Origin of the sequence: Thalassospira lohafexi, assembly GCF_002844275.1 — a bacterium.
Lineage (GTDB): Bacteria > Pseudomonadota > Alphaproteobacteria > Rhodospirillales > Thalassospiraceae > Thalassospira > Thalassospira lohafexi.
This window is the reverse complement of sequence record NZ_NXGX01000002.1, coordinates 576,717-669,978: the sequence shown is the minus strand read 5'-3', so window position 1 is coordinate 669,978 and position 93,262 is coordinate 576,717. Positions and strand designations below refer to the sequence as shown.

Genomic DNA, 93,262 nt, shown 5'->3' with positions numbered 1-93,262 from the left:
CCGCCCTGCGTTTTGCGGTTCTAATCAGCAGCCGGTGCAGGTTTTGCTGTCGTCGGTGCAAACCTCGGCGATGATGTCTTTCAGCGCATCGGCCGATTGCTCATCGGCTTTGGAGCAGGCACTGCCCGCCGTTCCGGTCTTGAGCGCGTCGCCGACGACAAAGTTATAGTGTTTGCCGGAACTGGCACTGTAGGTCAGGAAGGTCTTGCCGCAATGAAGGTGCCGGTACTTGCTGCCGTTATTGGCACCGGAATTGGTGTAGTATTCTTGATTGCTGCAGTAATCCTTCTTGAGGTAGGGGCAGGACCTTTTCATTTGATTGGAATGGCAGTCGTTATATTTGCCAAATCCAAGGAAAAGCCCGCAGAACGGGCCGGAATCCCGAACAAGGGATTTAACGCGGGAGTTGGCACATATAACGGCTGTCCTTCGGATCAATCGGATTTGCACGGGCTACTTTGTCGCAAAGCCTTGAAAGATATATATCTTCCTGCAGTTTTGCTTCGCGTATCCGCACAAATCTGATTGACCATTTCAACCAAATGAAGAGGTCCTGACCCTGGCTTTTGCGGACTGTGTGCCCAGCGCAAAAACAAACAGCGCGCCAAGCGCGATCATGAGGTGTTTCATCACATTCTCCGTTAAAATGAAGAAAACCGGCCAAAGGGCCGGTTGTGCGACGTTTCACGTCAGGGGATGTGATGGGATGAGATGAGACGAGGGGCGACGGGATGCGACGCGATGAGACAGGGAGCGATGCGGCTCGGCTCGTTCTGTACGCGTGCGACCCGCCGAGGTGTCAGGCTGGGGGCGGTCCGGTCTTGCGATAGGGCGGAGCTATCGGCTGCGCGGTCTTCTGATCGGCTGATCGGTTGATCCGCTGATCCGGTCTGGACGGGCTGTTGGGCCCGCCAGACGCCAGAAGAACCGTTGAGAGAGGCTTACAGCCCGATGACGTCCCAGTCATGTTCGGCTTCCATGCCGAGTTCCTGACGGAGCTGGCGCATGGTGCGGCGGAGCAGGCCGTGCATTTTGGCGCGCGCCTCTTCCGGGTCGCGCTGGCTGATGGCGGCATAGACCGCGTGATGATCGGGAAGCGATTTAACGTGCGCCTTGGGCCCGCCGGACGACAGGCGGAACGAGCCGATCAGGGCGGTTTCAATCAGCATGCCAAACGATTTCATGAAATCATTGCCCGACGCATCCAGAATGCCCTGATGGAAGACAAGGTCGGTCATATAGACAGCCTCGGTCCCCGGTTCGGCCTTTTCCATTTCGAAATAGGCGGTTTCCAGATGCTTGATCTGTTCCGGGGTCGCACGGATGGCGGCCATGGCGGCGGTATTGGGTTCGATAATCAGGCGGGTTTCCAGAAGGCTATAGAGAAACGCCGGGTCCGGATCGGGGAAGTGCCATGACAGCACATCGGGATCAAGCAGGTTCCAGCTGGTGCGCGGTTTGACGCGCGTGCCGGTTTTGGGGCGTGATTCGATCAGTCCCTTGGCCGAGAGGATTTTAATGGCTTCGCGAAGGGCGGTGCGCGAGACGTCGAGGGATTCACTTAAAGCCGCCTCGGTCGGCAGGACATCCCCCGGGACCAGTTTGCCAGAAACGATGCGCATTCCAAGATCATGCGCAACAATGCTGTGCAGGCTGCGTTTGGCATAAGTTCTCGACATAGTAGACGACATTAAATTCCCTCCGGCACGGCCTTGTTAAATACGAAAACGGCGAAAAGCCCGCGCTGATATTATTCATATAATATGAATTAATTTTTAGAGCAACTTATCTAGGCAGCTTAATCCCTTGTGCTGCAAAGCATATAATTATTTCAGGGGACTTGTGCGGTGCGATGTAATCCTTCGTGCAAAGGTGATGTGTTATAAACCACAGTTGCCAAGATCGAAAGGCACGACTTCACCTGTTTGACGCTTGACAGGGCCTGATATCCTGATCATTAATGTTATTGTATGAAGAATAAGGGTCAGGGTCTATTAATTTGATTGGACGGGCCGCCGCACCCCTTCGGGGCGTCCTTTGGGCCAAATTAATAGACCCTGACCCAAAACAAGATTGTCAGGAGGAAGCATCATGTGGACACAAGGGATTGAGATCTCTGGCACCTGAAAAGGGCGGTGATCCCCCTGTGTGACAGGGCATATTCATGCTTGAGGAAAAATTTCCCCGCTGCGCTGCGCCATCGGCCCCTTGATGCAGATTCTGCCAGTTTTGGTATGAGATTGCGGATGTCTGACATACGGAGTCCCTGTATGTTTGACCACCGAATAGAGAACAATAGACCAGAATATGGGAGACGGAACGATCATGTCTGATCGCAAACCGACACACTACACAAGCCTTGAAGACAAATCAGTATTCATCACCGGCGGTGCTTCGGGCATTGGGGAGGCCATCGTCACGGCCTTTGTCGAGCAGGGGGCCAAGGTCGCCTTTGTCGACATCATCGAAGATGCCGGCAATGAACTGGTCGAGAAACTTGGCAAGACGGCGCGCAACAAACCGGTTTTCATCACATGCGATTTGACCGACATTGCCGCGCTTCAGGCCGCCATCGCCAAGGCGGCCGAGCTTAATGGCCCGATCACCGCGTTGCTGAATAATGCCGCCAATGACACCCGCCATAAATGGCAGGACGTGACACCGGAATATTGGGATGAACGCCAGGCGATCAACATTCGCCCGTCGTTCTTTGCCATTCAGGCCGTCGCACCCATGATGCAAAAGGCCGGTGGGGGTGCTATTGTCAATTTCGGGTCGGTCAGCTGGATGATGGGGCAGGGCGGCATGCCCGGCTACACCACGGCAAAGGCGGCAACGCATGGCATGACACGCGGCATGGCGCGCGACCTTGGCAAGGATCACATCCGGGTCAATACGCTTGTGCCCGGCTGGGTCATGACGCAGCGCCAGCTTGACCTTTGGGTTGATGAAGCCGCCGAGCGCGAGATTGACGAGCGTCAGTGCCTTAAGAACAAGGTGATGCCGCAGGATATCGCGCGCATGGCGCTTTTCCTGACGTCCGATGAAAGCCGGATGGTCACCGCCCAGAACTTTATCGTTGATGGGGGCTGGGTCTGATCCCCGGCAAACGCACAACGATAATTCCCGCATAAGACAGACTTATATCAGGATATCAGGACGCATTTCATGAGACTGGTTCAATTTAAAGAGACCTCCGGCGCGCAGCATGTTGCCGTTGTTGAAGATGCCGAGACGCTTTTGGTGCTGACCGGGGTTTCTTCGACCCGGAAACTGGCCGAAATCGCGATCAAGGAAGGTACCACCATGATTGCGGCGGCCAAGTCGCGCATGGGCGAAGACCGCATCAGTTATGACGAGGTCGCCAAAAGCGGGCGTCTTTTGCCGCCGATCACCCATGCCGATCCGGCGCATTTTCTGGTCACCGGCACCGGCCTGACCCATCTTGGCTCGGCCTCGGCCCGGGCCAACATGCATACATCGGGCAATAAGGCGGCCGATGAAACCGATTCCATGAAGATGTTTCGCATGGGGGTTGAGGGCGGCAAACCGAAAGCCGGTGAAACCGGCGTTCAGCCCGAATGGTTTTATAAGGGTGATGGTTCGATCGTTGCCAGTCCGGGGGCGGATATGCCAAGCCCGTCCTTTGCCCTTGATGGCAGCGAAGAACCCGAAATTGCCGCGGTTTACGTGATTGACCCGGATGGCAATCCGGTGCGGATCGGCTTTGCCATTGGCAACGAGTTTTCCGATCATGTGACCGAACGCCAGAATTACCTGTATCTGGCGCACTCCAAACTGCGTGCGTGCTCCATGGGCCCGGAATTGCTTTTGGGCGATTTGCCAAGCCATGTTGAGGGCACATCGCGCCTTTATCGCGATGGCAAGGTGATCTGGGAAAAACCGTTTTTGAGCGGTGAAGACAATATGTCCCATACGCTGGCCAACCTTGAATATCATCATTTCAAATATGATCTGTTCTGCCGCCCCGGTGACGTGCATGCGCATTTCTTTGGCACGGCAACGCTTTCCTTTGCCGATGGTGTGACGACACAGGATGGCGATGAGTTTGAAATTGAATCATCGCTGTTTGGCAGGGCGCTGCGCAACCGGTTGACAACACAGGCCGCGCGCAAGGTGGTTGTGAAAACCATCTAACTTGATGCGTGTTTTCGGGATTTTTGAAATCCCAAGGGGCGCATAAGCCCCGCCTTCCTCCGAACGACACAAACTTCCCCGGCTCAAGCGATTGGGCCGGGGTTTTCTTTTTAATCTTTAGGTTGTGGTTCTAGTTGTTTCGTGTTTTGCTAAAGTACGGTTTTGAGTGCTTTTGATTTAAGATAGAAAATAAATCTGTCCGCTTTTTTCACTATGGAAAACAAAGGCTAAAAATAGCGGGCAGAAGAAAGGGGGAGAACCCCTTTTAGGGCCCCTGTTTTCTGACATGAGTTCAAATGGAGAAAATAAGCATGCCCCTTTTCGCTTTTCCGCCATTAGCTTTGAATTGAGGATGATGTAAAAATGAAAAAAGGAACCTGCCAACTGTGCGGTGATACCAGAGATTTGATAAAGGCCCATATCATTCCTAGAACAATATTCTCCAAAACAAGAGGGCTAGGTGCTCCTCCCCAATTTCTTACTTCTTGGGAGGGGAATCAGGGTAACAAATCCGAAGGTTTTATCGATAAATCAATTCTATGCGGTGATTGCGATAATTCTTTTTCCGATGCTGAAAACTACCTTGGTGAATACTTGCATCGCAATCATACTGCCGCCTCACAAGCGCATAACGGAGTTACAGCATTTATTGATGAGGCCTATGATTACGGAAAGCTCAAGCTTGCTGTTTTGGTGACGTTATGGCGAGCAGAAATTAGCAGTAACGAGGCCTTCTGCGACGTCTACATGGAAAAGGAAGAGAAAGAAAAGCTTCGCAAGATGTTGGTTAAAGGTGAAGTTGGTTCTGCAGGCTGTTTTCCAGTTGTCATCTCGAGGTGGAAAAGTGAAGAAAAATTTGAGCCTGTTTGTCGTCAAACTGTCATGGAGCCACGGGTGATTAATAACTCATATTGTGAGACTTCTTTTTTGGGCTGGAAGATTCTTATATGCATAAAAGAGAACGCCGGTGACAATGTGCTCTTCGAAAATGCGATCTCCAAAGATAAGTTAATTGCGATAGATCAGGCCTTTGAAACCTCCGACTTTTTTAAAAGACTTGTGGAACTCTCTTTAAACTCAAATTAACCGTTCAAGAAAAACGGGGACATGTGCCATCCTAAAATAAGTTGACGGTTTCAGGACAGCACACAAGGGCTAAAAAGGGGACAGCCCCCTTTTTGTCTACTTTAGCGCATGGATTCCCGCCTGCGCGGGAATGACGGGGTTTTTGGTGGGTTTTGTGGCGGGTTTTGTTGCCGGGGTGTGTGACGGGGTTTTGGGCGGGGTGTGTGGTTGGGGGCGCGTGCGGTGGCGCATCCGGTGGGATTTGAAACGGGAAACGGACGAAGGGGGATCCCTCCGTCCGTTTTGGTTTTGGGTCAGGTTTGGTGGGGTTAGGCAGCGCGGCTGTGGTGGGTGCCTTCGCTGACTTCCTCGACGATTTTGCTGACAAAGGCGTCAAGGTCGTTGGGGGTGCGCGATGTGACGATCCCTTGCTCGCAGACAACCGCTTCGTCCTGCCAGAGCGCGCCGGCATTGAGAAGGTCGGTTTTGATCGAGCTATAGGACGTCGCACGGCGACCGCGCAGTGCGCCAGCCTCGACCAGAAGCCACGGGCCGTGACAGATCGCCGCCACCGGTTTGCCCGAGGCGACAAATTCGCGTACCAGACTGACCGATGCCTCGTCATTGCGCAGAAGGTCCGGGTTGATCTGCCCGCCGGGGATGACCAGTGCGTCATAGTCGGCGATGTCGACATTTTTGACTTCGACATCGACATCGACCGTATCGCCCCAGTTTTTATCGTCCCAGCTTTTGATTGCGCCCGATTTGGGCGATGCGATTTTGACATCGGCCCCGTGGGTCGAGAGCTTTTCAAGCGGAACGCGCAGTTCCGAGCGTTCATAGCCATCGGTGGCGAGGATCAGAATCTTTGCGGTATCAATCGCAGGCATAATGTCGCTCCTTTCATTGATGTCGAACATTACACCCCGCCAACGGCTGCGGTGTCGGAACGTTCCAGATTTTCCTGTGACGATTTTGTGGCAAGGGGTGAGGGCGTTGAGGGGACGGTGGGTGCTTTGGGGATGGGGTGTGCGCTTTGATGGATGGATTTTCGCCTAGCGCGGGAAGGGTGGGGATTTTGGTGGGGGTTGGGTGAAGAATCAGAAAGGGCAGCGCATGGGGTTCGCTGCCCTTTCTGTTTGGTGTGGTGGACGCGCGGGGGGTTAGGCTTGTTCGGTCGCCGGGGTGACGGCCGGGGAGCGCAGAACGACAGTGGCGAAGATCGCCGCACCGACAAGGATAATGCCGCCGATGCTAAACACACCCAGCGATCCGACATAATCAAAGATCACCCCGCCAATCACGGCCCCGCTGGCGATTGCGGTCTGGAAACCGGCGACGAACAATCCGCCGCCGCTTTCGGCTTCGTCAGGGACGGTGCGGGTGATCCAGGTCGACCATGCGACCGGAACACCGCCAAACGCCATGCCCCAGATTGCGACCAGAACGATGGTCGGGTTCAGCGCGCCGTCAATGCCAACCATGCCAAGTGCACACAGCCCCATGATCATCGGCATCAGCGCAATGGTCATGCGCAGCGAGCGTGAAATCAGCGATCCGGCCAGATAGGTGCCAACGAAATTGGCAAGGCCAAAGCCCAGCAACACGCCCGAAACCCCCGCCGTTGCAACGCCAGTGACGTTTTCAAGGAACGGGCGGACATAGGTAAACAGGGCAAAGTGGCCGGTGATGATCAGGACCAGTGAAAACAGGCCAAGCTTCATGCCCGGACGCTGAACCAGATCGACCAGAACGCGAAGTGTTGCGCGACCGCGCGGGGGCAGGGACGGCAGGGTGGCGAACTGGGCAATAAAGGTCAGCGCGCCAATACCGGCGGTGAGCAAAAAGACGCTGCGCCAGCTCATGATATCGCCAAGGTAGCTTCCGACCGGGGCGGCAAACACGGTGGCGGCTGAAACGCCGCTGAACATGATGGCAAGGGCGCGCGGGATGTCTGTTGCCGGGACAAGGCGCATGACGGTGGCCGCCGACATCGCCCAGAACCCGCCCAGCGCAACACCCAGAAGGATGCGCCCGACCAGCAGGAAGGCAAAGTTTTCGGCCATGGAGACAATGATGCTTGAGACGATCAGCAAGACCGAGAAGCTCAGCAAAACATGGCGGCGGTCAAAGCGCCGGGTCACGGTTGCGATCAGGAGGCTTGTGATCAGGGCGAAAATGGCGGTGGTTGAAATCGCCTGTCCGGCCAGTCCTTCGGAAACTTGAAGGTCACGGGCTATCGGGGTCAGCAGGCTGACGGGCAGGAATTCAGCCGTGACAAGGCCGAAAACGCCAAGCGTCATGGAGAAAACAGCCCCCCAGGCCGCAGACGCGGGCTGGGGAAGGGGTTGTGGTTCACTCATGGGGGATCCTTTGAGCTTGAGGACCGGGAAGACCACGGCCCTTATGTTTGTGCGTTGCACCCAAGATAGTCTGGACGGGCCGGACGTTCTATGGCAGTTTGTCCGAAGTTATTGATCAATCGTCCGAGAGTGCCATGTCCCCCATTGCCAATACCGCGTTTAACAGCCCGTCCACGCACATCGAAGGCCAGTATGATGGCGGCTTTGATGCGAACGGGCATGATATGGTCAGCGAGCTTTTGTCGGGGGTGCGCCTGCGCGGGCTTGATTACCGCCGGATCGAGATTTCAGCCCCCTATGGGCTGCGGTTTGGCGAGGATGTCGATGATTGCCGGGCGTGGCTGCATTTCATCGGGCAGGGGACGGTGCACCTTCGCACCAAAAGCGGGGCGGTGCATACGCTGGGCTGTGGGGACGCGGTGTTGCTGCCCTGTGCGGGCATTCATGATTTATACAGCAAGGACGGGGTTGCGCTGCGCAGTGTGGATGCGTTTAACAAGGTGCAGCTGTGTGATGTGGCGTCCGAAATCCGGGCCTGTGAAAAGGATGTATGCCGGACAAAGGACAATCTGATTTTCAGCTGTGCGATGGAATTTGATCTGGGGTGGTTGCACCCCCTCGCACACTTGAAGCCCGAGGTCATGCATATTGAAACCGTGCCCGATCATGACCCGCAAATCCCCGCCATTCTGGATGTGATGACCGCCGAGCTTAAATCCAAACGGCCGGGCTATGGCGTGATCCTGACCCGGCTGGCCGATGTGGTGGCCGCGGCCATCGTGCGCCGCTGGGTCGAGACCGGATGTGATGTCTGTGGCTGGGTCGAGGCGGTGCGTGATCCGAAACTGGCACGTGTTTTGGCCGCCTTGCATCAGGAGCCGGGGCGCGATTGGTCGGTGGCCGATATGGCATCCGAAATGGGCATGTCGCGGTCGGTCTTTGCGCAGCGGTTTGTCGAACTTACGCAATCAACGCCGCAGCAGTACCTTACGAACTTGCGCATGCGGCTGGCCAGCCAGTGGATCGGGCGCGAAAAACTGCCGATGGATGAGGTGGCCGACCGGCTGGGCTATGCCTCGGTCGCGGCATTCAGCCGGGCGTTCAAACGCACAACGGGCATGTCGCCCGGGGCAGTGCGCCGGGTGGATCATGCGGATTCAACGTCGGTGGCTTAATCTGTGCCATCGGTGGACTTAGGCGCTGCGCACGACGGCGACGAGATAGCGGCAGTTTTCAGCGGTTTTATTTTCAAACATGCAGTCTTGCGGCGGGCCGAGTTCAAGGCAGTCGCCGGTATCAAGGTGATGGACCCGATCGCCTTGGTGAAACAGCAATGATCCTTCAAGCACCCAGATCGCCTGTTGAATGAAGCTGTAGGCGGCGGCGGGCATGGTGACCTTTTGCCCGGCGGGCAAAGTGACCTCGACCAGTTCAAGCGGGATTTTCTGCCCGGAAAGCACTTGGCGCCGGTCATAACCGGTTTCGGGATCGGACCATGCGGGCTGTTGGGCATATCGGCGTACACCATGATGGACGGCATCGGTGCGCGACAGCAGTGCCGAAACTGTTACCGAAAGTGCCCCGGACAAACGGCCAAGTACGGTTGCGGTCGGGCTGGCTTCGCCACGTTCGATTTTGCTGATCATGGCTTTGGAAACGCCGGATTTCTCGGCAAACTGGCCAAGCGACCAGCCGCGGCTTTCGCGTTCCCGGCGCAGGCGGGCGGAGAGATAGGCTGTGGTATCGTCTTCTATAATGGTCATATGTTGCTATATCGTCTGTAAAATCAATATTGACTGTCTACTATAATGGACGTAATCCTGCAACATGTTCCTTATGACCTATGCAGGAGGCAAAAATGCATATTCGCACAGCGACCAAGGGGGATCTTCCGGCGATCCTTGAGATCTATAATGATGTGCTTTTGACCAGCACGGCGATTTACGATGATCAGCCCTCCAGCCTTGAAGAGCGCCTTGACTGGTTTGAGGGGCGCGTGCAGCAGGGGTTTCCGGTTCTTGTTGCGGAGCAGGATGGCACGGTTTTGGGGTTTGCGTCCTATGGCCCGTGGCGGGCGCGGTGGGGGTATCGCTTTACGGTCGAACATTCGGTGCATGTGCATGTTGATCATCGCGGGGCGGGGATCGGCAAGGCATTGTTAAGCGCGCTGATCCCGATTGCCAGGGCGGCCGGTCTGCATGTGATGGTCGGCGGGATTGATGCGGAAAACCTTAATTCCATTCGGTTTCATGAACGGTTCGGCTTTGTGCAAGTCGGGCATGCCAAGGAAGTCGGGCGCAAGTTTGACCGGTGGCTTGATCTTGTGACCATGCAGCTGTTTCTTGATCACCCGGCGAATTTGCCCGTGGGGTCGTAAGTCAGTTTTCGGCTCTTATTGGGGCGTGCTGTAAAGGATTTCCTGGGCGTCTTTGGCAGCGGCCAGCAGGTGGTTTCGTGTGTCCCCGCCGTTTTCAAGCAATGCCGGGGACGCGCCAAACACTGAAAAGGCCGAAACCATATTGCCATGCCGGGTCAGGATCGGGACGGCGAGTGCGTAAATATCGTTTTCACGTTCGCCATTATTGGTGGCATAGCCGTGTTCACGGATATGATGCAGTTCGGATTTCAGGGCTTTGACATCGGTGATGGTATGGTCGGTCATGCCGGTGAGATCGGCCTTGGCGAAATAGCGGTCCTGATCGGTTTTGCTCATATGGGCCAGCCAGAGTTTGCCGTGGGCGGTGCAAAAGGCATCGAGTTTCGAGCCAATGCGGATATCGACATAGAGTGGTCGGTCGGGCAGGGCCTTGGCAATGCAGACCGCCATATCGTGATCAAACTCGGTCGCCATGCAGGCCTCCCCGGTGACCCGCGCCAGTTGATCAAGGATCGGTTGCAACAGACCCGCCAGATTGCCATCGCGCATGACGCGATGGCCCAAATCGGCAAACATATATCCCAACCGAAACACCCCGCGTGACGTGACGCGCAAAGCCCCGGCATGGACCAGCGTGTGCAAAAACCTATGCGCTGTGATCATGTTGATGCCAAGCGCATCGGCGGATTCCTGTGCGGTCAGTTCGATTTTCCCCGCCGCAAACAGATCGAGGATTTTAAACGCCTTAAGCACAGAGCCGTTGAGTTGACTGGTCATGATGTTCCGTTCACGTCGCAGGGTCGATAACAGGTTCAAGCATAGGTGCCGGTCGCCGCACTTGACGTCAGCCGGATTTCAAGAATAAACTATATTATAAATCATATTTCAAATATAGCAATATCGTAAGAAGGCGTCTGATGAAAAACGACATGGACAAAGCTGCGGGCATTACCCTGACCGCCGGTGGGGCGGTTTTGGCGCGGATGAAGGCGATTGGCATTGATTATATCTTTGCCAATTCGGGCACGGATTTCCCGCCGATCATCGAAGGGCTGGCCGAGGCGGCGGCAAAGGACATTGATCTTCCCCATGCGTTGGTGATGCCGCACGAAAATGCGGCGATGGGCATGGCGCATGGCTATTACCTTGCGACGGGCAAGGCGCAGGCGGTGATGGCGCATACCAATGTTGGCTTGGCCAACTGTGCGATTGGCGCGATCAATGCGGCGACCGAACATGTGCCGGTTGTCCTGATGTCGGGCCGAACCCCGGTGATGGAAAAGGGCCGCCTTGGCGCGCGGACGGTGCCGATTGGCTGGGGACAGGAAATGCGCGATCAGGGGGCGATGGTCCGGGAATCGGCCAAATGGGAATATGAACTTAAATTCCCCGAACAGGTGCCTGATGTTGTTGATCGGGCCTATGCGATTGCGTCATCTGTGCCCAAGGGGCCGGTCTATGTCAGCCTGCCGCGTGAAGTTTTGTGTGAACCGTGTCCGGGGGACGCGATTGACGGGCCGCTGCGCCAGCAACCGGTTCAGATTGCCCCGCCGCAGGCCAGTGTTGAGGCGGCGGCAGATATTCTGGCCAAGGCCAAAAACCCGGTTATCATTGCCCAGCGTGGCACGGGGACGGCCGAGGCGTTCGGGCGATTTTCCGATTTGGTCGATCAGTGGGGCATTCCCGTCGTGCAATATTGGGCGATCCAGCTTGCAATCGGCACCGAACATCCGATGTTTGCGGGCATGGACCCCGCCCCGTGGTTAAAGGACGCGGATGCGGTGGTGGTGATTGATTGCCTGGCCCCGTGGTCGCCCGATATTCATGCATTGCGCGATGATTGCAAGGTGGTGCAGGTCGGGCAAAACCCGCTGTATTCCCGGTTCCCGGGGCGGAATTTTGCCGCCGATATTTCATTGGCCGGGGAAACCGGCGATGTGATCATGATGCTGGCCGATGCCATGGATCGTCGGCAGGGTGAGTGCAGTGATGCCTGTGAAGCGCGTCGATCCAAGGTCGCCGCGATCAATGCCGACACCCGCAAAAAAGCCTTGGGCCTGGCCGATTCCGGGGCGGTGGACCCGATGAGCAAGGGCTATGTGTCGCGCTGCTTGTCCGATGCAATCGCCAACCGTCCGGCAACGGTGTTTTCCGAGCTTGGCTGCCCGTTGGAACCCTTGTCGTTGTCCGCACACAGCAGCTGGTTCCAAGAGCCGCATTCGGGCGGGCTTGGTTGGTCGTTCCCGGCAGCGATGGGCTATCAGTTGGCCGATAAGGACAAGCTTGTCCTCGCGACCATGGGCGATGGATCATATATGTTCGCCAACCCGACGGCGTGCCATCAGATTGCCGAGGCGCTGGAGCTGCCGATCCTGATTTTGGTGCTCAATAACAACGAATGGGGGGCAGTGCGCCAGTCGGTCACCGGGATTTATCCCGATGGGTATGCGTCCAAAACCAATGAAATGCCGTTGACGGCGCTTAAACCCAGCCCGGATTTCACCAAGGTCGCCGAGGCCAGCCGTGCCTGGGTTGCCAAGGCCGCGCGCGCCGAGGATTTGCCGGGGATTTTGCGAGACGCGATCAAACACATTGATACCCACCGCACCCATGCGCTGGTGGAAGTGACGATTGCGCCGTAAGTCATTACAGGCGGGCAAACTTTTTGACAGGGCGTCGGGAAACCGGCGCCCTAAGTCGTTGGCACATAAGTTAAATTACTTTAGGTTGAATGTCTGTGGTGCGGGCAGGGGGCTAATAGATGAAATATGCGACGGTAAAGGGTTATGTTCGGCGGTGGAGATTTAGTTCTCGTACAAAACTTATATGCTGTCTTTTCGTCTTTGTTTATTTGATTAGTCCCGTCTTTGCTGGCTTCCTAATTCATGCAAATGTTTTAGAGCATAACGTCGTTTATGATCTGATTTTCGCGAGCGTATTCGTCATTTTCACCTCGATGTCTCCTCGGCGAAGATTGATGCTTCGCATAATTGCGATGCGGCCAAGGATGCGTAGTTGGCAGCGAAGGTCTTGCCCCTGGTGTCACTTCATTTTTTTACATTTTGGATTTGGACTTTTGTTGCTCGTTTACAAAGTCATCGCTCAAAACGGGAAGTATTGGCTTCTTCCATTCGTTGCGCTACTTCTTGCTGCAATCGTGGGACTTATGTTGGTCTTTTGGCGTCCTCTCATTCTTAGGGCTTTGTTCGGCTTTGATAGGCGAACCAAGGTGTTTGGTGTGCTGAAGTGACGTCTATGAGGGTATTTCAGAACCTAAAAATGGTGATCGCGCATTAGGCAGCGAGGCCTCAGACGAAGACACTTCAGACTAAAATTGAGATTTCACAGTGTTTTAAGTGAATTACTGCATATTTATGCGTAGTTTTCTTACAGATTGTAAAAAAAAACAGGCAGTTGGGCAGCATGACGATCACGAATCGCGACAGTTCAGATACCACGAAAACCGGTCATACTGGCCCGGCATCCAAGCCCGCGATTGATGTGCATGACGGGGTGCTATTGCTCGATAGCGGGGTGAACTTTGTCGGGGAGCAGGTGCGCTATCCCAAGGGTGTGGCCAAAATCAAGTCGATGTTGGCGACCATGGCGCCGGGGCAGAAAACCGGCTGGCACAAACATGGTGTTCCGACATATGGATACATCCTTGAAGGGCAAATCACGGTTGATTACGGCGATGTCGGTAAGACGACCTATCATGCTGGTGAAGGTGTGCTTGAAGCCATGGATTACTGGCATGAAGGGATCAATGACGGCGATATACCGGCACGGGTTGTTGTGGTTTTCATGGGGGCCGAAGGGGCGGAAAACGTGATTTACAAGCCAGATTCAGTGTCTGATTAAAATGATATTTCCCAATATGTTAAATGACTTGTGGAATATTTGTGCCTAGTTTGCTAGCACCTTTAAATGCCTGCTTGCATCGCAGGCAAAATCATTATTTCATTGAATTCAAGAATTTTGACTGCCTGCCCTAAAGGAGCCACCATGGATCGTGTTGTCGGAACATCAGGACGGATTGCGTTTGCCAGTGCGATGCGCAACCTGCTTGCGGATGTCTATCCCGGCCATGATCAAGCCGAATTGGTGCGCCGTGTGTTTGAGGTTTTGGGTCTTCCGATTGAGGGCGACGGGCCGGAACCCAGTGAAGAATATTTGCGCAAATGGGATCAGCGCGATGCGTTCCTGATCACCTATGGCGACAGCATTTCACAGGCGGGCAAAAACGGCATCGAAAGCCTTGGCGAATTTCATCAAAAATGGCTGAAAGACTGGTTGACCGGGGTGCATATCCTGCCGTTCCATCCGTTTACGTCCGATGACGGTTTTTCGGTCAGCGATTTTACCAAGCTCCGCCCGGAGCTTGGTACGTGGGATGATGTTTATGCGTTGTCGAAAAACGCGACCGTGATGGCCGATCTTGTCGCCAACCATATTTCCGCATCCCATCCGTGGTATCAGCAGTTTCTGGTCGGGGAAAAGCCGGGGGTCGATTACATCAAGACCGCCAGCCCGGACGATGATTTATCCGACGTTGTCCGCCCGCGCAGCCATGCGTTGCTCAATGACGTTGTCACCAAAGATGGTGAAAAACATGTCTGGTGCACGTTTAGCTATGATCAGGTCGATCTGGATTACGGCAACCCGGATGTTTTCTTTGAAATCCTGAAAATCGTTCTGGAATACCTTAAGCACGGGGTGCGCGTCGTGCGGCTTGATGCCATCGGGTTTATCTGGAAAGAAGCCGGGACGACGTCGATCAATCTGGAGCAAACCCATAAGATCATCAAGGCGTTGCGACTGGCGACGACGGCGGTGCATCCCGATGCGATTTTCATCACCGAGACCAATTTGCCGTTGCTCGAAAACCTGTCGTATTTTGGCAATCAGGACGAAGCGCATCTGATTTATAATTTCTCGCTGCCCCCGGTGATCATTCATGCGCTTTTGAGCGGGCGGAGCGATTATATCCGTAAATGCATCATGGCGATGCCACCGGCACCTGCGGGCTGTACGTTCTTTAACTTTACCGCCAGCCATGATGGCATTGGCTTGCGCCCGGCCGAAAACCTGATCCCGGATGCAGATATCGACGGGCTTAAAGATCATGCGGTCAGGATGGGCGGGCAGGTGAGTTACCGTGCACTTAAGGGCGGCGGGCAGAAGCCTTATGAGCTTAATGTCACGCTTTATAGCATGCTGGCGGAAAACTTCGCCGGTGAGGCGACCATGGGGCTGGAACGGTTTGTTATGAGTCAGGCGATTGCCATGTCGCTTGAAGGCATTCCCGCGATTTACGTTCAGACCATTCTGGCGACCGAAAATGATCAAGGGGCGTTTGAGGAAACCGGCATTCCGCGCCGCCTTAATCGCAAGGTCTGGCAGCTGGAAGATGCGGAAAAGGTTCTTAGCGACGAGGGACCTGCAAAATCGGCATTTGATCAATTGCGCGCCTTGATGTCGATCCGCATGGGCCAACCGGCATTCCATCCCAATGCGACGCAATATACGCTCAACCTTGGCCCGGATTTGCTGGGTGTGTGGCGTCAGTCGCATTTGAATGAGCAGAGCATTTTCTGTGTGTTTAACCTGACCGAGCGGCCACAGAACCTTGATCTGTCAAAGATCAATCTGATCATGACCGAGGGCTGGCAGGATTTGATCACTCAACAAGTGATCGAGGATTATGATGGGATCATGACGCTCGCACCCTATCAGATTGTCTGGATTTCCAATCTGGATGGCCGTAACCGCACCGAAAGCCGTTTGTTGCAGCGATATCGGGATGCGATGCCGGTTTGATTCATCATTCGCACTTTAGGCTATCAAGGTAAGTTTTTGTTCGTCTGATGCGGATTGGGTTTGTTGGTCTTGGGCCGCCGAACATAAAAATACTTCGAGGTAGGTTGATGCGAGCGATATGGTTTTTTTCGTTTTTTTTGAGTTCCGTAGCTTCTTTTTCGGTCGGTCAGGCTGCGCCAAATAAAGTGCTTCTCGGTGTTGCTTCCTCTACCATTGTGCCTGTTGAGCAATCTTTTGGCGGTGGGGGTGATATAGTCGGGCAGGGTCTTTCGGAACCGAGCGTTCTTTTAGCGCAAAACGATTCATCAAAAACATATAGCGGTCACTTCGGTGGGAGAGAGAAACTTCGCGACCATCTAATGGAAGTGCTGCAGAACGTTTGCTTTCCAAACATCGGGTCTGGAGAGGTTATAGATGCGGCGGCCGTTGAGTATTCGAATGGCGAACCGTTTTTCAGCGAGACTGTGATTGCAGGTGATGTCGTTAAAACCAAGTTCTATCCAATCAAACTTGATAATGAGGATACGGCTTGGGTAACCAATGCAGGAGGACGAGCTTGTGGTCTGGCTACCAATCGATCTCTGAGAATGCCACAACATATCCGTCGTGAACTGGATGTCACGATGGAAGAAAAGGTTTCGGAGCTGTTTAACTATGATGATGTTGAGTTGACGTATGGCTCATCAGAAAAGATTCGGCTGCCAATTCGTCAGTACAGTATGGTTGCCGGGCAAAATGACCGAATTGATTTTATCGATTTTCTTGCGCCCGACGTGTCTCTTGCAGATCGCAAATTAACCTACAAGATATTTGACCGTGTGAGCATCAAGGGAGATCAGTTATCAATCGTTCAAGATGGCATGATGTTCGAAGTCATACAAAGTGTGTGTGCGAATGATGTTGGAAACCCAAAACAAATTCTTGAGAAGGCGGCCCAACTAACTGGCGAGAAGGTGTATACCGGAGCTGATAGTGAGTTCACCGCGTATGGTCTTACGCTCAAGACGTATCCTTTGGAAACTATGAAGGCCGCTACGAGTTCTTTTCTGTCTTTAACCGAAGATGGAGATGCATGTGGCTATTGGGAGATAGGTTCACCCGCCGGACTAAGGGATTTGTTTGGTAATTTTGATATCGTTGAAATCGAAGACTATGAGGCGGATAAATCTTGGGCGCGATTAGGGTATTTTCCCATTACAAACTTAGCTGTCATCGAGAGTTTCTCTGAAGATGATGTCGGGGCAATGCATCGTATCTTGTACTTAAGTCACGATGCTTACGAGCGTATCGCGTTACAGAACAAACCTGTAATACCATGGAAAACAAACTAATAAAGTTGAGAAAACTTCTTTGTGTTTAATCTAGTGGAGCCGCGATGGCGGTTTAGCCGACGTTTGGCATTTCCCGTGAGGGCATTTGGTCTTTGCAATCTGAAGTCGATATGGTTTGCTTGATGTGTCTTTTTAAGTAAATCAATCATTCTGTCAGGGGGCTGGAGATGCGCATTTCGAGGGGAATTGTCGCTTCGTTACTGGTTTTGGCCGGGTGCCAGACAACAGGTGGTAGCGATTCTGCAAGAATGCGTGCCCAGAATGCGCAAAAAGACTTTTTACTCAACGCGATGAGTGACGTATGCGTTGCCAATCTGGGTGATGAAACGGCAATTGATGCCGCCGCGCGTAAAATCAGCATTAAGGACCCCAGTACCGAAGATGCTTACATCGGCATCAAACAGGTAACTGCGACCATTTATCCAATAGGTTTGAATGGCCGGTTTGCGGGGGTTATCGCACAAAGAGCGGGCGAGACTTGCGGCGTTATAACCGTGCGTTCGATCAATTTCCCTGACACCTTGGCAACTACATATGATCTTGAGATGGAAGATATGCAGCTGTCATCCGATTTCGTGAAAATGAAGGATCTTTATTACGGGTTTAGCAACGATCTGAACCTTCCTGTTAAGCAGTTCGTGCAAATTACGGATGATGGGAAATCGCTTGATGCGGTTGAGTTTATGACACCGACAGCATTTCGAGCAGAAAGTGAGTTATCTGCCAACGTTATTGGTATGCTTAAGAAGCAAAATGCCAATCCTGATGTCGAGGAAAAGGATATTTTCTTACAGGTGCTTGATGACGTGTGTCTGCCCAACATTGGTGATTTGGCAAAAATCACGAAGGCAGCAGAGCGGCTCTCAGGTGTATCGGGTATTAAGGTCAACGACCCAAGGACCAAGCCATTTGCCGATGAATTACTGCTTTATTTTCTGTCTTTGAAACCTGACGGTGAAGTAACTTTTATTGGTATATCTGATGATGCATCTTTGTGCGGTTACTGGGCTGTTAATCTGGCGGGTAAAAGTCAAGACGTCTTCAAGCATTATGATCTTGTGCGGATAGAGTCCGGCATGGTGGAAGCAGGCTTTGTTGAACTTGGTTTTAGTGCAGAGGAAAACCTTGCTGTTTTTCAGGTTGCGACCGAGAGCGAAGAACAAACCGTCTATGCGACTGCGCTGATGAAACGTAAAGCCTATTCGGAGTTGAAGTTTCCCAATCTGCCTCAGTTGCCTTGGGATCTGTGACGATAGAGGTGTTGCGTCATCGTTTTCTTTTGGTTGGGCTGTGCAGATTGAAATCATTACATCATGATTTACCGGTATAGGTACTAATCCCGATTGCGCGGTTAGGAGGGGTTCGTGTACCCCTCTTTTACTTGGTTTGAGATACTAAAGGACAGAATGCGCGATGGCGTATGCGCAGGAAACCCGTCTGAACAATTTGCCCGAAGATGTGCCTGATCGTGTGCGCAAATTGTTCGACGTGTGGCGGGCCGCGACATGGGCGAATGCACTTCCCGACCGAAAAGATCTTAGCAGCGACACCCTTGCGCCGTGGATCAATGATATTGGCATTTATGAGTATTTCCCCGAGCGGCGTGACTTTGTTGTCCGGATTGATGCGCCAAACATGATTGCGGCGAGTGGCGAGAATTATCAGGGGTGTTCACCGCACCAGATTGATCATGATTTTGGCACGCGGGTGCATGCCACGCTTCTTGATGTCATCGACAGCAGGCAGCCGGCATTCCATATTATCGGGGTGGAGCGAAAAGTTTGGGAAGAATGGGTTCGGCTGTTGTTGCCGGTGCAAACACGTGACCGTGCAGGGCAGCGGATCCTTCAGGTACTTGTTGCCCATTTTTTCTATCGTGGGCGTTAAGTTTTCGTGTTGAAAAGTCCCCTATTTTGCGTGCATGCACTTGTTCTTAAGTAGCGGCTTACCCACTTATTTTTGTGGGAGAAATTTTTGCTTGGCGGCACAGAATGCTGGAATCAACGGACGTTGAACTGTCGGGCCTTCCGGACGATATCGACAAGTCAATTATTTGCTTTGTCGATACGTGGCGCGATGCCTGTGCGCAGATGGAAAATGGCGCACTTCCGACGCGCAAGGTTTTAAGTGCGGAACGGTTGCGTCAGTGGCGCGATGATATTTGCATTTATGAGTATCAGCCGGTCAGAGAAGATTTTCTGGTGCGGATTGACGCGCCGTCAATCGTAGCGAACAACGGCGAAAGTTTTCAAAACAGCACGCCGCGCGAAATTGATCTTAAATACGGGACCTGCTTGATGGCGGCCTTGCTTAAGACCATGCGTCAAAAAAAGCCGACATTCCATTATGTACGTATTGTCAGTGCTTCTGGTGAACCACGGCAGTGGCTTCGGGTTTTGTTGCCGGTGCAAACCTTTGACCGGTTCGGCGATCCGATTGATCAAATCCTTGGTGTGCGGTTTGCGTATGAACCAATGCATTGCATTTGAAAGTTAAAGAATGGCAACGCAACATACGATTCAGGCCAAGGAATTTGCAAAGGAAGCCTTACCGCAAGATGCCCCGGCCGAGGCATATGGGTTGCTGGCGCTTTGGCAGCAATATGCCGGGCAGGGTGAGGGGGGCTTGCCAACCCGCGATGATTTCACCCCGGAAACGCTTGCGCCATGGATCGAGGACATCAGCATTTATGAATATCAAGCCGACAAGGATGATTTTCAGATTTTGCTGGAAGGGGAGAACATCATTGCGCTGACCGGTGAAGACTGGCGCGGTGCCTATGCCCGCGAAATTGATTTTCACTATTCAACGTCTTTGCACGCGTCGATGTCACTGGCACGAACCACAGCCCAGCCGCAAATTCACATGTTACAGATTTTCCAGAAAGACTGGCGCAACGGCGTTCGGCTGTTGTTGCCGATTACGCGCAAGCACATTGGCGAGGAAGATCGGCTTCAAATCTTCCTCGCCATTTTTCCGATGCGCGATTTGATGTCCTGAATACGGCTTAGGGTTTGCCGATATCCATGTCATTGAGGTCATCTTCGACTGCTGCTGAAAGATGTTCGAAAATGTCGCCCATGGCACTTTCAACGCGCTGCCAGCTTGGAATGAAGGGGCTTTCGAGCGGGTTTTCAAGATAGTGCTGACCGGCACTGATGATGACTTCGGACAAGACCTCGACACATTTTTCTTCTTCGTCGCGGTTGATCTTAAGACCGTTAAACATGGCGTCGGCCCGGTATTGTTCGATCAGATCAAGCGCCATGCGGTAATAGGTTGCCTTGAGTGTTCTGAAGGTTTCGTGCGAGAAAATCGTGCCCTGTGTGGCCAATTTCCGAAACAGCGATTTGGCAATGTCGCTTGCCATGCGCGACAGGCCGTCATCCTTTTCGGCGGGGTCAAAATCGCGGTGCTTATGATCATAAATATCGGCGATATCGACCTGGGCCAGGCGGTGGACCGTATGGTTGCGATACATTTCCGAGAGCATGGAAACTTCGAGCCCCCAATCGGATGCGACGCGCAGGCCATAGGCAACATCGGTGCGAATGGCGATTTCGCCCGACAGCGAATAGCGAAATGAGTCCATGTAATTAAGGAAATCGGTTTTGCCGACAACCTGTTTAAGCGCGCGGATCAGCGGGGTGACAAACAGACGGCAGACCCGGCCCTTGAGCGTGCCATTGGCAACGCGGGCGTAATAGCCCTTGGCAAAGGCGAAGTTAAACGCCGGATTGGCAATCGGGTACATCAGTTTGGCCGGAAGATCCGGGGTATAGGTCGCGATGTCGCAATCATGAATGCCAATGACGGAACTGCGGCCCGATGCCAGTGTATAGCCCATGCAGTACCAGACATTGCGGCCCTTGCCCGGTTCATAGCGCGCCAGATCAAATTCGGCCAGCCGGTCATGCACGCCGCGCAGGCGCGGGCCATCATTCCACAGAATGCGCACATGTTGCGGCAGGTCTTTGAAAAATTCGCGCGCATGGAGGTATTGCTGCGCATTGGCGCGGTCCAGACCAACGACAATCTGATCGATATAGGTGGCCTGTTTAAGCCCCTCGACGATTGTGGTCATGGCCGGGGTTTCAAGTTCGGAATAGAGGCACGGCAGGATCAGGGTTTGACGCCGTTGCCGGGCAAAGGCGCTCATTTCATAGGCGAGTTCTTCGGGGTTGCGGTCAAGAATGCGGTGCAGGGTCGTGATCGGGCCGCCCTGATGGAAATCAGCCATGAAGTACCTCGCTTTTCTTATTGGTATTGATGATTTGATCAAGAATGGACTGCAGCGCGGCGTTCCAGCCTTCCGGGCCGGGATAGGGCGCAATCCGAAGGTCGGAATGTGTCAAAAGCGGTTCGGAGCGGATGCCGCGCTTGGGTGGGATTTGTACCGCAATATCGGCCGCGGCCAGCATCGGGATGTCATTGGCGGAATCACCCAGCGCAATTGTGGTGATGGCGGTTTTGGTGGCGTGGGTGTCTCCGGCGCCATCTCCATCGCCAGCACCCAGTCTTCCCGAGACGACAAGGCGTTCAAGCATTCGTTTCATCGCGGCCCCCTTGTTTGACGGGCCACACAGGGTATGGAACCGACCGCCTTTGACCAGTTTTAGCGAAAATTGGCTGGCGATGTCAGTCGCGATTTCAATGTCCTGTTCGCTTGGTTGCCAGATCAACGGGTCGGAGCAATGGCGTTGCCCGGCCCGGATGGCATCATCAAGCGTCAGTCCGGTTTCTGTCGCAATCATTTCTGGCGGGACGGTGCGAAAGCTGCCCAATGGGACATTCACGGCGGCGATGATTGCGTCGCGGGCGGAATCAATGGTTTGCGATGATGGACCGGGTTGTTCAACTTCGCCATCCAGTGAGATGACCCCGCCATTTTCGCCAATCAAGCCGTCAAACAGGCCGTAATTCATCTGAATATGGTCAAGTTCGGCAAGGGTTTTTGACGACACGGCGATCAAGGGGATCGAGAGCGATCTTATGCGTTCTATGGCCGGGCGGGCCGCATCCCAGCGATAGTCGTCATGATCAAGCAGGGTGCCGTCAAGATCGGTAAAGATGGCGATGGTGCGTGTTTGTTGCATCGTCCCGTTCTGTTGCGGTTTTTTCAAACTGTCGGGTGACCGTTAACGGACGGTCAGAAAGAGAGCTTAGCACAGCGATTGTGGCAGGGCGACAGTCGCAAGGTTAAATTTTATGCAAGATGTTGTTTTGATGAAAAATAATGCGTATTGCGATGGGGCGCATGTGTTGGCATGGTGGTTCTGCTGGCTTTAAAATGCCCAGACCAAGACCCATATGTTTTATAAGATCCATCCATATCATGAGGTGTCAAGACGGTGCAGGCCACACCCAGTCGGGGCGGAGATAAATGCCATAACAGTTGGGGACCATTGATGATGTTGAGACGCTGGCTTCTGGCTGTCGTGATGTGTGCCGGGAGCCTTTGCAGTGCGACACAGGGTGTTCGCGCCGAAGATGGCAAGCCTGCGTCCGCCTTGGCGTCTGAGGTTGTTTTCGCTGTGGGGGAATGGGCCCCGATGATTGGCGAAAATATCGAAAATTTCGGTATTCATTCCAAGCGGGTGATGGATGTTTTCAGGGCCATGGGATATCGGGTTCGTCTTGAATTCCTGCCGTGGCAGCGTGCGTCTGAGCAGACCCGGCAAGGCGATTATGTCGGGACATTTTCATGGCTGTCGACGGCGGACCGGGCCGAGGCGTTTTACATTCCCGATCACCCGATTGCGCGCGCCTATCAAAAGGTGTTTTACAAAAAATCACGGTTTCCAGGCGGGTTGGATATTTCATCCCTTCGCGATATCGCGACACTTGGCCTGCGTCCGGTTGGCGTGGGGTCTTATTGGTATGAGCAAGCCTATCAACGGCTGGGGATTGATGCCGATATCGTCACCAACCCGGAATCCGCGTGGCGGTTCCTCAATGCCGGGCGGGCGGATGTCTTTGTTGAAGAAGAACAAGTCGGGCGTTCGGATATGGTGGAGTTCCTTGGGGCAGAGGCCGCCACGCTTTACGGTGCGTCAGAACCGATAAAAACAGACGACATGTTTATCCTGTTTTCACGGCAACATCCTGATGGCAAACGGCTTTGGGAAGAATTCGACCGTTATATGGCGTCCGATCAGGGGCTGGAACTGTGCCAGAAATGGCATGCATGTCTTGCGTCAGTGCCGACCCCATCAACAGGCGACAGATGACCGGTTGGTGATGTTGTGTTGCAAATCGGGACGTTGGTCCGGTGTGAAACCATTTTGGCTGTGACGTATAACTTCGGCGTCATAGATGTTCGATTTGTCCAATTATTATCCCGGTTTGTCCATTCTGCCCGCTGGCCAACAGGCGTAGTATTTCCGCAATAGAATTGTTCTTGTTCCATTCAAGCAGGAACAGAAAAACAATGATCTTGTGAGGAAATCGCCATGCATGTTCCTGTTATCATTATCGGGTCCGGCCCGGCCGGGTTGCTGTTGTCGCATCTGTTGCATGTGCAGGGCATTTCATCGGTGATCCTTGAACGCAAAAGCCGCGACTATGTCGAAGGCCGCATTCGTGCGGGCGTTCTGGAAATGGGGACGGTTGGCCTGATGGAACGGGTTGGCGTTGATGCGCGGATGAAAAAAGAAGGCATCATCCACGGCGGCATTTACATCAGCCTGAACGGCAAGCGCACCCATGTGAACATCGAAGAACTGACCGGTGGGTCAACGGTGATGGTCTATGGCCAGACCGAAGTCACCAAGGACCTGATTGCCGCACGCCTTGCCCATGGCGGCGAGATTGTTTTTGAAGCAGAAGACGTCAGCCTGCAGGATATCGACGGCGACAAGCCGTGTGTCCGGTACGTTAAAGACGGCAATATGGTCGAGATGACGTGTGATTACGTTGCGGCGTGCGACGGGTTCCATGGTGTTGGCCGCAAAACGATGCCGGGTGTGAAAGAGCTTGAAAAAGTTTATCCGTTTGGCTGGCTGGGTATTCTGGCGCATGCTAAACCGGTGGCCGATGAGCTGATCTATGCCAAGCATGACCGTGGGTTTGCGCTGTGTTCGATGCGATCAGAAACGGTGGTGCGCCATTATGTGCAGGTGCCAAGTTCTGACAAGATCGAAGACTGGTCCGATGACCGTTTCTGGGACGAGCTGCGCACCCGGCTTGGCGAAGAAGACGCCGAACTGGTCAATGAGGGGGAGGTGTTTGAAAAAAGCATCGCGCCACTGCGCAGCTTTGTCGCCGAACCGATGCAACACGGGCGGCTTTTCCTTGCGGGTGATGCGGCCCATATCGTGCCGCCAACCGGGGCCAAGGGGCTGAACCTGGCGGCGAGTGACGTGCATTACCTGTCAGAAGCGCTGATTGCGAAATACAAGAACAATCGATCTGATCTGCTTGATACCTATTCCGATACGGCTTTAGCACGTGTCTGGAAGGCAGAGCGGTTTTCGTGGTGGATGACCTCGATGCTGCATACCTTTGATGATCATAACCAGTTTGAAGGCCGCATTCGTGAGGCCGAATTACAATATATCCTGTCGTCAAAAGCAGGATTAACCACCCTGTCGGAAAATTACGTTGGTTTGCCTTACTGACCCAACGTAACGGGGATACCCACCCCCGAGGGGCATTCATATGCTCCATTCCGCCCAGAATTTCCGATAGGGAACAACGGCCCGCCTCCCACGCGGGCCGTTTTGTCATTGTATGGCGCGGATTTCTGCGTGATTGATGAAATGTACAGGCCGGTTTTCATCATTGCCCACAAAATATCACAATTCAGTGTGGAACTGATTGGCGGGCTAGCACGTTAGGTGTGTGTTGCTGTTTTCAAGACAACAGGAGAAAACCATGGTGACCAAGACCGAGACGACTGCTGAGAATGCCAAACTTCAGGCCGATGTCGATGCACTTCGCAAAGATCTGGCTGAAGTGACCAAGACCCTGAAGACGATGGGGAGCGATGCGGCACATAGCCGAACGCAGGCCGCAGCAGAACGCATCCGCGAGGTGTCCGGTCAGGCGCGTGACCAGTTTGATCATGCGCGCGACGCAGCCGTGGATCATGTCCGCGACCGTCCGCTGGCCTCTGTCGCACTGACATTTGGTGTGGGCATGCTGATTGGTCGTCTGCTTCAGAAATGATCGATCAGTTAATTGATAAACTGACCGATCTGATAACTGATCTGGCAAAGGCCGCAGCCGCAAGGCTTGCGGTTTTTGCCGTGATCGGGCTTACCTTTCTGATCGGGATCGGCTTTTTGCTGGCAGCGGCCTTTATGGCCGTGGCGGCAAAATTTGGTGCGATTGCCGCAGCCGTTGCCTTTGGCGGCGGTTTGATCGTCATCGCACTGGTCGGGCTTGCGATTATGGCGCAACGCGATCCGGGTGAAGGCATTGCCAAACAGACAGCCGACGCACCGCAAAAAGCGGGGCGCACCGAAGACGACGTGTTGTTTGATCTTTTGCTCCATGCGGCGACAACCGGCTTTGCGACCGGGCAGGGCAACAAGCCCCACATGCAAACCGGGTTCGATCAGATGATGACGGATCTGGAGGCGCTGGGCGTGTTTGACAGGCCAATGTCCAAGCCGGTGCAAGATACCGACCCGGATGAAGATACAAAAACGGCGGGATAGCATCAGCTTCCCGCCATTTTTTTAAGTCTTTGGACGTTCTTCCGGCTTATTCGCCGTGGAAATGCACCGTGCCGATATAGGGCAGGTTGCGGTTGTTCTGGGCATAGTCAATGCCATAGCCAACCACGAATTCATCGGGAATATCAAAACCACAGAAGCCAATCGGAATTTCGACTTCGCGGCGCGACGGCTTATTCAAAAGCGTGCAGATTTCCAGACGGTTGGGATCGCGGGTATTGAGCAGGCGGACAACTTCGGAAAGCGTATAGCCGGTATCAATGATGTCTTCGACCAGAAGCACATCCTTGCCCCGGATTTGACCATCAAGATCCTTGATGATGCGCACATTGCGCGAGCTTTCGGTGCTGTCGCCATAACTTGACGCGACCATGAAATCAACTTCGACCGGGACGGTCAGTTTGCGGGCCAGATCGGCAATGAAAACAAAAGACCCGCGCAACAAGCCAACAACAATCAGCTTTTCGGTGTCTTTGAAGCTTTCATTGATCCGGGCGGCAAGTGCATCAATCTTGGTGGCAATTTCGTCCGCCGTTATCAGCGGCTTGACATCGTAATCGGCCATAAATTCCGGTCCTGAAGCGTTATGATATGGTGTGCTGCTTGCTAGCATAGGGAGCGGCCCTTGACCAGCCTTTGAATGGTAACAAAAGCATAATCATCAAAGAACGTGGATCGGGTCGCCTTTGGGTTGTGGCCCGACAGGCAAACATCCATTCACCTGAATGTCAAAACAGTGCGGTGATGTGGGCTTCCACATTGCGGGTACTGCTATGATGTTGGCGATAAAATGGTGTTTTCAATGGTCGAGTTGGGGGCCAGGGCGCTTAGATTACGGCTTCGGACCAGATTGAGGAAGGCTTGTGCGGCCGGTGGCAGCGTCCGGCCTGATCGCCAGATCAAGCCAATTTGACGCAGCAGAACCGGGCTTTCAAGCGGCCTGAAGATCAGGGGTGACCGACCAAGGACCGGCAAGGTCAAGGAAGGCAGTGCGGTGATGCATAGACCCTGTGACACAAGCGCACCGGCAGTGGCCAGATGGGCGACCTCAAACCGGGGGTGAAACAGCAGGTTATTCTGGGCACAGGCCGCATCAATCAATGCGCGCACACTTGTTTCGCGTGACATTGCGACCATCGGCTGTGAGAGGATTTCTTCCCAGTGGTAGGTGCGGTTTTCTTTTAGAAAGCTGTCGGGCGCGCCGACGGCAATGAACTTGTCGCTGAGAAGGCGCTGAAATGAAAGATTGTCACTGTTTTCAACCACACCGGCGGTAAAGCCAAGGTCGGCCCGGCCCATTTCAACTTCACGCAGGACACCTTCGGACAACATGTCGTTGAGTTGGACATCGACATTGGGGTGGGCATCCATAAAGTCGGAAATCAAGGGCGGCAAAAGTCCGGCGGTCACAGACGGCAATCCCGCAATTGTCAGTTTTCCACGTCGGGTATTGAGATAGGTGTCGAACTCTGCCAGAGCAGATTCTGTGGTGTTTAGGACACGTTCGGCGAGCCTGAGGAAGGTTTGGCCCTGATCGGTAAGGGCAACATTTCGGGTATCGCGGTCAAACAGACGTGCCTGCGTGCGGTCTTCAAGGCGACTGATCTGTCGGCTGAGCGTTGAGCCAGAAACACCAAGACGTTGAGCGGCCTGACGAAAACTGCCGGTTTCTGCCAAAATGCAGAAAGAGCGGAGTTCGTCTGTATCAAGATTGATGCGTTTCATGCATCAATTATCTCACTATTTGATCTTCCTGCAATAAAAAATCTGATCCACACTTTCTGTCCGCCAAGAATAACGAATGTATAAAGTCGCTGGCGGGACGTAAAACATGCCTGAACAGGCATAGGGAGGAATACACTATGAAAATTGCCAAGTTTGCTTTGGCGAGTGCGCTCGCCTTTGGTCTTTCGCTGCCGGCTTTTGCGCAGGAAAAGTTGCTGATTGGTTCAACCTCGGCGTCTTCGTCGCATTACGGGTATTTTGTTTCTGTTGCCAAACTGGTCAACGATGCAGACAACGGCATTGAAGCATCGGTTGTTGAAACGGGTGCGACGATGGATAACCTGCGCCGGATCGAGCGCAATCAGATTGATCTTGGACTGGTTACCACCAACGTTGCGCAGCATGCCCATGCAGGTGCAAAGGGTTTCGATGGTAAACCGATGGCCGGTCTGGGCCTGCTTTGGGTATATACCGGCGCACCGCAGAACGTCATTGTGCGCGACGATGCCGGTATTAACAGTCTTGCCGATCTTTCCGGTCAGCGGTTTAATCCGGGGATCAAGGGATCAGCCACGGAAAGTACGACCGAAGCTGTTTTCGAAGCACTTGATCTGACGTCTGACTATGTCCGTGGGTCAACCACCGACGTCGTTGACATGATCAAGGATAACCGCGTGACCGGGTACGTTAAATCGGGTGCGGGTCTTAAGCTTGACAGTTCAACCCTTGATATTGCGACCTTTACCCCGATCAAGGTTCTGAGCCTGACCGATGCACAGAAACAGACCCTGATCGAGAAGATGCCCGATGTTTCGGTGGTGGATATTCCCGAAGGTGCTTCAGACGGCATTCCGGCGTATTCGACCTGGAGCTTTGGCGTTGGCGTTGGTGCGGGGGCGAACCTGTCAGAAGATGCGGCCTATAAGATCGTTGAAGCTGTCATGGCCGATACCGAGGTTCAGGGGGCTGCCATGGCAAGTGTGAAGGGTGTCAATCTGGCCGAGTTGACTTTGCAGTATGCGACCATTCCGCTGCATCCGGGGGCCGCAAAATGGTTCCGCGAAAACGGCTATGACATCCCGGCCAATCTCGACCCGAGCAAATAATAAGAAACCAAAGCATCTAGAGGAAAACCGCCATGTCTGTGCGCATCCGCGACGGGTTTGCGTTGCTTGTGGGGATATTCGTTTTTTATACCGCTGCAACAGGCCCGTTTGAAAGTTTGATTCAGAGGGCGGTTTTTCTCGCGCTTGTCACGTGTCTGGGGCTTAGTCTTTATCCATTGGGGCAGGGAACGACCTGGCGCAAGGTTGGTCTGGTCGTTGACCTCATGCTGGCGGGGATAACGGTCAGCGCGTGTAGCTATATCGTGGTGAACTACGATGAAATCATGACAACCCTGCCATGGGCGACCAAGCTTGATATGGCGTTGACGGTTGGGCTTGTCGTGACGGTTCTGGAAGTCGGTCGTCGTGCGGTCGGGGCAATTTTCCCTGCACTTGTTATTGCCGGTTTGTTGTATGCCTTGCTTGGCAACTATCTTCCCGGAAGCCTTGGACACCGCGGCTTTGACGTCGAGTTTGTTACCGAGACGATCTTTCTTGGCGACCTTGGTATCTGGGGCATGCTGACCGGGGTTGCGGCCACGGTGATTGCCGCGTTTGTTCTTTTTGGTGCCTTGTTGCTGCATACCGGTGGCGGACAAAGCTTTATGGATCTGGCCATGCGGCTTGGTGGCCGTCAGCGCGGTGGGGCTGCCAAGATTGCGATTATTTCCAGCGGCCTGTTTGGCATGATTTCCGGTTCAGCCGTTGCCAATGTGGCGACCACCGGCAATTTCACCATTCCAATGATGCGCAGGCTTGGTTATCCCGCCCCACTTGCCGCCGCAGTAGAAGCGGTGGCATCGACCGGTGGGCAGATTGCCCCGCCGATCATGGGGGCGGCGGCCTTTGTCATGGCCGAGATCCTTGGCATTGCCTATGTCGATGTGATGATTGCCGCAGTTATTCCGGCTGTTTTGTTTTACCTGTCGGTGTTTGTCACCGTCCATATCGTTGCCACCCGGCGGAACCTGGCCCTTGTTCCCGAAGACGAACTTCCGGCATGGTCGGACATTCTGGCACTGCGCAGGGTATTGCCGATTGTTGCCGCCCTTGGCTGTCTTGGGGTTGGTATTTTCATGGGCCGTTCGGTCGCGACATCGGCCTTTTACGGGATGGGCGGGCTTTTGGTGGCGTTTGTCGCAACCTCCATCGGGCAGTTGTCGGTGCGCGACATGTTTGGCCGAATTCTTGACGGTGTCACGGATGCAGGCAAGGGCATGGTGATCATTGGTGTCTTGCTTGCCGGGGCGCAAATACTGGTTTCTATGATCAATATGACCGGGATTGGCGTGACGCTGAGTTCGATGATTGTTGCCATTGCCGGTGATTCAACCGTTCTGGTGGCGATGATTGTCGGTCTGGTGTGCATGATCATGGGCATGGGATTGCCGACAACTGCGGCCTATGTGCTGGTTGCCGCCGTTCTGGCACCGGCCATGATTGCAGTCGGGATCGAGCCGCTGACGGCACATCTTTTTGTTTTTTACTTTGCCACCATCTCGGTGATTACACCGCCTGTTTGTGTTGCGGTGTTTGTGGCGTCGGGCATTGCGCAAACCAACTGGTTGCCCGCCGCGGTTGAGGCTGTGCGCCTTGGGGCGATGACCTATGTGGTGCCGTTCATGTTGCTTCTGTATCCCGGCATGACCGGCGGTGGGGGCACGATGGCCGTGGGCAATGCGATTTTGTCCGGGCTGGTTCTGGTGGTTGCTATTCCGGCGTTGCTTGGTGGTCAGCCGCTTTTCGGGCGCCTGTGGGTTGATCGGGCCTTGTTGGTTGTTGTGATTGCCATCGCGCTTTGGCCCGCATTTCTGACACCGCTCATCGCGGCAGGTTTGCTGGGCGGGTTTCTGTTTTTCGGGCGTGATGCGCGCCGTGCGATGCTGGAGGGCGGACAATGAAGACAATCCGCATTGGAACTGGTGCCGGGTTTTCCGGCGACCGGATCGAGCCAGCTGTTGAATTGGCAAAGCATGGTGAAATTGATTATCTGATTTTCGAATGCCTTGCCGAGCGGACCATTGCCCTTGCCCAGCAGGCAAAAATGCGCGATCCGCAGGCGGGTTTTGATCCGTTGCTTGAGCGCCGGATGCGCGCAGTTCTGTCCGTTTGTCGTGACAAGGGAATTCGGATCATTTCCAATATGGGGGCGGCGAACCCGGTTGGTGCCGCCAAACGGACGGTCGAAATTGCGCGTGAACTGGGCTTGACGGGATTGCGTGTGGCGGCAGTTCAAGGGGATGACGTCCTTGATATCCTGTCGCCTGATACGTTTCATATCGACGAAGAAAACTGTGCCCTGCGCGATTTCAACAAACAGGTTGTTTCGGCAAATGCCTATCTTGGGGCCGGCGGGATTGTTGATGCCCTGGTTGCCGGGGCAGATGTCATCCTGACCGGGCGCGCGGCAGATCCGTCGATGTTTCTTGCGCCGCAGATTTTTGAATTTGGCTGGGAAATGGATGACTGGACGCGGCTTGGTCGCGGTACGCTTGTTGGTCATCTTTTAGAATGTGGCGGGCAAATCACCGGCGGGTATTTTGCCGATCCGGGAATCAAGGATGTACCCGATCTTGCGCGGTTGGGTTTTCCGATTGCCGAGATCACCGAAAACGGAAATGCAGTTATTACCAAGCTTGGTGGCACGGGTGGGTGCGTTACTGCTGCGACCTGTAAGGAGCAGCTTCTTTATGAGGTCCACGACCCCAAAAGATATATCCAGCCCGATGTCATTGCGGATTTTTCCGGGGTGGAGATTACAGAAATCGGGCCAGACCGGGTTGCGATCGCCGGTGGAAATGGTTTCCAGAAAACCGGAAGTCTGAAAGTTTCCGTCGGCTATGTGGATTCCTGTGTTGGTGAAGGGCAAATTTCCTATGCCGGGCCGGGGGCCGTGGCGCGTGGACGCCTTGCCCTTGATATCTTGCATCAGCGGATGGAACTGGCCGGGATTTGTTGTCAGGAAATCCGTGGTGAGCTGATTGGTGTGAATTCCGTGTTCCCGCAAGCCGAGCCAGCAGACGACGCGCCCGGTGAAGTTCGTTTGCGCTTTGTTGTGAGGACCGATGACCTTGCGACGGCGGCGCGCATCGGTGAAGAAGTCGAAAGCCTGTATCTGAATGGCCCGGCTGGTGGCGGGGGTGTCACCAAATCAACACGCGAAATCGTTGCCATCGTATCGGGGCTGTTGCCCGAGGGGCATTTGAAGACACATTTCGAGATGATGGAGGCCTGATGGTGCAGCTACGCGATATTGCCCATTCCCGTACCGGGGACAAAGGCAACATTTCCAATGTTTCGGTGATTGCCTATCGCGCAGAAGACTGGCCAATTCTGGTGCGTCAGGTCACAGCAGAACGGGTGCGAGACCATTTCGGAACAATGGTTCGCGGCGAAGTCCTGCGCTATGAGTTGCCGCAGATCGGTGCGCTTAACTTTGTGATGCATGATGCGTTGGGGGGCGGGGTTACACGGTCACTGGCACTTGATCCGCATGGCAAGTGCCTGAGTTCCCTTCTTTTGACCCTGACGATTGAGCCGATCCACACATAGGTGGTTAACCGACATTTGGGCCCGGAAAAGCAATACGCTTTAGGCCGCCTTAAACACAATCGGTGCGTCGCCTTCGTGCCACTGGTCGTATTTGGTCATGGCGCGTTCAAAGAAGCTTGAGGCCAGAAAATCAGCCAGCCAGCGCTGCACATGGACAAACGGCATGGCGTCAAACGCATCACGGTCGGCGTTGGCGAACTGGCGGACAAACGGGGCAATGGCAAAATCGGCCAGAGCCGGGCGCGATCCAAACAAATAGCGGCCAACGGCCAAGCGGCCATCCAGACGGTTGAGGATTTTTTCGGCATCGCGGCGGTGTTCGGCCGGATCGGCGTGCTCATACCGGGTATGGTATTTGTAGCGATCAAGGTGATGCTTGAACGGGCCGTCATTTTGCGCGATCAGGGCCAGCATATCATCGAGCGTGCCGCTTTCGGGTGTCATCCAGTCATTGGGATCGTTTTCGACCAGGGCCCAGACCATGATTTCGAGGCTTTCGTCAATCACGGTGCCATCGGGCTGGATCAGGACCGGCACGGTTGCCTTGGGGGACGCATCGATCATGGATTGGGGTTTGTCGCGCAACACAACTTCGCGCAGTTCGACGTCAATGCCAGCCGAGAGCAAGGCCATACGGGCGCGCATGGCATAGGGGCAGCGCCGGAAGCTGTAGAGAACGGGCGGGTTTGTCGCCGCGTTGCGGGCTTCGTTGCTGGCTGCGTCGGTGGCTTTGGCGTCGCTTTGGGCCGGGGTGGTTTGGTCAATCTCGGTCATATCTTCGGCTTAACGGCTGTGCTCTGGGATTGCAACTGGTTTGGGCGGATTTTGCCCCAAAGCACACCGGATGGGAAACGCAGATTGGAAATAATGCGCAAAGTTCCCTATGTTTGAGAAACGGGTCCAGCGTCGAAGATCGGACATATCCTGAAACAGCAGGCGGTAAAATTTGATCAAATCGGTCTTTTTTGCCGTCGCGGGCTTGATTTGCAGGGGTGGTTTGTGGAAGACAATGGGCACAAGATTTATACATCGCAGGATCGCTGCTGACGCCGGATGGCGCTTGCGATATTCTGCGGATTAACAGATGTAAGCCGACTGCAAAGAACAAGGGGCAAGTTCTATGACACCGACCGAAATTGCGCGCGTTACCGATTATCTGCGCCGCACCTTTGACAATAAACTCATCGCCATCGACCCGCCGAAGAAAAAAGGCTACCCGATCGAAATGCGTGTTGGCGATGAATTCGTCGGTGTCGTGCATCGTGACGAGGACGAAGGCGAAGTCAGCTACTCGCTGAATTTGGTCATTCTTGAAGAAGACCTGCCGCCGGCACCCTGATCAGAAGGGTTATCAGGCTGAATAAAAACGCCCCGTGCCAGAAACTGGCCGGGGCGTTTTTTTGTTCGTTTTTTCCAAACGTCGCAAATGTTCTGAACACAAGAGGATGTTTAGCGAACGGCGTTCAGTTCGTTTGACAAGGTATGGGGTGAGCCATACCGTTTTGATTGTGTATGGCGACAAAGTAAAAACGCTATGAGTTTGGTTGGTGGCAGATACAAAAACAAAAAGTCCCAAGCAGCCCCAGACAGCCCAGGCGATACGCACAATCCTGAAAACAAATGTCAGGCGAGAGGAAACGAAAAATGAGTAATCCATCAAATCGTGGCGTGATCTATAAAGGTGCGGGGCAAGTGGCCATTGAGGCGATTGCCTTTCCTGAACTGGCGCTGGGCAACCGTAAATGCGAACACGGCGTCATTCTTAAAGTGATCACGACCAATATCTGTGGCAGTGACCAGCATATGGTGCGCGGCCGGACGACAGCAGAAGAAGGCCTTGTACTGGGGCATGAGATCACTGGTGTGATCATTGAAACCGGCCGGGATGTTGAGTTCCTGAAAGTCGGGGATGTGTGTTCGGTGCCGTTTAACATTGCGTGCGGACGGTGCCGCAATTGTAAATCGGGTTTGACGGGCATTTGCCTGAATGTGAACCCGTCGCGCCCCGGTGCGGCATATGGCTATGTCGATATGGGCGGCTGGGTCGGTGGACAGGCCGAATATGTCATGGTGCCCTATGCCGACTTTAACCTTTTGAAATTCCCCGATGCCGATCAGGCGATGGAGAAAATCCGCGATTTGACGTTGCTGTCCGATATTTTCCCGACCGGGTTCCATGGCTGTGTCACCGCCGGGGTTGGTCCGGGATCAACGGTTTATATCGCAGGTGCCGGTCCGGTGGGGCTGGCGGCGGCGGCATCGGCGCACCTTCTGGGGGCGGCCTGTGTTGTGGTTGGCGACATGATTGATGATCGTCTGGCACAGGCGCGCAGTTTCGGGTGTGAGACCATCGATCTGAAACAAGAAGGGCCGATGGAAGACAAGCTTGAAGCCATTCTGGGTGACCGGGAAGTGGATTGCTTTGTCGATTGCGTCGGGTTTGAGGCGCATGGCTGTGGCTGTAACCATGGTCATGAAGCCCCGGCGACAGTGCTTAACTCTGCCATGCAAATCACCCGTGCGGGTGGTCAGATCGGCATTCCGGGTCTGTATGTGACCGAAGATCCCGGTGCGGTCGATGATGCGGCCAAGCATGGCGCGCTGAGCATGCGGTTTGGCCTTGCGTGGGCGAAATCACATTCGTTGCATACCGGTCAGTGCCCGGTGATGAAATATCACCGCAACCTGATGCAGGCGATTTTGTTTGAAAAGATCGACATCGCCAAGGCCGTCAATGTGCAGATGATCAACCTTGATCAGGCACCAAAGGGCTATGCCGATTTTGACGGCGGGGCGGCGAAGAAATTCGTCATTGATCCGCATGGGAGTGTCGCGGCCTGATTAACGCTTAACGGCTTTGTCTATCACCTTATCGAACACCCCGGTCATTGGCCGGGGTGTTTTGCGTTGCGGGCGGGACCAAAGCCAACGCCAAAGCCAAAACCAAAGCCAGCGGGCGTTAAACCGGGTTTGCGGAACCAAAACCCGTGTGGGTGCGTTGGGATATAGGTTGGCAGAGCATGCCGTTGGATTAAGTCAGCAAAGGACGCACATGGAAACGTGGATTGAACAACATGCCACCTTGCTTCAGGTCGGGGTCAGTGTGGCCACATTGTTGATCTGGATTTTTTATGCGCAATTGCTGTTTCAAAGCTACCGCCGGGCTCGCCGCCCGAAAATCGTGATCAATCAGATGCTGGGCAATTCCGACAAAGCCCGCTTTCTGATCAGCAATATGAGCCAGGAAGCCATCCATATTGATAAGGTGCTGGTGTGTATGGGCAGCGGTGAGGACCGGGTCTGTGAACTGGTGACCGATGCTGATCCCGAACAAAGTTCAGGCGAGAAAGACCAGAACGCCATGCTGTCGGCCCGACTGGATGAAGTGACCTTGCAGGGCCCGCTTGGATCGGGGAAATGCATTGAGCTTGGGGCGTTTCAAAATCTGCTTAACCGTATCTGGCGTCGGGCACAAAAAAACAGTGAGAATGGCGGCACCCGGAACGATGCGATTGGGGCCGGGCATGAGTGCCGGGTCGAGATCATCGTGATGGCGGTTTACAGTTCGGAAAAAGGCGTGATCGGGGCCAGCCGGGCCTTTTGGCGCAAAGAGGACGGGGAACTGCACCCCGAAGACGTCAAAACCGACCAATATACCGGCTTTTTCGCCCGCCGCCGTATGGCGCGGTTGCATTCGCAATATGTTTGATCATGGCAGATGCAAAACAACCGGCACCAAAACAAGGGCCGGTTGCGGTTTAAAAGGTACCTAAATGCGGGCGTGCGGGTTAGGCCGCGTTTTGGGCATCTTCGGATTTGATGACCTTGTGTTTGTCTTCGTTCATGCCAAGTTTCCAATAGCTTGAGATGTAGAAGTCATCCTTGCCAAGGTTGCGGTCATTGCGGAAATAGCTGCGCAGTTCCTTCATCGAGGTGAATTCACACGCCGCCCAGACCGACGGGCGACCGTCATGCCATGGCAGCCTTTTGACGATGTCGCTGAGCGCTGTGTTCTGCGTGCCCGGTGTCGGGTTGATCACCCATTCAATGGTGATGTTTTCGGGTTTGACCAAATCCTGCATGTCGGCTTCGGAATGGATTTCAATCACCGCATAGCCGCGCGCATCCGCAGGCAGGGTTTCAAGATTGACCGAGACGGCCGGAAGGGCGGTCATATCGCCGACAATCAGGAACCAGTCGGCGGTGGTATCCACCAGCTTTTTCGGGCCGGGGCCGCCGATGGTGATCATGTCGCCGGGTTGGCAATTGACCGCCCAGTTTGACGCCGGGCCGCCGTGGTCGGTGCCATCGTCACTTTCGCCGTGCATGACAAAATCAATGTCAACTTCACGGCCCTGATCGGTCATGCGGTCATGACGGATGGTATAGGTCCGGCGCAAAACGCGGTCCTTTTCATCGCCCTCAATCGGGAAGATCAGTTTGACATAAGCACTTGCCTGATCCTCGGGAAAGGATGCCATGCCATCACCGCCAAGGGTGACGCGCAGCATGTCGGGGGTGACATATTTTTTGCCGATCACGGTCAGATCGCGGGGGGCAGGTTTACTCATTATGGGGGGCTCCTTGGTCCATTGGGATTTATTCGTCTGGCTGGACCGTTTTCTTGCAATTGGGGTTTTCCAGATTGTCGGCCATCAGATTGGCGATTTCGACAAAGGTCTGGATCTGCTGTGGCGTAAGCCCGCGCGTCATTCGGGTTCTGACATCCTGTTCGACACTGCGAAATTCGGTCATCAGTGTGTCACCGGCGGGCGTCAAATGCAGGGTCTGGCTGCGTCGATCTTCGGGATGGGGCCGTCTTTCAATCAGGCCCTCGTTTTCGATTTCTTTGATAAGCCGGGTGATGCGGCCTTTGTCCTGACCGGATTTTTCGGCCATTTGCTGGGCGGTGATGCCCGGCAGCTTGATGATCCATTTCAGCACGCGTTTGTGCGACATCGGCATCGGCATATCGGCGGCCTGCATGGCGTTCATGGTGGTGCGTTTATAGGCATGGATTAACCGATGCAGGGTTTCGCCGGGAACATGTGCCGGATCGTTTGGGGCGTTTGGCGCGGTTGAGGCGGTTGGCGCGTTTGGGTCGGTTGTCATGGTCCTGTCCTTACATGCCCGCCGGGCGTGTGATCCATCCGGTCCGAAGGGCATGGCGACGCCCTTCGCAGATGATGGCCGAAAGCAGTGCCGCACCGGCCGCAAAGCTCATGATCGTGTGCAGTTCAAACGACCCGCTGATGCCGATCAGGATGGCAGCCGTGGCCGCCCCAATCGATTGTCCCGTGAGGCGTGCGGTGGACAACATCCCACTGGCACCGCCGGAACGGTCACGCGGGGCGGAGGTCAGCATCAGGCGATTGTTGGGGGCCTGAAACAGGCCAAAGCCAACCCCACACAGTGCCAGCGCGGCAATCATTTCGCCGTAACTTCCCGCCGTTGACACCAGTGTGGTGGCATAAAGCCCGCAGGCAAACAGCGCCATGCCCATGCCGGTCAGGCGGATTGGCGAATATTTATCCGCCAGCCGTCCGGCAACCGGGGCGGCAATGGCGGTGGCAAGCGGCCATGGGGTCATCAAAAGTCCTGTGACGGTCGCGCTATATCCCAACACATCATGGAAATAGAACGGGAGTGCGACGAATGCAATCATCTGGGCGCAAAAACCACAGACCGATGACCCGATGGAGCAGGCAAACACCGGCAGGCGCAAAAGATCAATCGGCAACATCGGGCGGTCTTTGGACAATTGGCGACGCACCAGTGCGATGCCCGCCAGAATGGCAATGGCAAATTGCGCGGTGATCAGAGCCGGGTGACTTTGCGTGCCCACATTGCCAAGGGCGGAAATCAGGCCGCCAAAGGCAAACACGTTTAACAGCGCACTGATGAAATCAAACCGGGTGCGGGTCGGGGCGTTAAAGGGCAGGGTGAAATAGCCAATGACAATTGCCAGAACGGAAATCGGCACATTGATCAAAAACAGCCAGTGCCAGCTTGCAACCGCCAGAATACCAGAGGCAATCGTCGGCCCGGCAGCGGCCGAGACCGACACCGTCATGGCGATCCAGCCAATGGCACGGCCCAGTTTGGCCTGCGGGAAGATATGGCGCATGACAGCACCATTGATGCTCATCAGTGCCGCACCGCCAAGACCCTGTAACACGCGGGCCGCCGTCAGGAATTCAATATTGGGCGCCATGGCACAGAGGCCCGATGCAATGCCAAAAATCGCAATGCCGCTTAGGTAAACCTTGCGAAAACCAATCGCCTCGCCAAGCGCGGCAAGGGGGAGCAGGGAGACAACAATCGCCAACTGATAGGCGGTAACGACCCAGATGGCATGGGCCGGGGATACCCCCTGATCCTGTGCGATGGTGGGCAACGCGACATTCATGATCGTGCCATCCAGCACGGCCATGGTGATGGTCAATAACACGGCCATGGCGGCAAAACCGGCACGCGGGCGTGGCAGGCCGTCGGGGTAAATCTTGGGCGAAACGTGGAGCAAGGTCGGCATGGGGCAAGGTTGCTTTCATTGGTGGCGCGGCAAACAATGCGCAGACCGTGTGGTGGCACGAGGGGCGCTTTAGGGCTTGCACTTGCGTAGGTTCGACTGGCGCAGACTTAACTGGCGCAGGCTTAATTGGTTGACATAATCAACTACCTAGAAATGGTTGATCTTGTCAACTATAAAATGCGAATGGATCGCATTTATGGTGCGGGGTGTTTCAGGTGTGGGGTGGGAAATGTCGCTTAGTGGTCTGAAATCGCGAGGTTATTTCACACGATAGACGTCATAGAAAACATGCGTCTTATCCCCGAAATCCTTATGGTTCGGCAGATAGGGCATCGGGTTGGAATGCGAAACCTGTTCCCAGAGTCCCGCACGCGTGGTGGCGGTCAGGACCTTAACAAAGGTCTCGTCATACAGATCGGCGCGGTGGGTGAAACTGACAATGCCGCCGCGTTTGACCACGCGGCAAAACTCGGCCATCAGTTTGCGTTTTTCACGCACATAGGTCAGGGTGCCGATGCATTGCACGGCGGCAAAACCATTGTCGCCAAAGGCCAGTGGCTTGTTCATGTCGCGCTTTTTAAGATGGCGATAGACACCCTTGGCCTCGGCGGCTTGCAGGGATTCCAGTGATAAATCAATCCCGGTGAGGTCGGTGTATCCGGCCCGTGCCAGTTCCTGCCCGGTCAGGCCGGTGCCACATCCGGCATCCAAAATCGGCGCATCAAACGCGATATCCTGTGCGACCATGATGGCGGCTGCGCGCAGTGGTGCGTCATAGCCCATTTTCGGCAAATCAGCGTCATAGCTTTCGGCCCATTTATCGTAATAGGCCGCCAGACGTTGCGGATCGGCATCCGTCATGCGGGTCAGTTCAGATGCGCTATCGGAAATATCATGACGATTGGCATCGCCATCACTGGCGTCGACCATGGTTCTTGCCTCGCTGTTTTTGCTTTTGGAGTGTTTGTCTCGGGAGCGGGCATTAAGGCACAGGCCGCGCATGAATGCAAATTGGTCCTGCCCTTGTGAGTAGTATTCGGCCATCGGTTTGATGCGTATCATCACGCAAACATGCGGGAAGACACAGGGGAGGACGGATGATGAAAGTGATGATGATTTTGGCGATTGGTGCGGTGTTTGCACTTTGCGCAGACCCCATGCCGGCTCATGCGGCGGGCGGCTTTACTGTGGCGGGTCAGACGGCGGGGCAGGTGATTGAACATGGCGGCGGATGCCGCAAAAGCTCCCCGCCCGGTCAGTGTTGCCACATGGATAACAAGGCGGGGTCGGTGCATTGTCATTGACGTGGCATTTTCTTGGGGCAGAAAAGAAATCTGTCCCCTTTTTATGGATGGTACATAAGAGAGAACCGATAGGAAAATTAATGAAGGTTACAAGTTTTGGTCAGTTTTGGAGATTAGATGAAATTGATTGGTCTCCAGGGAAAGGATACCGGAACAGTTTTCGTTTTCTTGGAAGAGTAGGAGCTAATCGAGGAAAAATCCGCATTTGTGATTTTCGAAATCAGCAGGGAATCTATATTTTATTTGATAACTACGGTCCTACATACGTTGGCTTAACTCGCCAACAGGGTTTGGGAAAACGATTAAAAGACCATCTTTCTGATCATTTAGCAAATAAATGGGATCGGTTTTCTTGGTATGGATTTCGACCAATTGGGTGTCCTGATCCGTCAACAGGGATACTAACTTTAGACGAACCAGTAGATAGTCTTAGCGACGATACGTATACTACCATTGGAGATTTGGAAGCACTTTTGATTCGTGCAATTGGTCCAAGACGTAATTCAGCTTATCCTTCATTTCAGGATGCTGAAGAATGGACACAAATCTGGGACTATGAGAAAGGTGATTACCTTAAAAAATTAATGGGCTGACATAGGTAAGGAGTTTTCCTTATGAATGTTAGCCCATTAATTTTGGATATTGTTGTTTGTTTGCATTTAGTGCGTAAGCGAAGCACTCAACAAATACCCTCCAGTAGGCGCTTCCCAATCGACCATCTCGCCCAAGCAATAGGTGCCGGGGCGTTTGATAAGCTGGAAAGTTTTGTCGAGTTCTTCCCATGCGACGCCGCCAGCGGTGCTGATGGCCTCATCAATCGGGCGGGGTTTGGTGATTTTGAGGGGGAGGCTCTTAATTGCGGTGGCGAGTTTTGTTGGGTCGTTTAGGGTTTCGCGTGAGGTGACCTCAAAAATCAGGGCGGTTTTGGTGGCGTCAAGGCCGAGCGATTTGCGCAAATGGTTGCCCATGGAGTTTTTGCCGCGTGGTTTGGTAAGGCGGGTGGTGACGTCTTCCAGTGTGCGGTCCGGGGCGAGGTCGAGTGTGAGGGTGGCGTCCCCGGTTTCAAGCCATTGATCGCGGAGCGTTGCCGAGATGGCATAAACCGCACTGCCTTCGATCCCGGTTTTGGAAATCACGAATTCACCGCGCACGGTTTGCGTGCCACAGGTCAGGGTGACGGGTTTTACCGGTTGTCCGGCGCATTTATCAATCAAATGGTCGGTCCAGTTGACGTCAAAGCCGCAATTGGCCGGTTTGAACGGGGTGCATTTGATCCCGGCATTTTGCAGGATATCCATCCATTTGCCGTCTGATCCCAGCCGTTTCCAGCTTCCGCCGCCCAAGGCCAGCACGGTGATGTCAGCCGTGGCCGTTGTTTCGCCATCGGGTGTTTTAAAAACGGCCTGATCGGCATCATTCCAGCCGGTCCAATAGTGGCGATAGTGGATTTTACAGCCCAAGCCATCCAAGCGTTTGAGCCATGCACGCAAAAGCGGGCTTGCCTTCATCGTGGTCGGGAACACCCGGCCCGAAGACCCGACAAAGGTTTCAATGCCAAGCCCCGCACACCAGTCGCGGATTTGGGCGGGGCCGAATTTTCTAAGGTGTGGTTCGAGGCGTTCGCGCGATGCGCCATAGCGGGTCAGGAAGGTTTCCAAATCTTCGCTATGCGTGATGTTCAGACCCGATTTTCCGGCCATCAGGAATTTCCGCCCGGCACTGGGCATGCCTTCATACAATGTCACCGCATATCCTTCGCCCGCCAACCGTTCGGCGGCCATCAGCCCGGCGGGACCGGCACCGATGATCATGGCGGTTTTGCCGTTGGGGGTGGGGGCGGATGTCGGGGATTGTTCTGGCATGATCGGCCTTGTCACGGGGGTGAAGGTGGTGTGCTGGTTTTAGCCTGTTTTGTGTGGGGTGGCAATTTTGTGTGGGGTGTTCTCGGTGAGGGTGGAGTTTGTGGGGCGAGATCCCCGCCTTCGCGGGGATGACGGGGAAGGGTTTCGCGGGGATGACGTTTGTATTGATCTGATTGTCAGGCACTGTCATTCCCGCGCAGGCGGGAATCTCGTGCCGGGCGTTCCACCAGCGGGCGAAAGATCGTTTCGTGCGATTAGCCCATAAGGGGCAAAACCCGCCAATTTTCATGCAATAGGCGCTAAACATTGGCAATTTGGCGCTTAATCGGCTACCAAAATTGCGAACACATAAATGAACAAAAAATGGTTTTGAGGAGGAAACATGCGTTCACATGATTTATGGCGGGGTGCCGCAACAGCCGCCCGTCGTTCGGTGCTGGCCGTCGCCCTTGGTGCGGCTGTTTTGGGGGGCGGGGCGGCACATGCGGCGGAGAAAATCAACATTGCCGCGCTGACATTCGTTTCAAGCTCGCCCTTGTTTATCGCCAAGGAAAAGGGCTATTTCGCCGACGAAGGGCTTGATGCGGAAATTACGTTTTTCCGGTCGGCCCAGCCGGTTGCGGTGGCGATTGCATCGGGGGATGCTGATTTTGGCGTGACGGCGTTTACGGGTGGTTTCTTTAACCTTGCGGGCAAGGGCGCGCTTAAGGTGATTGGCGCGCAGCTTCATGAAGATGCGGGCTATGACGGATCGGCGATTTTGGCATCGAACAAGGCGTTTGAGGCCGGTTTGACGTCGGTTGATAAGCTGGGCGGGCATAGCTTTGCGCTGTCGCAGGTTGGATCGTCATTTCATTACATGATTGGCAATGTGGCCGAGAAGGCCGGTGTTGACCTTGCAAGCATGGAGCTTAAGCCGCTTCAGTCCGTGCCCAACATGATTGGCGCGCTTAAAAGCGGGCAGGTCGATAGCATGATCATTGTGCCGCACATTGCAAAGCCGCTGGCCAATGCCGGGGCCGCACACATCATTGGCTGGGTGAAGGATTATGTGCCTTATCAGGTTGGTGGTCTGTTTACATCGGCCAGCAATGTTGAAGAACGTCGCGATGTGGTCGAGAAATTCGTGCGCGCCTATCAAAAAGGGGTTGCCGATTATCGGGCGGGGCTTTTGGCAACGGACAGCGATGGCAAGCTTGTGAAAAGTGACACCACCGACGAGATTCTTGAGATCGTGCACAAGTATGTCTATAGCGACGATCCGGCCGAGAAGGCCTATCCGAAAATCCGCAATGGCGCGATGTTCATCACCGAGGAAGGCAAGCTTGATGTCGAGGACGTCAAAGCGCAGGTCAAATGGTATCAGGAGCGTGGGTACGTTTCGGCCGATGCCAACCCGGATGAGTTCATCGATACCAGCTTTATCGCGCCGCTGGGTCAGTAAGATCATCTGATTTTAAGCCGGGCCGAAGCGACATGCCTTCGGCCCGGTTGTTATTTTTTTAGTCCTTTTAAAAAGAGAGCGCGATGCGCCTTCATATCAAGAATGTCAGTCACAGCTATGATCAGGTCGAGGCATTGCGCGACATTGATTTTGGCATTGAGCCGGGTGAGGTCGTGGCCCTGATCGGGCCGTCGGGCTGTGGGAAATCGACGTTGCTGTCGATTATTGGCGGGTTGCTTAAACCGACCGGCGGGGAGGTCCTGATGTGTGATCAGGCAAAGCCCGAGGGGTGCTTAAACCCGCTGACGTATGTTTTTCAGGACTTTGCACTTTTGCCGTGGCGCACGGTTGCGGGCAATATCAGTCTGGTGCTGGAAGACCACGCATTGTCCAAATCCGAACGTGATGACCGCATTGCCGAAGTTTTGGCGCAAACCAACCTTTCAGATTTTGCCGATGCGTACCCCAAGCAGCTTTCGGGTGGCATGAAGCAGCGGGTGGGGATTGCGCGCGCGTTGGCGGTGCGGCCCGCAGTCTTGTTGATGGATGAGCCACTGTCGGCCCTGGATGCGCAGACGCGGATTTTATTGCTTGATGAGTTTTCCGACATGTTTGCGCGTACCGGCATGACGGCGGTGTATGTGACCCATAACCTGAATGAAGCGGTGCGGCTGGCCCATAAGGTGGTGGCATTGCGCCGGCGTCCGGGCACGATCAAGGAAATCCATGACATTGATGTGCCGATCAAGGATCGGGTTGAGGGCATGCCTGAACTGATCGCGCATGAGCAGGCGCTTTGGGCGTTGATCCGTGATGAGGCAATTGCGGCCGATAAGGAGCTTGAGCATGTCGCGTGATGTTGAGCAGGGCGCACCTGCATCACTGGTGCGGTTCCGGGCGACGGGGTTTAACCCGAAATCCAATCCGGTGGCGGCATGGGCCAGCTTTGTGGTGGTGATTGCGCTGTGGCAATTGGGATCAAGCACCGGGTTTATTTCCGAACTTGCGATGCCAAGCCCGGTTGCGGTGGCCAAGGCACTTTGGCAGTTGATTGTGTCGGGTGACCTTTGGCTGCACCTTGGTGCGTCGTTACAGCGCCTTGTCGGTGGCTGGATCATGGGGACGGTGGCCGGGTTGGTGGTTGGTTTTCTGGTTGGCATGTTTACATGGGCGCGGTCGCCCGGTGTGGCATTGGTGTCGGCCCTGTTCCCGATCCCGAAGATTGCGCTGTTGCCGCTGTTTATCATCTGGTTTGGCATTGGCGAACCATCGAAGTTTGCCACCATTGCCTTTGGCGTGTTTTTCCCGACCGTGATCAATACGTTTGGCGGGGTGGATAACGTTCAGCGCAACCTGATCCGTATGGGGCAAAGCTTTGATTTGCCGATGACCTCGGTGGTCCGCAAGATCATATTGCCCGGTGCATTGCCCACCATCCTGTCGGGGTTCCGCATTTCATCATCGATTGCGATTATCCTGTTGATTGCCGCCGAGATGATTGGCGCGCAATACGGGATCGGGGCGCTTATTCTGGCGGCCGGGAACCTGTATCAGACCGATCAATTGATTGCCGGTGTGGTGGTGTTGTCCTTGATGGGCTTGTGCGTTTCTTGGTTGCTGGGGCGGCTGGATCGCTGGTTGCTGGGCTGGCGGTAGACGCAACGACATTCCGCGAAAGAGATCAAAGGGCCGGTCAGAGGATCGGCCCTTTTTGTTTTTCCGGGGATTGGCTGGAACATCATGGCGTTTGCGGGCGTTGGCGAGGTATCTGCAACAACGAATGGCAGGTTTGAAATGCCCCATAAGAACCAGTGGATCCTTGTCGCCGATGGTGGCCGCGCACATGTGATTTCCGTGCATCACGATGCCGAAGGCCGTCATCTGGAAACCGTTCATGAAATGATTGCCGATAATCGATCCAGTTCGGAAATTGCCAGTGACAAGCCCGGTCGCGGTTTTGCCAACCCCGGCGGCAATCAGCAACGCCACGCCATGCCGCCCAGTTCCGACCCGCATGAACATGCACAGGTCGAATTTGTTGATGATGTGATGTCGTACCTGACGGCCAAGCGTAATGACGGCAAGTTTGATAATCTGATTGTGGTGGCACCGCCAAAAATCATGGGCACGGTCCGCCAGAAAATGTCAAAGGCGGTTGAGATGACGGTTGAGGGTGAAATCACCAAGGATTTGACCAAGCTGCCGCTTAAGGATTTGCCAGAACATCTAAGCGGGACGGGTGGCTGGTTATAGGGCCATGTTGCGAAAGCCCGGAATGGAGAAATCAGTCATTCCGGGCGCAGTACAGCGCAGACCTTAGCGATGATCGCGCCGGAATTCTGCTGGCGGGATTCCGGCATGTTTGGCGAAAAATCGTGAAAAATAACCGGCATCGCGAAAGCCCAGTTCATCGGCGATTTGCTGAATGGCGATGTCGGTATAGATCAGGGTGCGTTTTGCTTCCAGCATCAGGCGGTTTTGCAGCACCTCACTTGCGGTCATGCCATAGATATCCTTGGCAATGCGGTTAAGCTGTGTGGTGGTGATGCCGATTTCACGCGCATAGAATTCAAGCGGTTTGTGCTGTTTGTAGAACGTTTCGACAAGGGCCTGAAACTTGCGGAATTTGCCGGTTTTCTGTTCCTGACGCGACAGGCGGGTGGTGGTGCTGTGCTGTGGGGTGTTGCGCCCGATATCAAGCAACAGCAATCCCAGAATATGGCGCAGCGCAAACATCCGGCCGGTTTTGTGGCTGTAATATTCCAGGACCAGTTGATGGATCAGAAAGTCGATCGGGCTTTGCTGTGCGGATGTGGTGCCGGTGACCGTATCAACGCAGACAGCCTGATCAAGCCGGGCAAGCAGTTTGGGGGCGGGGGCCAGCGTTTGTTGCAGGTGATAATCGGTCAGCGAAATCACCCAGCCATCAATATCATCACTGAATTTAAAGCCATGCACAGTGCCCGGCGGGACCGTGATCAGATGGCCCGATTGCATGGTGAAATGCTGGTCATCAAAACTGATGTTTGCCGAGCCCTGCGTGATGTAAAGCAACTGAAACAGATTGGTGTGGCGGTGCGGTTTGATGTGCCAGTCATGCAGGCGCGATCGTTCGGGAATGCTTTCAAGGTGAAAGAATTCTGGTTCGGTGATCGGTTGTGGTTCGGCGGTGCTGTTTTCCGGATCGCGCGTGGCATCAAACCCGCCCGCCGTTCGGGCATCGGCATCACGTTCGCCATAGAGTTTATAGATCGGGATGCTGTTGCGCATGGGCTTTCTTATGATTGGGCACTGATACGGATGGCCGAGTTTACCCTGTTTTGGGTGTGATCAAAAGAAAAGCCCGCCATCGGAAATGGCGGGCTTTGGTGATCTTATTGGTATCTGGCTATCCACCGAGGAACGAGGGCACAAACAAGGTGAGTGCCGGGACGAAGATGATCAGCAAAATACGGATGATCTCTGCGCCAAAGAACGGCATCACACCCCGGAAGGTCTGGCTCATCGGGACACCCTTGGCCAGCGCATTGATGATAAACACATTCAGCCCGACGGGTGGGGTTATCAGCCCCAGTTCGACGACAATCAAGGCGAGAATACCAAACCAGATTTTAAGGTCCTCCGCCCCCATGCCATAGGCCGCCGTCGCTGCCGTTGCCCAGTCGCCACCATTGATGTCGACCAAGGCCGGCCAGAAGAACGGGATCACGACCACAATCATCGACAGGCTTTCCATGAAGCAGCCCAGAACGATCAGGGCGAGGAGCATCAGAACCATGATCAACCATGGATCAAGGCCGCTGGTGGCGGCTGCTTCGGCCATGTAGGCCGGAAGGTTGGCACGGCTAAAGAAGCCTTTGAGGATTTCCGCACCCAGCAGAATGAAGAAAATCATCGAGGAGGTAACCGCGGTGTCTTTGAGCGACTGACGCAGACCTTGCCATGTCAGGCCACCCTTGCCACGGAACCGCATGTAGGCGCCATATACCAGAATGGCGAACACGCCAACACCGGCCGCCGGGGTCGGGGTGAACAGACCGGCACCAAGGCCCAGAATGATCGCGCCAAAGATCACCATGACCGGGATCAGGCGCAGCAGGGCTTCTTTACGTTCAGCAGGCTCCATCGGGGCGGGTTTGGGGGCCAGTGACGGGTTGATGCGCACCTGAATGGCAATCACTGCCATAAAGAACAGAACCGCGATGATGCCCGGAATGATGGCGGCCTGAAACATCTGGATGATTGATGCTTCGACGGTGACCGCATAGATCACAAGGGCGACCGATGGCGGGATCAGAATGCCAAGTGTGCCGCCCGCCGCCAGCGTGCCGGTTGCCAGACGCGGCGAATATTTCAGCCGGTCGAGTTCAGGCAGGGCGACTTTGCCCATGGTCGATGCGGTGGCAAGCGATGAGCCGCAGACCGCACCAAACCCGGCACACGCACCAATGGCGGCCATGGCAACGCCACCCCGGAAACGACCAAGGATGGCATTGACCCCCTGAAACAGATCGCGTGACAGGTTGGCCTGACTGGCAAGATAGCCCATCAAGACAAACAGCGGCACGACGGACAGTTCATAGTTCGACACAATCCCGTACAGCAGGGATTTGAATTGCTGCAGATACGGATCAAAGCGCAGGAACGGGAAGAACAGGCTGAGCACATAGTTGCCGCCAATCCCGACCCCCACCATTGCAAGACCAACCGGAACGCGCAGTGCGAGAATGAAGAACAGCAGCCCAAGGCCGCCAAGGCCGATTAATTCGCGTTCAGACATTGGACTCTCTTTCGAAAACCTGATTTCCGGCAATCAGCGCCCACAGGAACATCGATGCGATGCCCGGCAGATAAAACGGCCAGATCGACCAGCCCAGAATTGCGGAAAGAGTATTGTCGCTGCGCACTTCGATCAGTCCATGCACCATCATATAGCCAAGGAACAGTGCCAGTACCGTCATGCAGATGCCCGATACCGTGTCAACAACACGGGCAAACCACGTCGGAAACATTTTAATGAACACGTCAACAGCGACGTGGCCGTGGCGCGATTGGCAGTAGGGGAAGAACATCAATGCCGCCGAACTGACGATCATGCTGACGAAATCTTCGTAGCCGATGATCGCAGGGACATTGGCGTCAAACAGTCGAGCCAGTTTGTCGAGGCCAAAGGCGGTCACATTGACCATCGTCACCACAGCAATCAGCAGGGCAAGAAACCCGCCAGCAACGGCAAACCAGGCGGCGGCCTTATTCAGCACGTTTTTCATGATTCAAACAATCTCGCGGGAAAAACAGGGTCACGCATCGCATGATACGTGACCCCACAAGATTTTCCAGTACCTTGAAAAGGTTACTTGGTATGGGACAGAACGGCTGCTTTGGCGTCTTCGACCAGTTTTGCACCGTCGATACCATTCGAGTTGGCTTCTTCGATCCAGCGATCCACAACGGTTGCGGCCGGCGCGTCAAAGGTTGCTTTTTGTTCTGCTGTCAGTTTAACGACCTGACCTTTGCCATCGTTGATCATTTTGCGACCGACGTCTTCGACGTCGTTAAAGACATCGCCGATATGACCGGCAAACTCACGACCGGAATTACGGTCGATGATTTCCTTGAGGTCGTCAGGCAGGCTGTCATAGCGTTCCTTGTTCATCGCGAACAGGAAGGTCGAGGTGCCAAAGCGGGAATTTACACCTTCGCCTTCAACGGAATAGGAAACCAGTTCAGCCAGTTTAAGCGGCGGTACCACTTCGAACGGCACCAGACCACCATCAACAACACCAAGTGACATAGCTTGCGGCAGGGCCGGGACTGGCATGCCAACAGGTTCAGCGCCCCATGCTTCGATCATCCATGACCCGGTACGGGTCGGGGTGCGCAGTTTCAGGCCTTTGACGTCTTCAACCGTGCGGACGTCTTTTTCGGTCAGATGGATGGCCTGACCGGCATGAACGTGAACTGCAAGGGTGTGGACGTCTTTAAGGTCTTCGGCGTATTCGTCTTTGAGGTCCCACATCGCAAGGTTGGTTGCGCGTGCGTCGCCAAGATGAACGCCCGGAAGTTCAAAGACTTCCAAACGCGGGAACACACCCGGGGTATAACCCGGCAGGGTCCAGACGATATCGGCAACACCATCACGGACCTGACGATACAGTTCCGGCGGGTTGCCGCCCAAAGACATGGACGGGAAGATTTCAAACTTGATACGGCCGTTTGATTCTTCTTCGATTTTCTTTGCCCATGGCTCGATCATTTTCGACTGGGCCGGTGCTTTCGGACCCAGGAAATGGTGAACGGTCAGGGTAACTTCCTGTGCGTGTGCGCCGAACGACACCATGGTCGCGACAGCAGCACCAGCCAGCAATTTGGTGATGTGTTTCATTCTTCCTCCTTTGAACGTTTTGCCGCGTTCATACCGCTGGCAAACGTTTCAGCCACGATGCGCACCCTTAAAGTACGAAGTTTTCCAAGGTATTTTGTTGTTGTTTTTATTACTGTTTTTAGGGATGGCCTGCGGTTGACGCAATTCTGCCATGCCGATTTTGAATCAATCTAGTGGGCGCGAGATGGTTATGTATAATGATATGTAAGCACATATGCATAACCAAACGATTATGACTTCCTGTTCGAAAGTGTTGTGTGATGGGCGGATGCTTCTTCACGGACGGCATTGATCAACATTTCAACGGGGGGCGATACCGGGCTATCAATTCGGGTGGTCAAGCCCACTGGGCCAAAGGTGTCGCTGGTATCAATCGGCAGTTCAACCAAGTTACCCTCCGCGATATCGGATGCCACAGCCCCGTTTGATATGATCCAGATTGCATCGGTTTCACGGGTAAAGGCGCGTCCGAAAGATGTCGAAACGGTTTCAATCCGGTCAGGCAGGGCACCGATCCCATGGGCAATCAGCATTTTATCAACCGTCGAATGAATGATCGCATGTTTGGGCGGCACCAGAACCGTGAATTCGCGAATGCGGGTGATGTCAGGATTTTTATCGGCCAATAATGGATGGCCGGGGCGGGCCACCAGCGAAATATGTTCGGAATAGAGATGGATGAACGACAATCCCGACATCTGATCGGGTTCGGCAAGCCGTCCGACCACCAGATCAAGTTCACCAACGCGTAATTGCCCCATCAACATGACATTGGGCCCGGCGACAACCTTCACGGTGGTGTCAGGGCTAAGCGCCTTGAACCGGCGAATGGCGGCGGGCATCACACTTGCCGCAACCGTTGGCAAAACGCCAAGATTAATCGACAGTCCACCTTGCATGCGGACCTGACTGATGCTGTCGACACCTTGGCGCAGAGCGGTAACACTGGCCCCGGCATAGCGCAGGAACACCTTGCCAAAATCGGTCAGGGTGACACCGCGTTTGGATCGGTCAAACAGCCGCGCATCAAGATGTTCTTCGAGTTCGCGGATGGTTTTTGAGACGGCGGGCTGGGTGATTGACAGTGTATCGGCGGCTTTGCCAACGCTGCGTTGGCGGGCAACTTCGAGAAAACACGTCAGGTGGCGAAACTTAATACGTTGGTCCAGCATGCTTCCCTGCGGCGGATCGTTATTACGGTTATGTTATTTACGATGCTTGTATACTTATATAGTTATGCAAAATACGCAAATCATCATTTTACATAACCAAAACCGTCTGAGAATGTAGGGCGAAATAGTCAGGGTGGAAACGACATGAGTTTACACGTCGCCCCGATCAACGGGACACATATCCATTATGCCCAGACCGGCCCAAAAGACGGACCGGTGCTGGTTTTTTCGAATTCTCTCGGTACCGATTTGCGGATCTGGGACGATGTTGTTGCCGGGCTTTCGGACCGGTTTAACATTGTGACCTATGACAAGCGCGGTCACGGGCTTTCAGGGATTGGTGATGCGCCATATGACGTTTCGCTGCATGCCAATGACCTGATCGGGTTGCTGGATCATCTTGGTCTTGATCAGGTGATCATTTGCGGTCTGTCGGTGGGTGGTTTGATTGCCCAGAAAGTTATCGCCGAGCAGCCCAAACGTATTCGTGGCCTGATCCTGTGTGATACCGCATCGAAACTTGGCGATTATGATGGCTGGAACAGCCGGATTGAGGCGATCAAGGCCGACGGGATCGAGGTTCTGGGCGATGCGATCATGGAACGCTGGTTGTCGCCCGATTTCCGTGCCAACCGTCCGCTTGAAACCGCGATGTATCGCGACATGCTGGTTCGCACGACCGCAGATGGCTATATCGGTACCTGTGTCGCACTTCGCGACGGGGACTTGCGCGATGCGGCGGGCAAAATTTCTGTGCCGACCTTATGCGTCTGTGGATCAGTTGACCTTGCAACGCCGCTCGATGTGGTGCGCGCGATGGCGGACATGATTCCGAATGCGACATTTGAACTGATCGACGGGGTCGGGCATTTGCCATGCATCGAAACCCCGGAACAGCTTACCCGGTTGATCGACCGATTTACCAAGGAGAATAACCTTGTCTGAGAGCCGGTATGACGTTGGCATGAAAACCCGCCGTTCTGTTTTGGGCGATGCGCATGTGGATCGTGCATCGAAAAACATCACCGAAATTGACGAAGGTTTTCAGCGCTATATCACTGAAAATGTCTGGAACGGTGTCTGGACAAGTGACAAATTCACCAAGCGTGAACGTTCGATTGTGACCATCGCGCTTCTGGCGGGGCTTGGTCATGAAGAAGAACTTGCCATGCACATTCGCGCGACACTCAATACCGGGGCGACGCGTGATGATATCCGTGAAACCCTGATGCATGTTGCGGTCTATGCCGGTGTTCCCGCCGCCAATACGGCATTCCGCATTGCCAAACAAACCTATGCCGAGATCGACGCGGCGCCCAAGGGAGAGTAGTCACATGTCCGTTTTCAAACCGCGTGATTGGGGATCCCACGCCCCGCTTATTGCGCCGGGTTACAAGTCCACCTTGTTGCGTGGCCCGTCGCGCGCGCCCCTTGCGATCAAATCAGGATTGACCGAGGGGACAGGCCCGCGCTTTGCCCCGGCATCGGTGCGCGAACTTGATTTCGATCTGACCAAAAACGGCATTACCAATGGTGCGCCGCTTGGCGAGCGCATTGTGGTGCATGGGCGTGTGCTTGATACCGATGGCCGCCCGCAGCCTGATATTGTTGTCGAAGTCTGGCAGGCCAATGCGGCCGGGCGTTATGTGCATAAGGTTGACCAGCATGACGCACCGCTTGATCCGAATTTCCGGGGATCGGGCCGGTGCATGACCGATGCCAACGGTAATTACATGTTCTATACGATCAAGCCGGGGGCCTATCCGTGGGGCAACCATTTCAACGCGTGGCGTCCAAACCATATCCATCTGTCGGTGTTTGGTCCGGGGTTTGCCACCCGTCTTGTCACCCAGATGTATTTTCCGGGCGATCCGTTGCTTGATCTTGATCCGATCTTCCTTGAGACCAAGGATGCGGCGGCGCGTGAACGCCTGATTGCCAAATTCTCGATTGAGAAGACCGAGGAGGGCTTTGCCCTTGGTTATCAGTTTGACATTGTCCTTCGCGGACGCAACGGCACCCCGATGGAGAATTAAGTCATGGCATATGGTGAAACCCCCTCACAGACGGTTGGCCCGTATTTCGCCTATGGCCTGACCGCTGGACAGTATGGATACGACTTTAGCGATATCGTCAATCCGACCGTTGCCGGCCCGGATGCCGATGGGCAGCACATCCGCATCACTGGCACCGTTTTTGACGGAGAAGGTAATCGCGTAAATGATGCGATGATCGAAATCTGGCAGGCCGACTCCAATGGTGTTTACAGCGAAAATCCGGTTGATGTTGCCGATAGCGGTTTCCGCGGCCTTGGCCGTTGCGGGACGGGCACGGATGCCGATAACCGGTTCTGGTTTGAGACGATCAAACCGGGGGTCGTCGAAGATGCCAAGGCACCGTTTGTCAATGTGATTGTCTTTATGCGCGGCATGCTTGTCCACGCCTTTACCCGGTTTTATTTCGATGATGAGGCCGCGTTGAATGCCAAGGACGATGTCCTGCAATCAGTACCCGCCGATCGTCGCGACACCTTGATTGCCAAGCGTGTCGAAACGTCGACCGGGATTGAATACCGGATCGATATCCACATGCAGGGGAATGCGGAAACCGTGTTCTTCGACGTGTAAGTCGATCTGGCGCGATGGCTGTGGGTGCTGCTTTGGGGAAAGCCAGCTGTCACAGCCATCGACCCTTATTCCTAACGTTATCGGGGGCTCTGGCCCCGCGTTTGTTCTGTTTTGTTGGTTTGATACCACAGGAGTTTTTGCCGTGGTTGCACGTTTCATGACGCTTAAAGAAGCCGTCGCATCCTGCATTAAGGATGGCGACACCATCGCGATGGAAGGGTTCACCCATCTGATCCCGCATGCCGCCGGGCATGAAGTGATCCGTCAGGGGATCAAGGATTTGACCCTGATCCGGATGACGCCAGATGTGATTTACGATCAGTTGATCGGGGCGGGATGTGCCAAGAAACTGGTGTTCTCATGGGGTGGTAATCCCGGGGTTGGATCGTTGCATCGTCTGCGCGAAGCGGTTCAGGAACACTGGCCGCATAAACTTGAAATCGAAGAACACAGTCATGCGGCGATGGCAAATGCCTATGACGCCGGGGCGGCGGGCCTGCCGTGTGCGGTGTTTAAAGGATACCGTGGTGCGGAATTGCCGCGTGTGAACAAGAACATCAAGTTCATCGAATGCCCGTTCACTGGCGAAAGTTTGGCCGCGGTGCCGTCAATCCGCCCGGATGCGACGGTTGTGCATGCGCAGAAAGCCAACAAAAAGGGCGATGTCCTGTTTGAAGGCATTGTCGGCGTGCAAAAAGAAGCCGTTCTGGCCGCCAAGAAATCGATCATCACGGTCGAAGAGATTGTCGATGATTTTGGTGATATTTCGCCAAATGCCGTGATGCTGCCGAATTGGGCCGTGACCGCGATTGTCGAGGTGCCGGGTGGCGCACATCCGTCCTATGCCCAAGGATATTACAAGCGTGACAATGCGTTTTATAAGGCGTGGGACCCGATTGCGCGCGATCGTGAGGCGTTTACCGCCTGGATCGAAGAACATGTGATGAATGGCGGGCCCGAAGATTTCGCGGCCAAGTGTCGCGCCAACAAAGCGTAAGCGGAGAAAAGATCATGGTTGACTATACCCCGACTGAAATGATGACGGTATCCGCCGCACGCGCGCTTAAAAACGACGATGTGTGCTTTGTTGGTATTGGTATGCCGTCTGCGGCCTGTAATCTGGCGCGGTTGACCCATGCGCCGGAACTGACATTGATTTATGAAAGTGGCACGATTGGCACCAAGCCCGATGTCTTGCCGTTGTCCATCGGCGATGGTGAGCTGTGTGAAACGGCGATGAACACCGTGGCCGTGCCGGAAATGTTCCGCTACTGGCTACAGGGTGGCAAGATTTCGGTCGGCTTCCTTGGCGCGGCGCAGCTTGATAAATTTGGCAACATCAACACCACTGTGATTGGCGATTACGACGATCCCAAAGTCCGCCTTCCGGGCGGTGGTGGTGCGCCGGAGATTGCGACGAGCTGCGGCGAAGTGTTTTTGGTGATGAAGCAAAGCAAACGCGGTTTTGTGCAAAAGATCGATTTTGTCACCTCGCTTGGTCATGGCACGGGCGGGGATGATCGCGCGTCCTATGGTGTCGATACCAAGGGACCATCGCGTTTGATTACCGATCTTTGCATCATGGAACCGCATCCGGTGGGCAAACAGTTCATCGTGACGTCGATCCATCCCGGTGTGACACGCGAAGATATCATCGAAAATACCGGCTGGGACGTTGAATTTGCAGACGAAGTTGCGCAAACTCCGATCCCGAATGAAAACGAGCTTAAAGTTCTGCGTGAACTGCATGCCCGTACCGCCAAGGCCCATGAAGGCCAGCAGTAAGACTGCCAGCAAGGATCAAGAACATGGCTGACGCATATATTTGCGATTACATCCGCACCCCGATTGGCCGCTTTGGTGGCAGCCTGTCGCAGGTGCGCGCCGATGATTTGGGCGCTATTCCGCTTAAGGTGTTGATGGACCGCAATCCCGGTGTCGATTTTGGCGCGGTGGAAGACATCATTTTTGGCTGTGCCAATCAGGCCGGTGAAGACAACCGTAACGTTGCACGCATGTCCGCACTTTTGGCCGGTTTGCCTGAAACAGTGACCGGAACCACGGTCAACCGCCTTTGCGGGTCGGGCATGGATGCGATCATTATTGCCGCGCGTGCGATCAAGGCCGGTGAAGCCGATTTGATGATTGCGGGTGGTGTTGAAAGCATGTCACGTGCACCGTTTGTGATGCCCAAGGCGACCTCGGCCTTTTCGCGCAATGCGGAAATCTATGACACGACGATTGGCTGGCGGTTTGTTAATCCGGTGATGAAAAAACAGTACGGCGTGGAGTCCATGCCTGAAACTGGTGAAAACGTCGCCGAGGATTTCAAAGTTTCGCGCGAAGATCAGGACGCCTTTGCCGCCCGATCACAGGATAAAGCCGTTGCGGCACAGGAAAATGGTATTCTGGGCGAGGAAATTACCCCGGTGACCATTCCACAACGCAAGGCCGATCCGGTTATTGTCGATAAGGATGAACATCCGCGTCCGGGCACGACGGCGGAAAAGCTGTCTAAATTGCCGACCCCGTTCCGTGAAGGCGGGTCGGTGACGGCGGGCAATGCATCGGGTGTCAATGATGGCGCGGCGGCATTGATCATCGCGTCCGAAGCAGCGGTTAAAAAATACGGCCTGACGCCGATTGCCAAGGTTGTTGGTGGGGCGACGGCGGGTGTTGCACCGCGCATCATGGGCTTTGGCCCGGCACCGGCCAGCAAAAAGCTTTTGGCGCGTTTGGGCTGGACCACCGATCAGCTTGATGTGATTGAGTTGAACGAAGCCTTTGCATCCCAAGGTTTGGCGACCCTTCGTGATCTTGGCATTGCCGACGACGATGCGCGTGTGAACCCCAATGGCGGGGCGATTGCGCTTGGTCATCCGTTGGGTATGTCAGGCGCACGTATTGCAGGGACGGCAGCCCTTCAGCTTAAACGCACCGGGGGTAAATATGCGCTGGCGACCATGTGCATTGGTGTTGGTCAGGGCATCGCGATTGCGCTTGAAGCTGTTTAATCTTGACTGATTTTTAAATCGAAGCCCCTGTGCCGGTTGACGGGCAGGGGCTTTGTTTTTTGCGGTGTTGACCAACGGTGTTGGTGGCGCGACACTCGCAAACCGATTTCACACCTGTTGATGAAGGTGGATTAAGCCTGATGACCATTTCGCCCTTTGATTCCGCCCTGCTTGGCGATCTTTTCGCTGACCGCGAAATCGCCGAGCTGTTTGAGGATAGCGCGCAGATTGCATCGATGCTGTTGTTTGAGGCCGCCCTTGCCGCCGCCCAAGCGCGCGCGGGCGTGATCCCCGAAGCAAGTGCGACCAGAATTGCCGAGGTGTGCCGCGATTTTCAACCCGATCCGGCAAGTTTGACGGCGGGTACAGCAAGTTCGGGCGTGCCGGTTCCGGCACTGGTCAAGGCGCTTAAGGCGGAAATTGGTGGCGATGATGCGCGCTATGTGCATTTCGGGGCGACCAGTCAGGATGTGTTTGATACCGGGCTTGTTTTGCGGCTACGCGATGTCATTTCGATCATTCGGCGGCGCATTCGCAAGCTGGCCAAATCGCTTTCAACCCTTGCCGAAACACACCGCAACACTGTGATGATTGGGCGGACCCGATCCCAACAGGCGGTGCCGACGACATTCGGGCTTAAGGCGGCGGGCTGGTTAGCACCGTTGGTGCGGATTGATCGTCGGATTGAGGGGCTTTCGCATGATTTACTGCGCCTGTCGTTTGGCGGGGCTGCGGGAACGCTGGCATCCCTTGGGGGTAAGGCCGCGGCGGTTGAAAACAATCTGGCCGAGGAACTTGATCTTGAAACCAGCGACATGCCATGGCATGCGCAGCGCGACGTTTTGGTGGATTTCGCCAGCCAGTTAACAGCGTTAACCGGCGCGCTTGGTAAAATGGGGCAGGACCTTGTTTTACTCGCACAGTCGGAAATTGCCGAAGTCCAGCCGGGCAAGGGTGGGGGATCATCGACCATGCCCCATAAATCCAACCCGGTGCAGGCGGAAATGCTGGTGACTTTGGCGCGGTTTAATGCCGGTCAGTTGGGAACCTTTGCCCAGTCGCAGCTTCATGATCACGAACGATCCGGGTCAAGCTGGCTTCTGGAATGGTTGACCTTGCCGCAAATGATCATGGCGGCGGGAACCGCACTTGCGCAGGCAGTCGATATGGTGCCCGCGCTTAAGGTTAATCAGGACCGTATGGTGGCCAACCTTGATCTGTCACGCGGTGCGATGCTGGCCGAGGCGGCGACATTTGCGCTGGCCGACCATGTGGGGCGCGATGCGGCGGATAAATTGGTCAAGGACGGCTTGGCGCAGTCGGCGGCCAATCAATCGAACCTGTTTGATGAATTGCCCAAACTGACCGATGTGCCGGTCGATTGGGCAGCGGTGCGTAATCCGGCCAATTATGTCGGGCAATCGGATGCCTATATCGACCGGGTTCTGGCCACGGCCAAGCGTGGATTGCGCGACTAGATACTGCTGACACACGTGATGTGATGTATGGGAGCGGTTTTCTTGAGGTGCGCGGCCCCGAACTTATGGTTGGGAGGGGCGGCGCAAAGCTTCAAGATGTTTGATGCGCGCGCGAACTTGGTCAGGGTTATGTTGACCGACACCTTCGAGCAGGGCTTCAAGCATGACCATGCTGGCGGCCGAGCTGTCCCATGTCGTGCCGGTTTCGATGCGCACCGGAAAAACGTGGCGGGCAAACTGGGCGATGGGGCTTAGCCACTGGTCGGTAAACAGGATGATCTTTGCGTCCTGTTTTGAGGCGGCTTCGGCAAAGGCGATTACATCAGACTGATAGCGACGAACATCAAAGATAACCAGAACGTCGCGTTTGCCGATATCAAGAAGATCTTCTGCCCATTTTGCACTTTGGCCCGACACACGGCGGACATGGCTTCGCATGGTGCGAAGATGTTCATAGGCATAGACCGCCAGTGCCGATGTAAAACGCCCCCCCAGCAAGTAAACCGATCCTTTGCAATCACCGATCAGTTCGATTGCACTTTGCAATTCCGCCGGATTGATATTGGCAAGGCTGGTTCGAATGTTGTTGGTTGCTGCTTCGGCGATTTCATGAAGCAATTCACCCATCGGATGGCTGGACCGGTTGCGTGACCGGGGCAGGCTGCTTCGGGTCAAGGGTGACTGAAGGCGGGCTTCGAGTTCACCACGTAGTCTGGCCTGCATGTCGGGGTAGCTGTCAAAGCCGATTTTGCTGGCGAAACGCAGGACCGTCGGGGCAGAAACGCCGCAACGATCAGCAAAAGTCGCAACCGTCTCAAGCCCGGCCATTGGATAATTGCCAAGCAGGGCATGGGCCAGCTTGCGTTCCGATGCCGTCAGCGTATCAGCCTTTTGCGTGATTTGTTCGGCGACGGTTGGTTTTGTGTCCTGCTGCGTCACGTCCAAGTGCAACTTTCCCCGTTCATACCATCCACCCAGAATGGTCAAATACCCCTGTATAGGTAGGGTCAGGCGCGGTTTAACCTGCCTGTCATACAAATACAATGATTGTAATGAATTTTACAACAACTGATGTTCTTGTCATGAAAATTGAATTCATGTAACGTTCATTACAAAGGGTTAAACCCATGCCGCGAAAAGCAGCAAAATAATTCAATGACTTGGTGATTGTTCGGTCTTTCAGGGAGGCGGGTTATCACGCGGCATGTCCCGTCATGGGGGCGTGCATTCAAGGGGGCGTAATATGGGTTGTCAGGGCCTGAAGTCTTTCCGTTCAAAGCAGACGTCGATACTGGATCTGTCCGCACATGGTGTGGACGGCAACAGGTATGTTTGCGTCTGACCGGGGCATTACGGGCCGTTACGACCTATAAACTGGGAGATGTTGGAGTGGCGTTAAATGCCTGAGTTTATCAAAACCTATGTCAGATGGGTGGATCGCGTTAATCGGATTATTGGCCGGTTTGCCATGTATTTGATCTTCGCAATGCTTGCCGTGCTTATTTATTCCTCGGTCACCAAGCTGATGGAGTTCCCGGCTCTTTGGACGCTGGAAGCCGCACAATTTATCATGGTGTCGTATTTTCTGCTGGGGGGCGGCTATTCCATGCAACTGGACTCACATGTCCGGATGGATTTGCTGTATGGCGCATTGTCGCCGCGCAAACAGGCCGGACTTGATGCGATTACAATCCTGTTTCTGATCTTTTATCTGGCATTTTTGCTGTATGGCGGCATTTCGTCGACCTCTTATGCTTTTCAATATAACGAGACCAGCTATTCGGCGTGGTCGCCACCCATGACGCCGATAAAGTCGATCATGACATTTGGCGTGTTTATGATGTTGCTTCAGGCGATTGCGACCTTCTTTAAGGATCTGGCCGCAGCCCGTGGGGAGAGCCTTTCATGAGTTATGAAATGATTGCTCTTCTGATGTTTTCCACGATGATGCTGATGCTTCTGACCGGGAAACGGGTTTTCGGTGCCATTGGTTTTGTCGCGGTTGTTTTTGCCCTTGGCATGTGGGGCGACGGCGGATCAGAAATGGCGTTCAGTGCCGCCATGAAGCTGATGAAATGGTATCCGCTTCTGACGTTGCCGCTGTTTGTTTACATGGGCTATATGCTGTCGGAATCCGGGCTGGCGGATGATTTGTACCGGATGTTCCATGTCTGGATGGGGCCGGTGCGCGGGGGGCTTGCCATCGGGACAATTGTCTTGATGGTTGCAGTTTCGGCCATGAATGGCCTGAGCGTTGCGGGCATGGCCATCGGGGCCAGTATCGCCTTGCCGGAACTTTTGCGGCGCGGCTATGACAAAGTCATGGTGACCGGGGTGATCCAGGCGGGCAGTTCGCTGGGTATTCTGGTGCCGCCAAGCGTTGTTCTGGTGCTCTATGGCATGATTGCGCGTCAGCCTGTCGGGCAATTGTGGCTTGCGGGCGTATTCCCCGGTTTGATGATGGCGGGGATGTTTATCCTTTATATTGCCGTTCGGTGCTGGATACAGCCTGATATGGGGCCAGCACTTAGCAAGGAAGAGCGTGCGGAAATCACGTTGTCGGAAAAAATCGGCTTGCTCAAGGCCGGGGTTGTTCCGCTTTTCATCTTCTTCTCGATGACCGGTTTGTTCCTGATGGGGATTACATCGCTTGTTGAAAGTTCGGCTGTTGGCGCACTTGCTGCGACCCTTGCGGCCTTGGCCAAGCGTCGCCTTAATCGGTCGGTCATGGAAGAAACCCTTCGCAAGACGCTGTCGATCAGTTGCATGTTTATGTGGATCATTTTGGCGGCCCTCGCATTCGGGGCAGTGTTTGATGGCTTGGGCGCAGTCAAGGCGATTGAGGGTTTCTTTGTTGATCAGCTCGGACTTGGTCCGTGGCAGATCCTGATCATGATGCAGATTTCCTTCATCCTGATGGGGATGTTCCTTGATGACACCGCAATGCTGGTGATTGTCGCACCGCTTTATGTGCCGCTGGTCGGCGCACTTGGTTTCGATCTGGTCTGGTATGGCGTGCTTTATACGATCACCTGTCAGATCGCCTATATGACACCTCCGTTCGGGTACAATTTGTTCCTGATGCGTGCCATGGCACCGCCAGAGGTGACGTTAAAGGACATCTATAAGTCGATTACGCCGTTTGTGATCATTATGGCGATTGCGCTTGGCGTTGTGATGGTGTTCCCGCAAATCGCGCTGTGGCTGCCAGAATGGCACTACGCCCGGTGAACAGCCTGAAGACCCACTACTGGCGGGGTCGGATTGGCCCCGCCAGCCACTAAAAAAAGCAATTCAGGGGAGGTGTTGATTTTCAAGAAGAGGAGGCGCTGTCGAGCCCGATGGACGGGCAGGGCAGTACAACAAGTGCGTTAACAAACTTCATCGATCAGGGAGATGATACAATGACGACGAGACGCGACTTTATAAAAAAAGCCGGTATTGTAACTGCTGCAGCCGGTACCACAGCGTTCGCTTCGCCTTACGTCAAGGCGCAGAACGCAAAGATCACTTGGCGTTTGCAGACATATGCAGGCCCGGCACTGGGCGAGCATGTGATCAAACCGGCGATTGATGCCTTTAACAAGGTCGCCAATGGTGAAATGGAAATCGAGCTTTACTATGCCGATCAGCTGGTCCCGACCGGTGAACTTTTCCGTGCCATGCAGCGTGGTACCATTGATGCGGTTCAGTCAGACGATGACTCGATCGCAGCCCCGGTTGATGTTTCGGTCTTTGGCGGTTATTTCCCATTTGCCACCCGCTATAGCCTTGATGTTCCGGTCCTGTTTGAAGAATACGGCCTGAACGAAATCTGGGAAGAGGCATACGGCGAAGTTGAAGGCGTTAAGTGGCTTTCGGCTGGTTCGTGGGATCCATGCCACTTTGCAACTGTTGAGCCAATCAACAGCCTTGCCGACCTTAAGGGCAAGCGCGTCTTTACCTTCCCGACGGCGGGCAAGTTCCTGTCACGTTTCGGGGTCGTTCCGGTGACGTTGCCATGGGAAGACATTGAGGTTGCAGTTCAGACCGGCGAGCTGGATGGCATCGCATGGTCGGGCATTACCGAGGATTACACGGTCGGTTGGGCAGATGTGACCAATTACTTCCTGACCAATAATATCTCCGGTGCCTGGTGTGGGTCGTTCTTTGCCAATGAAGAACGCTGGAACGAGCTTCCTGACCATCTGAAAGTGCTGTTTAAATTGTGCATGGACAGTTCCCACTATTATCGTCAGCACTGGTACTGGGGTGGCGAGGCCAAACTCCGTACACAGGGCACAAAAATGAAGCTGACCTCAATCCCGGACAGCGAATGGGCAACGGTTGAAGCCGAAGCACATAAGTTCTGGGATGAGATCGCACAGACCAGTCCGCGTTGCGCGAAGGTTGTTGATATCTTCAAGCAGTATGCTGCTGTGATGGAGAAGGCTGGTAAGCCGTATCGTTACAGCTAAGCCGATCAAACTGAGGGGCAGGGCACCAGATATTTTCGGATATTCGGTGCCCTGCATCTACTTGAATTTGAAGTATTTTTAAGTTGTAATAAATAATACAAAAAATCAAAATTTATGTATATTTGTTCGAAAATGTAATATATTTTTCGTTGAGAAAATCAAAAAAAATGCGTCGAGAAAACCGGGAAAAACGACCAATTTGACGTAATAACAAAGCCCAAATAACAGGAGGCCACCGATGCAGGCGCAAGATGTCAAAACCGCCGATGACGCACGAAAACTTATTCAGGAACGTGATATCAAATTCGTCAAAATCGGGGTGTTCGATGTCGATGGAATTATGCGCGGCAAATATATGCATCGCGATAAATTTTTGTCGGCTCTTGATTCCGGTTTTGCTTTTTGTGACGTGGTTCTGGGCTGGGATTCAAATGATCAGCTTTATGATAAATCGGAATTCACCGGCTGGCATACGGCCTATCCGGATGCACCGGTACGGGTGATCCCGGAAAGCTGCCGTGAATTACCGATGGAAGACGACACAATCCTGTTTCTGGGCGAGTTCGAAGGACGGGCGGAAACCGTTTGTCCGCGTGGAACGCTGCGCCGGGTGCTCGATAAGGCATCGAACATGGGATACGACGTTTCAGCCGCATGCGAGTTCGAATTCTTCCTGTTTGAGGAAACGCCGCATTCCGTGCGGGAGAAAAACTATCGCAATCTGACCAACATCACGCCGGGTTTCTATGGGTATTCGATGTTGCGCAATTCAGTGCACTCGGAATTCTATCGTGACCTGCTTGAACTTGGCGAAAGCATGGATTTCCCGATTGAGGGATTGCATACCGAAACCGGTCCGGGGGTTCTCGAAGCTGCGATCATGCATGACGAGGCCCTTATGGCTGCTGACAAGGCGGCACTTTTCAAGACCTTTACCAAGGTTTTGGCGCAGCGGGCCGGCTGGATGGCAACCTTTATGGCAAAATGGTCGCCCGATTGGCCGGGACAGTCGGGGCATATGCATGTCTCGATTAAGGGCAAGGATGGCCGTGCCGCATTCTATGACGCCGATAAGCCCGATAACATGTCCGATGAAATGCGGTGGTTCCTTGGCGGTCAGCAGAAACTGATGCCTGAACTTCTGTCGATGGTGGCGTGCACGGTAAACAGTTATTCCCGTCTGGTTCCCGGTTTCTGGGCGCCAACGACGGCGACCTGGGGCGTTGAAAACCGTACAACGGCTCTTCGGGTCATTCCGGGGAGTGAAAAATCGCAGCGGGTTGAATATCGGATTGCTGCGGCGGACATAAACCCCTATATCGCGCTTTCAGCAGCGATTGGTTCAGGACTTTGGGGGATCGAGAACAAGGTGGAGCCGGGTGAAATGGTTGTCGGCAACGCCTATGAACAAGAATTCCCAGAAGACGTGACATTGCCAGCAACGCTTTTTGAGGCCGCCGGACGCCTGCGCAATTCCGAAGCGGCAAAATCGTTGTTTGGCGAAGAATTCGTCACCCATTACGCCCAGTCACGCGAATGGGAAGAACGCGAGTTTCGCAAGGCGATTACCGATTGGGAATTGCAGCGTTATTTCGAAATTATTTGATCGGGACTATCGAGTGGAACCAACCCAGTTGATACCTCGATCAAATCACTCATCACATCTTTAACTGTGAGGCACTATGTCTGAGAGTTTACGCACTATCTCGCCCGTTGACGGTTCGGTTTATGTCGAGCGCCCGCTTGCTGGTGCGGCCGAGATCAATACCGCACTTGATGTTGCCCGGGCGGCGCAAGCCGAATGGCGCAGCGTACCAGTTGCAACCCGTCAGGAAATCCTGCGCAAGGCCGTTGCCGCCTTTGTCGCAAAGAAGGACGAAATTGCCGCAGAAATCAGTTGGCAAATGGGCCGTCCGATTTCCCAGGGTGCAGGCGAGGTTGCCGGTTTTAAAGAACGTGCCGATTACATGATCGACATCGCGCCCGAAGCCCTTGCCGATTATCATCCGGGCGAGAAGGACGGGTTCAACCGGTTTATCCGTCGTGAGGCACTTGGCGTTGTTGCAATCATCGCGCCCTGGAACTTCCCATACCTGACGGCGGTAAATGGTGTCGTACCGGCCTTGATGGCAGGTAATGCCGTGGTTCTGAAACATTCGCATCAAACCCCGCTGTGCGCAGAACGCTTTGCACAGGCGTTTGAGGCCGCAGGCCTGCCCAAGGGATTGTTCCAGTATCTGCATCTTAGTCATGCCAATGCTGAAAAACTGATGGGTGATGTTCGCGTCGATTTTGTCAATTTCACCGGATCGGTGCCCAGCGGACATGCCGTTCAGAAAGCTGTTGGCGGCAAATTCATTGCAACCGGCATGGAGCTGGGCGGTAAGGATCCTGCGTATATCCGTTCTGATGTCAATCTGGACCATGCTGTAGAAAACGTTATTGACGGTGCGTTCTTTAACACCGGTCAATCTTGTTGCGGGATCGAACGTATTTACGCCCACGAAAGCGTCTTTGACGCGTTTGTCGAGAAGGCTGCTGACCTTGTTGGGCAGTACCGACTTGGCAGCCCGATTGATGCGGATACCAATCTTGGTCCGATGGTGCGTGCATCCTCGGCGGCATTTGTGCGCGGTCAGATTGCCGATGCCGTCCGTGATGGGGCAAAGGCCCTGATTGATCCGACAAAATTTGCTGCCAACGCAGAAGGGACGCCGTATCTGGCACCGCAGGTTCTGATCAATGTTGACCATTCGATGCGGGTGATGAGCGAAGAAAGTTTCGGTCCGGTTGTCGGCATCATGAAAGTCAAATCGGATGCAGAAGCCATTTCATTGATGAATGACAGCGAATTTGGTCTGACGGCGTCAATCTGGACAACGGATGAGGATGCGGCCCTGAGCATTGGTGATCAGCTTCAGACCGGTACGGTGTTTATGAACCGGGCGGATTATCTTGATCCTGCCCTTGCTTGGACCGGGGTTAAGAATTCAGGACGGGGATGTACGTTGTCGAAAGTCGGCTATGAGTCCCTTACCCGTCCTAAAAGCTTCCATCTGCGGACAAAGATTTAACGACGCCGACTGGCGCAAAGGATACAGACATGACTAAAAAGATTGTTGGAAACTGGAGCTTCCCGACCTCTGTTCGCTTTGGTCCGGGCCGTATTTCCGAACTGCCCGATGCCTGCAAGGCGACAGGCATGAAAAAGCCGCTTCTGATCACGGATGAGGGTCTTAAAGACCTGCCGATGGTGCGTGAGGCGATTGCCGCAAATGAGGCTGCTGGAATTCCGACCGGCCTGTTTGCCGGGGTCAAGGGAAACCCTACGGGCAAGAACGTTGATGATGGTCTGGCTGTTTACCGGGCAGGGAACCATGACGGCGTCATCGCATTTGGCGGCGGATCGGGGCTTGATGCGGCCAAGGCCGTTGCCCTGATGGCCGGACAAACCCGTCCGATGTGGGATTTCGAGGATATCGGTGACTGGTGGACGCGTGCGGACCCAGACGGTATTGCACCGATTATTGCCGTGCCGACAACATCGGGCACGGGGTCCGAGGTTGGCCGTGCCAGTGTGATCACCAAGGAAGACACCCACGAAAAGAAAATCATCTTCCATCCCAAGATGCTGCCAGCCATCGTTATTTCTGATCCAGAACTGACGGTTGGTCTGCCTGCGCATGTGACGGCGGCGACGGGTGTTGATGCCTTTGTGCATTGCTTTGAAGCGTATTGCGCACCGGGCTATCACCCGATGGCCGAAGGTGTTGCACTTGAGGGCATGCGCCTGATTGCTGAGGCCTTGCCGCGCGCCTACGATAACGGAAACGATATCGAGGCCCGTGCCGATATGCTGGCTGCGGCCTCCATGGGGGCAACCGCCTTCCAAAAGGGGCTTGGTGGGGTTCATGCACTGGCCCATCCGGTTGGGGCGATTTTCGATACCCATCACGGCCTGACCAATGCGATTTTGCTGCCCTATGTCATGCAGGCCAACCGCCGCGCGATTGAAGAAAAATGCAAAGTCGTGTGTCGTCTTTTAGACCTTGCGTCACCTGGTTTTGACACCTTGTTTGAATGGGTCATGGCGTTTCGTTCACGGTTGGGAGTGGTTAATACCCTGGCCGAAATCGGTGTTGATGTTGATCGCGCCGACGAAGTTGCGGTCAAGGCCAAGGGCGATCCGTCTGATGGTGGCAACCCGATTGAACTTTCGGTTGCCGACTATACGGCGATATTCCGCCGGGCCTGTGTCGGTGATCTCGGCTAGGGTCATCGCGTAAACGCGTCTTTTGCGGGATCAGGGTGTTGGAATGAGGGAAGCATGAAAATTTTAATTGTCGATGGCAATGTACGTGCGGTGAACGAACTTAACCGTTCTCTGGGCGGAACACCATCTGGCGAGGGATATGAAGCGGCCCTTAAGCACCTTGATCCCGATCTTGATATCACGATCATTCGTCCTGCTGATGACGGCCCCGACTGTTTGCCAAGCGGGGCAAAGCTTTCGGATTTTGATGGCATTGCCTGGACCGGATCGGCGCTGAACGCTTATATCGACGACGAAGCTGTGCTTAACCAGTTACCGCTTGCGAAATCGACGGTCGCCAGTGGTATTCCGGTATTTGGCAGTTGCTGGGGCATGCAGATCGTTGCGCGCGCGTTTGGCGGGCAGGTGCGTGCCATCCCCAAGGGGCGTGAAATTGGCATCGGGCGCATGATCCAATTGACCCCGGAAGGTGTGAAACACCCGATGTATTCGGAAAAGCCGGCGTGTTTTTCGGCCTTGACGGTTCATATGGACGAAGTGTCCGTTGCGCCCGAGGGTGCGGTTATTCTGGCGGGCAACGATTACAGCGATATTCAGGCGTTTGTCATGGAGAATGACGGGCTGCGATTCTGGGGCGTGCAATATCACCCGGAATATACGCTTGCGGAACTGGCGGCAATTTTCCGCCGTTATGGGCAGCGCCTGATTGATGCGGGTCTGTTTGCCGATCAGGGCGCGCTTGATCGTATGGCAAACGACTGGGAGACCCTGCATAACCATCCCGGACGGAAAGATTTGGCGTGGCAATATGGCGTTGATGACAATGCGCGTCTTGCGGAGCGCCGTATGACCGAACTGGGCAATTGGCTGGCGTCAATCTGAGTTGGTTTAAGCTACTGTCGGGGCCGACGGTGCGCGCAGGCGTTTTTCAACGGCGTAGTTATGAATGGCAACGCCTGCGACTTCAAAGTCGCGCCGTTCGACGACCTTAAATCCCTTTTTCAGCAGGAAGCTTTTGGCAAGTTCGCTGGCTTCGCAATACATCTTGCCAAGGTTGTCGGCGATGGCCTTGGCCTCGATCGCGTCATAAAGGGTGGAGACGACACCGGTCCCTGCGACGTCAGGATCGGCATAAAGAAAATGGATGTGACCATCCGCCTCAAGATCGCCAAACGCGACGACTGTGTCGTCTGGTGTGACGGCCACAAATCCGTTACGTCCATCGTTCATCAATTCGGACAATCGGTCCGCATCAGGGGTTAGCTTTGCCCAGACGGCGACTTGTTCTGGGTGATAGCGAAGTTTGCCAAGTTCGGTCACAGCACGAAGATAAATCGCCGTCATCTGTGGCGCGTCACTGTCTTTGAACTGGCGAATGGTCGTCATTCCTGTGGTCCCCACGCGGTATCGAAAAAGGCAACTTCAAGCGATGTCGCGCGGCGGAAATGATCAAGGCATTGCGCGCGATCATCGGCCGATAGACCCGGGCCACACTGATCAAGCTGATCGTTTAGATAGGCAATCACACTTTCGAAATACGCACCGATGTGAAGATCGAGCCATTCGGAATACCAAAAGTCATCCGGGCGTTTGGCGATGGCCGTGTTGACCCGGTCTGCCCAACCAAGATAGGTGCCTTCGGCAACAGCCAAAACCGCAAGCATGTTGGTGTAGCTGTTGCTGTTTGTTGCATCGGTCATCAGCTGTTTGAAGGCTGCGGTTGCGGGCCAGTCGGGTTGATTTTCGCGGTCCGCGTCTGAAACGCCAAGCGCGTCAAATGATCGTTCGAAATAGGTGTTTTCAGCGCCGGTCAACAGGGCAAGGAACTGACACCCCGGAATGCGGTCCTTTAGCGTCGGCGCACGGGAAACTGCGGCTGCGAGCAAGGCGACAAACCGGTCAATAAAACGATGATCCTGAATAAGGTAATTTTTCAGGTTGGCGCCGGGCAGAGCACCGTCACCCCACGCATCGGTAAACGGATGGTGTGTTACCCGTTTCCAGTCATCACAGACCGATGCTTTCAGCCAGTCGGAAAATGTGCCCGATGGATGAGTTTCCTGCCAAACCGGAAAGTCATCAGCGGGGTCAATTTTGGGTGCAGGTTGCGTCGCGGCGAGGGTGCTCATGTATCGGATTTCCCATTCAAGTTTCTTGTCTTTTGGCACGTGCGGGGCATCGCGACAAGATACTGGCAGCGTAATTCCGTTGTCGTCACAGATTTTCGCGCCACATTGCGCCATGTCAATGTATTCCATTATTTTATGATGTAATGGTTATGTGGTGTTTTACCAGTATCTGTTGACGAGGAAGAACCATGAAAAATATTGGCGGGTTGGATCGTGTCTTTCGAATTGTTCTTGGGCTCGCACTTTTGGCTGTGCCGTTCGTGATGGTTAAACCCGATGACGCAATCGTCGCGTTCGGGACTTATGGCTGGCTGATGGTTGCCGCCGGGGTTGTGATGCTGGTGACCGCAGTATTCCGGTTTTGCCCGATGTATCGCGTTTTGGGGATACGGACCTGTTCGACGCGGATGTAATCGGCGGAAAATAAGGTCAGACATCGGGTAGATGTCTAGCGGACGGACATCGAGGATGATGGGTTTTTGTCTGTATTTTTCCCGCAGGCAGTTGCCATAGCCGCCAGATAATGGCATCGGTTATAGCAACTGCTGTAAGGGGACAGACAAAAATGAAACGCTTGTGTGATGAGCTGACCGTATCGCCGCAATTGCCAATAGAGGCCATTGACGAGATTGCCAAAGCCGGTTTCAAAACCGTCATGTGCAATCGCCCGGATGACGAAGATCCGGGACAGCCATCATTTGCGGAAATTGCCGCGAAGGCCGAAGCCGCGGGCATGAAAGCGATTTTTCAGCCTGTGGCCAGTGGCAATGTTGCCGATACTGATGCCGATGCGTTTGCCGCCAATCTTGCCGCGGCACCCAAACCGGTATTTGCCTATTGCCGCAGCGGCACGCGTTGCACGATCCTGTGGTCTTTGGCCAGTGCGGGTAAGCTGCCGGTGCAAGACATCATCAAATCAGCGTCAGATGCCGGATATGATATGTCGCCGTTGGTACCACGCATTTCCGCACGCGGCTGAGTGTTAGATGCTTGCATGAAGTGCCGCATGGCATAAACGCGCGGCACGCTTACCGAAATTGCACTATTGCATTTAAACGTTTCGTGTCGATATGACGCCGTGACATGCTTTGAATGTCGTGGGTGCGCAATGCAGGTGTGATTTTGGGCCAACTTGATGACAGCCAGATCGGGTTTCGATTGGCACATGACGGGGATCTTGATGCCCTGTGTGACATTGAAAACCGTTCCTTTGACATTGACCGACTAAGCCGCCGGGCGTTCAAACGCTTTATCGGTAGTGAAACCGCACGTCTGCGCGTTGCGGAATGTGATGGCGCGGTCGTTGGCTATGCCTTGGTGGTTTTTCGTAGCAACGTAGCGTTGGCCCGGCTTTATTCGATGGCGGTCGATCCGAACTTTCGCCAAAAAGGCATCGGGCGCGCGCTTGTGGGGCAGGCAGAAGAGCTTAGCCTTGATTACGGTGCGCCGATTTTGCGGCTTGAGGTCAGTCAGGGCAACGCGGTTGCCATCGCACTATTTCACGGTGCGGGTTACCGTGAATTTGCGCTGTATCCCGATTATTATCCTGATCATTCCGATGCCCTGCGCATGGAACGGGTTCTTGTGCCCCAATCAATGCGCCTGCCGTCGCCGATCCATTTTTATCACCAGACCCTGCCATTCACCTGTGGTCCGGCATCCTTGATGATGGCGATGAATGCGCTTGATCCGTTGGTTGAAATGGACAGGAGCCTTGAAATCGCATTGTGGCGCGAAGCCACAACCATTTTCATGACCTCAGGTCATGGCGGCTGTGGTCCGTTGGGCTTGGCATTGGCGGCAGATCGACGCGGGTTTAACGTCGAGGTCTTGCGCAGTCGCGATGGGCCGCTTTTTGTTGATTCCGTGCGCAAAGCCAAAAGCCGCGAAGTGGTCGAACTGGTGCATTATGATTTTGCCCGTCAGATCGAACAGGCAGGCATTCCCGTATCTGTTGGCGCGTTTGGCGTGACCGAGATCGAAAACCGCATGCGCAACGGCCAGATGGCGCTGGTTCTAATCAGCCAGTACCGCATTTACGGCGATAAAATTCCCCACTGGGTGGTGGTGTCGGGGTTTGATGACCGGTTTGTCTATGTCACCGATCCTGATATTGGCGATGATCATGACCCGTTTAACGGCAGTGATTGCCTGTCATTTCCGATCCTGCGTCATGAGTTTGATCTGATGGCGCGCTATGGCCGCGATAAAGTGCAGGCGGCGGTATTTGTTAGCAAAAAGGCCGGGTGATCCGCGCTTTCGATCCCCGGCCTTTGATTTGTCTGCACGCCGCGTGATTAAGGACGGGCGATCTTGCCCAGAAGATGGGCGATGATGCGGCGATACAGCTCCATCCCAAGCACGGCATCCTCAACCCCGCCATCGATGTTGGGGTTGTCATTGACCTCAATCACCATCGGACCGTGCGGTGTTTCTTTCATATCAACACCATAAAGCCCGTCGCCCATCAGTCGTGCGGCGGCAAGGGCGGTTGTGACGATGTCTTCGGGGGCGTCTTCGATGGCGACAGTTTCGAACCCGCCTTCTTCGTAACTTTTACCGTCGTCTTCATGTTTGACGATCTGCCAGTGACCCGGCGCCATGAAATAGCGGCTGGCAAAGATCGCTTCGCCGCCCAGAACGCCAATGCGCCAGTCAAAGGTGGTTTCGACATATTCCTGAATGACCAGTAATTCGGAATTCTTGAACATATCGCTGGCGACTTCGGCCAGATGTTCGGGTGATTTCACCTTGCGCACGCCGCGCGAAAAACATCCGTCGGGCACTTTCAGAACCGACGGGAAGCTAAACTGCTGACCGATTTCACCAATGCGGCGTTTATCAAAAATCGCACTCTTGGGGGCCGGAATGCGATGTGTGCGCAGCAATTCCGCCAGATAAACCTTGTTGGTACAGCGCAGCATCGAGTCCGGGTCGTCAATGACCGGAATGCCTTCCTTGACCGCCCGTTTGGCAAAGCGATAGGTGTGGTGGTCAAGGGCGGTGGTTTCGCGGATCAGAAGCGCATCAAATTCCGACAGATGATGGAAATCCTTTGCCGTGATCAATTCGGCGCGTGCGCCAAGGTCGGCTGCAGCCTGCACGAAAAGGGCAAGGGCATCCTTGTCTGATGGTGGCATGACTTCGTCGGGGTCGTGCAAGATAGCGACCAGGGCGGTTGGTTGGGTGACGTTGCCCTGTTTGCGCACGCGTCCACGCAAATAGGCGCGCAAGGCGGCTTCGAATGCGGTCATATGGCCGCTGTTAAGCTGGCTTAGCGATGGGGCTTCGATTTCGCGTAAAGAGGCTTTGCCATCCTTATTGTTCAGATGCAGCCGCAGGATCGGGCAGCGGAACTGATCAAAGGCCCGCTGGGCGATGTGGCGGAACCGTTTATCCGTGCTGCGCCCGAAATAGACATCAACATAGGTCGGATGATCGCCCGGTTTTGTCAGGGCCTCGGTAATTTGTGGGCCAAGATCATTGCGAGCGGCCTTTTGCAGGCGTTTCCAGTTGAGGTCCAGCAAAACATCGGCTTCGGGGATGACCCGTTCGGCGCGGGCCGCGGCCAGCAGGCTGCAATAATAGCCGCGCGACAGATATTCATAGGACCGGCACAGGTTGATCACACGGCGGTTGCGCACCCCGTGATCAAGGGCGAGATAATCGCGCACCCGCATGACGCGCGCGCCCGAAACGGCAAAGGGGATGTCAGACAGCCGATCAACAAGGATGAGCGGTGCACCGGTTGAAACTGCAGGCGATTTTTCGGCAATGACATCATAAAGGTCATGCTGCAAACGGATGCCATCCGCACCATCTTCATAATATCCGGGCAGGTCGGAAACTTTTTGATATCCATGACGTTCATAAAGGCCACGCGCGGTATCGTTTTCGATGCGCACTTCAAGGCGAATGCGAAGACAGCCTGCTTCGATGGCAAGGTTTTCCATCCCGGCCAGAAGTTGCGTGCCCAGACCGATGCCCCGCCAGTCTTTGGAAATGGCCAGTGAATATATCCGTGCTGTTATCGAATTTTCGCGCAACAACAACAAGCCGTAGCCGACAACGTTGGGATGTTCGCCGTCGCCGGCGTCCGCGACAAGAAGACGCGCCGAGCTTCGGCGCAGAAAACGCAAAAAGGATGCACGTGTGATACCATCACTTGTGAAATTCGCTGTCTCAAGTGCGCAAAGCCCGTCAATATCGGCAGGCATGGCATTACGAAGAATGACTGCATTGGACTGTGTCGATGTCACGAGATGGATCTCCTGCAATTGTGGGCACGCTGCATCGTGCATTCAACCCCCGGTACGCTCAATGTATTTTTCTGACAAGTGCGATTATTGGTCATTGCCATGCCATTTTTACATGCGAGTTGGCACAGCTGGTCCTCGACCTGTAGAGTAATTGAAAATATGGTGTTTTCAGATAACTGCTTTAAAAGTTGTTCTGATCCCAATACGCGCCATCGCCGTAAATGATAGCAAACCAAAAGACTGTTATCGGTCAAAATAATGGCCCCCAAAGGCCCGGTTGGAACGAAGCAAAAGGATACGACTTTTTTTGACAGACTGCATGTTCCACAACTTCCGGTCTTATGGCCGACGTGTTGCATTCGTACCGCTTTTAATGGCGGGAACGTTGCTTGCAGGCTGTTCGTCGGATGAGGGCGCTGTGGGGTTTGGCTTTGGCGAGGATGAAGTCGTTCAGCAGAACGACCTCCGTTCGACCATTCCCTATGAAGTGGAACTTACCGGTATTGATCCGCAAGAAGAACAATTGATCGCAAGTCTGAATGGGGCCAGTACCGCACGGCGTTTGCAGTCGCGCCCGACTGCGTCACGTGCGGGTCTTCAACGCCGGGCTGAAGATGACATTGAACGGTTTCAGGCTGTGTTGCGTTCAAAGGGTTTCTATGAGGCGCAGGTCACCTTTGATATTGCCGAAAAAGTATCAACTGATCCGGTCGATGCCCAATCACCAGACGCCGAAGATGGGGCTGGAAACGCGTCGGGAAAGTCGACAGAAAATAAAAACGGCGATATTGACGGCAGTGCTGCGGGCAGTGAACAGGCCGAAGGTGCCGATGCACCAACACCGCTTGTTCTGAGCTATCAGATTGATGTCGGAACACCTTACCTGATCGAGGCGGTTGATCTTAAAACAACTTATCCCGACAAGGTGATCGAGCGCGCCGCAACCGATGCCGAACTTGAAGCAACCCATTTGCAAATCGGGCAGCGCGCCACGGCGGAACCGATTATTCTAGCCGAACAGTATGGCGTTGATTTACTGCGTAGCCGCGGATACCCGTTGGCCAAGGCAGGGAAACGCACCGTCATGGCCAACACCGCCAATAAGACAATTTCCGTAACATATGCATTTAATGCCGGGGCCGAGGCCAATTTCGGTACTGTCAAAGTCAATGGGGCAGAGGAAGTCGATGCCGACTTCATCGCCGGTTACCGGAGTTGGGGGGCGGGCGAAAAATACGATCCCGAACAGGTCAGAACCACGCGACGCGACCTTGCGCAGTCCAACCTGTTTGACAGCGTCATCGTCAAGCCGGTTGGCCCCATCAGTGACAGCGGCGAAATACCCGTCGACATCACAGTAGTTGAACGCAAACACCGTTCGATTGGTGGTGGTGTTAACTTTTCGACCGCCGACGGCCCGGGGGCCAATGCGTTTTGGGAACATCGCAACCTGTTTGGTGCGGGCGAAAAATTGCGGTTGGGGGTTGAGGCATCTGGTCAGGAGCAGGGGCTCACATCAGAATTTCGCAAACCGCAGTTCTTGCGTCGTCGTCAGGCCCTTGTTGCCGAGGGCAATGCCAAGAACCATGATACCGATGCGTATCAGGGGGAATTGGTCGACAGCTTTGTTGGTGTCGAACGCAGGCTGGGTGAAAACTGGTCGGGGACATTTGGCTTCACAGCGGAATATTCGGACCTGACCGGTGCGGATTCCCCCAATGAGCAATTCTATCTGGGCGGTTTGCGCGGCATTTTAAAGCATGACAATACCGACAACCCGCTTGACCCGACCGAGGGTAACCGTCTTGAACTTAATGTATCGCCCTATGTCGGGTTGACCGATACCGACACCAGCTTTACGTCCGTTTCACTGGGCGGGTCGCAATATTTGTCGATTGATGATGACGGTGATTACGTCATGGCGGCCCGGGCGCGCACGGGTACCATCATTGGTGAAGAACGCGGCAACTTACCGTCGAACAAACGGTTCTATTCCGGGGGTGGTGGTTCGATCCGGGGCTATGAGTATCAAAAGGTCGGGCCGCTTGCCGATGATGGCGATCCGGTTGGTGGGCGTTCTGTGCTGGAAGTCGGGTTTGAATTCCGTGCGCGCATTACCGAAAGTTTTGGCATCGTGCCGTTTATCGAAGGCGGCAATGTGTATGAAAGCAACAATCCTGACGACATTTCGTTGCTGTGGGCGACGGGGCTTGGTTTCCGCTATTACACGGCAGTCGGGCCGTTGCGCTTTGACGTCGCCGTGCCACTTGATAAACGTGAAAATGTTGATGACGATTATCAGTTCTATATCAGTCTGGGGCAGGCATTTTGACCAAGTCTGATCCGTTGTCCCCACGTCCAACCCAGCCCGCCGCATCGAAACGCCCGTTGATAAAGTGGGTGCGCCGAAGTGCGATGGCTTTGGGTGCGTTCATCGTGCTTTTGCTGGTGATCATTGGTGTTGCCGGTACCGGGCCCGTTTTGCGTGCGATCACACCAATGATCAATGAAACGGTTGCTGCTGCCACGGACAGCCAGTTTGAACTTGGCCGGGTCGAAGGCAGCATCTGGACCGGATTGCAGATCGATAGCCTTCTAATGGCCCGCGACGTCGATGGTTTCCATCTTGAACTTAATAACGGCGTGTTTGACTGGTCGCCCCTGGCCCTTCTGACGGGGCGGTTACAGATCGACCGGGTGTCAATGGCGCGCACCAGCGTGATTTTGCCAGATGGAACAGCACCATCCGAACCCGAAGAAGAAACCGACGAAGAAAGTTCCGGGTTTTCGCTGCCACTTGAGATCGGGTTGGATGAACTGGCCCTTGATCAGATCGCGATTGTTGATCCGGTATCTGGCAAAAGCTTTTTGTATGAATTGCATGCCAGTGCGGCGGCGGGACGTAATCTTTCGGCCAAGGCGAAACTTGATTTAACCCCGCTTGATGGTGGTGCGGACCGGTTGGCAGTCGATCTGGATTTTGATGGTCCAGACCAGAAACTTCGTGCCGACATTGACGGTAAGATTGACCGCGAAGGCCTTGTCATGACACTTGCCGGGCTGGACCCGGAAAGTGCAGCTGACATAACGATATTGCTTAAGGGGGCGGGGCCTGCGGACGACTGGAAGGGTAATATTGACCTTTCGGCCAGTGGTTATGCGACCCTTCGTGGTGATGTTGGTGTGCAGCTGTCGTCGGATGCGGTTGGTTTTGGCTTTGACGGCGGGTTGGAACCGCTTGAGCTGATTTCTGATCAATTGCCCGAACAAGTGCGCAAGGTGATCGAGCTTGGCATTTCCGGGGCGTTTGACCTTGAAAGTGACCATCTTTCGTTTAACCGTCTGGCTGTTGAGATGCCCGGTGCGTTGGATGTGTCGGGTACGGCGGATATCGATCTTGCCGAAAGTCAGGTTGTGGCAAAAATATCGGCCAATGTTGATCCTGTATTATCGTCCCTGATTGATGATCAGGTCCGCTGGGGGATGCTTAATGTTGATCTTGCCGCCAAGGGTGGTTTTGATCTGCCCGACGTGCAGCTTTCGATCAATGGACGCGATATAGAAACGCCAGTTTCATCCATTGCTGGACTTTCGGCCCGTGCCGATCTTGCACCTGTATCTGGCGGGATTATTGGCAATGATGATCTTGCGGCATCGGTTACGGTGACCACCAAAGGCCATGTTTGGCAGGATGAGGGGCTTGGTGCGATTGTCGGGGACAATCAGTCTCTGTCGGTTGAAAGTGTGATTTCATCGGACTTTGCCAATATCAATCTGCGTCAGTTGTTGCTTGAAACGCCCGCGATGACGGTGCGGGGGCAGGCAATGCTTGATGATGCCATGGTTGTGTCCGATGCGGGTCTGACGGCTGATGTGGCCGATCTTTCGATCTTTGGGCCTATTTCCGGGCTTGATTTATCCGGGCAGGGACAAGTTGCCCTGTCGGATATAAAATGGTCGATGGAAAATGGTGGCGGTTTTGACGTTGCGGTCAATGGCACGCAAACCGGATTTGGCGTTTCTGATCTGGATCGGATTGTTGGCCCGTCACCGACCCTTGCCGGATCGGTTGCGATCAGTCCGGCATTTGATATGGCCATTGACCTTAATCAGGTGCAAACCGCCACAGTGACGGGGGCGGCAAAGGTCGATCTGACTGAAACATTTGGTCAAATGGCCATCGACGCCAGTCTTGATATTGCACCGGGAACCGTGCCGCCGGGGATCGGGGTTGCGATTGCACCGGCGAAATTGACCATCGCACTTGATGGCCCGACCAGTGCACCCGCCGGGGTGATTAACCTTAGCACTGCCAAGGTCGATGCGGCGGGGCAGGTTCTTGAAAACGTCAAGCTTGTCAGCAAGATGGGATGGTCGGCGCAATCGGTGTTGTCACTGACGAATACGGTCAAATTCAACCGCGCGAATGCCAAATATGATCTTGCGGCCAATGTTGTTCTGCCAAGTGACGCCTTGCGGGTTGAGGGCATTTCCCTGCGCGGGGAGCATATTGACCTTCGCGGGGACATCACCCTGCCTGAATACGCCGTGCCGATGCAGGGCAAATTTGCGCTGTCGAAACTTGATGCGGTGATGCTGTCTGATTTTGGTGTGCCCTTTACCAATGGTGCAATGACAGCTGACATCGCGCTGGTGCCTGACGGTACGCAGCAAACCGTCAATGTGACGGCGACGACCAAGGGGCTGCGTCTGGAGGCAACACCGGGTGAAGACCCGGTCAGGGTCGATCATATCAACCTTGCCGCAGACGTTACCAATGCGTTTGAGGCCCCCGTAATCAGTGCGACCGTTGAAGGCAAAGATATCTTTGCCAGTGACGTTGCGATCAATGACGTGACAGTTGGGGCTGATGGTGGGCTGGACGCGCTTGATGTGTCGCTTAAGACCCGTGGCACATGGCAAGCCAACGTGCCGTTTTCAGTTGATGCGCTTACCAAGCTTGGCCTTGGTGATGATCTGCGTGTGGATGCCAGTAAATTTGATGTCTTTATCGCGGACCAGAAAGTTGCCTTGCGTGAACCATTAAGCTTTGTTCAGAAAAGCGATGGTACCCAGCAGCTTGATGCCGATATCACGGTTGGCAGTGGTCAGTTGCGTGCGGTTCTTGACCATAAGGCAAAGCAGATGATTTCTGCGGATGTCACGCTTGAGGGAGTTGATCTTGGCCCGTGGGGGGCGATTGCCGGGTTTGATGGCCTTGACGGGACTGCGAACCTTGCGGCCATGCTGCGTGAAAAGCCGGGTGAGACGCCAACCGCATCTGTCAAAGGTCAAATTGACGGCATTACGGCCAAGGCGGCCAAGGGGCTCAAGCCGCTTAAAATGGATTTGGACGTCAGCCTTAAAGATGCCGAGCTTTCCGGTGCCGCATCTCTGGGCAATGACGATGAGCAGATTCTGAAAGCCAATGGCAAGGTGCCTCTGGCGATTTCAATCCTTGCACAGGAATTTAGTCCCGATATGTCGGCACCTGTTGTCGGATCGGTGCGTCTTGACGGTGAGATTGCGGAATTCTGGCCTTATGTCCCGGCGCCTGATCATGATCTTTCGGGCAACATCAAGCTGGCCCTTGATGTCAGTGGGCGTCTTGATGACATCGCGTGGAAAGGTGACATCAAGCTTGCCGATGGTGCGTATGAAAACCTTGAATACGGCACCATTATTGATGGGCTGACATTCACCGGTGACTTTGACCAGACCGGGCTTTCAATCCCGTCGATAACTGCGACCGATGGTGGTTCGGGGACACTTGATGGGTCGGTTGATCTGGCCCTTAATCAAGGATCAATGGTCAAATACGATGTCGGACTTAAGCTTACCAATATGGCGTTGTCGCGCAAAGATGAGCTGCAATTCTGGGCCGATGTTGACACATCTGTCACGGGCACCGAAGGCGGGGCGGACATCAAAAGCACCGTGACGCTTCAGCGCGGTGAGGTCGACTTGAGCCTTGCCTTGCCTGAATCGGTTCCAAGCCTTGATGTTGCCAACCTTCCGGGTGCGCAGGAAGAAGCAAAAGCCAAAAAAGAACAGGAAGCAAAAGGCGGCTTTGTCGGCAATCTGGATGTAACGGTAAACATCCCCGCACGACTTTTTGTCCGCGGTAAGGGGCTTGATTCCGAATGGGGCGGCACGCTTGATATCTCAGGCACAACCAATGATCCGCGCATTGTCGGCAAATTGTCGGCGTTGCGCGGGCAGCTTGATATCATTGGCAAAACATTCGTGATCAAGGATTCCAGCATCACGTTTGCCGGCGCATCCCCGCCTGATCCGATGCTCGACATCAAGGGGGTCTATACAACGTCCGAGCTTGAAGTCACGGCAGGTTTTCAGGGGCCAGCAAGTGACCCTGAACTCGTGTTGACGTCTAATCCGTCCTTGCCGGAAGATGAAATTCTGTCTCAAGTCCTGTTTGGTAAGTCGCAAGGCAGCCTGAGCGCTGTTGAGGCCGTCCAGCTTGCCAGTGCGTTAAATGAATTGTCGGGCGGTGGCGGCGGCCTTGATGTGGTCGGCAGTGTGCGTCGGTTTATTGGTGCCGATGTTTTACAGGTCGGTGGCGGTGAAGACGGGCCGGAGGTCAAGGTTGGCAAGTATCTGACCGACGGGGTCTATGTCGGCACCAAGGCCGGTTCAACCCCGGGATCAAGCGGGGTCGAAGTCGAAATTGAAATCACCCCGAACATCAGTGTGACCAGCGAAACCACCGAGATTGATAGTACGGCTGGTATTCAATATAGGCTCGATTATTAGGGGGTATGTCAGGCGAGGGTAAGGTCGCTGATGTCGACCAGTGCCCCGTGGCGGCCAATGACCCGACCGGCCACTTGTTGTGCAATTACAATGGCCTGTTGGGTTGTCTTGCCGTGCGACTTTGCGCCAAGGAATGCCCCGTTAAACGAATCCCCGGCTGAGGTGGTATCGACAATGTCGGTGATAACGGGGGGCGTGATCGATCCGGTGTCGCCGGTTTGGGTTGCATAGAATGTCGGATCACCGCCCGACTTTACGATGACTTCCCAAGCCCCGGCAGCCAGCCAGCGTTTGGCGGTATCAGTCGGGGATGCGTCACCAAACAGGGCCGCATCATCATCAAATGTTGGCAGAACCGTGTGGCATAGCGGGGCAATCGCCTTATAGGCGGCAATGGCGGTTTTGCTATCAGACCAAAGACGTGGGCGGTGATTGGTGTCGAAATAAACCTTGCCGCCTTGATCGGCGAAATCAGCCACCAGCTTGATCATTTTTGTCCGATCTGACTCCGACAGGATCGCCAGCGTAATTCCCGAAAGATAGATGCCGTCCAACTGCGCAAAGGCGGTTCTGATTTTATCGTCATGACCATCAGACAGCATTTGTTTGGCCGCAGCATGTGCGCGCCAGTACGAAAAGCTGCGTTCGCCATGGGCATCGGTCTGAATGGCATAAAGGCCGGGCAAAGCACCGTCAATCTGGCGCACGAGGTCGGTTCCAATGCCGTCTTGCTGCCATGCGTGCAGCATCGCGTTGCTGTAGGGGTCTGTGCCCAATGCGGTGATGTAGGATGCGGTGTTAGCGCTAACATCTTTGGTATTCTGCGCATCTCCATCAGCAAGAAGACGCGATGTCCGCGCCATATAGGTCGCAGCATTTAAGGTATCCCCGGCAAAGCCAAGCTGTGCAGTGCCAAAAATCGCATCGGGTTTTGAGCCCGAAAGTTCGATCATGCATTCACCGATAAAGGCAATATGGGACATTGGGGGAACCTTTGATGCTGGATACGGATGTGCGTGGTGGCTTAGTCGCCAATCGGCTGACGGCCCGTTGGTGGATTGATGGTTAACAGGGACGAGCGGATGCGGCGCAGCTTTTCCTTGGCCTGATTGGGCATGCGTCGCGCAACGGCGGTGGCAATCACATCAATCGTTGCCAGAAACGCATGGCGGGTGGCGGTCGGTTTATAGATATCGGGGTTTTCTGGCATATCAATCGCCACCACCAGATCGCTTTCGGCCGCAAGGGGGCTGTCGGGATGGGTCAGTGATATGACCTTGGCACCATATTGCCGTGCAATGGCCGCAGAATGGATCAGCTCGGTCGGTCGGCCGCTGGTGGAAATGGCAAAAATCACATCCTCCGGGCCAAGGGTGGACGCCAGCATGCGCTGTAAATAGCCATCACTTTGCGATTGTGCCGGGATGCCAAGCCGGAAAAAACGGTTGGCGGCATCAAAGGCCACGGTTGTTGAACCGCCCCCGACGCCCAGAAAGGCAATCTGTCGGGCCTTGACCAGAATGTCGGCGGCCTGATCAACCTGATCGGATGAAAGCTGATCACGTAGCAGGCGAAGGTTATCAATGATCACGCCAAGAACGTGATTTGATAAAACATCGGCAGCGGTGGTGTCGTCCGATATATCCTCGGACGTTAGATATTGCATGCTGACGGCCAAATTTTGCGCCAGCTGCATTTTGAAATCGCGAAACCCGTCACAGCCCAATGTACGACAAAACCGGATTACCGTTGGTTCGCTTACACCAACATTTTCGGCAAGTTCCGAAAGGGCAATGGTGGTCACCGCTTCGAGATGCTCGCTGACATAATCGGCAACCTGTTGTTCGCGGTTGGGGAATTTCCCCGATTGACTGCGCAACAGACTGATGATGTCGGCTGTTGGTTGCATGGGTCTTGTCCGGTGCTGTTCAAAGGACGGGTAGGGGGGCCATCAACGGCACCCCCTTGGGAAGTATCACTATTCAGGCTTATAAGCGATAGCTTCAATTTCAATCTTGGCGTCCACCATCATCTGCGATTGTACCGTGGAGCGTGCAGGGCGCTCGCCCGGGAAGAATTCGGCATAGACGCGGTTGAACGTCCAAAAATCGCGTGTATCGGCCAGCCAGACATTCATTTTGAACACATCATCAAGCGTGCACCCGGCAAGTGCCAAGGTCGCCTTGACGTTTTCCATGGTGCGACGGGTCTGATCTTCGATGCTGCCATATTCGATTTCACCATTTTCTTTCATGGCAACCTGACCCGAAATATAGACGTAGTCGCCTGCACGAACAGCGGGTGAAAATGGCAGCTTCTGTCCACCGGCACCGCTGCGTTCATTGCCGTAATGTTTGATCGCCATGGATAATCTCCCTGTTGTGGCTGGTGGGGTCGATTGAAAACGACGCCCGTCTAAAAATGTAGTTTAACTACCTAAATCAGCTTGTGGAGAAGGTCAATAGTGGAAAAATCGCTCGATACATGTCAAAAATATGTAGACAAGCTACAAAATGATACTCAGTATGTAGAAAAATTACATAAAAGATTCATCAGCGGAGAGTTTGGCGAAGATGGCATTACGCCGTGTTGAAACAGCAGCAGCAACCATGAGCCGGTCTTTGAACTGGGTCGTCGAACGCGTCATCGCGGTTTTGATGTTGACCCTTGTTCTCGATGTCTGGCTTGGCGTTATTGATCGATACATCTTTCATTGGCAGTTGCCGTGGCCCGAAGAACTGGCGCGCTATTTGATGATCTGGTCGGCCTTACTGGCGATATCGGCCGGGATCGCACGGCGCGAACACATTGGCATTGGCATGGTTGTTTTAAGTCTGCCCATGCCGCTACAGCGATCCATCCTGTTTCTGGTCGATCTGATCGCATTGTCGGCGTTTTTGTATCTGGCGATTTACGGATTTGATTTTGCCATGGGCGGCATGAGCCGACAGGCCATGATTTTTGGCATGTCCCTGGCGCTGCCTTATGCGGCTGTGCCGGTGGCGTCATTGCTGGCGGCCATTCAGCTTTTGCTTGTTGCCTTGCGCGATCAGGGCCGCTTCGTTCCGATTGATATTGCGGAGGGCGCAGAATGATCGTCGCCATTATCTTTGTCGTTCTGATGGTTTTGGGCATGCCGATTGGTTTTGCCCTTGGTGTCGCCGGTGTTGTGGGCCTGTTTGATATGGGCGGGGGGATTTTCTTATCCCAGGGTCCAAGCAAGGTTTTCAACGGTTTGAACGTGTTTCCGTTTCTTGCCATGCCGTTCTTTATTCTGGCCGGTGAGATCATGAACCATATCGGCATCACCAGCCGGTTGGTGTTGTTTGCCCAAGCACTTGTCGGGCATCTGCGCGGTGGCCTTGCGCATACCAATATGCTGGCGTCTGTGTTCTTTGCCGGATTGACCGGGGCGGCAACCGCCGATGCGGCCGCCTTTGGCAAGACTCTTGTGCCGGCCATGGTCGAACGCGGATATCGCCGTGATTATGCCTGTGCAGTGACGGCGGCGGGATCGATCATTGGTCCGACCATTCCACCATCGGGTTTGATGGTTGTGTATGGGTCGTTGATGGGGGTTTCAATTGGCGGGCTGTTTGCGGCCGGTATTTTGCCCGGTCTTATGATTTGCCTGATTTGCATGACCGTGATTGCCGTGACGGCACGGTCCAAGAACCTGCCCAAAAATGAACGCCGGGCGTCGCTTTTGGAAGTCTGGAAGATTTTCAAATCGTCGATCACGGCGCTCATCATGCCACTGATCATCCTTGGCGGTATTCTGGGTGGGATCGTCACCCCGACCGAGGCGGCGTCCGTCGCGGTTGCATACGCCTTATTTATCGGTGTGTTCATCTACCGGGCCCTGACATTCAATGCCTTCTTCAGGATGCTGATCAGAACGGCGCGTGTGACCGGGGTGATCTTTGTCATCATTGCCTTTGCATCGATCCTTGGCTGGTGGCTGAGCTTTAACCGCATCCCGCAAGAAGTCGCGAACATGGTTCTGGGCGTTTCGGACAACCGGTACATCGTCATTTTCATGATCGTCGGCATGCTGCTGATGATCGGCATGGTGATGGATATCAACGCGATCCTGATCATTCTCGCCCCGGTTCTGGTGCCATTGACCATGCAGATCGGGATGGACCCGATCCATGCCGGGATCATCTTTGTTCTGGCACTCAATATCTCACTGATGACGCCGCCCGTTGGGGCTTGTCTGTTTGTGCTGTCATCAGTCACGGGCGAAAAACTTGAAAAAATTGCAGCACAGCTTTGGCCGTTTTTGCTGGCCGAACTGGGTGTGCTGTTCCTGTTTGCCTTTTGGTCGGACTTGGCCCTCGCGATACCGCGATTGCTGGGTTTCCGCTAAGCACGGGGCATCGAAATAGCCCCCGGTCAGGTCCGGGCCGGGGTGCGACATGAACCAACAATCGGACACCATAAAGTCGTTAATCAAGGAGAGGCAGTATAATGAAAACCGCAAAACGTTTGGGCGCAGCCGCCCTGGCAACCGCAATGCTGATGGGCAGCACGTCAATGGCATTTGCCGAGACGAAAGTCCTGAAATTCGCCCATGATAACAAGGCCGATCCGTTTGAAAATCCGGCCCATGCCTGTACGGCTGTTTTTGCCAACATCGTCGAAGCCGACACCAATGGCGAAATCGAAGTTGAAGTCTATCCGTCCAACCAGCTTGGTTCGGCTGCTGAACATGTGCAGATGGTGCGTGATGGTATCATTCAGGCAACCCTGACCTCCACCGGCGCGTTGGCATCTTATTACCCGCGTATCGACGTTTTGAACCTTGCATTCGCCTTTGACAGCAACGCATCGACCTATGATGTGTTTGATGGTCCGTTTGGTGAAAAACTGGCCGCAGACATCGAAGCAACCCTTGCCGATGTTAAGGTTCTTGGCTTCCCCGATACCGGCGGGTTCTTTGCCGTAACCAACTCCAAACACCCGATTGCCAAACTTGAAGATTTCGAAGGCATTCGTGTGCGCACCATGTCGCTGCCATCGCATCAGAAAATCATGCAGGCACTGGGTGCCGAAGCCTATCCGATGGCATGGGGTGAAGTTTATGCCGGTCTGCAGACCGGTGTGATCGATGGTCAGATGAACCCGGTTCCGACCGTGACCTTTGCCAAGTTCAACGAAGTACAGGGCTATCTGACCCTGACCAACCATCTGTTTTCGCCCTACACCATGATGCTGTCAAAAGCATTCTGGGATGACCTGACCGAAGACCAGCAGAAAATCGTGCGCTATGCCGCCCAGTCTTGCGTTGTTGCAAGCCGGGGTGTTTCGCGTGTGATCGAGGCATCTGATCGTGGTTTGGCCGGTCTTAAGGACAAAATGGAAATCACCGCATTGTCGGCTGAAGACCGTGAAAAGTTCAAAGAGGCAACCCAGCCGGTCGTGATCAAACACGTTCAGGAAAGCCTTGGTGACGAAGGTGTTGAGTTGCTCGACCTGTTCAAAGCAGAAGTCGAGAAAGCCAACGATAATCGCTACATGGCCGAATAAGCTTTTGCATTGTTGAAGGGGCGAGAACCTCGCCCCTTCAAACCCTAAACCGTTATTAAAAGACCAAAAACAAAAGGCACGGGCCATGCGGATTTTTTGCGCCTCGATTGCAACCGAGACCAATACATTTTCACCTTTACGCACTGATTTTTCCGATTTTCAGGAAAGCTTTTATGCACCGCCGGGTCAGCATCCGGTCACCCCGACCCTGTGCAGTGCCGTCTTTACCGAAGGGCGCCTGCGGGCCGCCAAAGAAGGCTGGGATTTGATCGAAGGAACCGCCACCTGGGCCGAGCCCGGCGGGTTGGTCAACCGCGAAACATATGAAAAGCTTCGTGATGAGGTCCTTGGCCAATTGCGGGCCGCCATGCCGGTTGACGGTGTTATCCTTGGCCTGCATGGCGCAATGGTCGCACAGGATTACCTTGATTGTGAAGGCGATCTGATTGCGCGCATTCGCGCTATGGTCGGGCCGGATGTGGTGATTGGTACCAGTTTTGATCCACATAGCCATTTGACCGATTTGCGCGTGAAAAACGCTGATGTCATTGTCGCGTTCAAGGAATTCCCCCACACCGATTTTGTCGAAACAGGGCGCGCGGTTGTTGACCTTGTTTTGAAAACACTGCGGGGCGAAATCATTCCGACCAAGGCAGTATTTGACTGCCATATGATCGAGGTGTTGCCGACGTCGCGTGAACCGATGCGATCCTTTATCGACCGCGCCAAGGATATGGAAGGCACGGGCGATATCCTGTCGGTATCGTTCATCCATGGATTTATGGCCGGTGACGTCCCCGACCTTGGGGCCAAGGTGATTGTCACCACCAATAATAACCCTGCGGAAGCCAAGCAGGTTGCAAACGACCTGGGGGTCGAGCTGTTTGGTTTCCGTGGGGCCACCCGACCCAGTTTTGTCACACCGGACGTCGCCCTTGATCAGGCATTGGCATCAGATGCCAAACCAATCGTTCTGACCGATGTCTGGGACAATCCGGGCGGTGGGGTGCCCGGCGACAGCACCATGTTGCTGCGCGCGGTGATGAAACGGGGGCTACGTGATTTTGCCGTAGGCACCCTTTGGGACCCGATGGCGGTGCGGACCTGTTTTTCGGCCGGCGAGGGGGCGACTTTGCCGCTTCGTTTTGGTGGGAAGACCGGCGCCCATGCCGGCGCGCCAATTGATGCCGAGGTCAAAGTCAAAAAACTTGAACGCAATGCGTGGCAGTATTTTGGCGAAAGCATCGTGCCACTTGGTGATTGTGCGGTGATTGAGCTGCCGGGCGGTGGGGAGGTAATCCTGAATTCCAACCGGTCGCAAAGTTTCGATCCCAGCCTGTTTTCGAATATGGGCATTGATCCAAAATCAAAAAAATATCTGTTCATCAAATCGACCAATCACTTCTACGATTCCTTTGCCAAGATTGCCGGTGAAATCATTTATGTGGATGTGCATGGTCCCTATCCGTCGGATCCCAAAACCAACGGATACCGTCATTTGAACCGTCCGCTTTGGCCAATTGTTGATGATCCGTTTGCTGCCAAGGCAAGTTGATGATCAAATGCCCGTCGCGTCACCACCGAAAATGAAGGACGGTTTTTATGACCCGCTCGCCGCAATATCCTGAACTTGATACCCCATGTGCGGTGATCAATCTTGATACCGTGGACCGCAACGTAAATGCCTATCAGGCCTATTGCGATAAACATGGGATTGCATTGCGCCCGCACATCAAAACCCACAAAATCCCGGCATTCGCCAAACAGCAACTGGCCGCCGGGGCCAAGGGTATTACCTGCCAAAAAATCGGCGAGGCCGAAGTCATGGCCGATGCCGGGCTTGATGACATCCTTTTGACCTATAACGTGCTGGGGACCCGAAAACTGGCACGCCTGCGCGCGTTGTTTGATCGGGTGAAAACGCTACGCGTGGTGGCCGATAATACGGCCGTGGTCGAGGGGCTTTCGCGTGCTTTTGCCGATAGTGACAAGCCGCTTGAAATCCTGGTCGAATGTGACACCGGTGGCGGGCGTTGCGGGGTTCAAACGCCAAAGGCGGCGGTGGCACTGGCGCAGAAAATTGAAAGCTTGCCCGGTGTGTCCTTTGCCGGTTTGATGACCTATCCGTCGGCTGGCGGTGGCCCCAAGGTCGGTGGATTTTTTGGCGATGTGATGGCGTTGCTTGACGGGCTTGGCATTGCCTGCCCGATCAGAAGTTCCGGCGGGACGCCAGATATGTGGAAGGCGCACGAAGTTGCCCATGTCACCGAGCATCGCATCGGGACGTATATCTATAACGACCGGTCGTTGATGGCGCGCGATGTGTGCGGTGAAGACGATTGCGCGTTGCGGGTTGTGGCCGAGGTGGTGTCGCTTCCGGCGCCGGGGCGGGCCGTGATTGATGCCGGGTCAAAGGTCCTGACGTCCGATCTTTTGGGGCTTGAAGGATTTGGCTATGTCGTCGGCCATCCCGAGGTCGATGTGGTTGGCCTTTCCGAAGAACACGGTGTTTTGCATTTCGAGCCGGATTTGACGCCATTTGAAATTGGCGAACGGATCGAAATCATTCCCAACCATGTTTGTGTGGTTAGCAATATGCTTGATCAGGTGCATCTGGTGCGAGGGGATACCATCAAAACCGTTGATGTCGCGGCGCGCGGCAAGGTTCTTTAAGGCGATTAAGCCGGATCGTGATTGGGCAGATAGCCGGTAAATCCGGTAATCAGCCATTTACCACTATCTTGTTTTTCGCAGTAATAATGGGTTTTCCAAAGCAGACGGTCTTCGGATCCGTCTGCTTTTTTTATGCGCCCGTTAAAATGTTTGCGGACCAGCGCACGGTTGCCGGTGATGTCGATTTTATCAAGCGTGGTGGCGCGAAAGACCGCCGTATAGAGGTCTTCGGCATAGGGCACTTCCTTGGCCGCAACTGCTTGGCGCAGCCATTCGTCCCGGTAAGCGGTAAGGTCGGGGAACATCATTTTCCATACGTCGGGATCATCGGACGTACCGGCATCAATCGCGTAAAACCCATCGGCCTTGAAATCATCTTTGACCATAGACCAGTCGGCGGCGACGAAGGCGGCAATGTCGCGCGGGACCAGCATGTGCCAAATCTGATTGCGATCAAGGTCGGATGCGGGGAACGGGCTTTGATTTGGGGCAGTCGTCATGATCTATCCAGTTGATCTGAAATTGCTTTCACACATTTTCGCATTCCGGTCGGGTAGGTTCAATCATTGTTGGCCATTGAGTGCAAAAAATACGTAGAGCGCATGTGAAGTGTTTGCAAATGGTCAAAAATTAAACAAAGATCGTTGTAGAATAGTCAATCGTATACAAGACAGACCCGTAAATTCGAGGTGGCGGATGAGTTGGGGCGGTTTCACAGCAGCAGAATTGGAATGGCAATATAATCCGCGCGAAACCGTGCCGGAGTTCATGACCCATTTCGACCGGTTCGTGAAATTGTCTGATGAGACGCGGGCACAACTCAAACCTAAGATCGATGTCCGTTTTGGCGACGGGCCAAAAGAAACCATGGATGTGTTTCTGTCGGCCGATACAGGCGCACCAGTACATATCTTTTTCCACGGCGGCTATTGGCGCAGTCAGGACAAAAAGGATTATGCCTTTGTCGCCCGTGATTTGGTGGCGGCGGGCTTTACGGTGATTTGTGCAAATTACGATTTATGTCCCGATGTGACGGTTGCCGACATCACCCAGCAAGCGGTGCGTTGCGTGAAATATGTCTATCAGCATGTGGGTGAGTTTAACGGCGATCAGGACCGGATTTCAATTTCTGGTCATTCGGCCGGTGGGCAGATTGTTGCGCGACTGGCGTCCTGTGACTGGGAAGATATCCTTGGCGATCCCAACCCGTTTTGTGCCGTGGTGCCGATTTCAGGTGTGTTTGACCTTGAACCGGTGCGCCATACAACGATGAATGATGATATCCGCCTTGATGAAGCATCGGCGGCGGACAATTCACCGATGCTTGATGCGGTGCCGCTGGATGTGAAAATGATGGCAATTGTTGGCGGCAATGAAAGCCCGGAATTTGTTCGGCAAAGTGATGCCTATGCCGCATATTGCAGGCGTTCTGGCCTGACCGTTCCGGTCTATAAGGCGTGGGGTGCGAACCACTTTACCGTGCTTGAAGAAGTTTTTCTGGGCACAGGATCACTGTTTGGCCATCTCAAACGGTTTTTACAGCCGTAAACCTTCTGAAGAACCCCTGAAAAACAGCATAAAATCCAACGGTCTTCCTGTGACTGAGACGGTGTGACGTGGTATAAAAGAGGCCGCTACCACACTGAAATCAAAAATAGTTATACAGGAAGGCTCATGCGTTTCGTTTCGGCAGAAGATATCGACAAGTTTGTTTCGCCCCGTGATCTGGTCGAAGCCCTTCGTGACGGGTTTGCCCATGGTTGTGAGGCGCCGCTGCGCAGTCATTTCAACATGGAACGCAGTAACGAGGATGATGCGACCTTCCTGATTATGCCCGCCTGGCAAAAAGATGGTGCAGCGGGGGTGAAGGTCGCCGCCGTGGTGCCGGGGAATTCGGCGCGGAACCTTCCGGCGGTGTCGGGAACCTATATCCTGCTTGATGCGGTGACCGGGCAGCCATCGGCGGTGATTGATGGCACCAAATTGACCACGCGCCGCACGGCGGCGGCATCGGCACTGGCCGCGGATTACCTTGCGCGTAAAGACACCACCGACATGGTGATGGTCGGGTCGGGGGCGATGGCACCGCAATTGATCCGCGCACACGCATCGGTTCGTCCGATCAAGAATGTCACAATCTGGAATCGCAATGGCGATAAGGCAAACAAGCTTGCGGGCGAGATTGCCGAACTTGGCTTTAATGCCACCGGTACGGATGATCTTGAAGGTGCATGTAAAGCAGCTGATCTGATTTCATGTGCGACGCTTTCGACCGAGGCGCTGGTGCGTGGCGATTGGTTGCGTGATGGCACCCATGTTGATCTGGTGGGGGCGTTTAAACCGACCATGCGCGAAACCGATGATGCGGTGATGAAAAAATGCCGCATCTATGTCGATAGTTTTGAGGGCGCGAGTGCCGAGGGCGGTGATGTGGTGCAGGCAATCGACAGTGGTGCGATTGCAAAATCCGATATTATTGGCGATCTGTTTGGCCTGACGCGCGGTGAGGTCAAGGGCCGCGAAAGTGACGGTGAATGCACGGTGTTTAAATCGGTTGGTCATTCGCTGGAAGATTTCGCTGCCGCCGTTGCCGTGGTCAAGGCCGTCGGGAAATGATCAGTACGGATCTTTTTGCGCCACAACCGCTTGAGGCATATCGCGGCACGATCAAACCGGAATGGATTGATTTTAATGGCCATATGAATGTCGGCTATTACGTGGTGGCGTTTGATCTGGGGTCGATGGCGTTTTTAAACGCGGTCGGGATGGGGGCAACCTATCCCAAGGAGCGCGGCGGATCGACGTTTGGTCTTGAAATGCATGTGACCTATGACCGCGAAATTCACCTTGATGCGCCGTTTGTGATCCATACGCGCGTGCTGGATTGCGATCCGAAACGCATTCACATGTATCATGAAATGCGTCATGGGACCGAGGGTTGGTTGGCATCGACCAACGAAATCATCACCATGCATATCAATATGGAACAGCGGCGTTCCGCACCGTTTCCCGATGATATCATGGTGACACTGAACAAGATCAAGGATGCGCACGCGGGCCTTGAAATTCCGTCAGGTGTCGGGCGCAAGATCGGCATTCGGCGCAAATAATATAAACCCCGCATTTTTGCCAGATGCGGGGTTTTTTCTTGGGGCTGACGGTGCCAGATTTATGGGTGGGTTGCCCTGTAAAGTCGACACATCTCATCGGATTGATTGACGTCTTCGTCGCGCAGATATGTCATGCCAAGTTTTTCCAGCAAGTTGACCGATGCAACATTGTCGGGCAGGCAATAGCCATACAGCTGATCAAAGCCAAGATTTTCCCATCCGTGCTGCATCAATGCCTGACAGACTTCAAAGGCATATCCCTTGCCCTGATGGGCTTGGCAAACGGCATAGCCGATGTCGGGTGCATCAAGGGTATCGCGTTTGACAAAGCCGATCAGACCGATCTGTTTGCCAGTTGATTTTTCACATGTGACATAGCTTCCAAAACCGTGTTTTGCGTAACTTGAAAGCAGCCGTTCGTGGATATAGGCACGCGCCGCATCAAGATCATGGATGTCGCGGTCCCCGATAAAGCGTATCCAGCCCGGCTCATTAAGCAATTCGATGACAAATGCAGCATCATCAAGGGTTGCCTGACGCACGATGGTGCGCGGTGTTTGCAGAATGGTCATTAAAATTTCCGTGTTACGGTGGTGGCGCTACTGCAATCTTATCGTGTGTGACGTAAGATAAAAGTTCGTTTTGTTCATTGCCTTGGTCGGAGACTGTCGATGCTCGGAAAACCCGTTAAACTGACTTTTGACGGCGCCCATGGTGCCAAGCTGGCAGCAAGGCTTGATATGCCGACCGGGCCGGTAAAGGCTTATGCCCTGTTTGCCCATTGCTTTACCTGTACCAAGGATTTAAGTGCGGCGCGCAAAATTGCCGAAGCCCTGACCTTGCAAGGCATCGGGGTGCTGCGGTTTGATTTTACCGGGCTTGGGGGATCAAGCGGTGATTTTGCCTCGACCAATTTTACATCGAACCTTGATGATCTTGAACGGGCGGCGGACTTTTTGCGTGATGAATTTGAGGCACCGAAGCTTTTGATCGGGCATTCGTTGGGCGGGGCGGCGGTTCTGGCCGTTGCCGACCGCGTGCCCGAAGCAACGGCAATCGCGACGATTGGCGCACCAGCCGATGTTGATCACGTAACGCATAACTTTGCCGCCCATCTTGACGACATTAAAAACAACGGTGAGGCGGAAGTCTCGCTCGGCGGGCGGTCGTTCGTGATCAAGCGCCAGTTTGTCGATGATCTTGCCAATCATGATCTTGCGCGCGCGGTTGGTCAGATGCGCAAGGCGCTTCTGGTTTTACATGCGCCGATGGATCAAACCGTCGGGATTGAAAATGCGGCGAAAATCTTTGACGCGGCCAAGCATCCCAAAAGCTTTGTATCCCTTGATGATGCCGATCATTTGCTGCGTGATCCGGCGAATGCGGAGTATGCCGCATCGGTGATTGCGGCTTGGGCGGGGCGGTATATTCCCGCCGATAAAGCGGTGGAAAATGACATCGGCAACGGTGTTGTCGTGCGCGAAACCGGGCAGGGCAAGTTTCAGGCGATGGTGATGGCCGGGCGTCATCGCATGTTGGCCGATGAGCCGGAAAATGTCGGCGGGTTTGACAGCGGCCCGTCACCCTATGAGTTTTTGTCAGCCGCCCTTGGCAGTTGCACGGTGATGACGGTTCGGATGTATGCGGACCATAAAAACATCCCGCTTGAAGCTGTGCGGGTCGAAATCCTGCATGATAAAATTCATGCCGATGATTGTGCGGAGTGTGCCGAGGAACATACGCAAAAAGGCGGCAAGATTGACCGGTTCGAACGCAAGATCACCTTCGTCGGTGATCTTGATGATGCAACTAGGGCAAAGCTTTTGGAAATTGCCGATAAATGCCCGGTGCATCGCACACTTGAAGCCAAATCCTTGATCGTGACCCGCGAAGAACGCGCCTGAACATATCAGCATGGATCGCTTAAAACAAAACGCCCGGCCAGATTGCTCTGCCGGGCGTTTTTTGTTGGTCGTTAAATATTACGGCTTTGCCGCAATAATCATGAATTCGACCAGAAAATCAGGGGTGGCAAGTTTGGCTTCGCCACAGGCACGGC

Annotated in this window: 90 protein-coding genes (1 of these 90 running past the window's edge); 59 read left to right on the top strand and 31 right to left on the bottom strand. The window is 54.3% G+C overall.

The features are described 5' to 3' along the window. Window positions 1-24: 24 nt before the first annotated feature. Window positions 25-315: a hypothetical protein gene (locus COO92_RS06930; RefSeq protein ID WP_101300881.1), complete on the bottom strand. Its 291-nt coding sequence runs from the start codon at window positions 313-315 to the stop codon at window positions 25-27. 626 nt (window positions 316-941) lie between these two features. Beyond that, window positions 942-1,691, bottom strand: coding sequence for a FadR/GntR family transcriptional regulator (locus COO92_RS06925; RefSeq protein WP_051145988.1), 750 nt, complete (start codon window positions 1,689-1,691; stop codon window positions 942-944). Between the two features lie 634 nt (window positions 1,692-2,325). On the opposite strand from COO92_RS06925, the gene COO92_RS06920 reads away from it, so the two are divergent. The 3 genes from COO92_RS06920 (at window position 2,326) to COO92_RS06910 (ending at window position 5,244) form a co-directional block, all read left to right on the top strand. Then, window positions 2,326-3,099 (top strand): SDR family NAD(P)-dependent oxidoreductase, encoded by a 774-nt coding sequence (locus tag COO92_RS06920; protein WP_101300879.1) that lies wholly within the window; start codon window positions 2,326-2,328, stop codon window positions 3,097-3,099. A 69-nt stretch (window positions 3,100-3,168) separates the two neighbouring features. Then, window positions 3,169-4,158, top strand: a complete 990-nt coding sequence (araD1, locus tag COO92_RS06915) for an AraD1 family protein (protein ID WP_101300877.1) — start codon at window positions 3,169-3,171, stop codon at window positions 4,156-4,158. Between the two features lie 363 nt (window positions 4,159-4,521). Then, entirely contained in the window at window positions 4,522-5,244 is a 723-nt protein-coding gene (locus COO92_RS06910; RefSeq protein ID WP_101300875.1) for a hypothetical protein, read from the top strand. Window positions 5,245-5,552: 308 nt separating this feature from the next. Here the strand turns inward: COO92_RS06910 and COO92_RS06905 are convergent, their stop codons facing one another. Together COO92_RS06905 and COO92_RS06900 are read right to left on the bottom strand one after the other, a co-directional pair. Then, window positions 5,553-6,113, bottom strand: a complete 561-nt coding sequence (locus COO92_RS06905) for a type 1 glutamine amidotransferase domain-containing protein (protein ID WP_101300873.1) — start codon at window positions 6,111-6,113, stop codon at window positions 5,553-5,555. A 273-nt stretch (window positions 6,114-6,386) separates the two neighbouring features. Further along, window positions 6,387-7,586, bottom strand: a complete 1,200-nt coding sequence (locus tag COO92_RS06900; RefSeq protein WP_101300872.1) for an MFS transporter — start codon at window positions 7,584-7,586, stop codon at window positions 6,387-6,389. A gap of 134 nt (window positions 7,587-7,720) precedes the next feature. On the opposite strand from COO92_RS06900, the gene COO92_RS06895 reads away from it, so the two are divergent. Further along, entirely contained in the window at window positions 7,721-8,761 is a 1,041-nt protein-coding gene (locus COO92_RS06895) for an AraC family transcriptional regulator (RefSeq protein WP_101300978.1), read from the top strand. Between the two features lie 18 nt (window positions 8,762-8,779). Here the strand turns inward: COO92_RS06895 and COO92_RS06890 are convergent, their stop codons facing one another. Further along, window positions 8,780-9,349, bottom strand: a complete 570-nt coding sequence (locus tag COO92_RS06890) for a helix-turn-helix domain-containing protein (protein ID WP_101300870.1) — start codon at window positions 9,347-9,349, stop codon at window positions 8,780-8,782. Between the two features lie 95 nt (window positions 9,350-9,444). On the opposite strand from COO92_RS06890, the gene COO92_RS06885 reads away from it, so the two are divergent. After that, window positions 9,445-9,963, top strand: a complete 519-nt coding sequence (locus tag COO92_RS06885; RefSeq protein WP_101300868.1) for a GNAT family N-acetyltransferase — start codon at window positions 9,445-9,447, stop codon at window positions 9,961-9,963. Window positions 9,964-9,978: 15 nt separating this feature from the next. On the opposite strand, the gene COO92_RS06880 is transcribed toward COO92_RS06885, so the two are convergent. Further along, window positions 9,979-10,740 (bottom strand): IclR family transcriptional regulator, encoded by a 762-nt coding sequence (locus tag COO92_RS06880; protein ID WP_101300866.1) that lies wholly within the window; start codon window positions 10,738-10,740, stop codon window positions 9,979-9,981. A 140-nt stretch (window positions 10,741-10,880) separates the two neighbouring features. On the opposite strand from COO92_RS06880, the gene COO92_RS06875 reads away from it, so the two are divergent. The 8 genes from COO92_RS06875 to COO92_RS06835 all read left to right on the top strand — a co-directional run bounded on the left by COO92_RS06875 (window position 10,881) and on the right by COO92_RS06835 (window position 20,114). Next, window positions 10,881-12,605: a thiamine pyrophosphate-requiring protein gene (locus tag COO92_RS06875; RefSeq protein ID WP_101300864.1), complete on the top strand. Its 1,725-nt coding sequence runs from the start codon at window positions 10,881-10,883 to the stop codon at window positions 12,603-12,605. Window positions 12,606-13,386: 781 nt separating this feature from the next. Beyond that, a complete protein-coding gene (locus COO92_RS06865) occupies window positions 13,387-13,824 on the top strand; it encodes a cupin domain-containing protein (RefSeq protein WP_101300861.1) in 438 nt (145 codons plus the stop codon). Window positions 13,825-13,968: 144 nt separating this feature from the next. Further along, window positions 13,969-15,783: an alpha-amylase family glycosyl hydrolase gene (locus tag COO92_RS06860; RefSeq protein WP_101300859.1), complete on the top strand. Its 1,815-nt coding sequence runs from the start codon at window positions 13,969-13,971 to the stop codon at window positions 15,781-15,783. 107 nt (window positions 15,784-15,890) lie between these two features. Next, window positions 15,891-17,114, top strand: coding sequence for a hypothetical protein (locus tag COO92_RS06855; RefSeq protein ID WP_133125049.1), 1,224 nt, complete (start codon window positions 15,891-15,893; stop codon window positions 17,112-17,114). Between the two features lie 167 nt (window positions 17,115-17,281). Continuing rightward, the gene (locus COO92_RS06850; RefSeq protein ID WP_133125048.1) at window positions 17,282-18,364 is read left to right on the top strand and encodes a hypothetical protein; all 1,083 of its coding nucleotides are present in this window, start codon (window positions 17,282-17,284) and stop codon (window positions 18,362-18,364) included. Between the two features lie 163 nt (window positions 18,365-18,527). Beyond that, the gene (locus COO92_RS06845; protein WP_101300853.1) at window positions 18,528-19,001 is read left to right on the top strand and encodes a hypothetical protein; all 474 of its coding nucleotides are present in this window, start codon (window positions 18,528-18,530) and stop codon (window positions 18,999-19,001) included. Between the two features lie 104 nt (window positions 19,002-19,105). Then, window positions 19,106-19,603, top strand: a complete 498-nt coding sequence (locus tag COO92_RS06840) for a hypothetical protein (RefSeq protein ID WP_101300851.1) — start codon at window positions 19,106-19,108, stop codon at window positions 19,601-19,603. 10 nt (window positions 19,604-19,613) lie between these two features. Beyond that, complete coding sequence (locus COO92_RS06835; protein ID WP_101300849.1) at window positions 19,614-20,114, top strand: PAS domain-containing protein; 501 nt, start codon at window positions 19,614-19,616, stop codon at window positions 20,112-20,114. Window positions 20,115-20,121: 7 nt separating this feature from the next. On the opposite strand, the gene COO92_RS06830 is transcribed toward COO92_RS06835, so the two are convergent. After that, a complete protein-coding gene (locus tag COO92_RS06830; RefSeq protein WP_101300848.1) occupies window positions 20,122-21,354 on the bottom strand; it encodes a glycosyltransferase family protein in 1,233 nt (410 codons plus the stop codon). Then, window positions 21,347-22,210, bottom strand: a complete 864-nt coding sequence (locus COO92_RS06825; RefSeq protein WP_101300846.1) for an HAD-IIB family hydrolase — start codon at window positions 22,208-22,210, stop codon at window positions 21,347-21,349. Before COO92_RS06825 ends, COO92_RS06830 begins: the two co-directional genes overlap by 8 nt. A 312-nt stretch (window positions 22,211-22,522) precedes the next feature. Between COO92_RS06825 and COO92_RS06820 the strand changes: the two genes are divergently transcribed. The 4 genes from COO92_RS06820 to COO92_RS06805 all read left to right on the top strand — a co-directional run bounded on the left by COO92_RS06820 (window position 22,523) and on the right by COO92_RS06805 (window position 25,777). Next, entirely contained in the window at window positions 22,523-23,344 is an 822-nt protein-coding gene (locus COO92_RS06820; protein ID WP_101300844.1) for a substrate-binding periplasmic protein, read from the top strand. Window positions 23,345-23,566: 222 nt separating this feature from the next. Further along, on the top strand, window positions 23,567-24,733 hold the full coding sequence (gene pobA / locus COO92_RS06815) for a 4-hydroxybenzoate 3-monooxygenase (RefSeq protein ID WP_101300842.1): 1,167 nt from the start codon (window positions 23,567-23,569) through the stop codon (window positions 24,731-24,733). Window positions 24,734-24,989: 256 nt separating this feature from the next. Then, window positions 24,990-25,283 carry an ElaB/YgaM/YqjD family protein gene (locus tag COO92_RS06810; protein ID WP_022732526.1) on the top strand — a complete coding sequence of 98 codons (294 nt, stop codon included), beginning with the start codon at window positions 24,990-24,992 and terminating at the stop codon, window positions 25,281-25,283. After that, window positions 25,280-25,777 carry a hypothetical protein gene (locus COO92_RS06805; protein ID WP_101300840.1) on the top strand — a complete coding sequence of 166 codons (498 nt, stop codon included), beginning with the start codon at window positions 25,280-25,282 and terminating at the stop codon, window positions 25,775-25,777. The genes COO92_RS06810 and COO92_RS06805 overlap by 4 nt, the downstream gene beginning before the upstream one ends. A 46-nt stretch (window positions 25,778-25,823) precedes the next feature. Here COO92_RS06805 and hpt read toward each other — a convergent pair whose 3' ends face one another. Both hpt and COO92_RS06795 read right to left on the bottom strand, forming a co-directional pair. Next, complete coding sequence (gene hpt / locus COO92_RS06800; protein ID WP_101300838.1) at window positions 25,824-26,360, bottom strand: hypoxanthine phosphoribosyltransferase; 537 nt, start codon at window positions 26,358-26,360, stop codon at window positions 25,824-25,826. 206 nt (window positions 26,361-26,566) lie between these two features. Continuing rightward, the gene (locus tag COO92_RS06795) at window positions 26,567-27,520 is read right to left on the bottom strand and encodes a LysR family transcriptional regulator (RefSeq protein ID WP_101300836.1); all 954 of its coding nucleotides are present in this window, start codon (window positions 27,518-27,520) and stop codon (window positions 26,567-26,569) included. A gap of 137 nt (window positions 27,521-27,657) precedes the next feature. On the opposite strand from COO92_RS06795, the gene COO92_RS06790 reads away from it, so the two are divergent. The 4 genes from COO92_RS06790 to COO92_RS06775 are packed head-to-tail and all read left to right on the top strand — an operon-like array spanning window position 27,658 to window position 32,178. Further along, window positions 27,658-28,626, top strand: a complete 969-nt coding sequence (locus COO92_RS06790; RefSeq protein ID WP_101300834.1) for a TAXI family TRAP transporter solute-binding subunit — start codon at window positions 27,658-27,660, stop codon at window positions 28,624-28,626. Window positions 28,627-28,658: 32 nt separating this feature from the next. Then, window positions 28,659-30,527 carry a TRAP transporter permease gene (locus COO92_RS06785; RefSeq protein WP_101300832.1) on the top strand — a complete coding sequence of 623 codons (1,869 nt, stop codon included), beginning with the start codon at window positions 28,659-28,661 and terminating at the stop codon, window positions 30,525-30,527. Next, window positions 30,524-31,861 (top strand): acyclic terpene utilization AtuA family protein, encoded by a 1,338-nt coding sequence (locus COO92_RS06780; protein WP_101300830.1) that lies wholly within the window; start codon window positions 30,524-30,526, stop codon window positions 31,859-31,861. Before COO92_RS06785 ends, COO92_RS06780 begins: the two co-directional genes overlap by 4 nt. Beyond that, window positions 31,861-32,178, top strand: a complete 318-nt coding sequence (locus COO92_RS06775) for an AtuA-related protein (protein ID WP_420823337.1) — start codon at window positions 31,861-31,863, stop codon at window positions 32,176-32,178. Before COO92_RS06780 ends, COO92_RS06775 begins: the two co-directional genes overlap by 1 nt. Window positions 32,179-32,217: 39 nt before the next feature. On the opposite strand, the gene COO92_RS06770 is transcribed toward COO92_RS06775, so the two are convergent. Beyond that, window positions 32,218-32,952 (bottom strand): glutathione S-transferase, encoded by a 735-nt coding sequence (locus tag COO92_RS06770; protein ID WP_101300828.1) that lies wholly within the window; start codon window positions 32,950-32,952, stop codon window positions 32,218-32,220. 346 nt (window positions 32,953-33,298) lie between these two features. On the opposite strand from COO92_RS06770, the gene COO92_RS06765 reads away from it, so the two are divergent. The 3 genes from COO92_RS06765 to COO92_RS06755 all read left to right on the top strand — a co-directional run bounded on the left by COO92_RS06765 (window position 33,299) and on the right by COO92_RS06755 (window position 35,887). After that, the gene (locus COO92_RS06765) at window positions 33,299-33,517 is read left to right on the top strand and encodes a DUF3126 family protein (protein ID WP_022732516.1); all 219 of its coding nucleotides are present in this window, start codon (window positions 33,299-33,301) and stop codon (window positions 33,515-33,517) included. Between the two features lie 305 nt (window positions 33,518-33,822). Further along, window positions 33,823-35,019 carry a formaldehyde dehydrogenase, glutathione-independent gene (fdhA, locus tag COO92_RS06760; RefSeq protein ID WP_101300827.1) on the top strand — a complete coding sequence of 399 codons (1,197 nt, stop codon included), beginning with the start codon at window positions 33,823-33,825 and terminating at the stop codon, window positions 35,017-35,019. Window positions 35,020-35,230: 211 nt separating this feature from the next. After that, the gene (locus COO92_RS06755) at window positions 35,231-35,887 is read left to right on the top strand and encodes a hypothetical protein (RefSeq protein WP_101300825.1); all 657 of its coding nucleotides are present in this window, start codon (window positions 35,231-35,233) and stop codon (window positions 35,885-35,887) included. Window positions 35,888-35,966: 79 nt separating this feature from the next. Here the strand turns inward: COO92_RS06755 and COO92_RS06750 are convergent, their stop codons facing one another. The 4 genes from COO92_RS06750 to COO92_RS06735 all read right to left on the bottom strand — a co-directional run bounded on the left by COO92_RS06750 (window position 35,967) and on the right by COO92_RS06735 (window position 39,640). Beyond that, complete coding sequence (locus COO92_RS06750; RefSeq protein ID WP_101300823.1) at window positions 35,967-36,749, bottom strand: siderophore-interacting protein; 783 nt, start codon at window positions 36,747-36,749, stop codon at window positions 35,967-35,969. Between the two features lie 28 nt (window positions 36,750-36,777). Continuing rightward, window positions 36,778-37,290, bottom strand: a complete 513-nt coding sequence (locus COO92_RS06745; RefSeq protein WP_101300822.1) for a MarR family winged helix-turn-helix transcriptional regulator — start codon at window positions 37,288-37,290, stop codon at window positions 36,778-36,780. Between the two features lie 10 nt (window positions 37,291-37,300). Next, the gene (locus tag COO92_RS06740; protein WP_101300820.1) at window positions 37,301-38,710 is read right to left on the bottom strand and encodes an MFS transporter; all 1,410 of its coding nucleotides are present in this window, start codon (window positions 38,708-38,710) and stop codon (window positions 37,301-37,303) included. A 258-nt stretch (window positions 38,711-38,968) separates the two neighbouring features. Next, complete coding sequence (locus COO92_RS06735) at window positions 38,969-39,640, bottom strand: class I SAM-dependent DNA methyltransferase (protein ID WP_165792290.1); 672 nt, start codon at window positions 39,638-39,640, stop codon at window positions 38,969-38,971. Window positions 39,641-39,807: 167 nt separating this feature from the next. On the opposite strand from COO92_RS06735, the gene COO92_RS06730 reads away from it, so the two are divergent. Together COO92_RS06730 and COO92_RS06725 are read left to right on the top strand one after the other, a co-directional pair. Continuing rightward, window positions 39,808-40,014 (top strand): hypothetical protein, encoded by a 207-nt coding sequence (locus COO92_RS06730; protein WP_101300817.1) that lies wholly within the window; start codon window positions 39,808-39,810, stop codon window positions 40,012-40,014. Between the two features lie 80 nt (window positions 40,015-40,094). Next, window positions 40,095-40,607 (top strand): hypothetical protein, encoded by a 513-nt coding sequence (locus tag COO92_RS06725; protein WP_101300816.1) that lies wholly within the window; start codon window positions 40,095-40,097, stop codon window positions 40,605-40,607. A 66-nt stretch (window positions 40,608-40,673) separates the two neighbouring features. Here COO92_RS06725 and COO92_RS06720 read toward each other — a convergent pair whose 3' ends face one another. Then, window positions 40,674-41,876 carry a TIGR03862 family flavoprotein gene (locus COO92_RS06720; RefSeq protein ID WP_101300814.1) on the bottom strand — a complete coding sequence of 401 codons (1,203 nt, stop codon included), beginning with the start codon at window positions 41,874-41,876 and terminating at the stop codon, window positions 40,674-40,676. A gap of 382 nt (window positions 41,877-42,258) precedes the next feature. On the opposite strand from COO92_RS06720, the gene COO92_RS06715 reads away from it, so the two are divergent. From COO92_RS06715 to COO92_RS06700, 4 genes are all read left to right on the top strand, one after another. Then, window positions 42,259-43,320 (top strand): ABC transporter substrate-binding protein, encoded by a 1,062-nt coding sequence (locus tag COO92_RS06715; RefSeq protein WP_101300812.1) that lies wholly within the window; start codon window positions 42,259-42,261, stop codon window positions 43,318-43,320. An 83-nt stretch (window positions 43,321-43,403) separates the two neighbouring features. Continuing rightward, a complete protein-coding gene (locus COO92_RS06710; RefSeq protein WP_101300810.1) occupies window positions 43,404-44,177 on the top strand; it encodes an ABC transporter ATP-binding protein in 774 nt (257 codons plus the stop codon). Then, window positions 44,167-44,976 carry an ABC transporter permease gene (locus COO92_RS06705; protein ID WP_101300808.1) on the top strand — a complete coding sequence of 270 codons (810 nt, stop codon included), beginning with the start codon at window positions 44,167-44,169 and terminating at the stop codon, window positions 44,974-44,976. The genes COO92_RS06710 and COO92_RS06705 overlap by 11 nt, the downstream gene beginning before the upstream one ends. A 138-nt stretch (window positions 44,977-45,114) precedes the next feature. Next, window positions 45,115-45,573 carry a host attachment protein gene (locus COO92_RS06700; RefSeq protein ID WP_165792289.1) on the top strand — a complete coding sequence of 153 codons (459 nt, stop codon included), beginning with the start codon at window positions 45,115-45,117 and terminating at the stop codon, window positions 45,571-45,573. A gap of 63 nt (window positions 45,574-45,636) precedes the next feature. On the opposite strand, the gene COO92_RS06695 is transcribed toward COO92_RS06700, so the two are convergent. The 5 genes from COO92_RS06695 to pcaQ all read right to left on the bottom strand — a co-directional run bounded on the left by COO92_RS06695 (window position 45,637) and on the right by pcaQ (window position 50,877). After that, window positions 45,637-46,590, bottom strand: a complete 954-nt coding sequence (locus tag COO92_RS06695) for a helix-turn-helix domain-containing protein (protein WP_101300806.1) — start codon at window positions 46,588-46,590, stop codon at window positions 45,637-45,639. Window positions 46,591-46,708: 118 nt separating this feature from the next. Continuing rightward, the gene (locus tag COO92_RS06690) at window positions 46,709-48,100 is read right to left on the bottom strand and encodes a TRAP transporter large permease (protein WP_101300804.1); all 1,392 of its coding nucleotides are present in this window, start codon (window positions 48,098-48,100) and stop codon (window positions 46,709-46,711) included. Continuing rightward, the gene (locus COO92_RS06685) at window positions 48,093-48,590 is read right to left on the bottom strand and encodes a TRAP transporter small permease (RefSeq protein ID WP_101300802.1); all 498 of its coding nucleotides are present in this window, start codon (window positions 48,588-48,590) and stop codon (window positions 48,093-48,095) included. The genes COO92_RS06690 and COO92_RS06685 overlap by 8 nt, the downstream gene beginning before the upstream one ends. A gap of 83 nt (window positions 48,591-48,673) precedes the next feature. After that, entirely contained in the window at window positions 48,674-49,705 is a 1,032-nt protein-coding gene (locus COO92_RS06680) for a TRAP transporter substrate-binding protein (RefSeq protein WP_101300800.1), read from the bottom strand. Window positions 49,706-49,935: 230 nt separating this feature from the next. Then, window positions 49,936-50,877 (bottom strand): pca operon transcription factor PcaQ, encoded by a 942-nt coding sequence (pcaQ, locus tag COO92_RS06675; RefSeq protein WP_101300798.1) that lies wholly within the window; start codon window positions 50,875-50,877, stop codon window positions 49,936-49,938. 144 nt (window positions 50,878-51,021) lie between these two features. Here pcaQ and pcaD point away from each other — a divergent pair, with 144 nt between their 5' ends. From pcaD to COO92_RS06635, 8 genes are all read left to right on the top strand, one after another. Further along, entirely contained in the window at window positions 51,022-51,822 is an 801-nt protein-coding gene (pcaD, locus tag COO92_RS06670; RefSeq protein WP_101300796.1) for a 3-oxoadipate enol-lactonase, read from the top strand. Then, the gene (pcaC, locus tag COO92_RS06665) at window positions 51,815-52,207 is read left to right on the top strand and encodes a 4-carboxymuconolactone decarboxylase (protein WP_022732495.1); all 393 of its coding nucleotides are present in this window, start codon (window positions 51,815-51,817) and stop codon (window positions 52,205-52,207) included. Before pcaD ends, pcaC begins: the two co-directional genes overlap by 8 nt. Before the next feature lie 4 nt (window positions 52,208-52,211). After that, window positions 52,212-52,913 (top strand): protocatechuate 3,4-dioxygenase subunit beta, encoded by a 702-nt coding sequence (gene pcaH / locus COO92_RS06660; protein WP_101300795.1) that lies wholly within the window; start codon window positions 52,212-52,214, stop codon window positions 52,911-52,913. A 3-nt stretch (window positions 52,914-52,916) separates the two neighbouring features. Beyond that, the gene (pcaG, locus tag COO92_RS06655; protein WP_101300793.1) at window positions 52,917-53,504 is read left to right on the top strand and encodes a protocatechuate 3,4-dioxygenase subunit alpha; all 588 of its coding nucleotides are present in this window, start codon (window positions 52,917-52,919) and stop codon (window positions 53,502-53,504) included. Between the two features lie 142 nt (window positions 53,505-53,646). After that, window positions 53,647-54,501, top strand: a complete 855-nt coding sequence (locus COO92_RS06650; RefSeq protein ID WP_101300791.1) for a CoA transferase subunit A — start codon at window positions 53,647-53,649, stop codon at window positions 54,499-54,501. A gap of 14 nt (window positions 54,502-54,515) precedes the next feature. Then, the gene (locus COO92_RS06645) at window positions 54,516-55,289 is read left to right on the top strand and encodes a CoA-transferase subunit beta (RefSeq protein WP_022732491.1); all 774 of its coding nucleotides are present in this window, start codon (window positions 54,516-54,518) and stop codon (window positions 55,287-55,289) included. A gap of 23 nt (window positions 55,290-55,312) precedes the next feature. After that, the gene (gene pcaF / locus COO92_RS06640; RefSeq protein WP_101300790.1) at window positions 55,313-56,518 is read left to right on the top strand and encodes a 3-oxoadipyl-CoA thiolase; all 1,206 of its coding nucleotides are present in this window, start codon (window positions 55,313-55,315) and stop codon (window positions 56,516-56,518) included. Window positions 56,519-56,658: 140 nt separating this feature from the next. Beyond that, a complete protein-coding gene (locus COO92_RS06635; protein WP_101300788.1) occupies window positions 56,659-57,996 on the top strand; it encodes a 3-carboxy-cis,cis-muconate cycloisomerase in 1,338 nt (445 codons plus the stop codon). A gap of 63 nt (window positions 57,997-58,059) precedes the next feature. Here the strand turns inward: COO92_RS06635 and COO92_RS06630 are convergent, their stop codons facing one another. Then, window positions 58,060-58,935, bottom strand: coding sequence for a MurR/RpiR family transcriptional regulator (locus COO92_RS06630; RefSeq protein ID WP_033368856.1), 876 nt, complete (start codon window positions 58,933-58,935; stop codon window positions 58,060-58,062). Window positions 58,936-59,395: 460 nt separating this feature from the next. Between COO92_RS06630 and COO92_RS06625 the strand changes: the two genes are divergently transcribed. From COO92_RS06625 to COO92_RS06595, 7 genes are all read left to right on the top strand, one after another. Further along, window positions 59,396-59,905, top strand: a complete 510-nt coding sequence (locus tag COO92_RS06625; protein ID WP_022732487.1) for a TRAP transporter small permease subunit — start codon at window positions 59,396-59,398, stop codon at window positions 59,903-59,905. Continuing rightward, the gene (locus tag COO92_RS06620) at window positions 59,902-61,227 is read left to right on the top strand and encodes a TRAP transporter large permease (RefSeq protein ID WP_101300785.1); all 1,326 of its coding nucleotides are present in this window, start codon (window positions 59,902-59,904) and stop codon (window positions 61,225-61,227) included. The genes COO92_RS06625 and COO92_RS06620 overlap by 4 nt, the downstream gene beginning before the upstream one ends. 173 nt (window positions 61,228-61,400) lie before the next feature. Beyond that, complete coding sequence (locus COO92_RS06615) at window positions 61,401-62,453, top strand: TRAP transporter substrate-binding protein (protein ID WP_101300975.1); 1,053 nt, start codon at window positions 61,401-61,403, stop codon at window positions 62,451-62,453. 238 nt (window positions 62,454-62,691) lie between these two features. Continuing rightward, window positions 62,692-64,059, top strand: coding sequence for a glutamine synthetase family protein (locus COO92_RS06610; protein WP_101300784.1), 1,368 nt, complete (start codon window positions 62,692-62,694; stop codon window positions 64,057-64,059). A 76-nt stretch (window positions 64,060-64,135) separates the two neighbouring features. Next, on the top strand, window positions 64,136-65,527 hold the full coding sequence (locus COO92_RS06605; RefSeq protein ID WP_101300783.1) for an aldehyde dehydrogenase family protein: 1,392 nt from the start codon (window positions 64,136-64,138) through the stop codon (window positions 65,525-65,527). A 29-nt stretch (window positions 65,528-65,556) separates the two neighbouring features. After that, on the top strand, window positions 65,557-66,726 hold the full coding sequence (locus COO92_RS06600; protein WP_101300781.1) for an iron-containing alcohol dehydrogenase: 1,170 nt from the start codon (window positions 65,557-65,559) through the stop codon (window positions 66,724-66,726). A 54-nt stretch (window positions 66,727-66,780) separates the two neighbouring features. After that, window positions 66,781-67,608, top strand: a complete 828-nt coding sequence (locus COO92_RS06595; RefSeq protein ID WP_101300780.1) for a type 1 glutamine amidotransferase — start codon at window positions 66,781-66,783, stop codon at window positions 67,606-67,608. Between the two features lie 6 nt (window positions 67,609-67,614). Here COO92_RS06595 and COO92_RS06590 read toward each other — a convergent pair whose 3' ends face one another. Continuing rightward, complete coding sequence (locus COO92_RS06590; protein WP_101300779.1) at window positions 67,615-68,112, bottom strand: GNAT family N-acetyltransferase; 498 nt, start codon at window positions 68,110-68,112, stop codon at window positions 67,615-67,617. Continuing rightward, window positions 68,109-68,855 carry a TenA family protein gene (locus tag COO92_RS06585; RefSeq protein WP_101300973.1) on the bottom strand — a complete coding sequence of 249 codons (747 nt, stop codon included), beginning with the start codon at window positions 68,853-68,855 and terminating at the stop codon, window positions 68,109-68,111. The genes COO92_RS06590 and COO92_RS06585 overlap by 4 nt, the downstream gene beginning before the upstream one ends. A gap of 188 nt (window positions 68,856-69,043) precedes the next feature. Between COO92_RS06585 and COO92_RS06580 the strand changes: the two genes are divergently transcribed. The 3 genes from COO92_RS06580 (at window position 69,044) to COO92_RS06570 (ending at window position 71,105) form a co-directional block, all read left to right on the top strand. Then, on the top strand, window positions 69,044-69,268 hold the full coding sequence (locus COO92_RS06580) for a YgaP family membrane protein (RefSeq protein WP_101300777.1): 225 nt from the start codon (window positions 69,044-69,046) through the stop codon (window positions 69,266-69,268). A gap of 152 nt (window positions 69,269-69,420) precedes the next feature. After that, window positions 69,421-69,834, top strand: coding sequence for a protein tyrosine phosphatase family protein (locus COO92_RS06575; protein WP_101300776.1), 414 nt, complete (start codon window positions 69,421-69,423; stop codon window positions 69,832-69,834). Between the two features lie 113 nt (window positions 69,835-69,947). Beyond that, window positions 69,948-71,105: a peptidase C39 family protein gene (locus COO92_RS06570; RefSeq protein ID WP_101300774.1), complete on the top strand. Its 1,158-nt coding sequence runs from the start codon at window positions 69,948-69,950 to the stop codon at window positions 71,103-71,105. Between the two features lie 47 nt (window positions 71,106-71,152). Here COO92_RS06570 and COO92_RS06565 read toward each other — a convergent pair whose 3' ends face one another. Next, the gene (locus tag COO92_RS06565) at window positions 71,153-73,114 is read right to left on the bottom strand and encodes a GNAT family N-acetyltransferase (RefSeq protein WP_101300773.1); all 1,962 of its coding nucleotides are present in this window, start codon (window positions 73,112-73,114) and stop codon (window positions 71,153-71,155) included. Window positions 73,115-73,433: 319 nt separating this feature from the next. On the opposite strand from COO92_RS06565, the gene COO92_RS06560 reads away from it, so the two are divergent. Both COO92_RS06560 and COO92_RS06555 read left to right on the top strand, forming a co-directional pair. Continuing rightward, window positions 73,434-75,446, top strand: a complete 2,013-nt coding sequence (locus tag COO92_RS06560; RefSeq protein ID WP_240626348.1) for an autotransporter assembly complex protein TamA — start codon at window positions 73,434-73,436, stop codon at window positions 75,444-75,446. Beyond that, the gene (locus COO92_RS06555) at window positions 75,443-79,888 is read left to right on the top strand and encodes a translocation/assembly module TamB domain-containing protein (RefSeq protein ID WP_240626347.1); all 4,446 of its coding nucleotides are present in this window, start codon (window positions 75,443-75,445) and stop codon (window positions 79,886-79,888) included. The genes COO92_RS06560 and COO92_RS06555 overlap by 4 nt, the downstream gene beginning before the upstream one ends. 8 nt (window positions 79,889-79,896) lie before the next feature. Here COO92_RS06555 and COO92_RS06550 read toward each other — a convergent pair whose 3' ends face one another. From COO92_RS06550 to COO92_RS06540, 3 genes are all read right to left on the bottom strand, one after another. Next, entirely contained in the window at window positions 79,897-80,871 is a 975-nt protein-coding gene (locus COO92_RS06550) for a sugar kinase (RefSeq protein ID WP_101300771.1), read from the bottom strand. A gap of 41 nt (window positions 80,872-80,912) precedes the next feature. After that, window positions 80,913-81,797: a MurR/RpiR family transcriptional regulator gene (locus COO92_RS06545; protein ID WP_022732471.1), complete on the bottom strand. Its 885-nt coding sequence runs from the start codon at window positions 81,795-81,797 to the stop codon at window positions 80,913-80,915. Window positions 81,798-81,866: 69 nt separating this feature from the next. After that, a complete protein-coding gene (locus COO92_RS06540; RefSeq protein WP_101300769.1) occupies window positions 81,867-82,253 on the bottom strand; it encodes a RidA family protein in 387 nt (128 codons plus the stop codon). A 208-nt stretch (window positions 82,254-82,461) separates the two neighbouring features. Here COO92_RS06540 and COO92_RS06535 point away from each other — a divergent pair, with 208 nt between their 5' ends. From COO92_RS06535 to COO92_RS06515, 5 genes are all read left to right on the top strand, one after another. Beyond that, window positions 82,462-82,983, top strand: coding sequence for a TRAP transporter small permease (locus COO92_RS06535; protein ID WP_022732469.1), 522 nt, complete (start codon window positions 82,462-82,464; stop codon window positions 82,981-82,983). Beyond that, window positions 82,980-84,260, top strand: coding sequence for a TRAP transporter large permease (locus COO92_RS06530; protein ID WP_101300768.1), 1,281 nt, complete (start codon window positions 82,980-82,982; stop codon window positions 84,258-84,260). Before COO92_RS06535 ends, COO92_RS06530 begins: the two co-directional genes overlap by 4 nt. 101 nt (window positions 84,261-84,361) lie before the next feature. Next, the gene (locus tag COO92_RS06525) at window positions 84,362-85,420 is read left to right on the top strand and encodes a TRAP transporter substrate-binding protein (RefSeq protein ID WP_022732467.1); all 1,059 of its coding nucleotides are present in this window, start codon (window positions 84,362-84,364) and stop codon (window positions 85,418-85,420) included. A gap of 85 nt (window positions 85,421-85,505) precedes the next feature. Continuing rightward, on the top strand, window positions 85,506-86,975 hold the full coding sequence (locus tag COO92_RS06520; RefSeq protein WP_101300767.1) for a M81 family metallopeptidase: 1,470 nt from the start codon (window positions 85,506-85,508) through the stop codon (window positions 86,973-86,975). A gap of 47 nt (window positions 86,976-87,022) precedes the next feature. Next, window positions 87,023-88,093, top strand: a complete 1,071-nt coding sequence (locus COO92_RS06515; protein ID WP_101300765.1) for a D-TA family PLP-dependent enzyme — start codon at window positions 87,023-87,025, stop codon at window positions 88,091-88,093. A gap of 5 nt (window positions 88,094-88,098) precedes the next feature. Here COO92_RS06515 and COO92_RS06510 read toward each other — a convergent pair whose 3' ends face one another. Next, window positions 88,099-88,593, bottom strand: a complete 495-nt coding sequence (locus tag COO92_RS06510) for a hypothetical protein (protein WP_101300764.1) — start codon at window positions 88,591-88,593, stop codon at window positions 88,099-88,101. Window positions 88,594-88,789: 196 nt separating this feature from the next. On the opposite strand from COO92_RS06510, the gene COO92_RS06505 reads away from it, so the two are divergent. The 3 genes from COO92_RS06505 (at window position 88,790) to COO92_RS06495 (ending at window position 91,203) form a co-directional block, all read left to right on the top strand. After that, on the top strand, window positions 88,790-89,641 hold the full coding sequence (locus COO92_RS06505) for an alpha/beta hydrolase (RefSeq protein ID WP_101300763.1): 852 nt from the start codon (window positions 88,790-88,792) through the stop codon (window positions 89,639-89,641). 126 nt (window positions 89,642-89,767) lie between these two features. Beyond that, entirely contained in the window at window positions 89,768-90,709 is a 942-nt protein-coding gene (gene lhpI / locus COO92_RS06500; RefSeq protein ID WP_101300761.1) for a bifunctional Delta(1)-pyrroline-2-carboxylate/Delta(1)-piperideine-2-carboxylate reductase, read from the top strand. After that, window positions 90,706-91,203 (top strand): thioesterase family protein, encoded by a 498-nt coding sequence (locus COO92_RS06495; RefSeq protein ID WP_101300759.1) that lies wholly within the window; start codon window positions 90,706-90,708, stop codon window positions 91,201-91,203. The genes lhpI and COO92_RS06495 overlap by 4 nt, the downstream gene beginning before the upstream one ends. Window positions 91,204-91,262: 59 nt before the next feature. On the opposite strand, the gene COO92_RS06490 is transcribed toward COO92_RS06495, so the two are convergent. Beyond that, window positions 91,263-91,775, bottom strand: coding sequence for a GNAT family N-acetyltransferase (locus tag COO92_RS06490; protein WP_101300758.1), 513 nt, complete (start codon window positions 91,773-91,775; stop codon window positions 91,263-91,265). A 99-nt stretch (window positions 91,776-91,874) separates the two neighbouring features. On the opposite strand from COO92_RS06490, the gene COO92_RS06485 reads away from it, so the two are divergent. Beyond that, on the top strand, window positions 91,875-93,107 hold the full coding sequence (locus tag COO92_RS06485; protein ID WP_101300756.1) for a bifunctional alpha/beta hydrolase/OsmC family protein: 1,233 nt from the start codon (window positions 91,875-91,877) through the stop codon (window positions 93,105-93,107). Between the two features lie 78 nt (window positions 93,108-93,185). Here COO92_RS06485 and COO92_RS06480 read toward each other — a convergent pair whose 3' ends face one another. Then, a protein-coding gene (locus COO92_RS06480) for a RidA family protein (protein WP_101300755.1) crosses the window boundary here: on the bottom strand, window positions 93,186-93,262 show its final stretch. 271 nt of this gene lie beyond the right edge of the window; 77 of the gene's 348 nt are visible here — the last part of the coding sequence; its start codon lies off the right edge, out of view; it ends in the stop codon at window positions 93,186-93,188.

Coding starts and splice junctions, on each gene's coding strand:
- COO92_RS06770 (WP_101300828.1), bottom strand. CDS start 32,952: ATGACCGAGATTGACCAAACCACCCCGGCCCAAAGCGACGCCAAAGCC.
- COO92_RS06810 (WP_022732526.1), top strand. CDS start 24,990: ATGGTGACCAAGACCGAGACGACTGCTGAGAATGCCAAACTTCAGGCC.
- COO92_RS06685 (WP_101300802.1), bottom strand. CDS start 48,590: ATGAAAAACGTGCTGAATAAGGCCGCCGCCTGGTTTGCCGTTGCTGGC.
- COO92_RS06905 (WP_101300873.1), bottom strand. CDS start 6,113: ATGCCTGCGATTGATACCGCAAAGATTCTGATCCTCGCCACCGATGGC.
- COO92_RS06880 (WP_101300866.1), bottom strand. CDS start 10,740: ATGACCAGTCAACTCAACGGCTCTGTGCTTAAGGCGTTTAAAATCCTC.
- pcaF (WP_101300790.1), top strand. CDS start 55,313: ATGGCTGACGCATATATTTGCGATTACATCCGCACCCCGATTGGCCGC.
- COO92_RS06920 (WP_101300879.1), top strand. CDS start 2,326: ATGTCTGATCGCAAACCGACACACTACACAAGCCTTGAAGACAAATCA.
- COO92_RS06825 (WP_101300846.1), bottom strand. CDS start 22,210: ATGCAACAAACACGCACCATCGCCATCTTTACCGATCTTGACGGCACC.
- COO92_RS06690 (WP_101300804.1), bottom strand. CDS start 48,100: ATGTCTGAACGCGAATTAATCGGCCTTGGCGGCCTTGGGCTGCTGTTC.
- COO92_RS06755 (WP_101300825.1), top strand. CDS start 35,231: ATGGAAACGTGGATTGAACAACATGCCACCTTGCTTCAGGTCGGGGTC.
- COO92_RS06510 (WP_101300764.1), bottom strand. CDS start 88,593: ATGACGACTGCCCCAAATCAAAGCCCGTTCCCCGCATCCGACCTTGAT.
- COO92_RS06540 (WP_101300769.1), bottom strand. CDS start 82,253: ATGGCGATCAAACATTACGGCAATGAACGCAGCGGTGCCGGTGGACAG.
- COO92_RS06595 (WP_101300780.1), top strand. CDS start 66,781: ATGAAAATTTTAATTGTCGATGGCAATGTACGTGCGGTGAACGAACTT.
- COO92_RS06680 (WP_101300800.1), bottom strand. CDS start 49,705: ATGAAACACATCACCAAATTGCTGGCTGGTGCTGCTGTCGCGACCATG.
- COO92_RS06795 (WP_101300836.1), bottom strand. CDS start 27,520: ATGAAACGCATCAATCTTGATACAGACGAACTCCGCTCTTTCTGCATT.
- COO92_RS06865 (WP_101300861.1), top strand. CDS start 13,387: ATGACGATCACGAATCGCGACAGTTCAGATACCACGAAAACCGGTCAT.
- COO92_RS06730 (WP_101300817.1), top strand. CDS start 39,808: ATGATGAAAGTGATGATGATTTTGGCGATTGGTGCGGTGTTTGCACTT.
- COO92_RS06850 (WP_133125048.1), top strand. CDS start 17,282: ATGCGCATTTCGAGGGGAATTGTCGCTTCGTTACTGGTTTTGGCCGGG.
- COO92_RS06765 (WP_022732516.1), top strand. CDS start 33,299: ATGACACCGACCGAAATTGCGCGCGTTACCGATTATCTGCGCCGCACC.
- COO92_RS06735 (WP_165792290.1), bottom strand. CDS start 39,640: ATGGTCGACGCCAGTGATGGCGATGCCAATCGTCATGATATTTCCGAT.
- pcaD (WP_101300796.1), top strand. CDS start 51,022: ATGAGTTTACACGTCGCCCCGATCAACGGGACACATATCCATTATGCC.
- COO92_RS06620 (WP_101300785.1), top strand. CDS start 59,902: ATGAGTTATGAAATGATTGCTCTTCTGATGTTTTCCACGATGATGCTG.
- COO92_RS06805 (WP_101300840.1), top strand. CDS start 25,280: ATGATCGATCAGTTAATTGATAAACTGACCGATCTGATAACTGATCTG.
- COO92_RS06530 (WP_101300768.1), top strand. CDS start 82,980: ATGATCGTCGCCATTATCTTTGTCGTTCTGATGGTTTTGGGCATGCCG.
- COO92_RS06860 (WP_101300859.1), top strand. CDS start 13,969: ATGGATCGTGTTGTCGGAACATCAGGACGGATTGCGTTTGCCAGTGCG.
- pcaG (WP_101300793.1), top strand. CDS start 52,917: ATGGCATATGGTGAAACCCCCTCACAGACGGTTGGCCCGTATTTCGCC.
- COO92_RS06535 (WP_022732469.1), top strand. CDS start 82,462: ATGGCATTACGCCGTGTTGAAACAGCAGCAGCAACCATGAGCCGGTCT.
- COO92_RS06740 (WP_101300820.1), bottom strand. CDS start 38,710: ATGCCGACCTTGCTCCACGTTTCGCCCAAGATTTACCCCGACGGCCTG.
- COO92_RS06900 (WP_101300872.1), bottom strand. CDS start 7,586: ATGAGTGAACCACAACCCCTTCCCCAGCCCGCGTCTGCGGCCTGGGGG.
- COO92_RS06580 (WP_101300777.1), top strand. CDS start 69,044: ATGAAAAATATTGGCGGGTTGGATCGTGTCTTTCGAATTGTTCTTGGG.
- COO92_RS06830 (WP_101300848.1), bottom strand. CDS start 21,354: ATGGCTGATTTCCATCAGGGCGGCCCGATCACGACCCTGCACCGCATT.
- COO92_RS06570 (WP_101300774.1), top strand. CDS start 69,948: ATGTCGTGGGTGCGCAATGCAGGTGTGATTTTGGGCCAACTTGATGAC.
- COO92_RS06785 (WP_101300832.1), top strand. CDS start 28,659: ATGTCTGTGCGCATCCGCGACGGGTTTGCGTTGCTTGTGGGGATATTC.
- COO92_RS06490 (WP_101300758.1), bottom strand. CDS start 91,775: ATGACCATTCTGCAAACACCGCGCACCATCGTGCGTCAGGCAACCCTT.
- COO92_RS06875 (WP_101300864.1), top strand. CDS start 10,881: ATGAAAAACGACATGGACAAAGCTGCGGGCATTACCCTGACCGCCGGT.
- COO92_RS06725 (WP_101300816.1), top strand. CDS start 40,095: ATGAAGGTTACAAGTTTTGGTCAGTTTTGGAGATTAGATGAAATTGAT.
- COO92_RS06775 (WP_420823337.1), top strand. CDS start 31,861: ATGGTGCAGCTACGCGATATTGCCCATTCCCGTACCGGGGACAAAGGC.
- COO92_RS06610 (WP_101300784.1), top strand. CDS start 62,692: ATGCAGGCGCAAGATGTCAAAACCGCCGATGACGCACGAAAACTTATT.
- COO92_RS06575 (WP_101300776.1), top strand. CDS start 69,421: ATGAAACGCTTGTGTGATGAGCTGACCGTATCGCCGCAATTGCCAATA.
- COO92_RS06710 (WP_101300810.1), top strand. CDS start 43,404: ATGCGCCTTCATATCAAGAATGTCAGTCACAGCTATGATCAGGTCGAG.
- COO92_RS06585 (WP_101300973.1), bottom strand. CDS start 68,855: ATGAGCACCCTCGCCGCGACGCAACCTGCACCCAAAATTGACCCCGCT.
- COO92_RS06695 (WP_101300806.1), bottom strand. CDS start 46,590: ATGCGCAACAGCATCCCGATCTATAAACTCTATGGCGAACGTGATGCC.
- COO92_RS06780 (WP_101300830.1), top strand. CDS start 30,524: ATGAAGACAATCCGCATTGGAACTGGTGCCGGGTTTTCCGGCGACCGG.
- COO92_RS06930 (WP_101300881.1), bottom strand. CDS start 315: ATGAAAAGGTCCTGCCCCTACCTCAAGAAGGATTACTGCAGCAATCAA.
- COO92_RS06720 (WP_101300814.1), bottom strand. CDS start 41,876: ATGCCAGAACAATCCCCGACATCCGCCCCCACCCCCAACGGCAAAACC.
- COO92_RS06885 (WP_101300868.1), top strand. CDS start 9,445: ATGCATATTCGCACAGCGACCAAGGGGGATCTTCCGGCGATCCTTGAG.
- COO92_RS06625 (WP_022732487.1), top strand. CDS start 59,396: ATGCCTGAGTTTATCAAAACCTATGTCAGATGGGTGGATCGCGTTAAT.
- COO92_RS06615 (WP_101300975.1), top strand. CDS start 61,401: ATGACGACGAGACGCGACTTTATAAAAAAAGCCGGTATTGTAACTGCT.
- COO92_RS06545 (WP_022732471.1), bottom strand. CDS start 81,797: ATGCAACCAACAGCCGACATCATCAGTCTGTTGCGCAGTCAATCGGGG.
- hpt (WP_101300838.1), bottom strand. CDS start 26,360: ATGGCCGATTACGATGTCAAGCCGCTGATAACGGCGGACGAAATTGCC.
- COO92_RS06845 (WP_101300853.1), top strand. CDS start 18,528: ATGGCGTATGCGCAGGAAACCCGTCTGAACAATTTGCCCGAAGATGTG.
- COO92_RS06550 (WP_101300771.1), bottom strand. CDS start 80,871: ATGTCCCATATTGCCTTTATCGGTGAATGCATGATCGAACTTTCGGGC.
- pobA (WP_101300842.1), top strand. CDS start 23,567: ATGCATGTTCCTGTTATCATTATCGGGTCCGGCCCGGCCGGGTTGCTG.
- COO92_RS06820 (WP_101300844.1), top strand. CDS start 22,523: ATGATGTTGAGACGCTGGCTTCTGGCTGTCGTGATGTGTGCCGGGAGC.
- COO92_RS06890 (WP_101300870.1), bottom strand. CDS start 9,349: ATGACCATTATAGAAGACGATACCACAGCCTATCTCTCCGCCCGCCTG.
- COO92_RS06700 (WP_165792289.1), top strand. CDS start 45,115: ATGCCCCATAAGAACCAGTGGATCCTTGTCGCCGATGGTGGCCGCGCA.
- COO92_RS06705 (WP_101300808.1), top strand. CDS start 44,167: ATGTCGCGTGATGTTGAGCAGGGCGCACCTGCATCACTGGTGCGGTTC.
- pcaH (WP_101300795.1), top strand. CDS start 52,212: ATGTCCGTTTTCAAACCGCGTGATTGGGGATCCCACGCCCCGCTTATT.
- COO92_RS06590 (WP_101300779.1), bottom strand. CDS start 68,112: ATGACGACCATTCGCCAGTTCAAAGACAGTGACGCGCCACAGATGACG.
- araD1 (WP_101300877.1), top strand. CDS start 3,169: ATGAGACTGGTTCAATTTAAAGAGACCTCCGGCGCGCAGCATGTTGCC.
- pcaQ (WP_101300798.1), bottom strand. CDS start 50,877: ATGCTGGACCAACGTATTAAGTTTCGCCACCTGACGTGTTTTCTCGAA.
- COO92_RS06750 (WP_101300823.1), bottom strand. CDS start 36,749: ATGAGTAAACCTGCCCCCCGCGATCTGACCGTGATCGGCAAAAAATAT.
- COO92_RS06525 (WP_022732467.1), top strand. CDS start 84,362: ATGAAAACCGCAAAACGTTTGGGCGCAGCCGCCCTGGCAACCGCAATG.
- COO92_RS06925 (WP_051145988.1), bottom strand. CDS start 1,691: ATGTCGTCTACTATGTCGAGAACTTATGCCAAACGCAGCCTGCACAGC.
- COO92_RS06505 (WP_101300763.1), top strand. CDS start 88,790: ATGAGTTGGGGCGGTTTCACAGCAGCAGAATTGGAATGGCAATATAAT.
- lhpI (WP_101300761.1), top strand. CDS start 89,768: ATGCGTTTCGTTTCGGCAGAAGATATCGACAAGTTTGTTTCGCCCCGT.
- COO92_RS06840 (WP_101300851.1), top strand. CDS start 19,106: ATGCTGGAATCAACGGACGTTGAACTGTCGGGCCTTCCGGACGATATC.
- COO92_RS06515 (WP_101300765.1), top strand. CDS start 87,023: ATGACCCGCTCGCCGCAATATCCTGAACTTGATACCCCATGTGCGGTG.
- COO92_RS06910 (WP_101300875.1), top strand. CDS start 4,522: ATGAAAAAAGGAACCTGCCAACTGTGCGGTGATACCAGAGATTTGATA.
- COO92_RS06520 (WP_101300767.1), top strand. CDS start 85,506: ATGCGGATTTTTTGCGCCTCGATTGCAACCGAGACCAATACATTTTCA.
- COO92_RS06745 (WP_101300822.1), bottom strand. CDS start 37,290: ATGACAACCGACCCAAACGCGCCAACCGCCTCAACCGCGCCAAACGCC.
- COO92_RS06485 (WP_101300756.1), top strand. CDS start 91,875: ATGCTCGGAAAACCCGTTAAACTGACTTTTGACGGCGCCCATGGTGCC.
- COO92_RS06645 (WP_022732491.1), top strand. CDS start 54,516: ATGGTTGACTATACCCCGACTGAAATGATGACGGTATCCGCCGCACGC.
- COO92_RS06560 (WP_240626348.1), top strand. CDS start 73,434: ATGTTCCACAACTTCCGGTCTTATGGCCGACGTGTTGCATTCGTACCG.
- COO92_RS06635 (WP_101300788.1), top strand. CDS start 56,659: ATGACCATTTCGCCCTTTGATTCCGCCCTGCTTGGCGATCTTTTCGCT.
- COO92_RS06715 (WP_101300812.1), top strand. CDS start 42,259: ATGCGTTCACATGATTTATGGCGGGGTGCCGCAACAGCCGCCCGTCGT.
- COO92_RS06895 (WP_101300978.1), top strand. CDS start 7,721: ATGTCCCCCATTGCCAATACCGCGTTTAACAGCCCGTCCACGCACATC.
- COO92_RS06605 (WP_101300783.1), top strand. CDS start 64,136: ATGTCTGAGAGTTTACGCACTATCTCGCCCGTTGACGGTTCGGTTTAT.
- COO92_RS06790 (WP_101300834.1), top strand. CDS start 27,658: ATGAAAATTGCCAAGTTTGCTTTGGCGAGTGCGCTCGCCTTTGGTCTT.
- COO92_RS06495 (WP_101300759.1), top strand. CDS start 90,706: ATGATCAGTACGGATCTTTTTGCGCCACAACCGCTTGAGGCATATCGC.
- fdhA (WP_101300827.1), top strand. CDS start 33,823: ATGAGTAATCCATCAAATCGTGGCGTGATCTATAAAGGTGCGGGGCAA.
- COO92_RS06600 (WP_101300781.1), top strand. CDS start 65,557: ATGACTAAAAAGATTGTTGGAAACTGGAGCTTCCCGACCTCTGTTCGC.
- COO92_RS06835 (WP_101300849.1), top strand. CDS start 19,614: ATGGCAACGCAACATACGATTCAGGCCAAGGAATTTGCAAAGGAAGCC.
- COO92_RS06855 (WP_133125049.1), top strand. CDS start 15,891: ATGCGAGCGATATGGTTTTTTTCGTTTTTTTTGAGTTCCGTAGCTTCT.